The organism is Burkholderia sp. MSMB1078WGS (genome assembly GCF_001528895.1).
GTDB lineage: Bacteria > Pseudomonadota > Gammaproteobacteria > Burkholderiales > Burkholderiaceae > Burkholderia.
On sequence record NZ_LPDI01000003.1, the window covers coordinates 1 to 115,343 of the forward strand.

Consider the following 115,343-nt stretch of genomic DNA (forward strand, 5'->3'; position numbering starts at 1 on the left):
ACCGCCCGGTGCGGACCCGCATGCCGGGTGGTGTGGGAGGGGATCGGTCAGACTCTCTGACCGCCCCTATCCCGATCCGCCGTTTTCGTCCGTTTTTTGCGGGCCGGATCGTATCGTCCGGTCGTGCTATTTCACCCGTACGCCGCGATTCGATGTCAGAGTATCGTCAGCGGAGCGCGGCATCATCCGCGGTGAGGCCGGCCGTCGCGATTGTTGCGGCGGCGGGCGCGGTGCGCGCGCGGGCCGATCGGACAAAAACGGACGGAGACATCGATGGCAGCAGACCTTGGCAAGGGGGCGCTGATCGCGCCCGAAAACGGACTGTCCTACGTGCGCGGCGCAACCGACGTGCCGCTATCCGAAGCGACGATCAGCCGGTTCCTGCTCGACACGGCGGGGCGCTTTCCCGACCGTCCGGCCGTCGTGTTCCGCGAGCAGCAGGTGCGCTGGACCTGGCGCGAGTTCGCGGACGAAGTCGACGTGCTGGCCGCCGGGCTCGCGGCGCTCGGGATCGTGAAGGGCGACTGCGTCGGCATCTGGTCGCCGAACCGCAGCGAATGGCTGCTCACGCAGTTCGCGACCGCGCGGATCGGCGCCGTGCTCGTCAACATCAATCCGGCCTACCGGCTGTCGGAACTCGAATACGCGCTGAACAAGGTCGGCTGCAAGGCCGTGATCTCGGCCGAGCGCTTCAAGACGTCCGCGTACGTCGAGATGCTGCAGACGATCGCGCCGGAGCTCGCGACCGCGACACCGGGCGACCTGCACGCGGCGCGCGTGCCGAGCCTGCGCACGATCGTGTCGATGGGCGAGGTGGCGCCCGCCGGCATGTTCCGCTTCGCGGACGTGATGGCGCGCGGCCGCCAGGCCGTCGATCCGGCGCTGCTCGATGCGATCGGCGCGACGCTCGCGGCCAACGATCCGATCAATATCCAGTTCACGAGCGGCACGACCGGCAGCCCGAAGGGCGCGACGCTCACGCACCGCAACGTCGTCAACAACGCGCGCTCGATCGCGATGGCGATGCGTTTCACCGAACAGGATTCGCTCTGCATCCCGGTGCCGCTCTATCACTGCTTCGGGATGGTGCTGGCCGTGCTCGCGTGCGTGTCGAAGGGCGCCGCGATGGTGTTCCCCGGCGAAGCGTTCGACCCGGTCGCGACGCTCGCGGCGGTGGCCGAGGAACGGTGCACCGCACTGCACGGCGTGCCGACGATGTTCATCGCGGAGCTCGATCATCCGGAGTTCGCGAAATTCGACCTGTCGACGCTGCGTACCGGGATCATGGCCGGCTCGCCGTGCCCGATCGAGACGATGAAGCGGGTCGTGTCGCAGATGCATCTTTCCGAAATCACGATCGCGTACGGGATGACGGAGACGAGCCCCGTGTCGTTCCAGAGCTCGACCGACGATCCGCTGGAAAAGCGCACGACGACGGTCGGCCGCATCCAGCCGCATCTCGAAGTGAAGATCGTCGATCCGGCTGGCGACATCGTGCCGGTCGGCGCGACGGGCGAGCTGTGCACGAAAGGTTATTCGGTGATGCTCGGTTACTGGGACGACGATGCGAAGACGCGCGAGGTGCTGGTCGACGGCTGGATGCATACGGGCGACCTCGCGACGCTCGACGAGGACGGCTACTGCAACATCGTCGGCCGCCTGAAGGACATGGTGATTCGCGGCGGCGAGAACGTCTATCCGCGCGAGATCGAGGAATTCCTGTTCCGGCATCCGAAGATCCAGAGCGCGCAGGTGTTCGGCGTGCCCGATCCGAAGTACGGCGAGGAGCTGTGCGCGTGGATCGTGCTGCGCGCGGGCGAGCAGATGACCGAGGACGACGTGCGCGCGTTCTGCAACGGGCAGATCGCGCACTACAAGATTCCGCGCTATATCCGCTTCGTCGACGAACTGCCGATGACGGTGACGGGCAAGGTGCAGAAGTTCGTGATGCGCGAGCGGATGATCGAGGAGCTGAAGCTCGACGTGCAGAAGACCGCGTGAAGCAAGACGATACGGGAAAATGCGGAGAAAACATGGCGGCCTGCGGGCCGCCCGGTGCAGGTCGCTACGTTTTCGATGGACGAAAAAAAGCGGGCTTATTAGCCCGCTAAAAACCACACGCTACGGGGTTAGCGCGAGGAGACCAAAGATGAAACCGGATCCGGCGGGGGGCCGGAAACGACTCCAACAGGGATGCCCCTCGGAAGGGCTTCGGTACGTGACCGACTGGCTCGCAGCGCTTCGCGTCCGCTCACACTTGGCACACGAGACCGCATCCGTGTTGAAACCGTTGAGGCCATTGTGGGCGAATTAATGACCCGTCGCGGTAACAAAGTGTTTCAGGTTGTAACGCCCGCCAGATAAGGCTTTCCGGGATTTTTTGCTGTTTTCGGGGTCCTGAAAAAGGTCATTTTTACCCATATTTTCCATCGCGTTTTCAAGGTATGCGCGCGATGCGTTTTTCACGCGTATCGGGCGCGACGAATTGCCGATTTTCACGCGAGAAAGTGCATGGCGCGATCGATACCGCGCATGACGATTCATTCGTCAGAAAGATTTTGAAACGTGATCGGAATGCGCGAAAGTCGGCCGTTCGGCCAATCCCGCGAATGCTGCGCCGACGGCGAGCGCCGCGGCGCGAAGGGAAGATGTAACGGCGGCACGCCGGCGCCGCTCCTGGCGAGAGGTCGGCGCCCGGCGGCCGCGGGGTCGATGCCCGTGACCGGCCGCCGTGGCGCGGGCGCGCCTACTTCAGCCACTTGTCCGAAATCGCCTGATATTCACCGGTGGACAGCGCAAGATGCAGCCACTGGTCGACGTACTGCTGGAACACGACGTCGCCGCGCGGCACCATGTACGCCTTCTCGCCGAACTGGAACGGCTTGTCCGGATGCACCGAGCAAAGGCCCGGATTCAGTTTTTGCTGCAACAGCGTCTCGGATGCATCCGTCACCATCACGTCGGCCTTGCCCGCGAGGATCTGCTTGAAGATCGTCACGTTGTCCGGATACACGGCGAGGTTCGCATGCGTGAAGAACTGCTTCGCGAAGCGCTCGTTGGTGCCGCCCGGATTCACGATCACGCGCGTCTCGGGCCGGTCGATCTGCGCGACGGTCTGGTACTTGTCGGCATCCGCGCAGCGCACGATCGGCGTCTTGCCGTCGACCACGTACGGCTGCGTGAAGAACACGCGCTTCTGGCGCTCGAGCGTCGTCGACACGCCGCCCACCGCGATGTCGCACTTCGCGACGAAGTCGTTGGTGAGGTTCGACCAGCTCGTCTTCACGTAGTCGGTCTTCACGCCGAGCGATTTCGCGAGCGATTCCGCCATGTCGATGTCGATGCCCTCGAAGCGGCCGTCCGCGCGGTAGTACGAATACGGCTTGTAGTCGCCCGTCGTGCACACGCGCAGCGCGCCGCGCGCGAGCACGTCGTCGAGCCGCGTGCCGGCGGCCGGCCCAGTCGTGGCGGTGCCGGCCGCGGTCTGCGCGTGCGCGGCGGTGCAGCACAGCAATGCGGTCGCTGCGAGCGTGGCGAATGTCTTCATCGGTCTCCTCCTTGGTTCGGTTCGATATCAGCGTCCGATCATAGCGGAGCCATCGCGCGCGTCATATGGCCGCCATCGCGTCGGCATGCGCAGTCCGATCGCGGCTGTCCGGTAAAATGCCGCTTTGCCTTCGCATCGTCGCTCCTACCGTGGCCCATAACCTGCTCAACGACACCTTCCTGCGTGCGCTTCTGCGCGAGCCGACCGACTACACGCCGATCTGGCTGATGCGCCAGGCCGGCCGCTACCTGCCCGAATACAACGCGACGCGCGCGCGCGCCGGCAGCTTCCTCGGCCTCGCGAAGCATCCCGACTACGCGACCGAAGTGACGCTGCAGCCGCTCGAGCGCTTCCCGCTCGACGCCGCGATCCTGTTCTCGGACATCCTGACGATTCCTGACGCGATGGGGCTCGGCCTCGACTTCCAGGTCGGCGAAGGGCCGAAGTTCGCGCATCCGGTGCGCACCGAGGCCGACGTCGCGAAGCTCGCGGTGCCGGACATCGAGGAGACGCTCGGCTACGTGACGGGCGCCGTGCGCGAGATCCGTCGCGCGCTCACCGACGGCCAGGGCCGTCAGCGCGTGCCGCTGATCGGCTTCTCGGGCAGCCCGTGGACGCTCGCGTGCTACATGGTCGAAGGCGGCGGCTCGGACGATTTCCGCACGGTGAAGTCGATGGCGTATTCGCGCCCCGACCTGATGCACCGGATCCTCGACGTGAACGCGCAGGCGGTGGCCGCGTACCTGAACGCGCAGATCGATGCGGGCGCGCAGGCCGTGATGATCTTCGATACGTGGGGCGGCGCGCTGGCCGACGGCGCGTACCAGCGCTTCTCGCTCGATTACATCCGCCGCGTGGTGTCGCAGCTCAAGCGCGAACACGACGGCGAGCGCGTGCCGGTGATCACGTTCACGAAGGGCGGCGGGCTGTGGCTCGAGGAGATCGCGGCGACCGGCGTCGACGCGGTCGGGCTCGACTGGACGGTCAACCTCGGTGCCGCGCGCGAGCGCGTCGCGGGGCGAGTGGCGCTGCAGGGCAACCTCGACCCGACGATCCTGTTTGCACCGCCGGCCGCGGTGCGCGAACAGGCGCGCGCGGTGCTCGACAGCTACGGCAACCATCCGGGCCACGTGTTCAACCTCGGGCACGGTATTTCGCAATTCACGTCGCCCGATCACGTCGCCGAACTCGTCGACGAAGTGCATACCCACAGCCGCGCGATCCGTAGCGGAGCGGCGGACTGAATGCAAGCGCCGTCATGCTGCGCCGCGCAATGACGGCGTTTCGTCGTTGAAACTAAACAGGACGCAACCCCGCTCCCGTCGCCGATTCGGTGCTTGTCAAGACTTGACTTATACACATTTTCCACGTTGCACCGCGGTAGAGCCCCGTATCGGTCAATTTGTCTCGCTATTGTTCGGTGATTTGAATAGCAGCCTTATGGAATAAGGCTTCGCGGGGGCCAGCGACAAACGGTGAAAAACAGCGGAAAGCACGGCCCCGCGCGCGTTGCGGCCGTTGAGCGGCGAGTTCTCAACAAAGTTATCCACAGGCTGGGCAGGGTATACGGCGATTCCTAATGCGAATCCAAAACTTAGCGCCGAATCTGAAGTTTTACTTTAAGTTCGCCACCGCGACGTGGGCGCGGGTGCAAGCCGTCCGTCCGCTACGTGTCGCCGCTGCCGGAGCGTGTCGATGAGCGGCGTCTACCTGCGCGTGGCGCTCGACCATCCGCTCGCGACCCTGTTCGACTACCGCTGCGACGCGCAGCCGGCGCCCGCGCCCGGCACGCTCGTGCAGGTGCCGTTCGGCAAGCGGCAGGCCGTCGGGCTCGTCTGCGAAGTCGCCACTCACACCGATGTGCCGCCGTCGCGGCTGCGCGCGGTCGAGGCGGTCTGCGCCGATCTGCCGCCGCTGTCGGCGGACTGGCTCGCGCTCGTGTCGTTCGCGGCCGACTACTATCAGCGCGGGCGCGGCGAAGTCGCGTTGCCGGCGCTGCCGCAGGCGCTGCGCGACGCAGGGCGCTGGGGCCGGCTGCTCGCGCCGGAAGTGCGCTACCGGCCGACCGAAGCCGGCCGCGCGGCGCTGCCCGATGCGTTGCCCGCGCGCGGCGCCGCGCTGCGCCGGCTCGCGCAGGCGTTGGTCGATACCGGCTCGCTGGCACTGCCCGACGCGCGCACGCTGCATCCGAAGGCGGCCGCGACGCTCGACGACTGGGCGGCGCGCGGCTGGGTGGACGTCGAGGAGATCGGCTGGGCCGATGCGCCTGTGGCCAAACCTGTGGATAACCTGTCGACAAGCGGTGGACGGGCTGTGCCGCCGGCGTTGACGGACCAGCAGGCCGAGGCGCTCGACGCGCTCCGCGCCGCGCAGGGCTTCGCGCCGTTCCTGCTGCACGGTGTGACGGGCAGCGGCAAGACCGAGGTCTATCTGCATGCGCTCGCGTCGCTGCTCGACGCGCGGCCGGACGCACAGGCGCTCGTGCTCGTGCCGGAAATCAACCTGACGCCGCAGTTCGAGGCCGCGTTTCGCGCACGCTTCGCGGGCGCGCTCGCCGACGACGCGATCGTCACGCTGCACAGCGGGCTCGCCGAAGGCGAGCGGGCGCGCAACTGGCTCGCCGCCCACACGGGCCGCGCGCGGATCGTGCTCGGCACGCGCCTCGCGGTGCTCGCGTCGATGCCGACGCTCGCGCTGATCGTCGTCGACGAGGAGCACGAGCCCGCGTACAAGCAGCAGGAAGGGCTGCGCTATTCGGCGCGCGATCTGGCCGTGTGGCGCGCGAAACAGCTCGGCATCACGGTCGTGCTCGGCTCGGCCACGCCGTCGCTCGAAAGCTGGTGGCAGGCCGAGCAGGGGCGCTACACGCGGCTCACGTTGTCGCGCCGCGCGGTGGCCGACGCGGCGCTGCCGACCGTGCGGCTGATCGATCTCGAAGAAGAGCGGCGGCGCGGGCGCGCGTCGATGGGCGGCCTGTCGGGGCCGCTCGTCGCGGCGCTGAAGGCGCGGCTCGAACGCGGCGAACAGAGCCTCGTGTTCCTGAACCGGCGCGGGTACGCGCCGCAGCTCGCGTGCGACGCATGCGGATGGGTGGCCGGCTGCCCGCGCTGCAGCGCGTACGTCGTGCTGCACAAGCCCGAGCACGCGCTGCGCTGTCATCACTGCGGCTGGGAAGCGCGGATTCCGCGGTCGTGCCCGGAGTGCGGGAACGTCGACATCGCGCCCCTCGGGCGCGGCACGCAGCGCATCGAGGAGACGCTCGCCGAGGCCGTGCCGGGCGCGCGGATTCTGCGGATCGACGCGGACAGCACGCGCCGCAAGGGCAGCGCGCAGGCGCTTTTTTCCGACGTGCACGCGGGCGAGGTCGATATCCTGGTCGGCACGCAGATGATCGCGAAGGGGCACGATTTCCAGCGCGTATCGCTCGTCGGCGTGCTCAATGCCGATACCGCGCTGTTCTCGCACGACTTCCGCGCGAGCGAGCGGCTGTTCGCGCAGCTGATGCAGGTGAGCGGCCGCGCGGGGCGCGCCGGGCTGCCGGGCGAGGTGTTGGTGCAGACGCGCTATCCGCGTCACGCGCTGTACCACGCGCTCGGGCGGCAGGACTACGTGGGCTTCGCGAATTCGACGCTCGGCGAGCGTCGGGACGCGCACTTGCCGCCGTTCGTCTACCAGGCACTGCTGCGCGCCGAAGGGCGCACGCTCGACGCGGCGCTCGCGTTCCTGCTGCAGGCCGCGGCCGCGTTGCCGGGGCTGCCGGGCGCCGATCGCGTGACCGTGTACGACGCGGTGCCGATGACGATCGTGAAGGTTGCGAACGTCCACCGCGCGCAGTTGCTGCTCGAAAGCGCGTCGCGGGCGGCGCTGCAGCATGCGCTGCGCGCGTGGCAGCCGGCGCTGCGCGCGCTGAAGGGCGTGCTGCGGTGGAGCGTCGAGGTCGATCCGCTCGATATCTGAACGGCATCCACGCGGCCGTCGCGCGGGCCGCGGCCGAATGCCGGTAACCCGGGCCGCCGGGCGGCCCCGAATCGTCGTCTCCCGTCGCTTGGCTCGACGCCGGGCCGGCACCGCACCCTGTCACCCCAGTGCAACCCGTTTTCGGCCGCTCTCGCGCAGGCCGACGGTTGCACACGCCCGTCGAATTTGCCCGATCAGGGAAAACACCGATCCCGAGACCACGGGCAACCCCTAGGTTGCAACTGCATAAGTGTCTGATTATATTGACTAACTCATGGGTGCAACCTATCTCTCAATTTGGTTGCACCTTTTTATTGCGTGCCGTAGGATTTCGCGCATCCTCTTACACCACACAGCCGGGCTCGCACCGGCGCACGAACCCACCATGGCAAGCACGACTCTCGGCGTCAAAGTCGACGATCTTCTCCGCTCGCGCCTCAAGGACGCCGCCGCGCGTCTCGAGCGCACTCCCCACTGGCTGATCAAGCAGGCGATCTTCGCGTATCTCGAGCGGATCGAGCACGGCCAGTTGCCGCCCGAGCTGTCGGGCCACAGCGGGGTGACGGAGCTCGCCGACGGGCAGGCCGCGGACGGCGACGACGACAACTCGCCGCATCCGTTCCTCGAGTTCGCGCAAAACGTGCAGCCGCAATCGGTGCTGCGCGCGGCGATCACGGCCGCGTACCGCCGTCCGGAACCGGAATGCGTGCCGTTCCTGCTCGGCCAGGCGCGTCTGCCCGCGAACCTGCAGGCGGACGTGCAGGCGCTCGCGACGAAGCTGGTCGAGGCGCTGCGCGAGAAGAGCTCGGGCGGCGGCGTCGAAGGGCTGATCCACGAGTTCTCGCTGTCGAGCCAGGAAGGCGTCGCGCTGATGTGCCTCGCCGAAGCGCTGCTGCGCATTCCCGATCGCGCGACGCGCGACGCGCTGATCCGCGACAAGATCAGCAAGGGGGACTGGCGTTCGCACGTCGGCCACGCGCCGTCGCTGTTCGTGAACGCGGCGACCTGGGGGCTGATGATCACCGGCAAGCTCGTGACGACCAACAGCGAAGCGGGCCTGTCGTCGGCGCTCACGCGCCTGATCGGTCGCGGCGGCGAGCCGCTGATCCGCAAGGGCGTCGACATGGCGATGCGTCTGATGGGCGAACAGTTCGTCACCGGCGAAACGATTTCCGAGGCGCTCGCGAACAGCCGCAAGTACGAAGCGCGCGGCTTCCGCTATTCGTACGACATGCTCGGCGAAGCGGCGACGACCGAAGAGGATGCGCAGCGCTACTACGCGTCGTACGAACAGGCGATCCATGCGATCGGCAAGGCGGCCGGCGGCCGCGGCATCTACGAAGGCCCGGGCATCTCGATCAAGCTGTCGGCGCTGCACGCGCGCTACTCGCGCTCGCAGCAGGACCGCACGATGAGCGAGCTGCTGCCGCGCGTGCGCGCGCTCGCGCTGCTCGCGCGCCGCTACGACATCGGCCTGAACATCGACGCGGAAGAGGCCGACCGCCTCGAACTGTCGCTCGACCTGCTCGAGGCGCTCTGCTTCGATCCGGAGCTCGCTGGCTGGAACGGCATCGGCTTCGTCGTGCAGGGCTACCAGAAGCGCTGCCCGTTCGTGATCGACTACCTGATCGACCTCGCGCGCCGCAGCCGTCACCGCCTGATGATCCGCCTCGTGAAGGGCGCGTACTGGGATACCGAAATCAAGCGGGCGCAGGTGGACGGCCTCGAAGGCTATCCGGTCTACACGCGCAAGATCTACACCGACGTGTCGTACCTCGCGTGCGCGAAGAAGCTGCTCGCAGCGCCGGACGCCGTATATCCGCAGTTCGCGACGCACAACGCGTACACGCTGGCCGCGATCTATCACCTGGCCGGCCAGAACTACTACCCGGGCCAGTACGAATTCCAGTGCCTGCACGGGATGGGCGAGCCGCTGTACGAGGAAGTCACGGGCCGCGACAAGCTGAACCGTCCGTGCCGGGTGTACGCACCGGTCGGCACGCACGAGACGCTGCTCGCGTATCTGGTACGCCGTCTGCTGGAAAACGGCGCGAACACGTCGTTCGTGAACCGCATCGCCGACAAGACGGTATCGGTGAAGGAGCTGGTCGCCGATCCGGTCGACGAGGCATCGAAGGTCGTGCCGCTCGGCGCGCCGCACGCGAAGATCCCGCTGCCGCGCAATCTGTATGGCGACGAGCGTCCCAACTCGATGGGCCTCGACCTGTCGAACGAACACCGTCTCGCGTCGCTGTCGTCCGCGCTGCTCGCGAGCGCGCACCATCCGTGGCGCGCGGCGCCGATGCTCGCCGACGACGCGCTCGCCGACGCACCGGCGCGCGACGTGCGCAACCCGGCCGACCTGCGCGACGTGGTCGGCACGGTCAGCGAAGCGACGGCCGAACACGTGAGCGCGGCGCTCGCGCACGCGGTGGCCGCCGCGCCGATCTGGCAGGCGACGCCGGTCGACGCGCGCGCCGATTGCCTGGTGCGCGCGGCCGATCTGCTCGAAGCGCAGATGCACACGCTGATGGGCCTGATCGTGCGCGAAGCCGGCAAATCGCTGCCGAACGCGATCGCCGAGATCCGCGAGGCGGTCGACTTCCTGCGCTACTACGCGGCGCAGATCCGCGGCGAATTCTCGAACGACACGCACCGTCCGCTCGGCCCCGTGGTTTGCATCAGCCCGTGGAACTTCCCGCTCGCGATCTTCATGGGCCAGGTAGCCGCGGCGCTCGCCGCCGGCAACACGGTGCTCGCGAAGCCGGCCGAACAGACGCCGCTGATCGCCGCGCAAGCCGTGCGACTGCTGCGCGAGGCCGGGGTGCCGGCCGGTGCGGTGCAGTTGCTGCCGGGCACGGGCGAAACCGTCGGCGCGGCGCTGGTCGCCGATCCGCGTACGCGTGCGGTGATGTTCACGGGATCGACCGAAGTCGCGCGCCTGATCAACAAGACGCTCGCCGCGCGCCTCGACCCGGACGGCAAGCCGATCCCGCTGATCGCCGAAACGGGCGGCCAGAACGCGATGATCGTCGACTCGTCGGCGCTCGCGGAGCAGGTCGTCGCGGACGTGATGCAGTCGTCGTTCGACTCGGCCGGTCAACGGTGTTCGGCGCTGCGCGTTCTGTGTCTGCAGGACGACGTCGCGGACCGCACGCTGACGATGCTCAAGGGCGCGATGCACGAGCTGGCGCTCGGCAACCCCGACCGGCTGTCGACCGACGTCGGCCCGGTGATCGACGCCGAAGCGAAGCAGACGATCGACGCGCACGTCGCGGCGATGAAGGACAAGGGCCACGCGGTCACGCAACTGCCGATGCCCGATGCCTGCGCGCACGGCACGTTCGTGCCGCCGACGCTGATCGAGATCGGCAGCATCGACGAGTTGAAGCGCGAAGTGTTCGGCCCCGTGCTGCACGTGGTGCGCTACCGCCGCAACCAGCTCGACAAGCTGCTCGAGCAGATCCGCGCGACCGGCTACGGGCTCACGCTCGGTATCCACACGCGGATCGACGAGACGATCGCGCACGTGATCTCGAATGCGCACGTGGGCAACATCTACGTGAACCGCAACGTGATCGGCGCGGTGGTCGGCGTGCAGCCGTTCGGCGGCGAGGGGCTGTCGGGCACGGGCCCGAAGGCCGGCGGCGCGCTGTACCTGCAGCGCCTGCTCGCGACGCGTCCGTCGGGCCTGCCGCGTTCGCTCGCGCAGTCGCTGATGGCGGACGGCGCGACCGAAAGCGATGCGCGCGGCAACCCGGCGGCGGCGCTCACGACGCTGCGCGACTGGCTGATCGAGCAGCGCGAGCCGGCGCTGGCCGCGCGTTGCGACGGCTATCTCGCGCAGGTGCCGGCCGGCGCGACCGCCGTGCTGACCGGCCCGACGGGCGAGCGAAACACGTATACACTCGGCCCGCGCGGCACGGTGCTGTGTGTCGCGGCCACGCCGGGCGGCGCGCGTGCGCAGTTCGCGGCGGTGCTGGCGACGGGCAACCGCGCACTGTTCGCCGGCGCGGCGGGCGAGGCGCTGGTTGCCGCGCTGCCGGCGTCGCTGAAGGCGCACGCGGCCGTGCGCAAGCAGGCCGACGCGCCGTTCGACGCGGTGCTGTTCGAAGGCGACAGCGACGAGCTGCAGACGCTCGTGAAGGACGTCGCGCAGCGGCCGGGCCCGATCGTGTCGGTGCAGGGCGTGTCGGTGGGCGCGTTCGAGAACGGCGACGCGGAGGACTACGCGCTCGAACGGCTCCTGACGGAGCGCTCGGTGAGCGTGAACACGGCCGCGGCGGGCGGCAATGCGAATTTGATGACGATCGGCTGATCATCCTTGCCGTTCGGATCAAACAAAGGAAGCGGCAAGGCGATCCCGAAGCCGCTCCATTTACCCTGGTACCAAGGAGATGCTATGCAACACACGATGAAAAAGGTGGCAGGCGCGACGTTCGTCGCGGTCATGTCGCTGGCGGGGACGGCCCATGCGGATGACGTGAAGATCGGTTACGCAGGGCCGATGACGGGCGCGCAGGCGCACTACGGCAAGGATATGCAGAACGGGATCGTGCTCGCGCTGGAAGACTTCAACGCGACGAACCCGAAGATCGGCGGCAAGGCCGTGAAGTTCGTGCTCGACACGCAGGACGACCAGGCTGACCCGCGTACGGGCACGACGGTCGCCCAGAAGCTGGTCGACGACGGCATCAAGGGCATGCTCGGCCACTTCAACTCGGGCACGACGATTCCCGCATCGCGCATCTACGCGAACGCGGGCATTCCGGAAATCGCGATGGCGACGGCGCCGGAATACACGCAGCAGGGCTACAAGACGACCTTCCGCATGATGACGTCCGACACGCAGCAGGGCTCGGTGGCCGGCACGTTCGCGTCGAAGGATCTCGGCATGAAGAAGATCGCGATCGTCGACGACCGCACGGCCTACGGCCAAGGTCTCGCCGACCAGTTCGAGAAGGCCGCGAAGGCCGGCGGCGCGACGATCGTCGACCGTGAATTCACGAACGACAAGGCAGTCGACTTCAAGGCGATTCTGACGAAGCTGAAGGCGGCGAAGCCGGACCTCGTCTACTACGGCGGCGCGGATTCGCAGGCAGCGCCGATGGTCAAGCAGATGAAGGCGCTCGGCATCACCGCACCGCTGATGAGCGGCGAAATGGTGAAGACGCCGACGTTCCTGAAGATCGCGGGTGCCGCGGCCGAAGGCACGATCGCGTCGCTGGCCGGCCTGCCGCTGGAAGAAATGCCGGGCGGCAAGGCTTACGCCGACAAGTACAAGAAGCGCTTCGGCGAAGACGTGCAGACGTACTCGCCTTACGCGTACGACGGCGCGATGGCGATGCTGAACGCGATGAAGAAGGCCGATTCGACCGATCCGGCGAAGTACCTGCCGGTGCTCGCGAAGACCGACATGGCCGGCGTCACGTCGACGCACGTCGCGTATGACGCGAAGGGCGACCTGAAGAACGGCGGCATCACGATGTACAAGGTCGAGAAGGGCGACTGGAAGCCGCTGAAGAGCATCGGCGGGAAGTAAGCAGGCTGCTGATGTTCTGATTCGCGGGTGGCGGCGAAGGCCGCTGCCCGACCGTTCAGGCACGTGAAAAAGCCACCGGGCCGTAATAACGACCCGGTGGCTTTTTTTATCGGCGCGAGCGGGGCTACTCGCCGCGCACGCGCAGCAAAAACTTCTGCAGCTTGCCGGTCGGCGTGCGCGGCAGCGCCTGCACGAACGTGAATTCGCGCGGGACCTTGTACGCGGCGAGCCGCTCGCCGCAGAACGTGCGCAGCGCATCCGCATCGGGCGCCGCGTTCGCCCGCAACACGACGTGCGCGACGACCGTCTCGCCCCAGTCCGGATGCGGGACGCCGACGACGGCCGCCTCGGCGATGTCCGGGTGCGCGCCGAGCACGTCCTCCACTTCCTTCGAATAGACGTTCTCGCCGCCGGTGACGATCATGTCCTTCAGCCGGTCGACGATGAACAGATAGCCATCCTGATCGATCCGTGCGAGGTCGCCGGTGCGATACCAGCCGTGCGGCGCGAACGCGGCGCGCGTCGCGGCCGCGTCGTCGAGATAGCCGAGCATCATGCTGTCGGCCTTGAGCCAGATCTCGCCGGTTTCGCCCGGCCGCGCATCGACGCCGTCCATCCGCACGACCCGCAGGTCGACGCCCGGGCCGCCCTGGCGGCCGATCGAGCCGGCCTTCGCGATCTGCTCGTCCGGATACAGCGTCGTGCCGGCCGGCCCGGTTTCCGTCATCCCGTACACGTGGAAGAACGCGTGGCTGCGGTACGCGTGGGCGAGCCGTTCGGCCTGCGCGGCGCCGATCGGGCCGCCGCCGTACAGCCACGCGCGCACGCTCGACAGGTCGAATGCCGCGAAGCCGTCGATCGTGTCGAGCGGCAGCGTATACGACACCGGCGCGCCGAAATACAGCGTCACGCGCTCGCGCTCGACGGTCTGCAGGAAGCGCAGCGGATGGTATTCGCGCAGCAGCACGACGGTGCCGCCCGCGTACAGCGTGCCGCCGAACCAGTTGTTCAGCGGCGACGAATGCCAGATCGGCATCGCCATCAGCGTGCGCTCGTGGCGGCCGATCCCGGTCGCGAGCGCCGCCTGCATCGCCGCGAGCGTCACCGTGCGATGACTGTGCACGCAACCCTTCGGACGGCCGGTCGTGCCGGACGTGTAGAGGATCTGCGCGATGTCGTCGTCGGCCGGCTCGATGCCCGCGAGGCCGTCCATCGTCGCGCACATCGTGTCGAAGTTCGGCACGCCGTCGAGTTCGCCCTCGGTCACGAGACGCCGCGCCGGATGCACGATGCGCTCGACCACCGGCGCGAGCGCCACGTCGAACAGCAGGGCCTTGCTGCCGCTGTGTTCGAGCACGTAGTCGACTTCCGGCGCCTGCAGCTTGTGGTTGATCGGCACGAATGCCGCGCCGAGGCGCCATGCGCCGAACATCAGGTCGACGAAGGCCGGCGTGTTGAAGCACATCGCGGCGACGCGATCGCCGGCCGCGACGCCGAGCGCGCTCAGCACGGCCGCCGCGCGGTGCGAACGCTCGCGTGCGACCGCATACGTGATCGTCGCGGATTCGTTGACGAGGAAGGGCTTGTCGGGCGTTGCGCGGGCGGCGCGGTCGAGGGCGGCGACGAGGTTCATCGAGGCTCCGGGGCGGGCGGACGACTGCGGATTCGGGTGAGCGGGCTGGGGTCAGGCCGGGTACGCGCGTTGCAGCAGCGCGGCGACGTCGATCGCATGCGGATCGAAGCCGCCCGCAACGCGGCCCCAGTCGGGCCCGGCGAGCCGCGTCGCGACGAACGCGTCGGCGACGGCCGCCGGCGCATCGCGGCGCAGCAGGCACGCCTGCGCGACGATCGCGAGCCGTTGCGCGAACACGCGGCCCGATGCTTCGAGCGTGTCGGCCGGGGCGGCGAGCATCGCGCGCAACGCGTCGAGCGCCGCGCGAATGCGCGGTTCGCCCGCACCGAGGCCGGCCAGTTCGTCGAACAGCGCGGCGGCCGCGTCGGGCTCGCGCGATACCGCGCGCAGCACGTCGAGGCACATCACGTTACCCGAGCCTTCCCAGATCGAATTGACGGGCGCCTCGCGGAAGAGGCGTGCGATCGGGCCGTCGTCGACGTAGCCGTTGCCGCCGAACACTTCCATCACCTCGCCGGTCAGCTCGACCGCGCGCTTGCAGACCCAGAATTTCGCGGCGGGCGTGACGATCCGCTTCCATGCGCGTTCGCGCGGCGAGTCGTCGCGCTCGAACGCGTCGGCGAGCCGCATCGCGAGCGACAGCGCCGCTTCGCTCTCCAGCGCGAGATCGGCGAGTACGGTACGCATCAGCGGCTGCTCGGCGAGCGCGCGGCCGAATGCGTGGCGCCGGCGCGTGTACGCGATCGCCTGCACGACGCCCTGGCGCAGCATCGCCGCGCTGCCGAGCACGCAGTTCAGTCGCGTATAGGTGGCCATCTCGATGATGGTCGGAATGCCGCGGCCTTCGTCGCCGAGCATGATCCCCCATGCATCGTTCAGCTCGATCTCGCTGCTCGAGTTGCTGCGGTTGCCGACCTTGTTCTTCAGCCGCTGGATCTCGACCGCGTTCTTCGTGCCGTCCGGCCGCCAGCGCGGCACGTAGAAGCACGAGGGGCCGCCGGCTTCGGTGCGCGCGACGACGAGGTGTGCGTCGCACATCGGCGCGGAGAAGAACCACTTGTGGCCGCGCAGCCGGTATTCGCCGCCGCGCCCGCCCGCGCCGGCCGGCGTGGCGAGCGTCGTGTTCGCGCGCACGTCGGAGCCGCCCTGTTTCTCGGTCATGCCCATGCCGAACCAGATCGCGCGCTTGTCGGCGACCGGCACGTCGCGCGGATCGTAGTCGTCGCTGTAGAGCTTGTCGCGCAGCAGGCCCCACAGCGCCGGCTCCTTCTGCAGCACGGGGATCGCGGCCTGCGTCATCGTCGCGGGGCACAGCGTGCCGGCCTCGATCTGGCCGTGCAGGTAGAAGCCGGCGGCGGTCGCGGCCCAGCGGCCGCGGCGCGCGTCGCGGAACGCGAGCGACACGAAGCCTTCGTGACGATACAGGCCGAGTAGTGCGTGCCATGCGGGATGGAAATCGACGCGGTCGATGCGTCGGCCGCGCCGGTCGAACGCGTTCAGTTCCGGCGTGTGGCGGTTCGCTTCGTCGGCGAGCCGCGCGGTATCGGCGCTGCCGAGCCACGCACCGTACGCGTCGAGCTGCGGCACGGCCCAGTCGGCGCCCGCCCGGGCGAGCGCGTCGCGCAACGCGAGATCCGTCGCGAAGAGGTTATAGTCGACGAGTTCGTCGAACTGGTTCGTGACGGCGTGAGTCGAGTCGGTCATCGCGATGGTCTCCGGTCTCATGCTTCGCGGTCGGCCGGCGTCGTGCCGCACGGAGGGCGCGTCGGCGCGGGTTCCGGCTTCCGGTGAAACGTATTCCCTGCTGAATTCAGAGTAGCAAATATGCCGCCGCGACATGTTCAGGTTCCGGCGCCGCCCGGCTCGCCGGCGGCGCAACCCGCGCCCGCGTTGCGCCGCCGGCCGCGCCAGTCGCGCGCGCAGGCGAGCTCCGACGCGCTGCAACAGGCGTTCGTTCAGCTTTTGCTCGAACGCGGCTACGCGAAGGCGACGATCCGCGAGATCGCGGCCGTCGCAGGCGTCAGCATCGGCACCTTCTACGAGTATTTCGGCGACAAGCAGAGCCTCGCGGCGCTCTGCATCCACCGCCGCGTGCTGGCGCTGGCCGACCGGCTGCGCGACACGGTGCAGCGGTTGCGCGGCGCGCCGCGGGCCGAGCTCGCCGCTGCGCTGGTCGACCTCCAGGTCGATGCGATCGCCGCCGACGCGGCGCTGTGGAGCGCGCTGTTCGTGCTGGAGCGGCAGGTGTCGCCGCTGGCCGCCTATCGCCGGCATTACGACGCCTATGTCGCGCTGTGGCGCGACGCGCTCGCCCACGCGGCCGACCCGCCGCCAGCCGTGCGGCTCGACGGGCTCGCGCGGATGGCCCATACGATCTGCTACGGCGGGCTGTCGCAGGCGTTGCTGACGCTCGGGCCGGCGCTCGATTTCGCCGCGCAACGCCGCGAACTGCGGGCCGTGCTGCTCGCGTACCTCGCGGCGGCGCACGCGTAGCGTTTCTTGGGGAAATGCCCGATCCGCATATCGGGCGCCCGGGCGGGCCTTGCCGTCGAGGGCTTATCGCCGCAGGCCATGAGAAAAATGCATGGCCGCCATGACGAACTTTCGATTGTCCATCGATATTGGCTGGGGCTAAATCATGCGGCAGATGCAGGCCCGCACATGGCGCGGCCCGCCCGAAGGACATCAGGAGGAGTCATGCGAAGCGCCACCGCGCCCCGTTCGAAACTGCCCGACGTCGGGACGACGATCTTCACGGTGATCGGCCAACTGGCTGCTCAACACGACGCGTTGAACCTGTCGCAGGGCGCCCCCAATTTCGCGCCCGATCCGGCGCTCGTCGAAGGCGTCGCGCGCGCGATGCGCGACGGCCACAACCAGTACGCGCCGATGGCCGGTGTGATCGCGCTGCGCGAGCGGCTCGCCGAGAAGACCGAGGCGCTGTACGGCGCGCGCTACGACCCGGCCACCGAGATCACGGTGATCGCGAGCGCGAGCGAAGGGCTTTATGCGGCGATCAGCGCGCTCGTGCATCCCGGCGACGAAGTCATCTATTTCGAGCCGTCGTTCGACAGCTATGCGCCGATCGTGCGGTTGCAGGGCGCGACGCCGGTCGCGATCAAGCTGTCGCCCGCGCACTTTCGCGTGAACTGGGACGAGGTGGCCGCGGCCGTCACGCCGCGCACGCGGATGATCATCGTCAACACGCCGCACAACCCGACCGCGACGGTGTTCTCCGCCGACGATCTCGAGCGGCTCGCGCAGATCACGCGCGACACGGGCATCGTGGTGCTGTCCGACGAAGTCTACGAGCACGTCGTGTTCGACGGCGCGCGGCACCAGAGCGTCGCGCGCCACCGCGAGCTGGCCGAGCGCAGCGTGATCGTGTCGTCGTTCGGCAAGTCGTTCCACGTGACCGGCTGGCGCGTCGGCCATTGCCTCGCGCCGGCCGAGCTGATGGACGAGATCCGCAAGGTGCACCAGTTCATGGTGTTCTCGGCCGACACGCCGATGCAGGTCGCGTTCGCGGAGATTCTCGCGCGGCCGGACAGCTATCTCGGCCTGTCGGCGTTCTACCAGGCCAAGCGCGACCTGCTCGCGCGCGAGCTGGCCGATTCGCGTTTCGAGCTGCTGCCGAGCGAAGGCTCGTTCTTCATGCTCGCGCGCTTTCGCCACTTCTCGGATGAAAGCGACAGCGATTTCGTGCTGCGCCTGATCCGCGACGCGCGTGTCGCGACGATTCCGCTGTCGGCGTTCTATACCGACGGCACCGACGCCGGCGTGATCCGGCTCAGTTTTTCTAAGGACGACGCGACGCTGGTCGAAGGCGCGCGGCGGCTGCGTTCGCTGTAAAAAATGGGGACGGGCATCCGGCGACGGGCATCCCGCATCGACCAGACACAGGAGATCACGATGAAGCACACGGCCACCCTGAAACTCGCGTTCGCACTCGCGTGCGCAATCGGCTCCGGCGCGGCGTTCGCCGATGCGCCGACGTTGCGTTTCGGCCTCGAAGCGCAATACCCGCCGTTCGAATCGAAGGCGCCGAACGGCGACCTGCAGGGCTTCGACATCGACGTCGGCAATGCCGTCTGCCAGACGGCGAAGCTGTCGTGCAAATGGGTCGAGACCTCGTTCGACGGGCTGATTCCGGCGCTGAAGGGCCGCAAGTTCGACGCGATCAACTCGGCGATGAACGCCACCGAGCAACGGCGCCAGGCGATCGATTTCACGACGATCATCTATCGCGTGCCGACCCAACTGATCGCGCGCACCGGCAGCGGCCTGCTGCCGACGCCGGAGTCGCTCAAGGGCAAGCGCGTGGGCGTGCTGCAGGCGTCGATCCAGGAAACCTTCGCGAAGGCGCACTGGGAGCCGGCCGGCGTCGCGGTCGTCGCATACCAGGACCAGAACCAGGCGTATGCGGATCTGGTCGCGGGCCGCCTCGACGCGACGCTCGTGCTCGCGCCGTCCGGCCAGCGCGGCTTCCTGTCGCGCCCGGACGGCAAGGGCTTCTCGTTCGTCGGGCAGCCGGTGCACGACGACAAGATTCTCGGCAGCGGCATCGCGTTCGGCCTGCGCAAGGGTGACGATGCGCTGAAGGCGAAGCTCGACGCGGCGATCGACAAACTGAAGGCGGACGGCACGGTGAAGTCGCTCGGCCTGAAGTATTTCGGCGATATCGACATTTCGACGAAGTAAGCGGGGCCGCGCACGATGCCCACCCCGAACCCGAGCGCGGCGGGCCGCGAACCGGACGGCATGCCGCAGCCGGGCGATGCCGTCGATGCCGTGCTCGCCGCCGAACTGGGCGACGCGCTCGTCACGCGCGCAGCCGATATCGATCCGCATTACTTCACCGCGTACAACGAGCCGGCCGGCGTGCGGCCGCGTGCGCTGGTGCGCCCGCGCAGCGTCGACGACGTGTCCCGCACGCTCGCGGTGTGCACGGGGCTCGGCCAGCCGGTCGTGCCGCAAGGCGGGCTGACGGGGCTCGCGCGCGGCGCGGTCGCGCTGGGCGGCGAGGTCGTGCTGTCGATGGAGCGCTTCGCCGGCATCGAAGCGCTCGACGCGGCGGCCGGCACGATTACCGTGCGCGCGGGCACGCCGCTGCAGACGGTGCAGGACGCCGCGCAAGCGGCGGGCTTCACGTTCGGCGTCGATCTCGGTGCGCGCGGCTCGTGCCAGATCGGCGGCATGCTCGCGACCAATGCGGGCGGGACGCGCGCGATCCGCTACGGGATGATGCGCGAGCAGGTGCTCGGGCTCGAGGTCGTGCTCGCGGACGGCACGGTCGTGTCGTCGATGAACCGGATGCTGAAGAACAACGCGGGCTACGACCTGAAGCAACTGTTCGTCGGCAGCGAAGGGACGCTCGGCGTCGTCACGCGCGCGGTGCTGCGGCTGCATCCGTTGCTCGCGGCGCCGGCCACGGCGCTCTGCCGCGTGCGCGACTACGATGCGGTGGTCGGGCTGTGGAACCGCGTGCGCGCGCTGCCGGAGGTCGTCAGTTTCGAGGCGATGTGGCCGTCGTTCTACGACCACGTCGCGCGTCATACGCCGGGCGTGTCGGCGCCGTTCGTCGGCGACGGCGGTTTCGCGGTGCTGATCGAATGCGCGACGAGCGCGCCGGGCGGCGATGCGCGCCATGCGCTCGAAACGGCGCTGGCCGAGGGGTTCGATGCGGCGCTCGTCGACGATGCGGTACTCGCGAGCTCCGAGCGGCAGGCGCGCGATTTGTGGACGCTGCGCGAAGGCCTTGCGATCGATGCGCTGCCCCATCTCGTCAACTTCGACGTGAGTCTGCCGACGGGCGAACTCGGCGCGTTCGCCGAACGCTGCGAGGCGGCGTTGCGGGCGCGCTGGCCGGCGCTCACGTGCCTGTTCTTCGGTCATGTCGGCGACGGCAACGTGCATATCGGCGTGTCGCTGGCCGGGATGACCGACGCGCACGCCGCTGCGATCGACGACTGCGTGTATGCGGTGGTGCGCGACATGGGCGGCTCGGTGTCGGCCGAGCACGGGATCGGCGTGCTCAAGCGGCCTTATCTCGCGCACACGCGCAGCGACGCGGAAATCGGGCTGATGCGGCGCCTGAAGGCCGCGCTGGACCCGCGCGGGATCCTGAATCCTGGCAAGGTGCTTTGACGGGGCGATTCCCGTTGCCGACGGGAAGCGGCCGGCGCGACGCGTCAGCCGTCCACCCAGCGCAGCGCGCCGATCTTCAGGTGTTCGACCACGCTGCGCGCCCAGTCGAGCTCCGCATTGAGCAGCACGAGCGCATGCTCGTTGTGCAGCAGGAACAGGCGCGGCACCTGGTCGGCCTGCGCGGTGGCGCGCAGCGCTTCCAGCCGCTCGCGCTCGGCATCGAGCCGTGCGATTCGCAGTTCGAGCTGATGGCGCGCATCTTCCGCGTCGAGCAACGGCAGGAACGCGAGGCCGGCGCCGAACGCCGGGAATTCACGCGCGGGCTCCGCGAGCAGCGTATGCAACCACGCTTGCCCGGCCGTGTGCCCGGCTTCGGTCAGCGCATACAGCGTGCGCTCCGGAAACGCGCCGTCGCGCTCGGTGTCGTGCACGGCGATCAGCCCGTCGCGCAGCAACCGGTCGATCGTCTGGTACAGGCTCGTACGCTGCCGCACGTTGACGACTTCGTCGTATCCGCGGGCCTTCAGTTGCTGCAGCATCCCGTACGGATGCATCGGCGTTTCGGTGAGCGTCGCAAGGACGGCCAGCGCGAGCGGGGACGGGCGGCTCGTAGACATGAATAGTTAAAATATATCTAGTAAAAATATAACTATTCTTAATCAGAGTATCTTGTTTGACAAGGATTTCAGCCGAGGTGCGAGCGCTTCGCGGCGGGCGCGACGGTTTCCATCGTCGCGAGGCCGTGCACGATTCCGCAATCCTCGACCGAATGCTCGCCGACGCAACGGCGGCGCAATTCGGTGAGCTGGTCGCGCAGATGCGTCAATTCCGCGAGGCGCGCATCGACGTGCCCGATGTGATCGTCGAGCAGCGAATTGATCGAATCGCAGCGATCGGCCGGCGTGTCGGTGAGTTGCAGCAGCGCACGGATTTCGTCGTGCGCCATGTCGAGCGCGCGGCAGTTGCGGATGAAGCGCAGCCGTTCGACGTGCACGTCGGTGTAGTTGCGGTAGTTCGAATCGGTGCGCTCCGCGTCCGGCATCAGCCCCTCTTTCTCGTAGAAACGGATCGTCTCGGGGGTGCAGCGGGCCGCTTTGGCCAGTTCGCCAATCTTCATGCCTTTCTCCCGTGCAAGGGTTGACCTTGTAGTGGCTTCAGGGTGTTAACTCTACACCGTCAAGCCACAAAGGAGGTTGTCATGACCGACGCCCAGCGTCCCCACGACCCGCGACACCGTCAGGCCGACGGCGCCGATGCCTGCTGCGCCGATTCGTGCGACACGCAGACGGCGACCGTTGCCGACGCGGCGCCGGCGGCCGGCGAGCGCGCGCACGGCCATGACCACGATCGCGGCCACGCGCACGCTCACGCAGCACACGGCGAGGCGGGTGACGACCACGATCACGACCATGCCGGCGACGACGAGCACGTGCACGGCGCCACGTGCTCGCACGACCCCGCCGCGCATGACCATGCCGACGACGACCACGACCACGCGGCCGGCGCATGCTGCGCGCCGGCCTCGCTGACGCTTGCGCCGCTGCCGGTCGCGCAGGCGACCGCGTCGGGCCACGTGCGCTCCGCGTTCCGGATCATGCAGATGGACTGCCCGACCGAGGAAACGCTGATCCGCAAGAAGCTCGGCGGGATGCGCGAAGTATCGGCGCTCGAATTCAACCTGATGCAGCGGATGCTGACCGTCGAGCACGTGCCCGGTGCGCAGCCGGCGATCGAAGGCGCGATCCGCACGCTCGGCATGACGCCGGAGGCCGCCACGGCCGGCGCCCCGGCGGCGCGCGCCGCCGCTGCGCCCGCGAAGCCGTGGTGGCCGCTGGCGCTCGCCGGCGTCGCCGCGCTCGCGTCCGAAGGTGCGACCTGGGCCGGGCTGCCGGTGTGGCTGTCGGCGGCGCTCGCGCTCGCCGCGGTGCTCGCGTGCGGGCTCACCACGTACAAGAAGGGCTGGATCGCGATCCGCAACGGCAACCTGAACATCAACGCGCTGATGAGCATCGCGGTGACGGGCGCGATGGCGATCGGCCAGTGGCCGGAAGCCGCGATGGTGATGGTGCTGTTCACGATCGCCGAGCTGATCGAGGCGAAGTCGCTCGACCGTGCGCGCAATGCGATCCAGGGCTTGATGCGGCTCGCGCCGGATACCGCGACCGTGCGGGAGGCCGACGGCGCGTGGCGCACGATCGAGGCCGCGCAGGTCGCGCTCGGCGCGGTCGTGCGCGTGAAGCCGGGCGAGCGGATCGGACTGGACGGCGAAGTCGTCGCGGGCCGCTCGACGGTCAACCAGGCGCCGATCACCGGCGAGAGCCTGCCCGTCGAAAAGACGACCGGCGACGCGGTGTACGCGGGCACGATCAACGAATCGGGCTCGTTCGAATACCGCGTGACGGCCGTTGCGGCCAACTCGACGCTCGCGCGGATCATCCACGCGGTCGAGGAAGCGCAGGGCGCGAAGGCGCCGACGCAGCGCTTCGTCGACCAGTTCGCGCGCGTCTACACGCCGATCGTGTTCGCGGTCGCGCTGCTGGTCGCGGTGGTGCCGCCGCTCGTGATGGGCGGCGCGTGGCACGACTGGGTCTACCGCGCGCTCGTGCTGCTCGTGATCGCGTGCCCGTGCGCGCTGGTGATCTCGACGCCGGTGACGATCGTGTCGGGCCTCGCGGCGGCCGCGCGGCGCGGGATTCTCGTGAAGGGCGGCGTCTATCTGGAAGAAGGGCGCAAGCTCGCGTGGCTCGCGCTCGACAAGACCGGCACGATCACGCACGGCAAGCCGGTGCAGACCGACTTCGACGTGCATGCGGACGGCGCCGATGCGGCGCGCGTGCGGCACCTCGGCGCGAGCCTCGCCGCGCGCTCCGATCACCCGGTGTCGCAGGCGCTCGCCGCCGCGGCCCGCGACGCCGGCACGACGGCATTCGCCGACGTGCAGGACTTCGAAGCGATCGTCGGGCGCGGCGTGCGCGGCACGATCGACGGCTCGCGCTACTGGCTCGGCAATCACCGGCTCGTCGAGGAACTCGGGCGCTGCTCGGCGGCGCTGGAGGCGAAGCTCGACGCGCTGGAGCGGCAGGGCAAGAGCGTCGTCGTGCTGGTCGACGACACGCGCGTGCTCGGCCTCTTCGCGGTGGCCGACACGATCAAGGACACGAGCCGCGACGCGATTGCCGATCTGCATGCGCTCGGCATCCGCACCGCGATGCTGACGGGCGACAACCCGCATACCGCTCAGGCGATCGCCCGGCAGGCCGGCATCGACGACGCGCGCGGCAACCAGTTGCCGGAAGACAAGCTCGCGGCGGTCGAGGAACTGTCGGCGGGCGGCGCGGGCGCGGTCGGGATGGTCGGCGACGGGATCAACGATGCGCCGGCGCTCGCGCGCGCCGACATCGGCTTCGCGATGGGCGCGATGGGTACCGACACGGCGATCGAGACGGCCGACGTCGCGTTGATGGACGACGACCTGCGCAAGATTCCCGCGTTCGTGCGGCTGTCGCGCGCGACGCACCGCGTGCTGGTGCAGAACATCGGCTTCGCGCTCGGCGTGAAGGTCGTGTTCCTCGGCCTGACGGTCGCGGGGCTCGGCACGATGTGGATGGCGGTCTTCGCCGACGCGGGCGCGAGCCTGCTCGTCGTGGCCAATGGCTTGCGGCTGCTGTCGTCCTCAGGGGCGTTCGGCAGCGCCCGGGCCGCGCGTTGAGGAGCGGGCGATGGGCTTTCTGAAACGGATTTTCGGCGGCCACGGCCACGGCCACGGCGGAAACCAGGGTGAGGGCAGCCCCGGCGGCCCCGGTAGCGGGCATCACGGCGGATATCACGGCGGGTCGCGCCCGGGCGGCCATGGCGGCCACGATGCGCGCGGCCGCGATCGCCACGGCTGGGGCTGGCAGGCGCCGGCCGATACCCGTGGCGGGCGAGGCGGCCAGGGTGGCAACATGCCGCTGAGCCAGCTCGCGTGCGCGGGCTGCGGTGCGCTCAACGAGGCAGACGCGCGCTTCTGCGCGCAGTGCGGCGCGGCGCAACGCGGCAAGGCTTGCAGCCGCTGCCATGCGGCGCTGGCGGCCGACGCGCGGTTCTGTCCCGGTTGCGGGACGCAGGCGGCTTAAGCCCCTCCGCAAGTTCGCGCCGGCCGCGCATACGCACGGGCCGGCGCGTTTCATTCGACGGCCGGCGAACGAAACGCACCGGCCCGTCGCTCAGCGCAGCGGCAGGTGAATTTCGGTGAGCAGGTCGGCCGGCGCCGTGTCCATCGGCGTATTGAGGTACAGCTCGAACGGCGGTGCATCGGCGGCTTCGCGGCCCGAGTGACGCAGCCAGTCGCCGTAGAGCCACTGGTAGGCCGTCTTCAGGTCCGCATACGGCCCCGTATGCAGCAGCACCGCGTATTCGCCGCCGGCGATCGTCACCCGCTCGACCGGCGGCGCGGGCGCCACGTCCGGCGCGCCGTCGGCCGGCATCCAGCACGCTTTCGCGCGCAACTGCGCTTCGGGCGTCGTGTCCGGATCGTCGTAGAAAATCCCGACCATTTTCGCGCCCGGGCCGATCAGCCCGTGCTGCCCGGCCCACGCGCCGATGCGTCCGAACGCGTCGCCCACTTTCATATACGCGCCGGTGTGCGTCACCGCGTAGCCGCGCAGTGCCGGCAGGCGCCGGATTTCGACCTCGTGCTTGAACATGTCTTCTTCTCCTCGCTGCAGGGGATAAATCGGCCGGTGGCTGCCGGTGCGCCGGTGCTGCGCGGGTAGCACGCCGTACACGTCGCGAAACGCCCGCGCGAACGCGTGCGTCGAACCGTAGCCCGCGCGCCGCGCGATCTCGTCGAGCGGCCGCGCGGTGCAGACCAGATCCTCGGACGCCCGCACGATCCGCATCCGCCGCACCGTCGACACGATCGACTCGCCGTACAGCGCGCGATAGACGCGCTGCCAGTGATACGGCGACAGGCACGCGATTTCCGCAAGCCGGTTCAGGTCGAGCGGGCCGTCGAGATGCGCGCCGATATACGCGTGAACGCGCGCCACGCTTGCTGCGTAGCGGACCCACGCGGGCGGCTCGGTCTTCGTTTCGGCTGGGGGCATCGGCGTGTCCGGGGCAAGAACCGACGCCACGGTAGCACGGCCCGAACGGACAAATCTTGCGGAAATGCGTAGCGGTCCGAAATCCGCTCCCTTTCTATTTCATCGAAATAGGGTCTTGCCCTGCTGCAATCTAGAACTAAAGTTAAAGACGGTGAAATCGGGTGATTGCGTCATTTTTCTCGGGTAAGTTGCTCGGACGGGGCAGCACGCTTTTTCGAAGTACGCAGGTCGTTCGTCGATGTTCAATCGCACCACCACGTTTTCGGGAGAAGAAGAAATGGATGCTTCCAGCTTCATCACGTCGCTGCAGACCACGCTGGGCGGATACCTGCCCAAGATCGCCGGCGCGATCGGCATCCTGGTGATCGGCTGGCTGATCGCCGTGGCGGTGCGGGCCGGCGCGCTGCGCCTGCTCAACGCACTGAAGGTCGATCAGCGGATCAACGAAAGTACCGGCCAGGGCGCGTGCGTCGAACGCATCATCGCCGGCGGCCTGTTCTGGCTCGTGCTGCTCGTCACCGCGGTGGGCATCTTCAACGTGCTCAACCTGTACGCGGTCTCCAATCCGTTCTCGCTGCTCGTCACGCACATCGTCAACTACCTGCCGAACCTGATCGGCGGCGCGGCGCTGACGCTGATCGCGTGGCTGATCGCGTCGCTGCTGCGCAGCCTCGCGAACCGCGCGCTGAAGGCGAGCAAGATCGACGACAAGCTGGCCGAAGGCGCCGGCATGCAGCCGATGAGCGGCTATCTCGGCGACGTGCTGTTCTGGCTCGTGATCCTGATGTTCCTGCCGGCGATCCTCGCGTCGTTCGCGCTGTCGGGCCTGCTCTCGCCGGTGCAGGGGATGGTCGACAAGCTGCTCGCGATCGTGCCGAACCTCTTCGCGGCCGCGGTGATCGGCTTCGTCGGCTGGATCGTCGCGCGCGTGCTGCGCGGCCTCGTGACGAACCTGCTGGTGGCCGCCGGCGCCGACCGCCTCACGCAAGGGATCGACAGCCCGACGCCCGTGCGCGTGTCGAGCCTGATCGGCACGATCGTCTACGTGTTCGTGTTCGTGCCGACACTGATCTCCGCGCTCGACGCGCTGAAGATCGACGCGATCTCGATTCCCGCGACCAACATGCTGAACCAGTTCCTCGGCGCGGTGCCGGACATCGTCGCGGCGATCGTGATCGTGCTCGCCACGTTCTACTTCGCGCGCTTCGTCGCGTCGCTCGCGCAGAAGCTGCTGGAAGCCGCCGGCGCGGACGGGCTGCCGGCCGTGCTCGGCGTCGAGCGCGTGTTCTCGGGCATCCTGCAGCCGTCGGTGCTGGTCGCGCGGCTGATCGTGTTCTTCGCGATGCTGTTCGCGTCGGTCGAGGCCGCGAACCGGCTCGGCTTCTCGCAGGTGCGCGACGTCGTCACGCTGTTCATCGAATTCGGCGGCCACGTGCTGATGGGCGGCGTGATCCTCGTGATCGGCGTGTGGCTCGCGGGCCTCGCGCGCCGCGTGATCGAGCAGGCCGACCGCGAGCACAGCGTGCTGTTCGCGCGCATCGCGCAATTCGCGATCCTCGGCCTCGTGTTCGCGATGGGGCTGCGCGCGATGGGCATCGCGAACGAAATCGTCCAGCTCGCGTTCGGCCTCGTGCTCGGCGCGATCGCGGTGGCGGTCGCGCTGTCGTTCGGCCTCGGCGGCCGCGAGGCGGCCGGCAAGCTGCTCGACCGCTGGTTCAACCAGCGCGGCGGCGGCCAGTAAGCACGGCCGATCCGGCCCGCGTCGCGCGGCCGGATCGGCGCGGCTACGCGCGCGGCCGGCGTTTTTCGCAAGCGAAACGTCAGCCGCGATCTTTGCCGAATTTCGATAACACGTCGTTTAATGACTCTCTAGCATCGATTCTCAGTCGCGTGGGCGTGCAGGCCCGGCGCCTTTGAGGAGAGAGTCCGATGAAAGCAGAGTCGAATGGCCGGCCCGCCGCCGGCGCCAGGTCGCCCGGCCAGCCCGCGCTGCAGCAGACGCTCGGGACCTGGCAACTGTGGGGCATCGCGGTCGGCCTCGTGATTTCCGGCGAATACTTCGGCTGGAGCTACGGCTGGGCGAGCGCCGGCACGCTGGGTTTCGTGATCACCGCGCTGTTCGTCGCGGCGATGTACACCACCTTCATCTTCAGTTTCACCGAGCTGACGACGTCGATCCCGCACGCGGGCGGCCCGTTCGCGTATGCGCGCCGCGCGTTCGGCCCGACCGGCGGCTATCTGGCCGGCGCGGCGACGCTGGTCGAGTTCGTGTTCGCGCCGCCCGCGATCGCGCTCGCGATCGGCGCGTACCTGCACGTGCAGTTTCCGGGGCTCGAACCGAAACACGCGGCGATGGGCGCGTATCTCGTGTTCATGGCGCTGAACATCGTCGGCGTGCAGATCGCCGCGACCTTCGAGCTCGTCGTCACGCTGCTCGCGATCTTCGAGCTGCTGGTGTTCATGGGCGTCGTGTCGCCGGGCTTCGCGTGGAGCAATTTCACGAAGGGCGGCTGGTCGGGCGCCGATCACTTCAGCCTGGGCGCGTTCCACGGGATGTTCGCGGCGATCCCGTTCGCGATCTGGTTCTTCCTCGCGATCGAAGGCGTCGCGATGGCCGCCGAGGAAGCGAAGAACCCGAAGCGCTCGATTCCGATCGCATACGTGGCCGGGATCCTGACCCTCGTGGCGCTCGCGATCGGCGTGATGGTGTTCGCCGGCGGCGCGGGCGACTGGACCAAGCTCGCGAACATCAACGACCCGCTGCCGCAGGCGATGAAGTACATCGTCGGCGCGAACAGCGGCTGGATGCACATGCTCGTGTGGCTCGGGCTGTTCGGGCTCGTCGCGTCGTTCCACGGGATCATCCTCGGCTATTCGCGCCAGATCTTCGCGCTGGCGCGCGAAGGCTACCTGCCGGAGTGGCTCGGGAAGGTGCATCCGCGCTTCAAGACCCCGCATCGCGCGATCCTCGCGGGCGGCGTGGTCGGCATCGCGGCGATCTACAGCGACGAGCTGATCCAGTTCGGCGGGCAGACGCTCACCGCGAACATCGTGACGATGTCGGTATTCGGTGCGATCGTGATGTATATCGTCAGCATGGCGTCGCTGTTCAAGCTGCGCCGCTCGCAGCCGAACATGGCGCGGCCGTTCCGCGCGCCGCTGTACCCGATCTTCCCGGCATTCGCGATCCTGGCGGCGCTGGTCTGCCTCGGCACGATGGTGTACTTCAACGGGCTGGTGGCGATGGTGTTCGTCGCGTTCGTCGCGCTCGGCTACGCGTACTTCCTCGCGACCCGCGCGCAGCGCGCGAGCGCGCCCGGCGACGCGCTGCTGGAGGAGTGAACGCGGTGACGACGGTGCAGGCGAACATGCAAGGCCGTTCCTGACGGCATCCGGCGCGCCCCGTCGAACGGGCGCACCGTCGGCTTTTGGCAAGGAGATTCGAACGATGTCCTATACGGAGACGATCGGTCCGCGCACGTACCGCTTCGCGGACCTGAAGACGCTGCTCGCGAAGGCGAGCCCGCTGCGTTCCGGCGATCAGCTCGCGGGCGTCGCGGCGGCGAGCGAGGAGGAGCGCGTCGCCGCGAAGATCGCGCTCGCGGGCGTGCCGCTCAAGGCGTTCCTGAACGAAGCCGTGATCCCGTATGAAGACGACGAGGTCACGCGCCTCATCATCGACGATCACGACGCGCAGGCGTTCGCGGACATCTCGCATCTCACCGTCGGCGATTTCCGCAACTGGCTGCTGTCGCCCGCCGCCGACGGCGCCGCGCTCGAACGGATCGCGCCGGGCCTCACGCCCGAGATGGTCGCGGCCGTGTCGAAGCTGATGCGCAACCAGGACCTGATCGCGGCCGCGCGCAAGCGCCGCGTGGTCACGCGCTTTCGCAACACGGTCGGGCTGGCCGGCCGGATGTCGGTGCGGCTGCAGCCGAACCACCCGACCGACGACGTGAAGGGCATCGCCGCATCGATGCTCGACGGGCTGATGTACGGCTGCGGCGACGCGATGATCGGCATCAACCCCGCGACCGACAGCCTCGCGGCGATCGTGAAGCTGCTCGAGATGATCGACGGTTTTCGCGAACGCTACGGCGTGCCGACCCAATCGTGCGTGCTCACGCACGTGACCAACACGATCGCGGCGATCGGGAAGGGCGCGCCGGTCGACCTCGTGTTCCAGTCGATCGCGGGCACCGAGAAGGCGAACGCGAGCTTCGGGATCTCGCTCGCGCTGCTCGGCGAGGCGCGCGAGGCCGCGCTGTCGCTCAGGCGCGGCACCGTCGGCGACAACCTGATGTACTTCGAGACGGGCCAGGGCAGCGCGCTGTCGGCGAACGCGCACCACGGCGTCGACCAGCAGACCTGCGAGGTGCGGGCGTATGCGGTCGCGCGCAAGTTCGAGCCGTTCCTCGTGAACACGGTGGTCGGCTTCATCGGGCCCGAATACCTGTACGACGGCAAGCAGATCATCCGCGCGGGGCTCGAGGATCACTTCTGCGGCAAGCTGCTCGGCGTGCCGATGGGCTGCGACATCTGCTACACGAACCACGCGGAAGCCGACCAGGACGACATGGATACGCTGCTGACGCTGCTGGGGGCGGCCGGCATCAACTTCATCATGGGGATTCCGGGCGCGGACGACGTGATGCTGAACTACCAGAGCACGTCGTTCCACGACCAGCTCTACGTGCGCGAGGTGCTCGGCCTGCGCCGTGCGCCCGAGTTCGAGGAATGGCTGGAGACGATGGAGATCGCCGACGCGCACGGCACGCTGCGCGCGGCGACGGCACGCGTGCCGCTGCTCGCGGGCGCGAACGACTGGATGGGGGTGTCCGCATGAGCGACGCCGTCGAGAAGAACCCGTGGGCGCAGCTGAAGTCGTTCACGAACGCGCGGATCGCGCTCGGCCGCGCGGGCAACAGCTTGCCGACCGCGCCGCTGCTGGCTTTCAACCTGTCGCATGCGCAGGCGCGCGACGCGGTGCACCAGCCGCTCGACGTGGACGCGCTGCGGCGCGAGATCGAGGCGGCCGGCCTGCTGCCGACGCTCGGCGTGCAGAGCGCCGCGCCGGACCGCGATCATTACCTGCGCCGGCCCGATCTCGGCCGCAAGCTGTCCGACGACAGCCGCGGGCTGCTGGCCGGCTACGGGGCGGCGCTCGACGATGCGCCCGATGTCGTGTTCGTGGTCGGCGACGGGCTGTCGGCGTTCGCGGCCGCGAAGCAGGCGCTGCCGCTGTTGCAGGCCGTGCGGCCGCGGCTCGACGCGGACGGCTGGCGGATCGGCCCGGTGGTGGTCGCGACGCAGGCGCGCGTCGCGCTCGGCGACGAGATCGGCGAGCTGCTGCGCGCGAAGGTGGTCGCGATGCTGATCGGCGAACGGCCCGGGCTCAGCTCGCCGGACAGCCTCGGCGTGTACCTGACGTGGGCGCCGAAGGTCGGCTGTCACGACGCGCTGCGCAACTGCATTTCGAACGTGCGGCCCGAAGGGCTGCCGCACGCGGCCGCCGCGCACAAGCTGCATTACCTGATGACGCATGCACGCCGCCTCGGGTTGACGGGCGTCGGGCTGAAGGACGACAGCGACGCGCTGCCGCCGCCGGCTGAAGCGGAGCGGATCGGCGCGACTACCTGAACAGCCGTTCGCACAGGAAATCGACGAACACGCGCAGCTTCGGCGACAACTGCCGGCTCGACGGCCACACGATCGAGAACTGCCCCGGCGCGATCCGGTAGTCGTCGAGCACGGTGACGAGCGCGCCGTGTTCGAGCGCGTCGCGCGCGAGGAAATCGGGCATGTAGCCGATGCCGAGCCCCGCGAGCACGGCGCCGCGCAGCGCCTCCATGTTGTTGCAGGTCATCGCGGTGCGCAGCGTGAGCGGCGTGCCGTCGTCGGCCGCGAGCGCCCAGTCCTGCAGCTTGCCGGTGGTCGGGAAGCAGTAGCGCACGCAATCGTGCGCGTCGAGGTCGCGCGGCGTGCGCGGCGTGCCGGCCTGCGCGAGATACGCGGGCGTCGCGCACAGCACGAACGCGAACGGGCCGAGCCGCCGCGACATCAGGCTCGAATCGGACAGCGGGCCGCTGCGGATCGCCGCGTCGAAACCGCCTTCGACGACGTCGACCATCCGGTCGTTGAAATCGAGATCGAGTTCGACGTCCGGATAGCGCTGCCGGAATTCGGGCAGCACCGGCAGCAGGAAGCGGTAGCCGATCACCGGCAGGCTCACGCGCAGCTTGCCGCGCGGGCGCTGCGCGGACGCCGTCACGGTCGCCTCCGCGTCGCGGAAATCCTCGAGGATGCGCTGGCAGCGCTCGTAGAAATGTCGCCCCTCGTCGGTGAGCGTCACGCGCCGCGTCGTGCGGTTGAACAGCCGTACGCCGAGCGACTGCTCCATTTTCGCGATGGTCTTGCCGACCGCCGACGCCGAGATGCCGAGCGCGCGGCCGGCCGCGACGAAACTCAGCGCTTCGGCGGTGCGGACGAATGCGACGATGCCGGTGAGGTTTTCCATTGAATCGAACGGCGTGCGGCGACGCACGCGGCCACGTGAATTGCGGAATTTTAGTTCGTTATATGCGGAACTTCGCGTGGTTTTTCGCGGATTGAATCGGATTTATCTTCTGTCGCTCCGATGGCGCATCCGCGCCGGCTTTTGAAGGAGCGATGATGGATCACCCTGTTTCGGCCAATTCGGCGCTGGCGGCGCGCCGGCGCGCGTGGGTGCTGGCCGCCGTCTGCATGGCCGCCGTCGCGCTGCCGCTGTCGTTTTCGGGGGGCGCGGTCGCGACGCCTGCGATCGGCCGCGACCTGCACGGCAGCCCGGTTGCGATGAACTGGATCACCAACGCGTTCATGCTCGCGTTCGGCAGCTTCCTGATGGCGTCGGGCGCGCTCGCCGACCAGTTCGGCCGCAAGCGGCTGTTCGCGATCGGCGTCGGCGGCTTCACGCTGATGTCGGTCGCGCTCGCGTTCGCGCCTTCGATGCTCGCGGTCGATCTGCTGCGCGCCGCGCAAGGGCTCGCGGCGGCCGCGGCGCTGGCCGGCGGCACGGCCGCGCTCGCGCAGGAGTTCGACGGCGCGGCGCGCACGCGTGCATTCAGCCTGCTCGGCACGACGTTCGGGATCGGCCTCGCGTTCGGGCCCGTGCTCGCCGGCGGCCTGATCGGGCATTACGGCTGGCGCGCGATCTTCGTGACGAGCGCGGTGGCCGGCGTGCTGTCGCTCGCGTTCGGGCTGCCGCGCATGCACGAGTCGCGCGATCCGCACGCGACGGGGCTCGACTGGCCCGGCACGGCCGCGTTCACGGCCGCGCTGACGCTGTTCACGTTCGGCGTGATCGAGGCGCCCGCGCGCGGCTGGTCGAGCCCGCTCGTGATCGCGCTGCTGGCCGGCGCGGCGCTCGGCGCGTGTGCATTCGTGACGATCGAGACGCGCGTCGCGCGGCCGATGCTCGACCTGTCGCTGTTCCGCATCGCGCGCTTCGTCGGCGTGCAGGTGCTGCCGGTGTCGACCTGCTGCTGCTACATCGTGCTGCTCGTCGTGCTGCCGCTGCGCTTCATCGGCATCGACGGCTTCAGCGAGATCGACGCGGGCTGGCTGATGCTCGCGATCTCCGCGCCGATGCTGGTCGTGCCGCTCGGCGCGGCGACGCTCACGCGCTGGCTGTCGGCCGGCGTGATTTCGGGGCTCGGGTTGCTGATCGCGGCGGCCGGGCTCGTATGGCTCGGCATCGCGCTGCGCGGCGGCGCGGGCCCGGCGGCGATCGCGCCGATGCTCGCGATCGGCGTCGGCGCCGGCATGCCGTGGGGGCTGATGGACGGGCTGTCGGTGAGCGTCGTGCCGAAAGAGCGCGCGGGGATGGCGACGGGCATTTTCAGCACGACGCGCGTGGCCGGCGAGGGGATCGCGCTGGCGATCGTCGGCGCGGTGCTGGCCGCGCTCGCGCACGGGGGGCTGGCGCACGCGGCAGGAACTGCCGGCACGCCGGACGCGACGCTGCGGGCCGCCGCGCGGCTTGCGACCGGCGATCTCGCGGGCGCGGCTGCCGCGTTGCCGGCCGTCGGCCGTGCGGCGTTGATCGCGAGCTACGCGCACGCGTTTGACCGGCTGCTGACCGGGCTGGCCGTCGTCACGGTGCTGTGCGCGGCGGTGGTGTTCGGGTTTCTCGGCGGACGGCCGGCCGCCGACGAAACGGGCGACGAGGCGGACGGCCGCGCGCACGCCGATACGTCGGCACGCAGCCGGGTCGAACCGGCCGGTGCGCAGACGCACGGGCGGTGACGTTGCATCGTGGCGCTTCGGCACATCGGCACATCGGCACATCGGCACTTCGGTGCTTCGGCGGTTCGGCGGTTCGGCGCTTCGGCACTTCGGCACTTCGGTGCTTCAGTGCTTCAGTGCTTCAGTGCTTCAGTGCTTCGGGCCATCGGCACGTCGGCGCATCGGCACGTCGGCGCTTCGACGCTTCGGGTCATCGGCGCTTCGGCACCTCGACATTCCAGTAGGCGTAGCCGCCGTGCCCGCATGGTCCGTCGGTCAGCGCATCACCCGCCGCGCGTCACGCCAGCACGAGCGGCGGCAGGGTTGCATCCGCGCGCGCCTGCGCGCACTCCACGTCGATCACCAGATAGCGCAACGCATCCGGCCACAGGCGCGCGTGCCGTTGCGCATCCTCGTCGAGCGTCGCGCGGCCCTGCACGAGCCAGGTCGTCTGACGCACGAAATCGACGAACAGCAGCGCGATGGCCGGATTCACAAGCAGGTTGCCGATCGTGTTGAGCAGGTTGTTGCCTGCGAAGTCGGGCAGCACCAGCGTGCGGCGGTCCGGGATATCGACGAGCGGCGCGAACGAGCCGTCGGCGCGCGGCTGGCGGCCACGGTAAGAACAGTCGGCGTTGCCGGCCGTGTCGGCGGTCGCGACGATCAGGAAAGCCTGCTCGCGGATGAATGCGATGGCGTCGTCGGTCAGGGGGCCGCGATCGGTCATGGTGTCGGTCGGCGTGTGCGCCGTGCGTGAGGATCCGCGATCCGCACGCAAGCGACATGCCATGCGGTGCGGCGCGCATTCGCGGCAACGCACCGCCGCCCACTGTGGAAATTCCGAACACCGGCCACCTCGCTGCGCAACCGCGGTGTTCAGAATCGGTACACCTGCCGTGTTGCGTGCGTGAACACCGCACGGAGCGAGCGCGCGCCGGCCGCGATCGACGTGCACCCGTTCCGTTTGGCACGCATGTTGCGTAAACGGGACCAGCGCATTCCAACCGGCGCTGTACTCACACAAGCACGATGAACAGGAGACATGTATGAACCCGTTTGACCTGAAGCAACTGGGCCTCGACGTCGAATACCCGTACCGTCAGCAATACGACAACTACATCGGCGGCAAGTGGGTGGCGCCCGTGAAGGGCGAGTATTTCGAGAACGTGTCGCCGATCAACGGCCAGCCGTTCTGCCGCGTGCCGCGCTCCGGCGCCGACGACATCGAGCTGGCGCTCGACGCCGCGCATGCGGCGCGCCGCAAGTGGGGCAAGACGTCGGTCGCCGAGCGCGCGAACCTGCTGCTCGCCGCCGCCGACCGGATGGAAAAGAACCTGAAGCTGCTGGCCGTGGCCGAGACGATCGACAACGGCAAGCCGCTGCGCGAAACGATGGCGGCCGACCTGCCGCTCGCGATCGACCACTTCCGCTATTTCGCGGGCTGCATCCGCGCGCAGGAAGGCGGCATCTCCGAAATCGACGACAACACCGTCGCGTACCACTTCCACGAGCCGCTCGGCGTGGTCGGCCAGATCATCCCGTGGAACTTCCCGCTGCTGATGGCCGCGTGGAAGCTCGCGCCGGCGCTCGCGGCCGGCTGCTGCGTCGTGATGAAGCCGGCCGAGCAGACGCCCGCGTCGGTGCTCGTGCTGATGGAACTGATCGGCGACCTGTTCCCGGCCGGCGCGATCAACATCGTGAACGGCTTCGGCAAGGAAGCGGGCGAAGCGCTCGCGACCAGCAAGCGGATCGCGAAGATCGCGTTCACGGGCTCGACGCCGGTCGGCAAGCACATCCTGCGCGCGGCGGCCGACAGCCTGATCCCGTCGACGGTCGAACTGGGCGGCAAGAGCCCGAACATCTTCTTCGCCGACGTGCTCGACCAGGACGACGCGTTCCTCGACAAGGCGCTCGAAGGGCTCGCGATGTTCGCGCTGAACCAGGGCGAAGTGTGCACGTGCCCGTCGCGGATCCTGATCCAGGAATCGATCTACGAACGTTTCATCGAGAAGGCCGTCGCGCGCGTCGAGCGCATCAAGGCCGGCCACCCGCTCGACCTGCAGACGATGATCGGCGCGCAGGCGTCGCAGCAGCAGCTCGACAAGATCCTGTCGTACATCGACATCGGCCGCGGCGAGGGCGCGCAATGCCTGACCGGCGGCGAGCGCACGGCGCCGGCCGCCGAACTCGGCACCGGCTACTACGTGAAGCCGACGATGCTGCTCGGCAACAACAAGATGCGCGTGTTCCAGGAAGAGATCTTCGGGCCGGTCGCGTCGGTGATGACGTTCAAGGACGAGCAGGAAGCGATCGAACTCGCGAACGACACGTTCTACGGGCTCGGCGCCGGCGTGTGGACGCGCAACGGCACGCGTGCGTACCGGATGGGCCGCGAGGTCGAGGCCGGCCGCGTGTGGACCAACTGCTACCACCTGTACCCCGCGCATGCGGCGTTCGGCGGCTACAAGCAGTCGGGGATCGGCCGCGAGACGCACAAGATGGCGCTGTCGAACTATCAGCAGACGAAGTGCCTGCTGGTCAGCTACCAGGCCGAGGCGCTCGGGTTCTTCTGATCGCCGCTGCCGCGGCGGCGTGCCGGGGGCCGGTTGGGCCCGGCGCGTCGCCCGGTTCGATTTCCCTGTTCGACAGTCGGCGTCGGTTGCGTTTTCGGCGGCCGGCGCCGGCCACGCTGCCGGCCGTCGCGCATGCGCGACGGCACGGTGCACCGACGCATGTGACGACTCCCGGCATGGCAGAACCACCCCGATCCTTTCCGCGTCACCCGGTATTCCATCCGGGCGAACTCGACGCGCAACACCGCTTCGGCGTCGCCGACGAAGCCGAGCGAATGAGCGACGCCGTGACCACGCGGCTGAGCATCGGCGTACGGCAGTTCGTCGAATCGCAACCGTTCATGTTCGTCGGCACGGCGTCCGGCGCGGGTGCGTCGATGATCTGCGACATCGTGCAGAGCCGGCGCGACGCGAGCGGCGATCTGCTGCCGGTGGTGCGCGTGATCGATACGAAGACGTTGCGGTTCGCGTTGCCCGCCGCGCATGATGGCGGCGGCGGCTGGATCGACGCGGCCGCCTGCGACGGCAGCGGGGTTGGGTTGCTGTTCGTCGATTTCGTGCGCGGCCTGCGCTACCGGATCAACGGTCGCGCCACGCTGCGCGCCGATTTGCCGGAAGCGGACGCGGCGCCGTGGGCGGCGGGCAGCGCGATCGTCGAACTGGCGATCGCACAGGCATACGGCAATTGCGGCACGCGGGTCGTGCGGCTGAAGCCGGCCCGGTAGCCGGCATCCGGCGTCGGCATCCGGCGTCGGCATCCGGGCGCGGGCGGCGGCGCGCATGCGCGGTCGCCGCGCGGATCGCACCGGCGGCGTGCGCGACATGCCGCCTTCGGGTGCGCCCGCATGGCGCGCATCGGCCGGACAGCGTGGAATGGCGGGGGCGCGCCGGGCCGTGCGGTTCGGCACGGGACTTGCGTGATACGCAGGGTTCCGCGCAGGTGAGGGAGGACACGATGGATCAACACGTGGCGGGTACGGAAGAACCGACCGCCGAAGACACGCGGCGCAGTGCGCAGGGCGACGACGCGTTCGCCGGGCAGGCCGTCGTCAGCGTCGCGCACGATGCGGACGAGCAGGCGCGCAACCTGATCGGCTGGCGGCAGACCTACGATCAGCTCGCGGCCGGCCGCTTCGTCGGCACGCTGACCGAGCTGCCGCTCGACACGATGAAGCTGTTTCGCGAATCGACCAGCCACCTGCTGCGCCAGGCGTGCGAAGTGCGCGGCGACGCGTACTGGTTCGGCATCCCGCTCGTGTGCGACGGCTCGGCGCGCGTCGATGCGTGCCGCATCGGCCCCGGCGCACTCGCGTTCCGGCCCGGCAACGTCGAATTCGAACTCGTGACGCCCGCGCAGTTCTCGATCTACGGCGTCGTCGTGCGCGGTGACGTGCTGCGCCGCTATGCGGAGGAAGTCGAGCGTCGCGCGCTCGACGAGCGGCTGTTCACGCAGCGGGTGATGCAGGTCGGCGACGCGCGGCTCGCGCGCCTGTGCGCGCTGCTCGGCCGCCGGCTCGACGGTGCGGTGGCGATGGCCGGCCCGCTGCCCGATGCGCAGCGCGACGACCTGCAGGCCGAAGTGCTGGCCGCGCTGTTCGACGCGTGCGCGCAGCCGGCCGACGACGGCAGCGGCAGTGCGCCGTCGACGCGCCGCTGGCTCGTCGACCAGGCGCGCGACTACGTGCTCGCGCACCGCACGCGCCCGGTCGGCGTGCCCGAGTTGTGCGAGCAATTGCACGTGAGCCGGCGCACGCTGCAGTACTGCTTCCAGGACGTACTCGGGATGGCGCCTGCGACCTACCTGCGCACGCTGCGGCTGAACGGCGCGCGGCGCGACCTGTGCGGGCGCGCGGCCGGCTCGGTGCAGGACGTCGCGGAGGCATGGGGCTTCTGGCATCTCAGCCAGTTCGCGACCGATTACAGGCGCCTGTTCGGCAAGCGACCGTCGGAGACGCTGCGCGATCGCGCGTGAGATGCTCGGCCCGGTGAGCCGGGCGGCCGGTGCGGCGCGCGCGGCGGGGGCTGGCGCCGGGCGCGTGCTGCCGATTCGGTCGTTCCGCTCGCCGCCGCGCCGGCTTCGCTCAGATGGCCGTCGTCGCCGCGTCGCGCGGCGCGGGCCACGCCAGCGCGTCCCAGTCGATTGCGCGGTAAGCGGCTTCGACCGCCGCCAGATCGTCCGGCCGCTCGCTGCGATGCAGCCCGTGCAATTCGGCCGGCACGTCGAGCGTGACCGGCACGCAGTGCGGATAGTCGCGCACGCGCCATGCCGGCCCGATCGTCGTGAAGCACGCGAGCGTCGGCACGTCGAAACCGTCGGCGAGATGCACGGCCGCCGTGTCCGGCGCGAACAGCAGGCTCGCGCCCTTGATCCAGGCGATGAAGCGTGCGGTGTCGGTCGCGTCGCGGCTCACGTCCACGTAAGCGGGATGCGCGAGCGGGCCGAAGCCGACCACCGGCAGCCCGTAACGCTGCGCGAGCCGTTCCACGAACGCGACGCACAGCGCGGGCGGCATGCTGCGCACCGCGGTGCTCGCATTCGGGCAGAACAGCACGTACGGCCGCTGCCACGCGGCCGGCAGCGCGGGCAGCGGCAGCCGCGCGAGCCAGCGGTTGCGCTTCGCGGCGGCCGGCACGGCGGCCGGATCGACGCCGAGCGCGTCGAGGAAGAAATCGATCATGGGCAGCCGCGCGAATGCGGGCCAGTACAGGTGATTGCCGACGTCGATGCAGTGCGCGCCGGCGGGCAGCGCGTCGGCGGCGCACGGCAGCGTGCGTGACGGCCCGACGACGTCGGCCGCGAGCGCGTACAGCGCTTCGACATAGCGCGGCGCGCGCGCCGGCCGGTACAGCGTGAAGCGCAGGTCCGCATGGGCCGCACGCAGCGCGGCGAGGGCCGTCAGCCCGATCACCGAATCGCCGAGCGTGACGCCCATCCCGTTGATCACGTGCACGTGCCGTGCCTCGCCGTAATCGAGGCGGAACGGCCGGTGGGCGGCGTGCAGCAGGCCGAGCGCCGGCGCGGCCGGCACGTAGCCTTCGGCGCGCGCGTCGCCATGCTCGAGGTCGTACGGCGCGACGAGCATGCCGTCGGGTGCGAGCAGCGTGCCGGGGCAGGCCAGCGCGTCGTCGGGCGACAGCGCGGCGACGGGCGGCGTGGTGCGCATGTCCATCGTCATGCGCCGCGCGCGCGGCGGCCCTGCTCGCGAATCTGCTCGAGCGTCGCGGCCGGCGTGCTGGCGTCCTGCGGGATGCGAATCTCGATCACCGCAGGCAGCCCGCAGGTCAGCGCGCGCTCGAGCGCGGGCGCGAAATCGGCGGTGCGCTCGACCGTCTCGCCATGCGCGCCGAACGCACGTGCATACGCGGCGAAATCCGGGTTCGTGAGTCCCGTGCCGTGCACGCGCCCCGGGTAGTTGCGCTCCTGATGCATGCGGATCGTGCCGAAATGACCGTTATTGACGACGATCGCCACGATGTTCAGCCCGTATTGCATCGCGGTCGCGAGCTCGTTGCCGGCCATCATGAAGCAGCCGTCGCCGGCGAGCGCGACGACGGCGCGCTGCGGATACAGCGACTTCGCGGCGAGCGCGGCCGGCAGCCCGTAGCCCATCGCGCCGCTCGTCGGCGCGAGCTGCGAACGGAAGTGCCGGTACGCGAAGTGGCGATGCAGCCAGATCGCATAGTTGCCCGCGCCGTTGGTCAGGATCGCGTCGTGCGGCAGGCGCTCGCGCAACTGCACCATCACGTCGCCGAGTTGCACGTCGCCGGGCATCGGCAGCGGCGCATGCCATTCGCGGTACGCGCGGTGCGCGTCGGCGGCCGCGCCGGCCCACGCGGGCCGCGCGGGCGGTTCGAGCGCGGCCAGCGGCGCGGCGATCTCGGGCATGCCGGACACGATCGGCAGGTCGGCGGCGTACACGCGCCCGAGTTCGTCCGCGCCCTGATGCACGTGGATCAGCGTCTGGCGCGTCTTCGGGATGTCGAGCAGCGTGTAGCCGCCGGTCGTCGCTTCGCCGAGGCGCGGCCCGATCACGAGCAGCAGGTCTGCGTCGCGGATGCGTTTCGCGAGCGCGGGGTTGATCCCGAGCCCGACGTCGCCCGCGTAGTTCGGGTGTGCGTTGTCGATCGTGTCCTGGAAGCGGAACGCGCACGCGACCGGCAATTGCCAGCGTTCGACGAAGGTGCGTAGGTTCGCGCAGGCGTCCGGCGTCCAGCCGCTGCCGCCGACGATCGCGAACGGCCGTTCCGCGCGCGCAAGCCGTTCGCGCAGCTCGTCGATCTGCGCGGCGGACGGCGCCGCCGCGATGCGTTTCGCGGCCGGCACGACGGGCTGCGGGGCGCACGCGTCGGACAGCACGTCCTCCGGCAACGCGAGCACGACCGGGCCGGGCCGGCCGGACGTCGCGACGTGAAACGCATGGCTCAGGTATTCGGGGATGCGGCGCGGGTCGTCGATCTGCGCGACCCATTTCGCCATCTGGCCGAACATCCGGCGGTAGTCGATTTCCTGGAAGGCTTCGCGGTCGAGGTGCTCGCGTGCGCACTGACCGACGAACAGGATCATCGGCGTCGAATCCTGGAACGCGGTGTGCACGCCGATCGACGCATGCGTCGCGCCCGGCCCGCGCGTGACGAACGCGATGCCGGGGCGGCCGGTCAGCTTGCCGACCGCTTCGGCCATGTTCGCGGCCGCCGCCTCGTGGCGGCAGACGATCGTCTGGATGCGGGCGGTGTCGTCCGCCAGCGCATCGAGCACGGCGAGGAAGCTCTCGCCCGGCACGCAGAACACGCGTTCGACGTGATTGGCGAGCAACGCATCGACGAGCAGTCGCGCACCGGTGGTGGCGCGCGGCTCGAGATCCTTGGAATGCGACATGGGCAGCCGTCTCCCTTGGGTAGCGGGACGTACAGCTTACGCCGGTTGGCCGGGCGCCGGTACGCCGGCCGCTGAAAAGTGTCGGAACGCTGGGAGGGTGGGGAATGCGCGCCGGCTTCGGCTGGCCGAACGGCCGGCTTGTGCCCGCTTGCGCGACGGTGAAAAGTAAGTGCTACGGACGGCGACCCAGGCGCTTGCCTCGACGCGGAAAGCAGGCGATCGATCAAAAGACGCTGACGGAGCCGGTCGAAGCCGGCGCGGGGCGCGTCGCCCGCGTGGCCGGCTCGGCAGTCAACGGAAGACCTGTTATGTACACACATGGATTTACATCTAAGACCGCATCGTATAATGTACATACAACGTACATCCATGCGGAGATCGACATGCATACCACGAGGGTATTCCGGAACGGCAACTCGCAGGCCGTGCGGATTCCGGCGGACCTCGCCTACGAGCGCAGCGATATCGAACTGGAAATCGAGCGCGTCGGTGATGAAATCCGGATTCGGCCGATGCGGCGGCCGCTGACGCAGGTACTGGAGAAATTCGCGAAATTCGGGCCGGACTTCATGGCCGAAGGGCGTGGCGATCAGGAGCAGGCCGAACGCGAGGGTTTGTGATGCCGCGCTTCATGCTCGACACCAACATGTGCATCTATCTGATGAAGAATCAGCCGGAGCAGGTCGCGAAACGATTCGCGCAGTGCTACACGGGCGACGTCGTCATGTCGGCGATCACCTATGCGGAGCTCGAGTACGGCGTGAGCGCATGTGCGAGCCCGGCCCGGGAGCGCCGCAATCTCGCCGCATTGATCGAGGATATTCCCGTCGCGCCTTTCGACGCCGCGGCCGCGCAAGCGTATGGCCCGGTCCGCGAGGCCACCCGCGAGCGGAAGAAGGATCACCTCGACAAACTGATCGCCGCCCATGCGGTGTCGCTCGATGTCGTCCTCGTCACCAACAACGAGCGGGATTTCGTCAGCTATCCGGGATTGCGGCTGGAGAACTGGCTGAACGACTAGCGCCGGGCGCCATGCCGGCGGCAATGCGGGACATCGGTCCATCCCGCGTCGCCGCCGGGTTCGGCATCAGCATTCGACGATATTCACCGCCAGGCCGCCGCGCGACGTTTCCTTGTACTTCGTCTTCATGTCGGCGCCCGTCTCGCGCATCGTCTTGATCACCGAGTCGAGCGACACGTAGTGCGAGCCGTCGCCGCGCAGCGCCATGCGCGCCGCGTTGACGGCCTTCACCGACGCCATCGCGTTGCGCTCGATGCACGGGATCTGCACCATCCCGCCCACCGGGTCGCAGGTCAGGCCCAGGTTGTGTTCCATCCCGATCTCGGCCGCGTTCTCGACCTGCTGCGGCGTGCCGCCGAGCACGGCCGCGAGCGCGCCGGCCGCCATCGAGCACGCGACGCCGACTTCGCCCTGGCAACCGACTTCCGCGCCCGAGATCGACGCGTTGAGCTTGTACAGGATGCCGATCGCGGCGGCCGTCAGCAGGAAGTCGATCACGCCCTGTTCGTTCGCGCCGGGCGTGAAACGCGTGTAGTAATGCAGCACGGCCGGGATGATGCCGGCCGCGCCGTTGGTCGGCGCGGTGACGACGCGGCCGCCGGCCGCGTTTTCCTCGTTGACCGCGATCGCGTACAGGTTGATCCAGTCGATCATCGACAGCGGGTCCTGTAGCGCGCGCTCCGGGCTGCCCGTCAGCGTGCGGTACAGCTGCGGCGCGCGGCGCTTGACCTGGAACGGGCCGGGCAGGTTGCCGTCGGCATCGGGATTGCCGATCCCGCAGCCGCGCGACACGCACGACTGCATCACGGCCCAGATCTTCAGCAGCCCGTCGCGCGTTTCTTCCTCGGTGTGCCATGCGCGCTCGTTTTCCCACATCAGCTGCGCGATCGACTTGCCGGTCGATGCGGTCAGCGCGAGCAGCTCCGCGCCGGTGCGAAACGGGTGCGTCATCTGCTCGGCCGCGCTCAGTACCTTGGTGTTCGGCGCGCCGGCCGTCACGACGAAGCCGCCGCCGACCGACAGGTAAGTGCGCTCGACCAGCACCGCGCCGTTCGCGTCGCTCGCGCGCAGCTTCATCCCGTTCGGATGTTCGGGCAGCGCCTGGCGGTAGAACGCGATGTTCTCCTTCAGCACGAACGGCACCGGATGCGTGCCGAGCAGCGCGAGCTGCTTCGTTTTGCGGATGTCTTCCAGCCGCGCGTCGATCGTGTCGGGATCCACCGTGTCGGGCGCGTCGCCGAGCAGGCCGAGCATCACGCCGCGGTCGGTGCCGTGACCCTTGCCGGTGGCGCCGAGCGAGCCGTACAGCTCGACCTTCACGTGGGCCGTCGCGTCGAGCAGCCCGTCGCGCTCGAGGCCCTGGACGAACATCAGCGCCGCGCGCATCGGTCCGACCGTGTGCGAACTGGACGGACCGATGCCGATCTTGAAGAGGTCAAACACGCTGACTGCCATTTCGATACCTGCCTTGCGATAAGAATGAAGCTAGCGCGCCTGCAATGGCAGGCACGCGGCGAGCCATGCGGGCGGCGTTGGGGAAAGCTGCTGCGCGACGCGGGCATAGCGCCCGTCGAGCCGCGCGGCCAGATGAAAGAGTTCGGTGGCATTTTTCGGGTCCCACTGCCCCGTGTAACCCGGCAGGCCGGCCTCGCGGCGCTTCGCGTCGAACGGCACCGGCGAATTCACGAATTCCTCGTGCGTTTTCTCGCCGAGCGCATACGGCACGAGCCAGTCGAGCGCGGCCGCGAGCGTCGCGCCGTTCGCGCCGCGCTCGCGCAGCCAGTTGCGGTTGAAGCGGCGCGCGGCGAGCGCGGCCGTCACCAGCGGCTGCAAATCGTAGACCGCGTAATGCAGCGCATCGCGTTCCTCGAAATCCCAGGTCTTGCCGTCCGGGCCGATGTTGTCGGCGAGATGCTCGACGAACAGCCGCTGCGCGGCGTTCATCATCTTGCGGTCGCCGAGCGTGAACGCGGACAGCGCGATCAGCTTGATCCGGTGGCTCTGCCAGTTGTTGCGCCAGGTGCCGGTGAGCGGGCGCTTCTGCGCGTCGACCTGCGCAACATAGCCGGCGCCGAGCTTCGCGATGAAGGTGGCCGCCGCGTTGCGCGTCTTCACCGGCAGCGCGCTCGCGGTCATGTCGTACGCGACGATCAGGCTGTCGAAGCGCGTCTCGTCGATCGGGTTGAAGCTCGGCTGATAGGTCGAGACCCATGCGGACAGGAAGCGGTCGACGAGTTGCAGGTAGCGCGGCGCGTTCGTCACGCGCCACGCGAGCGCCGCATCGCGCATCATGTCCATGTCCTTGAGCGCGGCGGCACTCTGGTCGTAGATGCCTTCGTGCGGCAGCGTGCCTTCGGTGTGCACACGCGCCATCGCCTTCGGCTGCTCGCCGATGCGCGCATCGACGCTGCGGATCAGCGCCTGCACGCCGGGCTCGGCCTGCGTCGTCTCGCTCGCCTGCAGCGCCGGCGCCGCGCAGAAATTCATCGCCGCGTGCGCACGGCCGGACATGCCGAGGCCGGCGGCGGCCAGCGACAGCGACAGCGACGCGACGAGCATCGGCACGGAACGGCCTGCGCGCGTTCGCGGCCGCCGCTCTGTTGCACCATGGCCCGGAAACATCGGACGCACCATGCGGAACTCCTTCATTGGCTGGATCGCGTGTGATGTTAGCCGGATTGGCGGATGAACGTGAACCGGTCGGCCCGACGAACGCAAAAACCGCACGCAACCGGGGTTGCGTGCGGTGCGGTCACCGTCGGCTGGCTCCGGGCGTGACGCGCGTTATGCGTAGTCCGACACCGGCACGCACGAGCAGAACAGGTTGCGGTCGCCGTACGCGTTGTCCGCGCGGCCGACCGGCGGCCAGTACTTGTTCGTGCCGAGCGATGCGACCGGGTACGCAGCCTGCTCGCGCGAGTACGCGTGCGGCCATTCGTTCGCGGTGACGACGGCGGCCGTGTGCGGCGCGTGACGCAGCGGGTTGTCCTCGCGATCGGCGCGGCCTTCCTCGACCGCGCGGATTTCCTCGCGGATCGCGATCATCGCGGCGATGAAGCGGTCGAGCTCTTCCTGCGATTCCGATTCGGTCGGCTCGACCATCAGCGTGCCCGGCACCGGGAAGCTCATCGTCGGCGCGTGGAAGCCGTAGTCCATCAGGCGCTTCGCGACGTCGTCGACGCTGATGCCGCTCGATTCCTTGATCGGCCGCAGGTCGAGAATGCACTCGTGCGCGACCAGCCCGCCCGGGCCCGAATACAGCACCGGGTAGTGCGGCGCGAGGCGCTTCGCGATGTAGTTCGCGTTGAGGATCGCGGTTTCGGTCGCGGCGGTCAGGTTCTTCGCGCCCATCATCGCGATGTACATCCACGAGATCGGCAGGATCGACGCCGAGCCGTACGGCGCGGCCGACACCGCGCCGATGCCGTCTTCGCTGCGTGCGTAGCCGGTCGAGCGCTGGTTCGGCAGGAACTTCGCGAGGTGCGCGCCGACCGCGACCGGGCCGACGCCCGGGCCGCCGCCGCCGTGCGGGATGCAGAAGGTCTTGTGCAGGTTCAGGTGCGACACGTCGCCGCCGAACTGGCCCGGCGCGGTCAGGCCGACCATCGCGTTCATGTTCGCGCCGTCGACGTACACCTGGCCGCCGTGCGCGTGCACGATCTCGCAGATCTCGCGGACGTTCTGCTCGAACACGCCGTGCGTCGACGGATACGTGATCATGATCGCCGCCAGATTCTTCGAGTGCTGCTCGGCCTTCGCCTTCAGGTCGGCGATGTCGACGTTGCCCTGCGCGTCGCACGCGACGACCACGACCTTCATGCCGGCCATGTGCGCGGACGCCGGGTTCGTGCCGTGCGCGGATGCCGGGATCAGGCACACGTCGCGATGGCCTTCGCCGCGCGATGCGTGGTACGCGTGGATGATCAGCAGGCCCGCGTACTCGCCCTGCGAGCCCGCGTTCGGTTGCAGCGACACGGCCGCGTAGCCGGTGGCCGCGACGAGCATCTGTTCGAGCTGGTCGATCATCTCGCGGTAGCCGACGGTCTGCTCGGCCGGCGCGAACGGATGGATCCGGCCGAACTCGGGCCACGTGACGGGCAGCATTTCCGACGTCGCGTTCAGCTTCATCGTGCACGAGCCGAGCGGGATCATCGAGCGGTCGAGCGCGAGATCCTTGTCCGACAGGCTGCGCAGGTAGCGCAGCATTTCGGTTTCGGAATGGTGGCGGTTGAACACGTGGTGCGTCAGGTACGCGCTCGTGCGCTCGAGGCCGGCCGGCAATGCGGCGACGCCGGCGAGACCTGCATCCAGCGCATCGACGGCCGGTGCGGTGCCGCCCGCAGCCTGCGCGAATACGTCGAGCAGATCGGCGAGGTCGTCGCGCGTCGTCGTTTCGTCGACCGACACGCCGACTTGCGTGTCGCTCACGCGGCGCAGGTTGATGCGCTTGCCCTTCGCGAATTCGTGGACCTGCGCGGTGCGTGCGCCGGTGTCGATCGTCAGCGTGTCGAAGAACGTATCGTTGACGGTCGCGAAGCCGAGCTGCTTCACGCCGGCGGCCAACAGCGCCGCGATGCGGTTCACGCGCAGTGCGATCGTCTTCAGGCCGTGCGGGCCGTGGTAGACCGCGTACATGCTCGCCATGACCGCGAGCAGCGCTTGCGCGGTACACACATTCGACGTGGCCTTCTCGCGGCGGATGTGCTGTTCGCGCGTCTGCAGCGCGAGGCGCAGCGCGGGCTTGCCCTGTGCGTCGACGGTCACGCCGACGAGGCGGCCCGGCATCTGACGCTTGAATTCGTCGCGCACCGCGAGATACGCGGCGTGCGGGCCGCCGAAGCCCATCGGCACGCCGAAGCGCTGCGTGTTGCCGATCGCGACGTCCGCGCCCCATTCGCCGGGCGGCGTCAGCACGGTGAGCGCGAGCAGGTCGGCCGCGACGACCACGTGGCCGCCGGCCGCGTGGATCGCTTCGGTGAGCGCGCGGTAGTCGCGCACGTCGCCGTTCACGCCCGGGTACTGCAGCAGCACGCCGAACGCGTTTGCCTGCGCCGCGTCGGCGGCCGGGCCCGTCTTGACCTCGATGCCGACCGGCAGCGCGCGCGTGCGGATCACTTCGAGCGTCTGCGGCAGCACGTCGTCGGCCACGTAGAACACGTTCGACGTCGGCTTGCCGGTGCGCTGCAGCAGCGTCATCGCTTCGGCCGCGGCGGTGGCTTCATCCAGCAGCGATGCATTCGAGATCGCGAGACCCGTGAGGTCGGCCACCATCTGCTGGAAGTTCAGGAGCGCTTCGAGGCGGCCCTGGGAAATTTCGGGCTGGTACGGCGTGTAGGCCGTGTACCACGCCGGGTTTTCGAGCACGTTGCGCAGGATCACGGCCGGCGTGTGCGTGTCGTGATAGCCCTGGCCGATATACGAGCGGAACACCTGGTTCTTGTCCGCGAGCGCACGCAGCGCGGCGAGGGCTTCGGCCTCGCTCTTCGGCTGCGCGAAAGGCCCGAGCGGCAGCGTTTCGGCGCGGCGGATCGACGCCGGGATCACGGCATCGATCAGGGCGGCGCGCGACGCGAAGCCGAGCGTGTCGAGCATGGCCTGCTGGCTGGCGGCGTCGGGGCCGATGTGGCGTTCGGCGAACGCGTCGTGCGTTTCGAGCGCGGCGAGCGAGAGGGGCGTGCGGTTCATCAGGCGGTCCGGGTGTTCGAGCTTCATGGCGTGACTCTGGTCCCGCGCGGGCCGACCGGCCGCGCGCGGTTCGGGTAAGGGAAATTAGTCGATCAGCTTGCCGTACGCTTCGGCATCGATCAGCTTGTCGGTCGATGCGCCGTCCGCGAGCTTGATCTTGAAGAGCCAGCTTGCGTACGCGTCGCTGTTGACCTGATCCGGCGCGTCGACGATCGCGCCATTGACTTCGACGATTTCGCCGGACACCGGCGAGTAGATGTCGGATGCCGCCTTCACCGATTCGACGACGCCGACGGCGTCGCCCGCCGTCACCGACTTGCCGACTTCGGGCAGCTCGAGGAAGACGATGTCGCCGAGCGTGCTCTGCGCGTGATCGGTGATGCCGACCGTCAGCGTGCCGTCGGCTTCGGTGCGGATCCACTCGTGTTCGTCGGTGTACTTCAGATCGGCCGGGACGTTGCTCATCGGATGCTCCTGGATAAAAAGGTGTGTTCGTTCTGCTGGCGCGCCGCCATGGTGCGCCGGATGGGGTTGCGCCGGGCGCCATCTCCCGGCTTGCCGGGAGGCGGCCCCGGCCGCTTCTCGGTCGTTACGCAGCGAGGACCTTGCCGTTGCGCACGAACGGCAGTTTTACCACGCGCGCGGGAAGATTCTTGTCTCGAATTTGCACCTGGACGGTGTCGCCGATCTGCACGGCCGCCGGCACGCGCGCGAACGCGATCGATTCCTGCATCGACGGCGAGAACGTGCCGCTCGTGATCTCGCCTTCGCCGTGCGGCGTGACGACCTTCTGGTGCGCGCGCAGCACGCCGCCCGCCTTGCCGTTTTCCTTCTGCAGGATCAGGCCGACGAACGCGGCGCGCGTGCCGTTGGCTTCCAGTGCGGCGCGGCCGACGAAGTCGCGCGGCGCGCTGAGGTCGACCGTCCAGGCGAGGCCCGCGTCGAGCGGGGAGACGGTGTCGTCCATGTCCTGGCCGTACAGGTTCATGCCGGCCTCGAGGCGCAGCGTGTCGCGCGCGCCGAGCCCGCACGGGCGCACGCCGTTTTGCTGCAGCGCATTCCACAGCGCTACGACGTGCACGGCCGGGACGATCACTTCGAAGCCGTCTTCGCCGGTGTAGCCGGTGCGCGCGACGGTGAGATCGCCGAACGGCGTGCCGGCGACCTGCGCGGCGTTGAACGGCTTGAGCTCGCTGGTGGCCGCGCGTGCGGACGGCACCGTCGCCCAGACCTTCTCGCGGGCGTTCGGACCCTGGACGGCGACGATCGCGAAATCGCGGCGCGGCGCGATCGTCAGGCCGTAGCCGCCTTGCTCGTTCAGCTGGTTGAACCACGCGATGTCTTTCTCGGCGGTGCCGGCGTTGACGACCACGCGGAAGAATTCTTCGGTGAAGTAATAGACGATCAGATCGTCGATGACGCCGCCCTGCGGGTTGAGCAGGCACGAGTAGAGCGCCTTGCCGGGCGTCTTGAGCTTGCCGACGTGGTTCGCGATCGCATGCTCGAAGAACGCGCGCACACGGCTGCCGGTGAAATCGACGACGCACATGTGCGACACGTCGAACATGCCGGCGTCGGTGCGCACGGCCGCGTGTTCTTCGATCTGCGAGCCGTAGTTGACGGGCATGTCCCAGCCGCCGAAGTCGACCATGCGGGCATTGAGCGCGCGGTGCGCGGCGTTGAGCGGGGTGTGATTCAGTGCAGTCATCGAGGCCTCAGGCAAGGCGCTTGCGCGCGGATCAGAACGGCCATGTGCCGACCGCCGCGGCCGATGGCCTCGAGCAATCCGGTACATGCCCCTCTGTCCTCGATACCTGAGAGATTGCGCTGCGGGCCAAGCCCGGCGAGCGCGCGCCCCTTCGGTGGGCAGCTTGCCCGCGCAGCCAATGTGCTGCGGGCTACTGCCGCTCTCCAGAGTGCGGGGAACGTATTGCGCGCGCAGTGCGCGGACGCGGTTCCCCGACGCGGTCGGTCCTTTTGCCTGAGAGTTTGCGGGTGTGCCCCTTCGGCGGCGCAACCGGTGTCGGAACACCCGGTCGCACGCTCTCCCGACGCGTGCGGGCGACTGTACGCGAGCGGGTGGGCATTGTCAATTTGGGCAAAAGAATGTCGCTTCGCGACAAGCGGCCTTGGGCGCCGCCGCGTCATCCGCTCCGGCAGGTGCCGGCGTGTTACTCGCCGATCGCGCGTGCGGCCGTGTCGAGTTCCTGGTTCAGCACCCGCTGCTCGTCGCCGGACAGGCCGCCGTTGTGCTGGGCCGCCATGTCGCTCGCTTCCTGGCGGATCACGTCGAGGCGGTGGTGCAACTGCGCGCCATACGGCGGCGGGTAGTAGCCGCCGTTCACGCGCGCGTCGATCCGCCGGTGCAGGTTGTCGATCCGGCCCTGGACCTCCTGCATGCGGTCGTTCGCGACGACCTGCGGATTCGGTCGGGGCGGAGGCGCCTGCCGGGCCGGCCGCTGCGGCTGCACGATGCAGGCCGCGAGCGAGGAAACCAGGACGCAGCATGCCGCTGCGCGAATCAACCGTTGCATCAAATTCTCCTGACGGATGGGTGTCGGATCGATTTTCGAGAAACGCGTCAGACCGGACGACCGCTGACTTTCGTTCCCGCACCATTTGTAACGGAATGTTGAGACGCCATGCCGCCATGCCACCGAGCCACCGAGCCACCGAGCCACCGAGCCACCGAGCCACCGAGCCACCGAGCCGACGGGGCCGTGGGCGGCAGACGCTACGGTGCGTGGCGCGTGGCGCGGGATGCTGGCCGCGGCGGCGCCGACCCGGCCGGCAACGATCAGACGATACGGCGCACGAACGGCAGCCGGCGGCCGTCGTGCTCGCTCTGCGCGGCGAGCTCGATGATCGTCATCACGTCGACCGCGTCCTGCGCGGTGACGGGGAACGGCGCGCCGTCGCGAATCGATGCGGCGAGCGCGCGGTAGAACTCCGCGTACTGGCCGTCGAGCGTCGGCACCGGACGTTCGACCTCGACGTCGCCGTCGAGCACGCGCAGCAGGCCGGGCGGATTGCCGCCGCCGAATTCGACGTCGTCGGCGGTGAGGCCCGCCTTGAGCTGGTCTTCCTGCGTGTCGAGCCCGAACTTCTGGTAGCTGCCGCGTGTGCCGTGCAGCGTGAAGCGCGCGGGCTCGATCGCCGACAGCGCGCTCGCATGCAGCGCGACGTCCTTGTCCGGATAGCCGAGCAGCAGGTGCACGAAATCGGGCGCCGTGCCGTTGTCGCGGCGCGTCTTGACGGTGGCGCTCACGGTGTCCGGCGTGCCGAACAGCGCGAGCGCCTGATCGATCAGGTGTGGGCCGAGGTCGAGCAGCAGGCCGCCGCCGCGGGCTGGCTCCTCGCGCCAGCGCGTGCGCGGCGTCGGCCGGAAGCGGTCGAAGTGCGACGCGAAGCAGGTGATGCGGCCGAGCTCGCCCGAATCGACGATCCGGCGCACGGTGAGGAAATCGCCATCCCAGCGGCGGTTGTGGAACGGCGCGAACAGCCGGCTGCGTGCGTTCGCGAGCCGCGCGAGCGCGAGCGCCTCGTCGGCGGTGAGCGTGACCGGCTTGTCGACGACCACGTGGCGGCCGGCTTCGAGCACCTTGCGCGCGAGCGTGAAGTGCGTGTCGTTCGGCGTGGCGATCACTACGCATTCGATGTCGTCGAGGCCGAGCAGCGTGTCGAGGTCGGGGACGATGCGCGCCCCCGGGTAGGCGGCGTGCGCGCGATCGGACTGACTCGTCGCGATCGCGGCGACTTCAGTGCGGCCGCTCGTGGCGATCACGGGCGCGTGGAACGTCGCGCCGGCGAAACCGAAACCCATCAAACCAATCCTGAGCAATGACGACATGGCAATTCCTGGCTGCGAAGGAAATTAAAGGATGGCGCGCCGAAACGGCACGAAGACGACCGGCTATTTTGGCATGGCGCCGCCGCTTGCACAGACGCGCCGGGCGAAACGCGCGAAGCGATGCGGCGTTTGCACAAGAAGTGCCGGCATTTTGCGCGGATTGGGCGCCGTACGGCGTGACCGCCCGGCGCGCGGTGCGCGGCGAGCCGGGGCGGCCAGCCTGCCCCGGAGTGGGCCGTCGCCGGCTACGCCGTCGCGCGGGCTAGCCGCCTCGGGCTGCCGCGGCGCGACGCGGCGCCGGCGCATGTAACGCCCTCGCACGGACAGCAGCGGGCCGACGCTGGCGGCGGCGAGCAGGTATTCCATGAGATCGATCCGGTGACGCTCAGGTGAATTGAAGCGGGCCGGCGGGTGGCGCCGGGGAGTGCGTATTGTGTCCGATCGCAGCGCGGACGGGGCCGGATTGGCCGAACGGACAGGCGCGACCACGGCGAACGGACAGTGGGTGCCCGCCCGGCAAGCCTGCCGGCCCCTGCCCTGCGGCGCACCCGAATACACGCCGCCGACGTGTTAACATGCGCGTCCTGCCCGCGTGTCCGCTAGCTTCGCCAGCCTGCCGCGCACGGCATCCTCCCCGGCGTTCCGCCGTCAACCAGCAACACCATCCGCCATCATGTCCGCAGGCCTCAATCCCGCTCAGAATGAAGCGGTGCGCTACCTCGACGGTCCCTGCCTCGTGCTCGCCGGCGCGGGCAGCGGCAAGACCCGCGTGATCACGCAGAAGATCGCGCACCTGATCGAAGCGAAAGGCTTCGAGCCGCGCCATATCGCCGCCGTCACGTTCACGAACAAGGCCGCCGCCGAAATGCGCGAGCGCGTGTCCAAGCTGCTGGAAGGCAAGACGCTCACCACGCCCGGCAAGGAAGGCCGCAAGGTGCCCGTCAACCAGCTCACCGTCTGCACGTTCCACTCGCTCGGCGTGCAGATCCTGCGCCAGGAGGCCGAGCACGTCGGCCTGAAGCCGCAATTCTCGATCATGGATTCGGACGACTGCTTCGGGATGATCCAGGAGCAGCTCGGCACGACCGACAAGGGGCTGATCCGCAAGATCCAGAGCATCATCTCGCTGTGGAAGAACGGCCTGATCATGCCCGACGAGGCGATGGCGATTGCGGCCAACGAGGACGAGCACCAGGCCGCGCTGGTCTACCGCAACTACGTGGCGACGCTGCATGCGTACCAGGCGGTCGATTTCGACGACCTGATCCGCCTGCCGGCCGAGCTGTTCGCGAAGAACGAGCAGGTGCGCGACCGCTGGCAGAACAAGCTGCGCTACCTGCTGATCGACGAGTACCAGGACACCAATGCATGCCAGTACGAGCTGCTGAAGCAGCTCGCGGGCCCGCGAGCCGCGTTCACGGCGGTCGGCGACGACGACCAGGCGATCTACGGCTGGCGCGGCGCGACGCTGGAGAACCTCGCGCAGCTCGGCAAGGATTTCCCGAAGCTGCACGTGATCAAGCTGGAGCAGAACTACCGGTCGACGGTGCGGATCCTGACCGCCGCGAACAACGTGATCGCGAACAACCCGAAGCTGTTCGAGAAGAAGCTGTGGTCCGAGCACGGGATGGGCGATTCGATCACCGTCACGGCGTGCAATGACGAGGAACACGAGGCCGAATCGGTCGTGTTCCGGCTGTCCGCGCACAAGTTCGAGCGGCGCGCGCAGTTCCGCGACTACGCGATCCTCTACCGCGGCAACTTCCAGGCGCGGATTTTCGAGCAGGTGCTGCGGCGCGAGCGGATCCCGTACGTGCTGTCGGGCGGCCAGTCGTTCTTCGACAAAGCCGAGATCAAGGATCTGTGCGCGTACCTGCGGCTGATCGCGAACGCCGACGACGATCCCGCGTTCATCCGCGCGGTCACGACGCCGCGCCGCGGCATCGGCAACACGACGCTCGAGGCGCTCGGGTCGTTCGCGGGGCAGGCGAAGGTGTCGCTGTTCGAGGCCGTGTACATGGGCGGGATCGAGGCGCGGCTGTCGGCGCGCCAGATCGAGCCGCTGCGCATGTTCTGCGACTTCATCCAGCGCCTGACCGAGCGCGCGGACAAGGAGCCCGCGACCGTCGTGCTCGACGACATGATGGAGGCGATCCACTACGAGGCGTACCTGTACGACGCGTTCGACGAGCGGCAGGCGCAGTCGAAGTGGCAGAACGTGCTCGAATTCCTCGAATGGCTGAAGCGCAAGGGCACGAAGCCCGAGACGGAAGCCGTCGACGGCGAGGCCGACGGCTTCCACAACGCGGACGGGCTCGCCGATACCGGCAAGAACCTGCTCGGCCTGATCCAGACCGTCGCGCTGATGTCGATGCTCGAAGGCAAGGACGAGGATCCGGACGCCGTGCGGCTGTCGACCGTCCACGCGTCGAAGGGGCTCGAGTATCCGCACGTGTTCCTGGTCGGCGTCGAGGAAGGCATCATGCCGCACCGCGGCGGGAGCGAGGACGACGGCCCGATCGACAACGAACGGATCGAGGAGGAGCGCCGGCTGATGTACGTCGCGATCACCCGCGCGCAGCGCAGCCTGCACCTGAACTGGTGCAAGAAGCGCAAGCGGGCGCGCGAGACGGTCGTGTGCGAACCGTCGCGGTTCATTCCCGAGATGGGGCTCGACGAAGCGCCGCCGCCGACGCCGGAAGAGGCGCCGATGTCGCCGAAGGACCGGCTCGCGAGCCTGAAAGCGTTGCTGCAGAAGTGACGCGGCGCCGCTGTGCGCCCGACGGCGCGACGAACCGGCCGCACGAAAACGAAACCCCCGCGAAGCGCGTGCGTCGCGGGGGTTTTTTACGGATGGCCGAGCGGGAGCGTTACTTCACCGCGTTGACCATGTAATCGACGGCCGCCTTCACGTCGGCATCCGACGCGTTCGATCCGCCCTTCGGCGGCATCGCACCCTTGCCGTGCAGCGCGTAGTTGTAGACCGTATCCATCGAATCCTTCAGGCGCGGCGCCCAGTCTTCCTTGCTGCCGAACTTCGGTGCGCCGAGCACGCCGGCCGCGTGGCAGGCCTGGCAGGTCGACGCGTACAGCGCCTTGCCGGCCGTTGCCGCATCGGCGCCGGCCGGGGCGGCCGCGGGCTTTTCGCCGGCCTTCGGGATCGCGGCGATCGCCGCCATGGCGGCGGCCTGCGCGTTCGACGCGTCGGCGCCCGACGCGGGTGCGCCGCTGGCGGGCTGCGCCGCATTGGCGGCCGGTGCGGCCGGTTCGGGGAAGTTCGCGCCGTCGTTGTTCGCCATGTAGACGATCGCGCGCGCGATTTCATAGTCGCTGACGTCGTCGGGGCTCGTGCCGCCGCGCGCCGGCATCGCGCCCTTGCCCGCGAGGGCCGTCTTCAGCAGCGTGTCGAAGCCTTGCGAGATGCGCGGCGCCCAGTCGTCCTTGTTGCCGAACTTCGGCGCGCCGGCGGCGCCGGTGCCGTGGCAGGTTACGCAGACGGCCTTGTAGACTTCCTCGCCCGTCTTGTACGTGCGGGGCGCGTTGGCGTCCTTCACGTCGACCTTCGCGATCGGGGCGATACGTGCGGCGACCTGCTCGTCGGACAGCGCGTCCGTGCCGGCGCCGGAACGGAACGCATGGTTCGCGTAATTGGCGAACAGGACGATCAGGACGATCGGAATCGCGAACGACGCGATGATGACGGCAATCAGCTGCCCAGGGGTTTTGACGGGAGATTCGTGGGGTGCTTCGCTCATGCTTGCCTCGTCTCCGTGAATAGGAATTGTGAGCGCGGTGCAACGGCAAAATGGCAGTCCAATGAAGCACGGACGATTATAGACGGAACGTTTACATCACGGCGAGCGATGCGATGGCGCGTGTTTACCCGCACGCAGGCTCGCCCGACGGCGATTCGGCGGGCGAGGTGGACGCGTCATGGGAAACCGGGTATCCTTGCCGTCTTGCCAATCGTGGGCGGCCTGTATATGGGGTCGCTTCACTGTCTCACGCGCCCGTAGCTCAATGGATAGAGTACTGCCCTCCGAAGGCAGGGGTTGCTGGTTCGATCCCAGCCGGGCGCGCCAAGCCTAGTCAGGCTTTCAGCGGTTTCTTCCCTTCGTCGGACAGACTCATTGCAGCTAAATTGCAGCTAGCATCGGCGCCGGCTCGGCCGTCAGCGGCCTGACCCAATGCGCCAAGTGATCGGCTGACAGGTGCGCGTACCGCTGCACCATTTCCAGCGTTTCCCAGCCGCCCAGTTCCTTCAACACCTGTAGCGGCGTGCCGCGTTGGGCGACACTGTTTATGCAGACTCGGCCGCTTGAGGCGGCGATGTCGTTCTGGACCGGCATGTTGCAGTTCCCCGCGTTTGAATCGTCACGCCACAGGCTTGCCACTGCTTCCTGTCGACGAATAATGGGCGTTTTAAATGCTAGTTTTCCATTATTTGGGAAAGAAAATTGGCCTCCTAGACTCTTCATACGTCCTCCTCGTGCCTGAGTACGGACGGTTCCTTGCCCCGGTCACGGTCCCCCTGTGGCCGGGGGTTTTTGAATCGAGGCTTGGCTTGTTGCGACGAGGTGCAGACGCCGAGATGTGGACTATGCATGTGGCCTGCGGGACGCAGCCGAGCCCTTGGCGACGTCGGCGCGGAACCCATATGCGCAATTGTGACCCGCCTCGTCTGCCCGCAAAAACGAGCGATTTTTATGCACTCATGCGCCCGGCGCTCGGGGGCCGTCTGGCGCGGGCTGCGCGGAGAATGGCGGGCCGATTCCTTGACGTACTTTTATGCGCCTTGGTTATGCAGTCTCGATAGCGTTGCTCGCGCCACAACCCAATGCTGGTTTTCCGGCTGGTCACTTTGCGGGTTTTGCCGTGTCTCGTCGTTCGATAGCCTCTCGTTTGATCTCCGGCAGTCGTTCATAGAGCGCGTCGACTTCACGCGGATCCGTGATCATCGTCGTCCCGAACGTCAAGTTAACGGGGTGCACACTTTCGTTTCCGATTACGCGGACAATGTCCGGGGCGCGCTGGATCTTGGGCCTCAGTCCCTTTTGTACGAGAGACGCGATGTCTGAATCGATGTGCTTCCCTGATTCGCCGAGCGGGACATACAACTTCGGTACGGCGAGACGACGCATCGGAGGCCGGGCACGCGCCGGGCGGCCGGTCCATCGCCCGAACAGCCGCGCGGAATGGGCTCACATCACCGCATCGCATGCATGCGCGCTTCGGTAACCTGTCGATCGACGCTTTCCGTGCCGAAACGGTTTCCGGTCGGGACGCGCGTCGCGCGTGCCGGGCCGCCGCCTCGACGGCCGGACGCGATGAATGTCCGCCGCTTTGCCCAGCCTTTCATGACGACGCTTGCTTCCGACGAATCCGCGTGCGTTCAACACGCCGCGACCTTGTGCCAGAACGGACGGTTCGCCGATGCGCTGTCGCGCGTCGCGCCGCTGCTCGATGCGCCCGCGCCGGCCATTGCGGCGCTGCACGTCGCGGCCGTGTGCGCGCTGGGCCTGAACCGGTTGGCCGACGCTGAGGCGTGGTGGCGGCGCGCGATCGATGCCATGCCGGTGTTCGATCCGCCGTACGAAGGCCTTGGCGCGCTACTTGTGTCGCAGGGGCGGCTGCTCGAGGCGGAGGCGGTCGGCCGCCGGCAATTGGCGTCCGTCACGCCGCTACGCGCGTCGCACCATCACCGGCTCGGCAAGGTGCTCGAAGCGCTCGGCCGGCTCGACGAGGCCGAACAGGCATTCGGGCAGGCACTGTCGATCGAGCCGCAGTCACCCGACGTGCTGACCGATCTCGGCAACCTGCTCCGCGTCCTGGCCCGGCCGGCGGAGGCGGAGCTCGCGTATCGGCTCGCGATCGCCGTTCGCGCCGATCACGTACTCGCGCACGCGAATCTCGGCGCGATTCTCGTCGACATGCAGCGGCTGCCGGAAGCGGAGGCGGCCAGCCGGCAGACCATTGCGCTGTGTCCGGATCATCCGGAAGCGCATTACAACCTCGGCATCGCGCTGCAGAACCTCGACCGCCTGCCCGAAGCGGAAGCGGCCTATCGCGACGCCATCCGCTGCCGGCCCGACCTGCCGCAGGCGCACAACAATCTCGGCTGCGTCCTGCGTGCGCAGGGCCGCCACGACGAAGCGGCCATCGCGTTCGCCGACGCGCTGGCGCTCGCGCCGCAGATGGCCGAAGCGCACTACAACCTCGGCACGACGTTCGCGCATGCGGGCCGCCTCGACGAAGCCGAGCGCGAATACCGCCGCGCGCTCGAGTTGCGCGCCGACTACGACGACGCGCGCTTCGGGCTGGCGACGCTGCTGCTCAGCCGCGGACGGTTCGAGGAAGGCTGGCGCCGCTACGAATCCCGCTACGAGCAGTCGACGTTCGTGCATCGCCGGACCCGCGAGGTGCTGCGGTGCGCGCAATGGCAAGGCGAGCCGCTGGCCGGCAAGACGTTGCTGGTCTGGCAGGAGGACGGCCTCGGCGACATGCTGCAGTTCAGCCGCTATTTCGCGGAATTTCGCGCGCGGCGGGCGGCGCGCGTGGTGTTCGCGTGCCAGCCGGCGCTGCATCGGCTGATGGAGACGGTCGACGGCGTCGACGCGGTGCTCGATCACGAGACGGCCACCGCGCAGGCCGCGCAATTCGATTACTGGACGAGCCTGTTGAGCGCGCCGATGCATGCCGGCACGACACTCGACACGATTCCGCCGCCGGTGCGGTTCGTCCCCGATCCGGCGCGCGTCGCCCGCTGGGGTGCGCGACTCGATGTGCTGCCGGCCGGCCCGCGTATCGGCCTCGTGTGGAAAGGCAATCCGAAGCATCACAACGATGCGCACCGCTCGCTGCCGTCGCTGGCGTTGCTGACGCCGCTGTGGAGCGTGCCGGGCGTGAATTTCGTGAGCCTGCAGAAAGGGCAGGGCGAGGACGAGGCGCGGCATCCGCCGGGCGGCTTGCCGTTGCTGCACCTGGGCTCGGAGATCGACGATTTCGCCGATACGGCCGCGATCGTCGCGCAACTCGATCTCGTGGTGTGCGTCGACACGTCGACCGCGCATCTGGCCGCATCGCTCGGCAAGCGTTGCTGGGTGCTGCTGCCGAATCAGGACGTGGACTGGCGGTGGATGCACGACCGTGAGGATTCGCCGTGGTATCCGGGCACGGTGCGGCTGTTCCGGCGCGGGCGCGAAGAAAGCTGGATTCGGCTGGCCGAGCGGCTGAGGGGGGCGTTTGCTGCGCATTTTGCAGTCGCACGCGTGACGGCGGACGAAACGGCGCGTAGCGTCTGACGTGACGGCACGCGCGGCACGGGCGCGACGACACGGCATACTGCGCGAAACGCGACCGTGCTGCCGCTGCTTATCAGATCAATCGAGGCCCTCGTGGAAAACATCATCATCGTCGGCTCCTCCGGTCACGCCAAGGTCGTGATCGACATCGTCGAACAGGCCGGCCGGTACCGGATCGCCGGGCTGGTCGATTCGTTCCGGACGCCCGGCGAGCAGACGCTCGGCTACGCGGTGCTGGGCGTCGAGCGCGATTTGCCGCAACTGGTCGACCGACACGGGATCGTCGGGCTGCTGGTCGCCATTGGCGACAATCATGCACGCGAGGCCGTGACGGCCGGGCTCGCGGCGCTCGTGCCGGGCCTGCCGCGCGTGTCGGCGGTGCATCCGGCCGCGTGCGTCGGCAAGGCGTCGACGATCGGCGCGGGCACGGTCGTGATGGCCGGCGCGGTGATCAACCCGGGCTGTTCGATCGGCGAAGGCTGCATCGTCAACACGAACGCGTCGCTCGACCACGACGGCGTGATGGCGGATTTCTCGAGCCTCGCACCGGGCGTCGTCACGGGCGGCAACTGCCGGATCGGCCGCGGCTCGGCGATCGGCCTCGGCGCGATGCTGCGGCACCGGATTGCGGTCGGCGAGCACAGCGTCGTCGGCGCGGGCGCGGTCGTCCTGCACGACGTCGAGCCGTACACGGTGGCGTACGGCAACCCGGCGCGCCGGATCCGCGCGCGCGCGGCCGACGAGCGTTACCTGTAGATGCGGCGGGTCAGAAGGCGATCAGCTCGACGATGCGGCGGACCATGTCGTCGCTGAGCGCCGGGTAGATCGGCAGGCACAACACCTTGCGCGCGGCCTCCGTTGCGACTGGCAGGTTGTCGCGGCTGGCGGACGGCAGCCCGCGGTACATCGGAAATTCCGAAATCAGCGGATGGAAGTAGCGGCGCGCGTACACGTCGTAGTCGCGCAGCTTCTGGTACAGCGCATCGCGGTCGAGCGGATAGTCTTCGTCGACGAGGATCGCGAAATACGCGTGGTTCGCGACGGTCTGGCCGCCGCGCGGCACGCAGCGGATGCCGCGCACGTCGGCCAGCAGCGTGCGGTACAACGCATCGATCTCGCGGCGGCGTGCGAGTGCGCCGTCGATATGCTGCAACTGCAGCATCCCGAACGCGGCGTTGATTTCGCTCATCTTGCCGTTGATGCCAGGTGCGACGACGGTGACCTCGTCGACGAAACCGAAGTTCTTCAGGTGGTCGATCCGCTGCTTGGTCTTCGCGTCGGGGCAGATGATCGCGCCGCCTTCGAACGTGTTGAACACCTTCGTCGCGTGAAAGCTCAGCACCGACAGGTCGCCGTGCGCGAGCACGCTGCCGTCGGCGTTCTGCACGCCGAACGCGTGCGCCGCGTCGTAGATCACGCGCAGGTTGTAGTTGTCGGCGATCTTCTGGATCGCGTCGACATCGCACGGGTTGCCGTAGCAATGCACGGGCATGATCGCGGTGGTTTGCGGCGTGATCGCCGCCTCGATGCGCGCGGGGTCGAGATTGAGCGTGCCGGGCGCGACGTCGACGAATACCGGTTTGATGCCGTTCCACAGCAGCGAATGGGCGGTCGCGACGAACGAGTACGGCGTCGTGATCACCTCGCCGGTAATGCGCAGCGCCTGCAGCGCGGTGACGAGCGCGAGGGTGCCGTTCGCGAACAGCGACAGGTACGGCACGCCGAGATAGTCGCACAGCGCGCGCTCGAACTGCTGGTGGAACGGGCCGCCATTCGTCAGCGTGCGGCTTTCCCAGATCTTCTCGAGATACGGCAGGAATTCCGCGAGCGGCGGCAGGTGCGGTTGCGTGACGTAGATGCGTTCGTGCGGCAGTTGCGCGACGGACGATGCGGGCAGGCTGGCGGTCATGGTGGTCTCTCTCGATAACGCGCGGCGCTCAGGCGTCGGCCGCGGCCTGTGCGATTGTCACGTCGTCGAACAGCGGCGTGTCGAATGCGGTGACGGGCTCTCCCGCGCACCAGCGGGCCCACATCGTGCGCAGCGCCGACGACAGCCCGGCCGCGACGACGGCCGGGCGGAACGCGGCGGACGCTCCGCAGCGCGCGCGCAGGCCGGCGCGAAGCGCCTGTAGCGCGGCGGTGTCGCGGCTGAGCGCCAGCGCCCTCGCGACGAAATCGTCCTCGTCCGTCGCGATGTACGCATCGAGCCCGACATGCTGCAGCCAGCCCGCGCTACCGCGCCCGGCCATCGTCGCGCCGGGGATCGTCACGGTCGGCACGCCCATCCATAGCGCATTCAGCGTCGTCGTCGAACCGGTGTACGGGAACGCGTCGAGGCAGAGGTCGACGCCGTGATGCTGCTGCATGTAGACGGGGATGTTCGAGCGCCGGTGAAACGTCAGGCGGTTGGCGTCGATGCCCGCCGCGGCGAACCATTCGGTCAGGACGCGCTGGTCGCCGGCATTGCCGATTGCGCCGAGCGCCATGCGGGCGGCCGGATCCGCGTGCAGCACGCGCGCCCAAACCTCGATCACGTGCGGGCTCAGCTTGTTCAGGCGGTTGAAGCTGGCGTAAGTCGTATAGCCGTTGTGCAGCGCCGGCAGCACGTTCACGGGCGGACAGTTCGGCGGCGGCATGAACGGCGCGATCGCCGGCAGCCGCACGAGCTGCTCGACGAACTGGTCGTCGAATGCGCCGTGCGGCGCGACGAAGCGGTCCGTCAGGTAGTAGTCCATTGCGGCGAGCCCGGTCGTGGCCGGATAGCCGATCCACGATGCCTGAACCGGCGCCGCGCGCTGCGCGAGCGCAACGAGCCGGTTGCGGCCGGTATGGCCCGACAGGTCGATCACGATGTCGATGCCGTCGTTGCGCACGCGTTCGAGGAAGGCCGTGTCGCTCATGCCGGCGACATTGCGCCAGGTCGTCGCGTGGGCCTTGAAACGCTCGGACGTGTCATCTTCCTCGAAGTGATTGTGGTAGAAGTGCATCGCAACGCCGGGATCGGCCGCGAGATGCTCGATCACGGGCACCGCGTAGGAGGCGACCGCGTGGCTGAACAGGTCGCCCGACACGAAGCCGACCTGCAGCTTGCGCGCCGGGTCGCGCGGGTTTGAGAACACCGCCGCGCGCTTGCGCTTGTGATTGCCGTAGCGCTCGCCGAACTTGCGGTGTGCCGCAACGAGCGTCTGCGGATCGAAGTCGCTGCTGTGCGCGATACAGAACAGCATGCTGCTGTGGGTGATGCTGTCGGTCGGGTTGATTTCGATCGAGCGCTTCAGCCAGCCTATCGCTTCCTGCGTTGCGCCCTGTTCGAGCAGCACGAAGCCGAGCGTGCCGCACGGTGCAGCGGCGCCGGGCGCAAGCTCGACCGCCCGTCGGCAGGCCGCGATCGCTTCATCCGTGCGGCGCAGCGCGAATAGCACGAGACCGCGAATCCGGAAGGCCTCCGGGTGATCGGGCTGAAGCTCGAGCAGGCGCGTGCACTGCTCGTCGGCCTCCGCGAGACGGTTCATCATCCGCAGCGTATCGGCGAGCAGCATGCGCACGAGTAATTCATCCGGCAGCAATTCGATCGTACGAAAGCCGGCCTCGATCATCTCTGCGAAGCGGCCTTCCCGATGAAGCGATGCGGACAGCGCGCGCCAGCATGCGCCGTCTTTCGGGTAGTCGGCGACCAGTTGCCGCGCAAGCGCGGTGGCTTCCGCGTGCTTGTTCCTGTCGAACAGCGCCGCGTGCTTTTGCAGCAGCGTCTGATTGGGGCGACGGATCGGCTTGCCGGCGTCGCGCTGTTCGGCCGTCGCGCCGGCCGCGATTTCCAGGACGATCGCCGTGTCGATGTCGCTCGGGGCCGTGACCGCTGCCGTCGCGAGCACGACGGCGGGCGACGCCAATTGCGCGATCAGCCCGTCGAGCGCCGGGCCGTGCACGCCGCGCTGCTGCGCGATTTCGACCGCGATCCACGCGGCGGCCGTTTGCCCGGTGCGATGCAGCGCATGAATGTAGCTGACCCAGTAGTAGCCGTTGTCCGGGTTCGCGCCGATGGCGGCTTCGAAATGCGGCACCGCGTCGGCCGCCCGGCCCGTATCGACCATCAGCACCGCGAGGTTGTAATGTGCATCGCCATGCGCGGGCACCGCGTCGAGGATGGCCTCGTACAGCGCCCGGGCGTCGTCGAACGCGCCGCTGCGCTGGCGCTCGAGCGCGTTCTCCATGACGAGCGCAATGTCCTGCGCAAGCTGCTGTTCAGGCGTGAGCGCGGCGGAGGCGGGCGGTTCGGTCGAGAACATGATGAAATCTGCGGAAAGTCGGTCGATACCATTATCGGTAGCGGGTCGTCGCGCCGATGCCGCGAGGTGACGGGAAAAGCCCGGTCAGTTTGGCCGATTGACCGGTCGGCTCAAGCCGGGCGGTGCTGCCGGCAGTGCCTAAAAAAACGCCCGCACGAGGCGGGCGGGGAGGCGAACGAGCACGCCCTCACATCAGCGCGTAGTTCTTGTTGTCGGGTGGGCGGCGCGCATGTCGAGCACGCCGCGCGGCGCGTCTTAACGGCTCGCGATGCTCTGGTACTGGCCGACGGCCTGCACGCGGCTCATCGCCGCCTGGTATTCGTCGGTCAGCTCCTGCTGCGCGCGTTGCGCGTCGGCGAAGATGCGGTCGTTGCTGACCTGCATGCGGCGGATCGCGGCGATGCCGACGGGCGGCTGGTCGGTCGAGAGCAGCGCGACGAGCTGCCAGCGCGCATCGGCGAGGCGCACGGCCTCGGCCCAGTCGGCCATCGTGGCCGCGTGTTCGATCGAGTCGGTCAGCGCGTCGATCCGGGCGATCAGTTCGGTCTGTTCCATCGGGGCTCTCCTGTCCGGCTAGCGGTCAGCTCTTGTTGTTCGCCAGCGCGCCGCCGCTGTTCGCGCCGCCGAACAGCTGGGTCAGGTATTGCGAGTTGGTGTTCATCGTCGCCATCAGCGTGTTGAGCGCGGTGAACTGCGCCTGGTACTGGGTGGTCAGCTGTGCTGCGTAGTTCGTCAGCGTAGTCTGCTGCTGGGCGACGTTCTTCAGATCGTTGCTGAGCGCGGTCGTGCGCGCGGCGATCAGGCCGTTCGTCTTCGTGTAGTTCGTGATGTTGGTCGTCAACTGCTCGCCGATCCCGTTCGTCGAGTTGAACAGGGACGCGACGCCCGTCGGATTGTTCTGCAGCGCGCCGTTGAGCGCGGTACTGTCGACCTTCAGCGTGCCGTCGGCCTGCAGCGTGACGCCGATCGACGCGAGGTTGACCGTCGAGCCGTTGGTGTTCACGCCGCTCGCGACGATAGACGCGAGCGCGTTCTTGATCGTGTTGAGCGTCGAGTCGCCGAGCAGCGGGCCTTGCGACGACGCGCCGGACGTGAAGCTCGACAGCGAGCCCATCGTCGTGACGAGCGTGTTGTAGAGCGTCGCGAAGTTGTTGATCGCGGCGGCCTGGGATTTCGTGTCGGTCGCGACCGTCAACGTTTGCGGCTGCGTGGCGCTGACGGCGGCGCTGGTCAGGTTCAGCGTGACGCCGGTGATCGCGCTCGTCACGGTGTTGCTCGCGCTCGTGCCGGCGATCCCGTTGATCGTGAACGCGGCGTCCTGCGCGGCCGTGCTCTGCTTCCACGCGGCGCTGCCGTTCGCGGACGTGATCGTCGACTGGCCGCCCGTCGTGCTGGCCGTCGACGTGACGCCGAGGCTGGACAAGCCGTTGTCGCCCGCGACGTTGCTGAGCGCGACGCCGATCGTGCTCGCCGCGCCGGTCGGCGTCGAGCTGAGCACGAGGTGCGCGCCGTCGCTGCCGTTGACGACCGACGCGACGATGCCCGGGTTGCCGGTCGCGGTGTTGATCGCGGCGGCGATGCCGGACAGCGTGTTGTTGGTGTTGTTCACGTCGACCGTGAACGACTGGCTGCCGAGCGACAGCGTCATCGTGCCGGTGCCGAGCGCGGTCGACGCGCCGAACGCGGCCGACGACAGCGATTGCGACGTCGCGATCTGCGTGACGCCGACCGAATAGCTGCCGGCCACCGCGCCGGCGCCCGCGGTCGCGGTGAGGCCGGTGCCGCTCGCGGTCGCGGTGAAGGTGTTCTGCAGCGAGCCGTTCGACAGCGTCGTGAGGCTGGCCTGCAGTGCGCTCAGCGCGGCCGACAGCGCGCCGTACGCGGAAATCTGGGTGTTGTCGCTGCTTTGCTGCGCGTTGAGCGCGGCGGCCTGACCGGCGGTTTTCGCATTGACGAGTGCCGTCACGAGCGAGTTGACGTCCATCGACGAGTTGCCGGTCGAACCGCTGATGATCGATTGGGCAGCCTGTTGCAGCTGGCTGTTGGCCGAATTGTTGGCGGCAGTGACGGCGGAATTGATCGTCGACATCGTAGTGCTCCGTGCGGCGGATGATCCGTGGAATTCTGGGTGGAGACTTGGCGGTGGGGCGACACCCCGCGCGCCAAGTGCCTGCGGCCGGGCCGCGCGTTACGCGGGGCCCGGCCGTGGGTTGCTACGCGATTACTGCAGGAGCTTCAGGACCTGCTGCGGCAGCGAGTTCGCCTGTGCGAGCACCGAGATGCCTGCTTGCTGCAGCACCTGGTTCTTCGACATGTTCGCGGTTTCCTGCGCGAAGTTCGCGTCGGTGATCTGCGACTGTGCCGACGACAGGTCGGTCGATTCTGCCTGCTGCGACGTGGCGATTGCCGTGAAACGGTTTTGTGCCGCGCCGAGTGCCGCCTGCACGTTGTTCACCGTCTGCAGCGCGTTGTCGATCGACACCATCGCGACGTTCGCCCCGCTGACCGTGCTGATGTCGAGGTTCGACACGGTAGCCGGTTTGTTGACGGCGTTGATCTGGCTGATCGCGTTGGTGATTGCCGTCTGTTGTGCCGCGGAGGTGCCCGCGCCGGTTGCGCCGGTCTGCAGCGTCAGATTGCCAACTGCCGTTCCGGTGCCGGTGGTTGCGTTTGCGCCGAACACCGACTGTGCAACGGTTTGCGAGATGGAGCCGCCGTTCTGATCGGTGAACGTGTAGCCACCCTTACCGTCGGACAGCACGTTGATCGCGGTGATCGTTGCGCCCGAACCGGTGTACGCACCGTTGTTGTCGAGCGACAGACCCGTTACCGTACCAACCGTCTGGCCCTTCTGCACCAAGCCGCCGCCGATCTTCGCAGCCGACATGCTCTGGCTCAGGTCCAGCGAAATCGTCTGGCCGACGTTCGCGCCGACCTGGAACGACACGATGCCTGCCGAGCCGTCGAGAATGTTCGTGCCGTTGTACGTCGTTTGCGACGCGATACGGTTCACTTCCTGGATCTGCTGCGAAACTTCCTGCTGCAGTGCTGCCTGGTCGGTCGTGGACATCGTGCCCGTCGACGCCTGGACGGCCAGCTGGCGGATACGCTGCAGGCTGTTCGTCAGCGACGACAGTGCGCTCGAAGCCGTTTGAATCATCGACACGCCGTCGTTGGCGTTCGACACGCCCTGGTTCAGACCGTTGATCTGGGTCTGCATCCGGGTCGAGATCGCGAGGCCTGCTGCGTCGTCCGCTGCGCTGTTGATGCGCTTGCCCGACGACAGGCGCGTGATGGCCTGGGACAGGGCGTTTTGCGAGCCGTTGAGGTTCTGCTGTGCAACCAGCGAGTTGATGTTGCTGTTAATTCCGAGCATGGAAAAATCTCCTGTGTAAGCCGAAAGCCCTGGAAAGCCGTTTTGGCGTCGGCGGAAGCACTCGTTCATTGCTGGCCGCCTCAGAGCAGGATTTCGGCGTACCAAAACAAAACTTGAGGGGCGCTTGCAGATTCGGCCCGATTTTTTATCCTTCTTTGTCATTTCGGAACGGCGCAGCGTGGCGCCGGGTTAAACGGGGCAGAAACCGGTGCAGAGACGCAGTCGCGATGCTGTGCGCACACGACCGACAAAAGGGTGGTTTTGTCTGTGATTCCCTGCTATCATGGCGGGCTGAATTGAGATTTTCTGTCACGCCTTTGCCGGTTTCGGCATGTCTGCTGGCAGTCAAACGCGGCGCTGCACGCGGTTGTGAAGCGTACTCGCGGTGCTTTCCGCCTCTCTTTTCCGGCCTCCGAGGCCGTATTTCCGCTCGTTTCGCCTGTTGTGGGGACGCTCGGATGGCCGGTGCGTGGCGCTTGGCCGCTACGTTTTTGACCGTTTAAGCAATTTAGGAACGACATGACGACGATTCTTCTGAAAGAAAACGAGCCGTTCGAAGTGGCGATTCGCCGCTTTCGTCGCGCTATCGAAAAAAATGGCCTGATCGCTGAACTGCGTGAGCGCCAGTCTTACGAAAAGCCGACCGCAGTCCGCAAGCGCAAGAAGGCAGCAGCCGTCAAGCGCCTGCACAAGCGTCTGCGCAGCCAGATGCTGCCGAAGAAGCTCCACTAAGAGCGTCTGCCGGTTCGCCGCAAAACGGCGGAGTGTGCCTCGAAAGAGGCCGCTCCGCCGTTTTGCTTTGGCGGGCCGGGAAAATCCCGAGGCCATTGCGGCGTGGGTGTTCCCGCCGGCTGGCGAGACCCTGCGGCCAGCGGGTTGCGGCCGCCGGCCGCGGCGTTCAGAAATCGATCTTCGCGCTCAGGCTCACCGTGCGCGGGTCGCCCGGCTTCACGTAGTCCGCGTACTGGTATTCCCAGTAACGGCGGTTCAACACGTTGTCGATCGATGCGCGCAGCGTCACGTCGTGCCGTCCGACCCGCGTCAGGTAACGCGCGCCCGCGTTGACGACGAGAAAGCCCGGTGCGTCGAGGCCGCCGGCCGCGCGCAGCGGCGTCGCGCCGGTGAATTTCGCGTCGACGCCGAGCGTCAGCCCCGGCACGCCCGGCACCGCATAGCCGAGGTCGCCGGCGAGCACGAAGCGCGGCGCGCCGGCCACGCGGTTGCCATTGTTGCCGATCCCGTTCGCGTACCACGCGTCGAGCAGCATCGCGTCGACGCCCGCGTTCCAGTGCGCGCCGAATTTCGCGCGCGCGCCGACCTCGATCCCCTGAATGATCGATTCGCCGTCCTGCACGTAGACGTTCGCGGCGTTCGCGTATTCGGCGCTGCGCTCGATGCGGAACAGCGCGGCCGTCGCGCTCCAGCGCGCGTGCTCGCTCTTGATCCCCAGCTCGTACTGCTTGCTGCGCAACGGCTTGAGCACCTGGCCCGTGTTCGCGTAGACGTCGTTCACGCGGCTGCCGGGCTCGAGCGACTCGGCGTAGCTCGCGTACGCGGTGGTCGTCGGCGCGAGCTTGAACATCACCGCGAAGGTCGGCGTCACTACGCCGTTCTGGCGATAGCCGGGGGCCTCGGCGCCGCTCGCCTGGAACGCGCGCTGCGCGTAGTTCATGTAGCGCACGCCGGCCAGCACCGACCAGCGCTCGGTCAACTGCACGGTGTCGCTCGCGAACAGCGATTTCTGCACGATCTCGCTCGTGCGGTACTGGATGAAACCGTGCGGACTCTCGTAGCGGTACGGATTCGGCGCATAGAGGTTGCCGGCGCCGAGCGGCACGAACACGCTGTTCGCCGAATAGTCGTTCGCCTGCTTCTGCCACGACGCGCCGAGCACGATCTGGTGGCTGAACGGGCCCGTGCGTACCTTGCCCTCGACCATCGCGCGCCACTGGCTGAAGCGGTGATCCTCCATGCCGACGTAGCGGCTGTCGGTGTAGTTGCCGGCCGCGTCCTGCAGGTAGAGCGTGCTTTCGTTACGCCGGCGCGTCGCCTTGCTGTAGCTGTACGTGACGTCGAGCTGCCAGTCGGGCGCGAGCTGGTATTGCAGCCCGGTCGTATAGAGCTGCAGGTTCGTGTTCAGGTACTGGTCCTTGCCGCCCAGGTTCGTCGATCCGCCGCTGATCGTCGCGGGCAGCGCGCCGCCCGGATAGCTGCCGGTGAAGATCGACGGCGTCTGGCCCGTCGTGCGGCGGTCCTGGTACAGCGCGCCGAACGACACGGACAGGTCGCGCGTCAGGTTCGCCTGCAGCGCGAGCGACACGCTGTCGCGGCGGATGTTGCCGTCGTTGTAGGTCTTGCCTTCCTCGTGGGTCGCATTCAGCCGCGCGCCGAACATGTGGTCGGGCCCGAAGCGCTGGCCGAGATCGACATGCTCGGTCCACACGTTGGTGCTCCGGTAACCGATGTCGACGCTGCGCACCGGTTCGGCGCCCGGCTGCTTCGTCACGTAGTTGACGACGCCGCCCGGCGTCACGAAGCCATACAGGAAGCCGCCGAGCCCCTTCAGCAGTTCGACGCGATCGAGCTGCTCGTACGGCATCGTGATGCCGTACGTGACGAACGGCAGTCCGTCGATCTTGTAGCCGTTCTGCCAGTCGAGCTGCATGCCGCGCACCGTCATGTAGCTGGCCCAGGCGCTGTAGGCGCCGCTGTTGTCCGACACCGACGCGTCGTTCGCGAACACGTCGCCGAGCTTGTACGGCTGGCGGGCCTCGAGCTCTTCCGACGTGACGATGGTCGTCGAGAACGGCGTGTCGAGCTGGCGGCGGGTGCCGAGCGCACCCGTCGAGATCGTGTCGGTCAAGTGTTGCGGCGAATCATGCGCGGCCGTGATGTTGAGGGCGGGCAGTACCGCGGCGTCGCCGGGCGAATCGTCTGCGTGCGCGAGCGACGCGGCAAGGCAGGCGAGGGCGGCGGCCACGCGGCGTGGACGGACAGGCGGGCGGGCGAGGCAGACGGTCATGGCGAGCGAGTAAAAATGCGAGTAAGAATCATTCGCATTGCGTTAAAATGTCGCGCATCGTATCAAAACCCGCCAACCGCGCAACAATTCCATGCCGCGTACAAGGGCATCCGGCCTCGCCGGGCCCGACCGGATGACCGTTGCGCGGCGCTCGCCATGAAATGAACTGCATCCCGTCGAATCGGGGCCGCCGCTCGTGCCGGCCCGCTTTTCTTGCGCCGCGCACGCGATGAACGCGTTCCTGCGACCGTTTCTCGTGCGCCTGCACCGCTGGTTCGGGCTCGCCATCGCGCTGTTCCTGTTCGTCGCGGGGCTCACCGGCGCGCTGATCGCGTGGGACCATGAACTCGATGCGGCGCTGAACCCGGCTTTCTATACCGCGCGCAGCGGCGCGGCGCCGCTTGCGCCGCTCGAGCTCGCGGCGCGTATCGAAGCCGCCGATCCGCGCGTGCAGGTGACCTATCTGCCGCTCGCGATCGAACCGGGGCACACGCTGCAGGCGGGCGTGATGCCGCGTACCGATCCGGCGACCGGCCAGCCGTACGCACTCGGTTTCAGCCAGATCGCCGTCGATCCCGCGACCGGCAGGGTGCAGGGCCGCCGCGAATGGGGCGCGCCGTCGCTCGCGCGGCTCGACCTGATGCCGTTCATCTACCGGCTGCACTACTCGCTGTTCCTGCCCGTGTACGGCGGGATCAATTTCGGGTTCTGGGTGATGGGCGTCGTCGGCATCGTGTGGGCGATCGACAGCCTGATCGCGCTCGTGCTCGCGTTTCCGAACCTGAAAAGCTGGCGCAAGTCGTTCGCGTTCCGCGTGCGGCGCGGCGGCTATCCGCTCGTGTTCGACCTGCACCGCTCGGGTGGCGTGTGGGTGTGGGGGCTGCTGCTCGTCGTCGCGGTCACGTCGATTTCGATGAACCTCGCCGTGCCCGTCGTGCGCCCGCTGGTCTCGCTGGTGTCGCCGCTCGCCGAAACGCCGTACACGAATCCCGAACATTTCCCGCCGGCCCCGCCGGGCAGCCCGGTGCTGCCGCGCGAGCGGATCGTCGAGATCGCGCGCTCGGCCGGCCGCGACGCGGGGATCGCCGCGCCGCCGGGCGCGCTGCTGTTCGCCCCTGCGATGAACGCTTACGCGGTCGGGTTCTTCACGCCCGGCAACGACCATGGCGACGTCGGGCTCGGCAACGCGTGGCTGTACTGGAATGCGGTGACCGGCAAGCCCGTCGCGGCGCAGGTGCCGGGCCGCGGTTCGGCCGGCGACCTGTTCATGCAGGCGCAGTTTCCGCTGCACTCGGGGCGGATCGCCGGTGTCGCCGGACGTGTCGCCGTGAGCATGCTCGGCATCGTGATCGCGATGCTGAGCGTGACGGGCGTCTGCATCTGGGTGAAGAAGCGCAGCGCACGCGTGCGAGCTACGCGAAGCGCGCGGGCGGCCGTATCGGCGTCGTCGCGCGCGGCGCGGTAAAGGCCGAACGGCAAGTAACGAGCGGCAGGCGGACGGTGCCACCGCCGCAGGGTGGCGGCGCGGCGTCCGACCGAGTTTGCACCGGCGCCGTCAGCCCGCCTGGCGCAGGCGTGCCGGCTGCTTGCCGCCGAGCGCCGCGCATCGTGCGTGGCAAGGGCAGCCGGCTTCGTGATCGTTGACCATGCCGGTCGCCTGCATCAGCGCATAGCAGATCGTCGAGCCGACGAACTTGCAGCCGTACGCCTTCAGCGCCTTGCTGAGCGCGTCGGACTGTTCGGTGGACGCGGGCGCGTCGCGGTACGACTGCCACGCATTCTGAACCGGCGTGTCGCCGACGAACGACCACAGGAACGCGGCGAGCGACCCGTGCTCTTCCCGGATGCGCTGCACCGCGCGCGCGTTGGTCACCGCCGATTCGACCTTCGCGCGGTTGCGAACGATGCCCGGGTTCTCCAGCAATTTCTCGATGCGCTTGGGCGTGAAGCGCGCGACGGCGTCGACGTCGAAATCGGCGAATGCTTCGCGATAGCCCGCGCGCTTGTTCAGGATCGTCGACCACGACAGCCCGGCCTGCGCGCCTTCCAGGATCAGCATTTCGAACAAGTGGCGATCGTCGTGCGACGGCACGCCCCACTCGGTATCGTGATAGTGAGCGTCCGCTTCCGTCTTCACCCAGTTGCACCGCTGCGACATCGTCTGCCTCGTCTTCAGTGTCGATTCGATCGCGCCAGCATAGCGGAAGCCCTTTGGGCGGGATAGCCGGCCGAACGGCAGATGGGCGCGCGGCGCCGATCCGGTTAAGCTTGGCGCCTGTTCGAATCAGCGGGATGAAGGCATGGCGGCATTACTTTTTGCGATCGGCATCGACGGTGGCGGCACGGGCACGCGCGCGGTGCTGGCAGACCGGCACGGGCGCGAGCTGGCGCAGGGGCGTGGCGGCCCGTCGGGGCTCGGCCTCGGTATCGAGCGCGCATGGGCGTCGATCGGCGCGGCCTGCGCGGACGCGTTCACGCAGGCCGGTCTCGCGTTCGAGTGGTCGCAGTGCGCGCTCGGCTGCGGGCTCGCCGGCGTCAACAACGCGGCGTGGCTCGCCGCGTTCCGCGCACGGGCACCGCTCGAAGCGCTCGCGATCGAAAGCGATGCGTACACGACTGTCGTCGGCGCGCACGGCGGCGCGCCGGGGCTCATCGTCGCGCTCGGCACCGGCAGCATCGCCGCGGCGCTCGATGCGGCCGGCGCGTGCCGGATCGCGGGCGGTTTCGGTTTTCCGTCCGGGGACGAGGCGAGCGGCGCGTGGCTCGGCCTGCGCGCGCTCGCCTATGCGCAACAGGCACTCGACGGTCGCGTGCCGCGCGACGCGTTCGCCACCGCACTCCTTGCGGAAACGGGCGCGCAGAATCGCGACGCGCTCGTCCAGTGGTCGTGCGACGCGAACCAGACGGTCTACGCGCGTCTCGCGCCGATCGTGTTCGCGCACCGCGCGCACCCGGTCGCGAGCGCGCTGATCGCGCAAGCCGGCGACGAGATCGGCAAGATGATCGACGCGCTCGATCCGCAGCAGGCGCTGCCGGTCGCACTGTGCGGCGGGCTGGCGGACGCGCTCGCGCCGGCCGTGCCGGTGCGGCACGCCGCGCGGCTGCGCGCGCCGCTAGACGATTCTGCGCATGGTGCGCTGCGGCTCGCGCTGCAGGCGTTGCGGGCCGCGGAGGGCTGCTAGGTGAGCTAGGTGAGCTAGGTGAGCTAGGTGAGCTAGGTGAGCTAGGTGAGCTAGGTCGGCTAGGTCGGCTAGGTCGGCTGGGTCGGCTGGGTCGGCTAGGGCCGCGGAGGGCGGCCAAGGTGAGCGGCGCGTGCGGAAGATGCCGCGCCGCAGCAGCGCCTCGGGCGGCGCGGGGCCGGCAACCGTCCGGCGCGCTGTCGGGCACGACGTTAAAATGACGCTTCCTCCGTGCCGCGAGCGCCACTCCCCCGTCCCATGTACAAAGTCATCGCCACCGATCTCGACGGTACGCTGCTGAACAGCGACCACCAGCTCGACCCGTACACGATCGACACCGTCCGCCGGCTCGACCGCGACGGCGTGCAGTTCGTGATCGCCACGGGGCGCCATTACGCGGACGTCGCCGGCATTCGCGATGTCCTCGGCATCCGGCCGTACCTGATCACGTCGAACGGCGCGCGCGTGCATGCGCCGGACGACACGACGATCCACGCGCAGGACATCGACGCAGCGGTCGTGCGCAGCCTCGTGCAGCCGGAAGTCGTCGGCGCGCACGGCCGCGTGATCGTCAACCTGTTCACCAACGACGGCTGGCTGATCGACCGCGAAGCGCCGCACCTGCTCGAATTCCACCAGGATTCTGGCTTCCGGTACGAAGTGATCGACATGGCCGCGCACGACGGCGCGGCTATCGCGAAGGTGCTGTATATCGGCGAACCGGCCGATCTGGCGGTCGTCGCCGAGCAGATGCGCGTGCAGTTCGGCGATACGCTGTACGTCACGTACTCGCTGCCCGACTGCCTCGAAGTGATGACCGCGAACGTGTCGAAGGGGCGCGCGCTGCGCACGGTGCTCGCGCGGCTCGGCATCGACGCCGGCCACTGCATCGCGTTCGGCGACAACATGAACGACATCGACCTGCTCGAAACCGCCGGTCACGCATTCATGATGAACAACGCGAACCCCGACCTGGTGGCGCGACTGCCGCACATCCCGCGGATCGGCAACAACTTCGACGCGGGCGTCGCGCGCCACCTGCGCACGCTGTTCTCGCTCGAAGGCGACGTCGTCGCGTCCTGAGCGCCCGCGCCGGGCGCGTTTTCCGCGCGGAAATGAAAAACGGGCGCCAGGGGCGCCCGTCGAAATTGCCTGCCTCGATGTTCTTCGACAGCGTGAGGCTCGCTGCTCTGCTCGCTTGACCCCGTAGTGTTTTATTCGCTTGTGCGAGCTGATGCGGGCAGCAGGTCGACGGCGTCGTCACGCCCGGCGACCAGCGGGTAGATGATCCCCGCGAGTACCGCGCCGATCAGCGGCGCGACCCAGAACAGCCAGAGCTGGCCGATCGCGTCGCCGCCCACGAACAGCGCCGGGCCGGTCGAGCGCGCCGGGTTCACCGACGTGTTGGTGACCGGGATCGAGATCAGGTGAATCAGCGTCAGGCACAGCCCGATCGCGATCGGCGCGAAGCCGGCCGGCGCGCGCTTGTCGGTCGCGCCGAGGATCACGAACAGGAAGAAGCCCGTCATCACGACTTCGCAGATGAACGATGCGGCGAGCGAGTAGTGGCCGGGCGAGCGATCGCCGAAGCCGTTCGTCGCAAAGCCGCTGCCGACGACATCGAAACCCGGCTTGCCGGTTGCGATCAGGTACAGCACGAACGCGCCGAGCGTGGCGCCGACGACCTGCGCGACGATGTACGGCGCGAGATCGCGTGCCGGGAAGCGGCCGGCGACCGTCAGGCCGACGCTCACCGCCGGATTCAGGTGGCAACCCGAGATGTGGCCGATTGCGAATGCCATCGTCAGTACGGTCAGGCCGAAGGCGAGTGCGACGCCGGCAAAACCGATGCCGAGGCCCGGAAAGGCGGCGGCCAGCACGGCGCTTCCGCACCCGCCGAGCACCAGCCAGAACGTGCCGAATACCTCTGCAGCGAGACGCTGAGAAAGATTCATCTAAGGACCTCGTTCAAGTGGGTTGAAGACCCCGGACGACGCAACGAATTTATTTCGTCGTCTGGAATTGGTCTGGATTATAGGAAATGAATCGGGTCCAAGAGGGTAAACGATTGTTAAATTTGAATGGCTGACGAATGCCTTTTATTAGAATAAGTCCGCATTCTCGATATAGGCGATTCGGTTAAAGATGGCAGCATTTATTTCGAAGGGCAGGGCGGCAGTGCGGATGACGTAACGGATGTTGGTGTCCCGGCCGGATTCGCCGGGGCCGCATCATCGAAAAGGGGAGTCGAAAAATGTCTCAATACGCGAAACTCAAGGCGCAGATCGCCGATCTGCAAGCCCAGGCGGACGACGTGCGCCGCCAGGAAGTGGCAGCGGTGATTGCCGATGTCCAGCGAATGATTGCCGAGTATGGCCTGACGGCCCAGGACCTGGGCTTCGCGGAGCGGGCGCGGCGCGGGCGACCGCCGAAGAAGGCGCCGCTGCCGCCGAAATACCGCGATCCGAAGTCGGGTGCAACCTGGAGCGGGCGCGGCAAGCCGCCGAATTGGATCGCCGGCAAAAACCGCGATCGTTTCCTGATCGAGTGAGCGCCCGCCAAATAGAAAGAGCCGCATCGACGATGCGGCTCTTTTGTTTTGCGCGCCGATTTCGGCGCGGATTTTCCGGAATATTTTCCGCGCGGATTTCCGTGTCAGGCGCCCGCGACCCGGCGCAATGCCGGTTGCTTGGTTGCCGCGCAAAGCGATTCGTAAGTTTCGACGTAACGCTGCGCCATTGCCTTCGAGCTGAAACGCGTGTCGAAACGCGCGCGGATCGCGCTGCGCGACAGGCTGTCGATCCGGTGCAGCGCGCCGACCGCGCCCTGCACGTCTTCGACGATGAAGCCGGTCACGCCGTCCTCGATCACTTCCGGCACCGAGCCGCGGTTGAACGCGACGACCGGCGTGCCGCAGGCCATCGCCTCGATCATCACCAGGCCGAACGGTTCCGGCCAGTCGATCGGGAACAGCAGCGCCTTCGCGCCGGACAGGAACGCCGGCTTTTGCGCTTCGTTGATCTCGCCGATGAATTCGACATGCGCCTGGTCGAGCAGCGGCTCGATCACTTCCTTGAAGTAGTCCGCGTCGGCCTTGTCGACCTTCGCGGCAATCTTCAGCGGCAGCCCGCTTTGCGCGGCGATCCGGATCGCGGTGTCGACACGCTTTTCGGGGCAGATCCGGCCGAGGAACGCGAGATATTCGGGCTTCACGTCCGGCTGCGGCGTGAGCAGCGTGTCGGGCAGCCCGTGGTACACGGTGCCGGCCCACGCGGCCTGCGGCAGCGGCTTGCGCTGGTTGTTCGAGATCGACACGACCGGCGAATCCGGGAACGCGTCGAACACCGGCTGCAGCTCCGGCAGGTCGAGGCGGCCGTGCAGCGTCGTCACGTACGGCGTGTCGAGGCGCGACATCAGCGGGAACGGCAGGTAGTCGAGGTGGAAGTGCAGCACGTCGAATTCGTGCGCGACCCGGGCGACCTGCTCGAGGAGCCGCATATGGGGCGCCATCGAATCGCGGACCGACGGGTCGAGCCGCAGCGCGCGCGGCCACGCCGCCTCGAGGCGGGCCGACGTGACGGAGTCGCCGCTGGCGAACAGCGTCACGTCGTGGCCGAGCTCGACGAGCGCCTCGGTGAGGTAGGACACGACACGCTCGGTGCCGCCGTAGAGTTTCGGCGGGACGGCTTCGTAAAGCGGCGCGATCTGGGCAATTCGCATGGGTGTTCTCCTGTGTCGATCCGACGGCGCGACGGCGCCGGTGCGGATCCGTACAAGGTTGCGGAACTTGCCGACGCACGCGGTTGGCGGTACGTGGCCGGGCCTTGGGCGGAGTGCGCGGGGCGCCGGTCGGCAAGCTGCGGGGCGGGCCGGCACGGCTCGCGCCGCCGCCCATTCGAGTCCATTATCGATATCGCCCTGAGGGGTTCGAGTGTTTTTTCAAACACTTAAGGCTTGTTACACGATGAAATACGCGAAAACCCCGAGAAAAAGGGCGCGGAATCGTGAATTGCCACAGCCATAACTATTGTTGCGCTATCGTGAAAAACCACTATAATTTTTACCGATCCGATTGTCGGCAGCCCTGCCGGCAAGCCTTGCGCCACGCGCGCGGCGGCCACTAGACCCCTCGCAACCGAATCCGCGTTGCAACCCGTTTTCCGACTGTCCCTTTCAATTCGCCTTGTCGGAAAAATTCCTACACGGTTTACAGACAAATCCTGCATGGCATACGCCACTTCGCTGATACCGACATAAATCCCGTTTGGCCAAAATTCGCCCTGTAAGACTATAAACGAGCCGACTGAGCGCCCGGTGCGCACTGATCGAGCAAACGTTTTCATAACATGAACGGCCAAAGCAAAGTTTTTTAACGGGGGAATCATGAGCGCCACCAGCGAAATGCTCAGTGAGATCAAAGAGGTCAACCTGTCGTACCTCCTCCTCGCGCAGCGCCTGCTGCGGGAAGACAAGGCGATGGGCATGTTCCGCATGGGCATTTCCCAGGAACTCGCCGACGTGCTCGCCAACCTCACGCTCGCCCAGACCGTGAAGCTGGCTGCGTCGAACCAGATGCTGTGCCGCTTCCGCTTCGATGATCACGCGCTGCTGTCGTCGCTCGCCGACAAGGGCCGCAGCGACGTCGTCACGCACGCCCACTCGGCCATCCTGATGGCCGGGCAGCAGGTCGAAGGCGTCCGCTGATCCATCCCGCCTTGCGTCTGTCCCGGCGTGCCGCGCCGGCCGGCAGCGTATCGGCTATTGATTCGAACAACGTCAAGCGGACGGTTATCACCATGGCAAGCAAAAGCGTCGTGATCGAGGTGAAGGAAATCACCCTCGCCATCGAACTGATCGAACTGGGCGCCCGGCTGCAGCTGCTGGAGGCGGAGACGAGCCTGTCGCGGGACCGTCTGATCAAGCTGTACAAGGAACTGAAGGGCGTGTCGCCGCCGAAGGGGATGCTGCCGTTCTCGACCGACTGGTTCATGACGTGGCAGCCGAACATCCACTCGTCGCTGTTCTACAACATCTACCGGTTCATGCAGGACCACGGCCGCTGCGAGCCGATCCAGTCGATCGTGAAGGCGTACCGGCTCTATCTGGAGCACGTGAACCTCTCCGGCGACGAGGCCGCGCTGAGCCTCACGCGGGCATGGACGCTGGTGCGCTTCTTCGATTCGGGGATGCTGCAGATGACGCCGTGCACGCGCTGCGGCGGCCACTTCGTCGCGCACGCGCATGATCCGCATCAAGGTTTCGTGTGCGGGCTGTGCCAGCCGCCGTCGCGCGCCGGCAAGACCCGCAAGGCCGCCGCCGCGCGCGCCGAACTGGCCGCCGCCGCGGCCTGAGCGCCAGGCCGGGCAAGGCAGGACGGGGCGCGCGCGGCGCACGGGCGACGCCCGCGGGCCGCGCGAATCGTCTGCGCATTGCTCTGGTAAACACCGTCGGGCCGCCGCCGGGCGGCCGCGAAAGTTTTCCTGCCGACTGCCGTAAACCTGTTTAACGGCGGTCTCCCCGCCGGTCTTTCGTGAGGGACAGGCAGTGCTGATTATCGTGGGAACACTCGTGACGCTGTTGTCCGTCTTCGGCGGTTATGCGCTGGCAGGCGGGCATCTGGGCGCCTTGATCCAGCCGGTCGAGATCCTGATGATCGTGGGCGCCGGCGTCGGCGCGTTCATTCTCGGCAACGGCGGCAAGACCATCAAGGCCACGCTGCGCGTGCTGCCGACGCTTTTCAAGGGCTCGAAATACACGAAGGACGTCTATATGGAGCTGATGGCGCTTCTTTACGTGCTGCTCGCGAAGGCACGCAAGGAAGGCACGCTGACGCTCGAGGCCGACATCGACGATCCGCAAAAGAGCCCGATCTTCACGCAATACCCGAAGATCCTCGCCGATCGCCACATCGTCGAATTCCTGACCGACTACCTGCGCCTGATGGTGGGCGGCAACATGAACGCGTTCGAGATCGAAAGCCTGATGGACGAGGAGATCGAGACGCACCACGCGGAAGGCGAAGGCCCGGCGCACGCGCTGATGCGCGTCGGCGACGCGATGCCGGCGTTCGGCATCGTCGCGGCTGTGATGGGCGTCGTGCACACGATGGCGTCGGCCGACAAGCCGCCCGCGGTGCTGGGCGCGATGATCGCGCAGGCGCTGGTCGGCACGTTCCTCGGGATCCTGCTGTCGTACGGGCTGATCGGGCCGCTCGCGAGCCTCGCGGAGCAGCGCGTTGCCGAGTCGACCAAGATGTTCCAGTGCATCAAGGTGACGATCCTCGCGACGCTGAACGGCTATGCGCCGGCGATCGCGGTCGAGTTCGGCCGCAAGGTGCTGTTCTCCACCGAGCGCCCGTCGTTCTCCGAGCTCGAAGAACATGTGCGCCGCGTGAAGGCGAAGTGACGCGGAGCGACCGATGAGCAAGAGCAAGGATCGCGCGATCGTCGTCAAGCGGGTGGCCCCGGCGAAGAAGGGCCACCACGGCGGCGCATGGAAGCTCGCGTACGCGGACTTCATGACCGCGATGATGGCGTTCTTCCTGCTGATGTGGCTGCTGAGTTCGGTCACGCCGGTGCAGCTGAAGGGGATCGCCGAATACTTCAACATGCCGCTGAAGGCCGCGATTCTCGGCAGCGGCGATCGCAGCTCGCAGGACGCGAGCATCATCAACGGCGGCGGCCGCGACCTGTCGAGCGTCGACGCCGGCACGCTGCGCCGCACCGACGGCACGACGTCGCTCGCCGAGCGCGTCGCGAAGCCGGTCGACGAGCATGCGCAAGCGCAGGCGCAGGGCGCGCTCGAACGGCTCGAGCAGGCGCGCCTGCACGACCTGCAGATCAAGCTGATGGCCGCGATCGAGGCCAATCCGACGCTGCGCCAGTTCAAGCAGCAGATCCGCATCGATTCGACGCTGATGGGGCTGCGCATCGAGATCGTCGATACGCAGAAGCGGCCGATGTTCGCGATGTCGAGCGACCACGTCGAGCCGTACATGCGCGACATCCTGCGCGAGATCGGCAAGACGCTGAACGACGTGCCGAACCGGATCATCGTCCAGGGCCATACCGACGCCGTGCCGTACGCGGGCGGCGAGGGCGGCTACAGCAACTGGGAGCTGTCGGCCGATCGCGCGAACGCGTCGCGCCGCGAGCTGATCTCCGGCGGCATGGACGAGGCGAAAGTGCTGCGCGTGCTGGGCCTCGCGTCGACGCAGAACCTGAACAAGGCCGATCCGCTCGATCCGGAAAACCGCCGGATCAGCGTGATCGTGCTGAATCGCAAATCCGAAGAAGCGCTGATGCGCGACGACGCGACGACGACGACGCTGTCCGCCGACGCGGCCGGTTCGAAGCTGCTCGCGCAGCAGCTCGGCGGCCCGGCGCCGGCGGTGCGTCCGGTCGTGGCGAGCGCCGTTGCCGTGGCGCCGAAACCCTGACGTTTCCGAGACAGACATGATCCGAACCATTCTCGCCATCGACGACTCCGCGACCATGCGTGCGCTGCTGCAGGCCACGCTTGCGCAGGCCGGCTACGACGTGACGGTGGCGCCGGACGGCGAAGCCGGCTTCGACATGGCGGCGACGGCGCCGTACGACCTGGTTCTGACCGACCAGAACATGCCGCGCAAGAGCGGGCTCGAGGTGATCGCCGCGCTGCGCAAGCTGAGCGCGTACGCGGACACGCCGATCCTCGTGCTGACGACCGAGGGCAGCGACGCGTTCAAGGACGCCGCACGCGACGCGGGTGCGACCGGCTGGATCGAAAAGCCGATCGACCCGGGCGTGCTGGTCGACCTGGTCGCCACGCTGTCCGAGCCGGCTGCCTCCTGACATGAACGCGACGAATTCAACCGGTGACCGGGCATGACTCTCGACATCACTCAGTTCTACCAGACCTTTTTCGACGAAGCGGACGAGCTGCTCGCGCAGATGGAGCAGCTGCTGCTGAATCTCGACGTCGATTCGCCCGATCCCGAGGATCTGGCGGCGATCTTTCGCGCTGCGCATTCGATCAAGGGCGGCGCGGCGACGTTCGGCTTTTCCGCGCTGACCGATACGACGCACATCCTCGAATCGCTGCTCGACCGCGCACGCAACCATGAGCTGACGCTGACCAAGGACATGGTCGACGCGTTCCTCGAGACCAAGGACGTGCTGTCCGACCAGCTCGTCGACTACCGCGCGAGCGCCGAACCGGACGCGGCCGCCGCCGCGGCGATCTGCGCAAAGCTCGAGCGGCTGAAGGCCGAAAGCGGGGCGGGTGCATCCGCTGCCGCAGCCGAGCCCGCGCCGGCCGCCCCGGTTGCCCCGGTTGCCGCAGCCGTGGCGCCGCCCGCCGCGCCCGCCGCCGGCGGCGACCGTGCGCCCGACCATGTGGTCGAGCAGGCCGTCGCGGCCGCGCATCCGGCGGCCGACGCCGGCGGCCCGCACCTGAAGATCACGCTGGTCGGCGTCGACGCGAAGGACCAGGCGCTGCTCACCGAGGAACTCGGCAACCTCGGCCGGATCGTCGGCCGCGAGGAAGCGGGCGCCGACCTGTCGCTGTGGGTCGAATCGGACGTGCCGTCCGACGATATCGTCGCGGTGTGCTGCTTCGTGATCGACGAAAGCCAGATCCGCGTTGCGCACGGCACGGCGCCGGCCGCGCAGGCGGCACCGGCCGTCGCGCAGGACACCGCCGTGGCTGCCGAAGCGGCCGCCGCCGCGCAGCCCGCGCGCGTCGAGGTGTTCGCGCCGCAGGCTGCCGCACCGCAGCCGGCCGCTCCGGCGCCGGCACCGGCCGAGCCGCCCGCGGCCGCAGCGCAGCCGCAGCCGCAACAGCACGCTCAACCGCAACCGGCCGAACACGCGGCGCCGGCCGCCGCGCATCACGACGACAAGCGCGCCCGCCCGGCCGCCGCGGCCGCGGGCGGCGCCGAAGGCAGCTCAATCCGCGTCGGCGTCGAGAAGGTCGATCAACTGATCAACCTCGTCGGTGAACTGGTGATCACGCAGGCGATGCTGGCCGAGACGGCGAGTGCGTTCGATCCGGCGCTGCACGACCGCCTGTTCAACGGGATGGCGCAGCTCGAGCGCAACGCGCGCGACCTGCAGGAAGCGGTGATGTCGATCCGCATGATGCCGATGGACTACGTGTTCAGCCGCTTCCCGCGGCTCGTGCGCGACCTCGCCGGCAAGCTCGGCAAGCAGGTCGAGCTGGTCACGTTCGGCCAGGCGACCGAGCTCGACAAGAGCCTGATCGAACGGATCATCGATCCGCTCACGCACCTGGTGCGCAACAGCCTCGACCACGGCATCGAAACCGTCGACAGGCGCGTCGCCGCCGGCAAGGATGCGGTCGGCCAGCTCGTGCTGTCGGCCGCGCATCACGGCGGCAACATCGTGATCGAGGTGAGCGACGACGGCGCGGGCCTGAACCGCGAGCGGATCCTCGCGAAGGCCGCGAAGCAAGGCATGCAGATCTCCGAGAACATCAGCGACGACGAAGTGTGGCAACTGATCTTCGCGCCGGGCTTCTCGACCGCCGAGACTGTGACCGACGTGTCGGGCCGTGGCGTCGGGATGGACGTGGTGAAGCGCAACATCCAGTCGATGGGCGGCCACGTCGAGATCTCGTCTCAGGCCGGCCGCGGCACGACCACGCGGATCGTGCTGCCGCTCACGCTGGCGATCCTCGACGGGATGTCGGTGAAGGTCGGCAGCGAGATCTTCATCCTGCCGTTGAACTTCGTGATGGAGTCGCTGCAGCCGTCGAACGACGACATCTACACGGTCGGCAACGGCGAGCGCGTGGTGCGCGTGCGCGGCGAATACCTGCCGCTGGTCGCGCTGCACGAGGTGTTCTCGGTCGACGACGCGCGCACCGACCCGACGCAGGGGATCGTCACGATCATGGAAACCGAGGGGCGCCGCTTCGCGATGCTGATCGACGAGCTGGTCGGCCAGCAGCAGGTGGTCGTGAAGAACCTCGAAACCAACTACCGCAAGGTGCACGGCATCTCGGCGGCGACCATTCTCGGCGACGGCAGCGTCGCACTGATCGTCGACGTCGCGGCGCTGAACCGCGAAACCCGTGCGACGCACGGCGCCCGTGCCGGCGCCGAGCTCGCGATGTTCTGACTCTCGCCATCAACCGATTGGGGGCAAACGTGTCTGCTGAAGTCCAAATGATCAATCCGGCCGCGGCGAACGCGGTAACGAGCCGCCGCGACGCGGAACACGGCGACGCGACGGGCCAGGAATTCCTCGTGTTCACGCTCGGTGACGAGGAATACGGGATCGACATCCTGAAAGTGCAGGAAATCCGCGGCTACGACAGCGTCACGCGCATCGCGAACGCGCCCGAGTTCATCAAGGGCGTGATCAACCTGCGCGGGATCATCGTGCCGATCGTCGACATGCGGATCAAGTTCCATCTCGGCCGCGTCGAGTACGACCACCAGACCGTCGTGATCATCCTGAACGTGTCGAACCGCGTGGTCGGGATGGTGGTCGACGGCGTGTCGGACGTGCTGACGCTGCAGACCGACCAGATCATGCCGGCGCCGGAATTCGGCGCGACGCTGACGACCGAGTACCTGACGGGCCTCGGCACGGTCGACGGCCGGATGCTGATCCTGATGGACATCGAGAAGCTGATGTCGAGCCGTGAAATGGCGCTGATCGAGACGCTCGGCGGGTAAGCGCGCCGCGCGCGCAGCAATTTCGGGAGAATCTGCAATGTTGCATAACTGGTCGATCCGCACGACGCTCACGGCGGTCGGACTCATCCTCGTGTGCCTGACCGCCGCGGTCGGCGGGCTCGGCCTCTACGCGCTGAATCACGCGAGCCGCTCGCTCGACGAGATCGCGCACGTCGACCTGCCGGCGATCCACACGCTCGACGACACGGCCGCGCACCTGCTGCGCTCGCGCGTGGCGCTCGACCGCTTCCGTACGCTGACCGAAGCCGGCAATGCGGCCGAGGCCGCGAAGGTGCTCGAGCGCGCGCAGGCGCTGTATGCAAAGTCGAACCAGAACTGGCAGGCGTTCCAGTCGACGCCGAAACCCGGTATCGAGCAGGCGCTCGTCGACGAGCTCACCGCACGGTATACGACGATCGTGAAGGAAGGCGTCGAGCCCGAATTCGCCGCGGCGCGCGCGGGCGACATGGCGGCGTACCACGCGATCGCCGACACGAAGATCAGCCCGATGTTCGTCGCGTTCGACCAGACGGCGGCGGCCGTGATCGCGGCGCTGCAGAAGCGCGCGGAAGAACGTCAGACCGAGACGCAGTCGCAGATCTCGATGATGATCGCGCTGATCGCGGCCGGCATCGCGATCGCGTTCGTCGTCGTGATCGCGATTCGCTTCGCGCTGCGCGGGCTGATCGTCAAGCCGCTGGAAGACGCGATCGCGCACTTCGAGCGCATCGCCGGCGGCGATCTCACGCAGCCGGTGAGCGTGTTCAGCAACAACGAGATCGGCCGCCTGTTCGGCGGCATCAAGCGGATGCAGGACGCCGTCACGACGATGGTGCAGGCGGTGCATCGCGGCACCGAGTCGATCGACGTCGGCGCGCGCGAGATCGCGACCGGCAACACCGACCTGTCGCAGCGCACCGAGGAGCAGGCCGCATCGCTGCAGGAAACCGCGTCGAGCATGGAGCAACTGACGGGCACCGTGCGGCAGAACGCGGAAAACGCGCGGCAGGCGAGCCAGCTCGCGGTGAATGCATCGGACATCGCGACGCAGGGCGGCGAAGTGGTCGGCCAGGTCGTGTCGACGATGCAGGACATCGCGGCGAGCTCGGGCAAGGTCGTCGACATCATCGGCACGATCGAAGGCATCGCGTTCCAGACCAACATCCTCGCGCTGAACGCGGCCGTCGAAGCGGCGCGGGCCGGCGAGCAGGGCCGCGGCTTCGCGGTGGTCGCGGGCGAGGTGCGCTCGCTCGCGCAGCGCAGCGCGAGCGCCGCGAAGGAAATCAAGCAGTTGATCGGCGATTCGGCCGAGAAGGTCGACAGCGGCTCGGCGCTCGTCGCGCGCGCCGGCTCGACGATGGACGAGATCGTGCAGGCCGTGCGCCGCGTGACCGACATCATGGGCGAGATCAGCGCCGCGTCCGACGAGCAGTCGACCGGCATCGAGCAGGTCAATCGCGCGGTCGGCCAGATGGATGCGGTCACGCAGCAGAATGCGGCGCTCGTCGAGCAGGCGGCCGCCGCGGCTGCATCGCTCGAGGAGCAGACGCGCCAGATGAAGGCGATCGTGTCGGGCTGGCGTGTCGCGGGCGGCATCGCGCTCGCGCCGGCGCGCGGCGTCGCGCGGCCGATCGCGCACGAACCGGCCGCGCTGCCGTCGGAATCGCGCGACCGTGCGCCGGTCGCCGCGCTGCCGGCGCCGCAGGCGGCGGCCCAACCGGCGGCACGCCGCGCCGCGCCGGCGTCGCGCGCGGCAGCCGCGGGCGCCGCCCCCGAACCGAAGCGCGAGGCCGATGCCGCCGCGCGTACGCAGAAGGACGCAGCGGCTTCACGTGGCGGCGCCGCGGCGGGCGGTTACGGCCCGCGTCTCGCGAAGACGGTCGCGCCGGCGGACAAGCCGGCCGCGAAACCCGCGCTCGTGCGCCCGGCGCTGAACGGCGAGAAGCCGTCGCTGGCGGCCGCCGGCGCGTCCGACGACGACTGGGAGACCTTCTAAACCATGTCGCACGCGCGCGCGCCGTTTCGACCCGATGCACCGGATGCCTCGCCTCGCGCGGGCGAGCCGGGGCGCGACTTCGCGTTCACCGGCGCGGATTTCGCCCGCATCCGCGCGCTGATCCACCAACGCGCGGGCATCTCGCTGTCCGAGCACAAGCGCGACATGGCCTACAGCCGTCTCGCGCGACGGCTGCGGGCGCGCGGCCTCGACACGTTTCGCGACTACCTCGACCTGCTCGAGCAGGAAGACGATCCGCTCGAGTGGGAAGCGTTCACCAACGCGCTGACGACCAACCTGACCGCGTTTTTCCGCGAGTCGCACCATTTCCCGATCCTGTCCGAGTTCGTGAAATCGCGGCCGGCGCCGGTATCGGTCTGGTGCTCGGCGGCGTCGACCGGCGAGGAGCCGTACTCGATCGCGATCACGCTGATCGAGGCGCTCGGCGAAACGGCTGCGCGCAGCGCGTCGATCCTCGCGACCGATCTCGACACGCAGGTGCTCGCGAAGGCCGAAGCCGGCATCTACACGTACGACCAGGTCAAGCACCTGTCGCCGGAGCGGCTGAAGCGCTTCTTCCTGAAGGGCACGGGCGCGCAGGCCGGCCGCGTGAAGGTGCGCCCCGAGCTGCGCGCGATGATCCGCTTCGAACAGTTGAACCTGACCGATGCGGATTACGGGATCGCGAAGCCGTTCGACGCGATCTTCTGCCGCAACGTGATGATCTATTTCGACAAGCCGACGCAGGGGCAGGTGCTGTCGCGCTTCGAGCCGCTCGTGAAGCCGGGCGGGCTGCTGTTCGCCGGCCATTCGGAGAACTTCACGTATGTGACGCAGGCGTTCCGGCTGCGCGGGCAGACGGTGTACGAACTGACGCGCGACGCCGCGCAGAGCGCACGGCCGCGCGGCGCGCAGGCGAGCGCGATGCCGTCGCGCGCGCGGGCCGCGGGCGGTGCGCTCGCCTATGGAGAGCGCGGATGAGCGCACTGCCGATCGCGACCAATCGCTACTTCGACAACCACTTCGAGCGCCCCGGCGTGAAGCTGTTGCCGAACGAGTTCTACACGACGGCCGAGGACATGGTGCTGATGACCGTGCTCGGCTCGTGCGTCGCCGCGTGCCTGCACGACCCGTACGCGGGCATCGGCGGGATGAACCACTTCATGCTGCCGGACGACGGCGCCGATCCGGGCGCGGCCGCGTCGGAATCGATGCGCTACGGCGCGTATGCGATGGAAGTGCTGATCAACGAGCTGATCAAGGCCGGCGGGCGCCGCGAGCGCATCGAGGCGAAGGTGTTCGGCGGCGCGGCCGTGCTGGCCGGGATGACGACGATCAACATCGGCGATCGCAACGCGGATTTCGTGCGCCGCTATCTCGCGCTCGAGCGCATCCGCATTACCGCGGAAGACCTGCAGGGCGTGCATCCGCGCAAGGTCGCGTTCATGCCGCACAGCGGGCGCGCGATGGTGAAGAAGCTGCGGCTGCAGGTGCCGGGCGTGACCGAGCGCGAAGCCGCGCTCGCGCGCGAGGCCGATCGCGCCCGCGCCGCGCGCCCGCGCGCGCACGTCGAGCTGTTCGCCGCGAAGCGGCCGGCGGCGCCGCAACCGGCGCGCCCGCGCATCGAGCTGTTCGGCGCGCGCGGCGCCGCACCGGCCGGCAGTGGCGGCGGCGCGCGGACGGCGAACCCGCATGCCGGGAGCCCGGGCGCCCCGTACGCGGCGACCCTATCAAGAAAGCAGGAGGCATGACCGCAGTGCAGAAGATCAAAGTGTTGTGCGTCGACGATTCGGCGCTGATCCGCAGCCTGATGACCGAGATCATCAACAGCCAGCCCGACATGACGGTGTGCGCGACCGCGCCCGACCCGCTCGTCGCGCGCGAGCTCATCAAGCAGCACAACCCCGACGTGCTCACGCTCGACGTCGAAATGCCGCGCATGGACGGGCTCGACTTCCTCGAGAAACTGATGCGCCTGCGGCCGATGCCGGTCGTGATGGTGTCGTCGCTGACCGAGCGCGGCTCGGAAATCACGCTGCGTGCGCTCGAACTCGGCGCGGTGGATTTCGTCACGAAGCCGCGCGTCGGGATTCGCGACGGGATGCTCGACTACGCGGAAAAGCTCGCCGACAAAATCCGCGCGGCGTCGCGCGCGCGCGTGCGCCAGGCGCCGCAGCCGCAGGCCGCCGCCCGCACGGCGGACAGTGCCGCGGCTGCGCCGATGATCAACAACCCGCTCGTCAGTACCGAGAAGCTGATCATCATCGGCGCGTCGACGGGCGGCACCGAGGCGATCCGCGAAGTGCTGACGCCGCTGCCGCCCGATGCGCCGGCCGTGCTGATCGCGCAGCACATGCCGCCGGGCTTCACGAAGTCGTTCGCGCAGCGGCTGAACGGCCTGTGCCGGATCGCGGTGAAGGAAGCCGAGCACGGCGAGCGCGTGCTGCCGGGCCATGCGTACATCGCGCCGGGCCACGCGCACCTGTTGCTCGCGAGAAGCGGCGCGAACTATATTGCGCAACTGTCGGACGAGCCGCCGGTGAACCGGCACCGCCCGTCGGTCGACGTGCTGTTCCGCTCGGCGGCGACGCACGCGGGCAAGAACGCGATCGGCGTGATCCTCACCGGGATGGGCCGCGACGGCGCGGCCGGTCTGCTGGAAATGAAACGCGCGGGCGCTCACACGTTCGCGCAGGACGAAGCGAGCTGCATCGTGTTCGGGATGCCGCGCGAGGCGATCGCGCTCGGCGGCGCGGACGAGATCGCGCCGCTCGCCGACATGAGCCGCCGCGTGATGGCGCGCCTGGCGACGATGGGCGACCGCGTGCAGCGCGTGTGAAGGGAATGTCACGGGGCGCGTGCCACGATACGCGTCCCGACGGAAACGAATCTGGAAAGGAACGACGATGGACAAGAGCATGAAAATCCTGGTGGTGGACGATTTCCCGACGATGCGCCGGATCGTCCGCAACCTGCTCAAGGAACTGGGCTACACGAACGTCGACGAAGCCGAGGACGGCGCGGCCGGCCTCGCGCGGCTGCGCGGCGGCGGGTTCGACTTCGTGATCTCCGACTGGAACATGCCGAACCTCGACGGCCTCGCGATGCTGAAGGAAATCCGCGCCGACGCGACGCTCACGCACCTGCCGGTGCTGATGGTCACGGCCGAGTCGAAGAAGGAGAACATCATCGCGGCCGCGCAGGCCGGCGCGAGCGGCTACGTCGTGAAACCGTTCACGGCCGCGACGCTCGACGAGAAGCTGAACAAGATCATCGACAAGATGGCGAAAGCCGGGAGCTGACGTGAACGAGCCGATCCATGCGGCGCTCGCCGGCGCGGGGTTCAGCGCCGACAGCCATCCAGAAGGCGCCGACTTCCCGAGCGACCGCATTCTCGCGCGCATCGGCCACGTCACGCGCACGCTGCGCGATTCGATGCGCGAGCTCGGGCTCGACAAGCACGTCGAGCGTGCGGCGGAGGCCGTGCCCGATGCGCGCGATCGGCTGCGCTACGTCGCGACGATGACCGAGCAGGCCGCGGTGCGCGTGCTGAATGCGATCGAGGTCGCGAAGCCGATGCAGGAGCGCATCCAGAACGAGGCCGAGGCGCTTGACGCACGCTGGGCGCAGTGGTACGCCGCACCGATCGAGCACGCGGAAGTGCGCGAGCTGATGGACGATACGCGCGCGTTCCTGCGCACGTTGCCCGAGTCGACGTCGGCGACCCGCGCGCAACTCCTCGAGATCATGCTCGCGCAGGATTTCCAGGATCTGACCGGGCAGGTGATCAAGAAGATCATGGACATGGTCTACCTGATCGAGCAGCAGCTCCTCACCGTGCTCGTCGAGAACATCGCGCCGGAGCGGCGCGAGCAGTTCGCCGCCACCGCGGCCGCACTCGCGGCCGAGCAAATGAGCGCGACCGGCAGCCCCGAATCGCTGCTGAACGGCCCGCAGATCGCGCCGGAAGGCAAATCCGACGTCGTCCAGGATCAGGGGCAGGTCGACGACTTGCTCGCGAGCCTCGGCTTCTGATCCTGCCGCGGCGCATCCGCGCACCCCGTTCCGCGGGCCGTCCGATGCGCGCATTCCCCGTCCCCGCCTCGTTTTCCCGTGCGCGCCGCCCCTGCGCGGCGCGGCGCGATCCTGCGTCGAATTGACACTTCGCTACACTCCGCAGGCATACTACGCGTCAGCAGCAACGTAGCGTCATCCGTAAGATTGATAAGTTGGCAGGCGGCGTGGGCCGATGGCGGCGCCGTCGGCAACGAAGCCAGTCCCGTGGGGGGGAACGTGAAGCTGAAACGCTTGGGCTGGACCGTCGCGCATGCGACGGCTGCAATGGGTGTGCTGTGGGCCGTCCACGCACACGCGGAACTGGGCGGCGCGCCGATGTCGCCGCCGGCGGACGATCAGGCCGCCACCGTGCGTGCGCTGCAGCGCGCGATGCGCTCGGCGGACGGCGTGCAGACGAGCACGGCCGCCTATACCGTCCGCGAGATCACGCTCGGATCGGGCACCGTCATCCACGAATACACGTCGGCCGCCGGCAGCGTGTTCGGCCTCGCGTGGCGTGGGCCGACGATGCCGGATCTCGCGTCGCTGCTCGGCAGCTATTTCCCGCAGTACACCGCCGGCGTCCAGGCGGCGCACCGGGCGCGCGGCTGGCGCGCACCGGTGGCCGTCGAGACGAGCGGCCTCGTGATCCGGACGGGCGGCCACATGGGCGCCTTCTCCGGCCAGGCATGGCTGCCGTCGGCGCTGCCGGCCGGCGTGGCCGGCACCGATATCCAGTGACAGCGGGAGAGCGATCTTGAGCATTCCTCGTACATTCAAGCGCTGGCTCGGCGTGCTGGGCCTCCTGGCCGCAACGGCCGTGCTCGTGACGGCATGCGGCGGCGGCGACGGCGGCGGTGGCGGTTCGGCCAACAACGGCAACACGGGCGGCAACGGCTCGGGCGGATCCGACGGCAACAGCGGCAACACGGCCGTCATCACGGTCGGCGCGGGCGCCGCGAACGTGATCAACATCCCGACCATCAGCGTGAAGGTCTGCGTGCCGGGCACGTCGAACTGCCAGATCGTCAACAACGTGCTCGTCGATACCGCGTCCTACGGGCTGCGGCTCGTCGGCAGCGCGGTGGCGGGCGTGCACGACAGCCTGCCGCAGGTGACGAGCGGCGGCGCGCCGGTCGCCGAATGCGGCAAGTTCGTGTCGAGCTACACGTGGGGGTCGGTGCGCACCGTCGACCTGTCGATCGGCGCCGAGCAGGCGAGCTCGCTGCCCGTGCAGATCATCGGCGACCTCGGCACGACGAACGTGCCGAGCTCGTGCACGAACGGCGGCGCGTCGGCCAACTCGACCGGCGCGCTCGGCGCGAACGGGATCCTCGGCATCGGGCCGGCGCCGTACGACTGCGGCACGACCTGCGCGACGTCGACGTCGACGAGCAACAACTACTACGCGTGCCCGAACGGCGACAACGCGAGCTGCACGGTCGCGCTCGTGCCGCTCGCGCAGCAGGTGGCCAACCCGGTGCATCGGTTCGCGAACAACGACGGCGTGAGCGTGCAGATGCCCGACATCTCGTCCAGCGGGCAGGCGAGCGCAACCGGCACGCTGACGTTCGGCCTGCCGAGCCTGAGCGGCAAGACGGTGATGACGTCGACCACGACCGGCGACGTCAGCGCGACGTTCCAGGGGCGCAACGTGACCGCGTTCTTCGATACGGGCTCGAACGCGTATTTCTTCAACGATTCGCAGACGGTCTGTTCGAGGAATACGCAGTTCTACTGCCCGTCGGCCACGACGCCCTACTCGGCCACGCTGAGCGGCCAGAACGGCGCGTCGGGCACCGTGTCGATGACGGTCGCGAACGCGGATGCGCTGTTCGCGAACCCGTCGACGTTCGCGTTCAACGACATCGCGGGCCCGTTCGGCTCGTCCAGCTGGCTCGACATCGGCATGCCGCACTTCTACGGCAAGACGATCTACTTCGGGATGGACAAGACCGCGAGCGGCGGCGCGCAGCCGTTCGTCGCGTTCTGACGCGGCACGGCCGGACGCAGCAACGAGGGGGCGAGCGATCGCCCCCTTTTTATTCCGATGCGCCGGGCGTGCGCTACGGACCGGATCGCTGCCAGACGCCGGCATAGCGCCTACGATGTAAGACCGGCACCGGTGCCGGCACGACATCGAGGAGACAACGCCATGAACCCGCGTATCCAGCGCATCACGCCGTTCCTGTGGTTCGACCGCGACGCCGAGGCGGCGGCCGATTTCTACGTATCGGTGTTCGACAACGCGCGTATCGTGCACGTCGCGCGCTACGGCAAGGCCGGCGCGCACGCGTCCGGCAACGCCGAGGGCGCGGTGATGACCGTTGCGTTCGAGCTCGACGGGCAGGCGTTCGTCGCGTTGAACGGCGGCCCCGCGTTCCAGATGACGCCGGCCGTGTCGTTCGTCGTCAACTGCCGCGACCAGGACGAGATCGACCATTACTGGGCGCGCCTGTCCGAAGGCGGCGACGAGCGCGCGCAGCAATGCGGCTGGCTGCGCGACCGCTTCGGCGTGTCGTGGCAGGTCGTGCCCGTGCAGATGGCCGAACTGATGACGGGCGACCCGGCCCGCGCCGAGCGCGTGATGGCGCAGGTGATGACGATGAAGAAGCTCGATCTCGGCGCGCTGCAGCGGGTGGCGGCAGGCGAATCCGCTTAGGCCGCTCAGGTCGTTCGGGCCGGCGGCCGCCGGCCTGTCCCGAAGCCCGAAGCCCGAAGCTCGACGCCCGACTCCCGACTCCCGACTCCCTTGCGTCTGGCCCCGTTTCCCCCGATCTTTCCCCCGTCGTTTCACCGTTCCCCCTCGCATTACGCCGCGGCCGTCCCGGTTGCGACCGCCGCTTCGCCCATGCACCGACCGGACCGTTTTCCGCCCCGCGTCGCATCGTTCCGCCCCGATCCGACAGCGTTTGCGGCGGCTCGCCCGATTGCCCGAAATACCCCCCTTTCCCGGCTTTGCTCGACCGATCGGCGTTTGACGCCTCCATGAATAATCGGTGTCACTGGAAAGCGGCATTCCGCCGTACCCGACCGGAGGCCCCGTGGCAGACGAGAGCGATCTCGACAAGACCGAAGCCGCCACTCCCAGGCGCCGCGAGAAGGCGCGCGAGGAGGGGCAGGTCGCGCGTTCGCGCGAACTGGCTTCGTTCGCGCTGCTCGCGGCGGGATTCTACGGCGCATGGCTGCTCGCGGGTCCGTCGGGCGGGCACCTGCAGGCGATGCTGCGCGGCGCGTTCACGTTCGATCGCGCGACCGCGTTCGACACCAACCGGATGCTGTCGGCGGCCGGCAGCGCGAGCCTCGAAGGCTTCGCCGCGCTGCTGCCGCTGCTCGCGCTCACCGGCGTCGCCGCGCTGCTCGCGCCGATGGTGCTCGGCGGCTGGCTGATTTCGCCAAAGACGTTCGAGCTGAAGTTCGACCGCCTGAACCCGATCTCGGGCCTCGGCCGGATCTTCTCGATCCAGGGGCCGATCCAGCTCGGGATGTCGGTCGCGAAGACGCTCGTCGTCGGCGGGATCGGCGGCATCGCGATCTGGCGCAGCAAGGACGAACTGCTCGGTCTCGCGACGCAGCCGCTCGGCGCCGCGCTGCCCGATGCGCTGCATCTGGTCGCCGTGTGCTGCGGCACGACGGTCGCCGGGATGCTGGTGGTTGCCGGGCTCGACGTGCCTTACCAACTCTGGCAGTACAACAAGAAGTTGCGCATGACGAAGGAAGAAGTGAAGCGCGAGCATCGCGAGAACGAAGGCGATCCGCACGTGAAGGGGCGAATCCGCCAGCAGCAGCGCGCAATCGCGCGCCGCCGGATGATGGCGGCCGTGCCGAAGGCCGACGTGGTGGTCACGAACCCGACGCACTTCGCGGTCGCGCTGCAATACACGGACGGCGAGATGCGCGCGCCGAAGGTCGTCGCGAAGGGCGTGAACCTCGTCGCCGCGCGCATCCGCGAGCTCGCGGCCGAACACAACGTGCCGCTGCTCGAAGCGCCGCCGCTCGCGCGTGCGCTGTATCACAACGTCGAACTCGAGCGCGAGATCCCCGGTTCGCTGTACTCGGCGGTCGCCGAAGTGCTCGCGTGGGTGTACCAGCTCAAGCGCTTCCGTTCGGAAGGCGGCGCGTTCCCGGCGGTGCCGGTCGATCTCGACGTGCCGGCCGAACTCGACAAGGGCGCGTCGGTGTCCGCCGACGACGAGCGCGAAGAAGCCGAAGACACGCTCGGCAAGCAAGGGAGCGCAGCATGAGCACCCCGACCACCGGCCTGTTCGCGAAGCGCGCGAACCCGTTCGCGGGCACGAACCTGCGCGCGCTCGCGGGCCCGATCCTCATCTGCATGATCCTGGGGATGATGATCCTGCCGCTGCCGCCGCTGCTGCTGGATCTGCTGTTCACGTTCAACATCGCGCTGTCCGTGATGGTGCTGCTCGTCAGCATGTACACGATGAAGCCGCTCGACTTCGCGGCGTTCCCGAGCGTGCTGCTGTTCTCGACGCTCCTGCGCCTGTCGCTGAACGTCGCGTCGACGCGCGTCGTGCTGCTCGAAGGGCACACCGGGCCGGACGCGGCCGGCCAGGTGATCGAGGCGTTCGGCCACTTCCTCGTCGGCGGCAACTTCGCGGTCGGCATCGTCGTGTTCGTGATCCTGATGATCATCAACTTCATGGTGATCACGAAGGGCGCGGGGCGGATCGCCGAAGTGTCCGCGCGTTTCACGCTCGACGCGATGCCCGGCAAGCAGATGGCGATCGACGCCGACCTGAACGCGGGCCTCATCAACGAGGAACAGGCGCGCAAGCGGCGCCTCGCGGTATCGCAGGAAGCCGAGTTCTACGGGTCGATGGACGGCGCGTCGAAGTTCGTGCGCGGCGACGCGATCGCCGGCCTGATCATCATGGCGATCAACGTGATCGGCGGGCTGATCGTCGGGATGGTCCAGCACGACATGTCGTTCGCCGCGGCCGGCACCAACTACACGCTGCTGACGATCGGCGACGGCCTCGTCGCGCAGATCCCGTCGCTCGTGATCTCGACCGCGGCCGGCGTGATCGTGTCGCGCGTCGCGACCGACGAGGACATCGGCACGCAGATCACCGGCCAGTTGTTCACGAACCCGCGCGTGCTGAACATCACCGGCGCGATCATCGCGCTGATGGGGCTCATCCCCGGAATGCCGCACTTCGCGTTCCTCGCGCTCGGCGGCGGCGCGATCTGGCTGGCGCGCACGCAGACGAGGCGCGCGGCGGCCCGCAAGGCGGCCGGCGACGTGACCGACATCGCGCCGCCCGCCGTGCTGCCGGCCGACAGCCACGAAGCGACGTGGGACGACGTGCAGCTGATCGACCCGCTCGGTCTCGAAGTCGGCTACCGGCTGATTCCGCTCGTCGACAAGAACAGCGACGGCGAGCTGCTCAAGCGCATCAAGAGCATCCGCAAGAAATTCGCGCAGGAAATCGGCTTCCTGCCGCCGGTGATCCATATCCGCGACAACCTCGAACTGCGGCCGAACGCGTACCGGATCGCGCTGAAGGGCGTCGAGATCGGCGTCGGCGAAGTGTTCCCGGGCCAGTGGCTCGCGATCAACCCGGGCCAGGTGACGGCCGCGTTGCCGGGCGCCGTCACGCAGGATCCCGCGTTCGGGCTGCCGGCCGTATGGATCGACGTCGCGCTGCGCGAGCAGGCTCAGGTGTACGGCTACACGGTGGTCGACGCGAGCACGGTCGTCGCGACGCACCTGAACCATCTCGTCGTCCAGCATGCGGCCGAGCTGCTCGGCCGCCAGGAAGTGCAGGCGCTCGTCGAGCGCACCGGCAAGGACGCGCCGTCGCTCGTCGAGGACCTCGTGCCGAAGACGATCTCGCTCACCACGCTGCAGAAGGTGCTGCAGAACCTGCTCGAGGAAGGCGTACCGATCCGCGACATGCGCACGATCCTCGAGGCCGTGTCCGAGCATGCGGGCCGCGGCGACGCGTACGAGATCACGGCCGCGGTGCGGCTCTCGCTCGGCCGCGCGATCACGCAGCAGTGGTATCCGGGCAACGGCGAAATGCAGGTGATGGGCCTCGACGCGAATCTGGAGCGCGTGCTGTCGCAGGCGCTCGCCACCGGCGCGAACCCGGGCCTCGAACCCGGCCTCGCGCACAACCTACTGACCGGCACGCAGCAGGCGATGCTGCGTCAACAGAATCTCGGGCTGCCGCCCGTGCTGCTCGTGCAGCACGCACTGCGCGCGATGCTCGCGCGTTTCCTGCGCCGCAGCCTGCCGCAATTGAAAGTGCTGTCGTATGCCGAAGTGCCGGACACGCGCACGATCAAAGTCGTTAACGTCATCGGGGGTTCCGCTTGAACATTCGCAAATTCACCGGCGCAACGAGCCGCGACGCACTTCGTCTCGTGCGCGAGGCGCTCGGCGCCGACGCGGTCGTACTGTCGAACCGCACGCTCGATGACGGCAGCGTCGAAATCGTTGCACTCGCCGATTCGGATCTCGCCGCGGTGGCGCCGCCGGCCGCGCGTCCGCGTCTCGCGACGTCGCGCCAGCCGGAATCCGTGCCGGCCGCCGCCGTGCCGGGCATCGTATCGCGCCCGGGCATGGCGCCGCGCCCGGCCGTCAATCCGTATGCGGCAGGCGCAGGCGGGCTGCCGGACGTGTTCTCGTCCGTGTTCGGCGCGAGCGCCGACGCGCAAGAGGCCGACGTGCACGCTTCGTCGATCGATGCCGACGAGCCGGCGGCAGCGTCTTCGATCGCGGCGGCGACGGCCGGTGCGCCCGCTGCCGGTACGCCCGCTGCCGGTACGCCCGTCGCCGGTACGCCGGCCGCCGGCGCGCCGGCCGCCACTTCCGAACCCGCGCCGTGGCTGGTCGAGCACGCGAAGCGCCTGACGCAGCAGCGCGACGCGCTGATGGCCCGCGCGCAGGCGCCGGCCGAGCCGCGGGCGGGCGCGCCCGCGCCGCAAGCCGCGGCCGGCGCGACGCCGCACGACTGGGCGCGCGACATCGTGCGCGACGCGGAACGCCGGATGCCGGCCGCCGGAGCGCCGGCCGCCGGATCGCCGGCCGCCGGATCGCCGGCCGCCACGAAGCGCGCCTCCGACATGGGCGCATACGCCGCCAAGGCGACGGAACGCACGCGCCTGTCCGCGGACACGGCCGCCGCGGTAGCCGATGCGGTGAAGTCGCGCATCGAGCGGATCGTCAACGACACCGTGATGCAGGAGCTCGGCGAGCTGCGCGGGATGATGACGGAGCAGTTCGACAGCCTGATGTGGCACGACCGCCAGCGTCGCAGCGCCGTCCACGGCGCGCTGACGAAGCACCTGTTCGCGGCCGGCTTCTCCGCGCAGCTCGTGCGGATGCTGGTCGACAACCTGCCGTCCGGCGACGGCGCGCAGACTTTCGAGCAGGCCGCCGAATGGGCGCAGTCGGTGCTCGCGTCGAACCTGCCGGTGCTCGACAGCGAGGACGCGCTGATGGAGCGCGGCGGCGTGTTCGCGCTGATGGGGCCGACGGGCGTCGGCAAGACGACCACCACCGCGAAGCTGGCCGCGCGCTGCGTGATGCGCTTCGGCGCGAGCAAGGTCGCGCTGCTGACCACCGACAGCTACCGGATCGGCGGCCACGAGCAACTGCGCATCTTCGGCAAGATTCTCGGCGTGCCGGTTCACGCGGTGAAGGATGCGGGCGACCTCGCGCTCGCGCTGTCCGAGTTGCGCAACAAGCACATCGTGCTGATCGACACGATCGGCATGAGCCAGCGCGACCGCGCGGTGTCCGATCAGATCGCGATGCTGCACGGCGCGAACGCGCCGGTGCAGCGCCTGCTGCTGCTGAACGCGACGAGCCACGGCGACACGCTGAACGAAGTCGTGCAGGCGTACCGCAGCGCGGGCGAGCACCCCGACCTGGCCGGGCCTGACCTGGCCGGCTGCATTCTCACGAAGCTCGACGAGGCGACCCACCTCGGCGGCGTGCTCGACACGGTGATCCGCTACAAGCTGCCGGTCCACTACGTGTCGACCGGCCAGAAGGTGCCGGAGAACCTGTACGTCGCGTCGACACGATTCCTGCTGAAGAGCGCGTTCTGTGTGCCGCGCGACGGCTCGCCCTTCGTGCCGCAAGACGAGGACATGCCGACGCTGCTTTCCGCACTGACCGCACGTTCCACCGCCGAGCTGCACGAGGTGCGATTTGGATAAACGGATCATCGACCAGGCAGAAGGGCTGCGGCGCCTGCTGGCCGGGCGCGCGTCGCGCATCGTCGCGGTGACGGGCGGCCCGGCGGGCGTCGGCTGCACGTCCACCGTGGTGAACCTCGCGGCGGCGCTCGCGTCGCTCGGCAAGGACGTGCTCGTCGTCGACGAGCGCGCCGACGTGCATTCGGCCAGCGCGACGCTCGCCGGCGCGTGGCTGCGCGACGGCGAACGCACGCGGGTGGCGGCCGGCTTCGGCCTGTGCGGCGCCGCGCGGCTCGCGCGCGCCGGCTACAGCGACGCGCAACTGAGCGACTTCATCGACGGCCCGGCCGACATCGTCCTCGTCGACGCGCAGCTCGGCGCCGACGGGTCGTTCTCGGCGCTCGCGCGCGAAGCACACGACGTGCTGGTCGTCACGCGGGTCGCCGCGCAGGCGATCACCGAGGCGTACGCGTGCATGAAGCGGCTGCATTTCGCGCACGCGTTCGCGCAGTTCCGCGTGCTGACGAATCAGGTCGGCAGCCACGCGGACGCGAAGACGGCCTTCGACAACCTCGCGGGCGTCGCGAGCCGCTACCTGACCGTATCGATCGCCGACGCCGGCTGCGTGAGCGCCGATCCGCTCGTCGAGCACGCCCGCGAACTGATGCATGCGGTGGTCGACGCGTTCCCGTCGTCGGCTGCCGCGCGCGACTACCGGCAGATTGCCGCCGACCTGTTGTACTGGCCGATGCGCCCGCGTTCGGGCGCGGGCCGCGCGGTCCACGCCGGCGGCAAGCCGTCGTACGAGGCGGGCGCGGCACACGCCGCGTGAGCGCCACCCGAAGGAGGGAGCCATGATGTACAACGCTCAAGGAAAGATGTCCCAGGCCGACGTGCTCGCGCAATACGCGCCGCTCGTGCGCCGCCTCGGGCTGCAGCTCGTCGCGAAGATGCCGGCGAGCGTCGATCTCGACGACCTGATCCAGGCCGGCATGATCGGCCTGATGGATGCGGCCGGCCGCTACAAGGAAGACCAGGGCGCGCAATTCGAAACCTACGCGACGCAGCGCATCCGCGGCGCGATGCTCGACGAGCTGCGCAGCAACGACTGGCTGCCGCGCAGCCTGCGCAAGACGTCGCGCGAGGTCGAGCACGCGGTGCACCAGGTCGAGCAGCACCTCGGCCGCTCGGCGAGCGAGACCGAGATCGCGCAGCACCTGAACATGCCGCTCGACGAATACCAGGGGATGCTGCAGGACCTGCACGGCAGCCAGCTCATCTACTACGAGGATTTCGACCGCGCGGCCGACGACGAGCCGTTTCTCGACCGCTATCGCGTCGATCACGCCGATCCGCTGTCGGCGCTGCTCGACGAGCACCTGCGCGAGGCGCTGGTCGACGCGATCGAGCGGCTGCCGGAGCGCGAGAAGCTGCTGATGTCGCTGTACTACGAACGGGGTCTGAATCTGCGCGAGATCGGCGCGGTGCTCGAGGTGAGCGAATCGCGCGTGTGCCAGTTGCACAGCCAGGCCGTCGCGCGCCTGCGTGCGCGGCTGCGCGAACAGGCGTGGGTCGGCGCCGAATCCTGACCCTTTGGGGCGGCCGCGCGCGCCGACGCCGCGCGCCCGTGCCGCGGTTGCCCGGCGCTTGCGCATTTCGCGCGCCGATTTGCTACAATCCCCTCCGTTTTCCGAGGAGCGTTGCGACGGACCATCCAGCGTCCGCCAGGCTCGGAAGGCTTCACCAAGCACCGTGCAGCGATTTTTCCGCGCCGGCCCCGCTTCCTGAACGGCGCTCACGTCACCAATCTAGAAACTTTTTAGAAAGGAGGGCGTGATGAACGCCATTATCGATTCCAAGGCTTCCCACGATTACGTCGTCGCCGACATGGCGCTGGCCGGCTGGGGCCGCAAGGAACTGAACATCGCCGAGACCGAAATGCCGGGCCTCGTGCAGATCCGCGACGAATACAAGGCGCAGCAGCCGCTGAAGGGCTCGCGCATTGCCGGCTCGCTGCACATGACGATCCAGACGGGCGTGCTGATCGAGACGCTGAAGGCGCTCGGCGCGGACGTGCGCTGGGCATCGTGCAACATCTTCTCGACGCAGGACCACGCTGCTGCCGCGATCGTCGAAGCCGGCACGCCGGTGTTCGCGTTCAAGGGCGAATCGCTCGACGAATACTGGGAGTTCTCGCACCGCATCTTCGAATGGCCGAACGGCGAATTCGCGAACATGATCCTGGACGACGGCGGCGATGCCACGCTGCTGCTGATCCTCGGCTCGAAGGCCGAGAAGGACCGTTCGGTGATCGCGAAGCCGACCAACGAGGAAGAAGTCGCGCTGTACAAGTCGATCGCGGCGCACCTCGACGTCGACGCGAACTGGTACTCGAAGCGCCTCGCGCACATCAAGGGCGTGACCGAAGAGACCACGACCGGCGTGCATCGCCTGTACCAGATGGAAAAGGACGGCCGCCTGCCGTTCCCGGCGTTCAACGTGAACGATTCGGTCACGAAGTCGAAGTTCGACAACCTGTACGGCTGCCGCGAGTCGCTCGTCGACGGCATCAAGCGCGCGACCGACGTGATGATCGCGGGCAAGGTCGCGGTCGTCGCGGGCTACGGCGACGTGGGCAAGGGTTGCGCGCAATCGCTGCGCGGCCTGGGCGCGACCGTGTGGGTCACCGAAATCGATCCGATCTGCGCGCTGCAGGCGGCGATGGAAGGCTACCGCGTCGTGACGATGGAATACGCGGCCGACAAGGCCGACATCTTCGTGACGGCGACCGGCAACTACCACGTGATCAACCACGATCACATGAAGGCGATGCGTCACAACGCGATCGTCTGCAACATCGGCCACTTCGACTCGGAAATCGACGTCGCGTCGACGCGCCAGTACCAGTGGGAAAACATCAAGCCGCAGGTCGACCACATCATCTTCCCGGACGGCAAGCGGATCATCCTGCTGGCCGAAGGCCGCCTCGTGAACCTCGGCTGCGCGACCGGCCACCCGTCGTTCGTGATGTCGAACTCGTTCGCGAACCAGACGCTCGCGCAGATCGAGCTGTTCACGCGCGGCGATCAATACGAGAACAAGGTGTACGTGCTGCCGAAGCATCTCGATGAAAAGGTCGCGCGCCTGCACCTCGCGCGCATCGGCGCGAACCTGTCGGTGCTGTCGGACGAGCAGGCTGCGTACATCGGCGTGCAGAAGGACGGCCCGTTCAAGCCGAACCACTACCGCTACTGATGCGCGTCCGCCGCCGTGCCGTGCGTACCCGCCGCGGGGCGCACGGCGCGGCGGCGCTCACCGATCGTACCGATCGACAACCGAACCGGAGCACTCCATGAGCGTCATCCTCACCTGGGTCATCAACGCGCTCGCGTTGCTGATCATCACGTACCTCGTGCCGTCGATCCACATCAAGAGCTTCGGCACCGCGCTGATCATCGCGGTCGTGCTCGGGCTGATCAACACGGTGATCCGGCCGGTGCTGATCCTGCTGACGCTGCCCGTCACGATCGTCACGCTCGGGGTGTTCATCCTCGTCGTGAACGCGCTGTGCTTCTGGTTCGCGTCGTCGCTGCTGAAGGGCTTCGAGGTGTCGGGGTTCTGGTCCGCGTTCTTCGGTTCGATCCTGTACAGCATCGTGTCGTGGCTGCTGTCCGCCCTGATCTTCGGCCAGCGCGACATCGGCTGAGGGCGGGCGGGCATGGGCCCAACCCCATCGAATCATGAAACCGATCGAACTCTCGTTTGAATTCTTCCCGCCGAAGACGGCGGACGGCGTCGAGAAGCTGCGCGCCACGCGCGCGCAGTTGCTGCCGCTGAAGCCGAAATTCGTCTCCGTGACGTTCGGCGCCGGCGGATCGACGCAGCAGGGCACGCTCGATACCGTGCTCGACATGCAGAAGGACGGCCTCGAGGCCGCGCCGCACCTGTCGTGCATCGGCTCGTCGCGCGACAGCCTGCGCGCGATTCTCGACCAGTACCGCTCGCACGGCATCCGGCACATCGTCGCGCTGCGCGGCGACCTGCCGTCGGGGATGGGCGCGGTCGGCGAGCTGCGCTATGCGTCCGAACTCGTCAGCTTCATCCGCGCCGAGCATGGCGACTGGTTCCACATCGAGGTCGCGGGCTACCCGGAGTACCACCCGCAATCGCGGTCGCCGAAGGCCGATCTCGAGAACTTCGCGCGCAAGGTGAAAGCCGGCGCGAATTCCGCGATCACGCAGTATTTCTTCAACGCGGATGCGTATTTCCGCTTCGTCGACGATGCGCGCAAGCTGGGCGTGGACGTGCCGATCGTGCCGGGCATCATGCCGATCACGAACTTCTCGCAGCTGATGCGCTTCTCCGAGATGTGCGGCGCCGAAGTGCCGCGCTGGGTCGCGCGCCGGCTCGAGAGCTTCGGCGACGATCGCGAGTCGATCCGTGCGTTCGGCGCGGACGTCGTCACGAGCCTGTGCCAGCGCCTGATCGACGCGGGCGTGCCGGGGCTGCACTTCTACACGCTGAACGCAGCGGCCGCGACGCGGACGATCTGCGAACGGCTCGCGGTGTAAGCGCCGTCACGCGGTTGCATGCGCAACGGCCCCGCCGGTTCGTGCCGGCGGGGCTTTTTTTATCGTGACGGGCGACGCGGGACGCGTGGCGCAAACGTGCGCGCGTCAGCGTTGTGCCTGCATCAGCGGCGGGCGGCGGTCGAACCACGGCCGCGCCTGTTCGAGCTGCCGCGCGAGCCGGAGCAGCAACGCGTCGTCGGCGTGGCGCGCGGCGAACTGCACGCCGATCGGCAGTCCGCGCGCATTCCAGTACAGCGGCACCGACATCGCCGGCTGGCCGGTCAGGTTGAACAGCTCGGTGCAGCCGGCCCACGCGAACGCCTTCTCCGACGACTTCGCGAGCATTTCCTTCAGCAGCGGTTTCACCGGCAGCGCGGCGAGAAGCTTCATCTGCGCGGATTCGAACGGCGTCGGCTGCAATTCGCCGATCTTCACCGGCGGCCCGGCGAGCGACGCGCACAGGATCGCGTCGTAGCGCGACACGAGGCCGGCGACCTGCACGGTGAGCTGGCGCTGCCATTCGAGCACGTCGGGCAGCCGCGTGCGCGCGAGGCGGCGGCCGACCACGGCCATCGCCCAGGTCGCGGCCTCGAATTCGCCGCGCCGCGGCGTGCGGCCGGTCAGTTCGCGCGCGCCGAGCACCATTTCCTCGGCGATCGTCGCCCACAGCGTCAGGAAGGTTTCGGCCGCGCGCGCGTAGTCGAGTTGCAGCGTCGCCGGCTCGACGTGATGACCGAGCGATTCGAGCAGCGCGGCCGCATCGTCGAGCGCCGCGCGCGTGTCGTCTGCGAGCGCCGGCGCGAGCATCGGATCGACGACGAGGCCGATCCGCAGCGGGCCGGGCGGCGTATCGAGCGCGCCGAGGAAGGTGCCGGGCGCGCCGGGCGGCAGTGTCTGGCCGGTCGTCACGTCGAGCAGCAGCGCACTGTCGCGCACGCTGCGCGACACCGCGTGCTGGACGACGAGTTCGCCGTTCGACGGCAGGTCGACGAGCACCGGGTTGCGGCTCGGCTTCAGGCCGAACAGCCCGCAGCACGACGCCGGAATGCGGATCGAGCCGCCGCCGTCGGACGCATGCGCGAGCGGCACGATGCCGGCCGCAACGGCCGCCGCCGCGCCGCCGCTCGAACCGCCGGGTGTGTGATCGAGGTTCCACGGGTTGCGGCACGCACCGAACAGTTCCGGTTCCGTGTACGGCATCTGGCCGATCTCGGACGTGTTGGTTTTGCCGAATACGTTGAGGCCCGCCGCGCGGCTGCGCGCGATCACCGGCGAATCGTCGGCCGGCACGAAGTAACGGTAGTGCCGGCTGCCCATCGACAGCGGCAGCCCGGCGACCGCCGCGCCGAGATCCTTGACGAGATACGGTACGCCCGCGAACGGCGCGTCGGCGCCCGGCGCGGGCGCTGCCGCCGCACGCTGGCGCGCGGCTTCGTAGTCCTGCAGCACGATCGCGTTGATCGCGCCGTTGACCGCTTCGGCCTGGCCGATCGCGGCGTCGAGCAGTTCGCGCGGGCTTGCGCGGCGCTCGCGCACGAGCGCGGCGAGGCCGATTGCATCATGCGCGAGATAGTCCGAGTGCATCGCGTCACCCCCGTTGTCACGCGTGGCGATGGTGCGAGCATAACGCGGGCCCGGCGTGGCGGGCCCGCGGTCGTGCCTTTTTTAAAGGTGCTCGGCGAGGAAGGTCAACGTGCGGCCGTGCGCGAGCGCCGCCGCGCGCTGGTCGTACGATGCGCGGTCCGAGCAGTTGAAGCCGTGCTCGGCGCCCGGGTACACGTGGAACGACGCATCGCCGTGGCCGGCGAACGCGGCCTTCACCTGGTCGACGGCGGTGAGCGGAATGCCGTGGTCGTTTTCCGCGTAGTGGAACAGGATCGGCTGCTTGACCTGGCCGGCGAGATCGAGCGCGTTGTGGATGCCGCCGCCGTAATAGGACACCGCCGCGTCGAGCTTGCCGGTCGCCGCCGCGCGGTACGCGAGCTGGCCGCCGAAGCAGTAGCCGATCGCGGCGAGCTTGCCGCCTACTTCGGGGCGCGCGCGCAACGCGTCGGCCGCCGCGCCGATGTCCGCGACCGCGAGACCCACGTCGGTCTTCTTCATCAGCTCGATGCCCTTGTCGCGATCCGCGCCGTCGTAGGTCAGCTCGACGCGCGGCTGCGTGCGCCAGAACACGTCCGGCGCGAGCGCGACGAAGCCGTCGGCCGCGTACTGGTCGGCGACCGAACGGATGTGCGCGTTCACGCCGAAGATTTCCTGGATGATGATGACGGCAGGGCCCTTGCCGCGCTTGGGCAGTGCAAGATAGCCGCCGAAGCTGTCGTTACCGGTCGGGATGTCGATCCATTGGGCAGTCACGTTTTGAACTCCTGGCGTACGGGGGTGCGCGAGGCGCCCCGGGGAACAAGTAGAGGGCGGCCTAGTGTGCCACCGATCGTCCGGTGCTGCAGCGCGCGGCCGCTTCTCGCGCAGCGATCGTTTCGATCTCGATTATTCATTTTTCGGCGCCGCGCCGCTTCGATAGAGTCGATGTTGTCGGCCTTTACAAAGCGCTTTCGCGCATCGTCATCCAAGGATTCGCCATGTCTGCCCGCTCGTTTTCCACGCCCTTTTCCGAACGCTTCGGCCTGCGCCTGCCGCTCGTGCAGGCGCCGATGGTCGGCGCGACCACGACCGCGATGGTCGCGGCCGCGTCGAATGCCGGTGCGCTCGGCAGCCTCGGCGCCGGCGCGCTCGCGCCCGAACGTATCGAAGCCGAAGTCGCCGCGATCCGCGCGGCGACCGATCGCCCGTTCGCGATCAACCTGTTCGTGCTGCCCGATGAAGCCGCGCCCGACGCGGCGACCGTCGCGCGCGCGCTGGCCGCAATCGATCCGCTGAACGCAACGCTCGGCTTGCCGCCGGGCACGGCGCCTGCGCGCTACGCGCCGGATTTCCGCGCGCAGCTCGATGCGCTCGTTGCGCTGCGCGTGCCGGTCGCGAGCTTCGCGTTCGGCGTGCTCGACGCGGCCGACGTCGCACGCCTGAAAGCCGCCGGCACGTATGTGATCGGCACCGCGACGCACGTGGCCGAAGGGCTCGCGTGGCAGGCGGCCGGCGCCGACGCGATCTCCGCGCAAGGCGCCGAGGCGGGCGGCCATCGCGGCACCTTCATCGGTTCCGCCGACGATGCGCTGATCGGCACGCTCGCGCTCGTGCCGCAGCTCGTCGACGCGACGGGCCTGCCCGTGCTCGCCGCGGGCGGGATCATGGACGGCCGCGGCATCGCGGCCGTGCTCGCGCTCGGCGCGCAGGGCGCGCAACTCGGCACCGCGTTCCTCACCTGCGCGGAAAGCGCGATCGCGGCGGACTGGAAGGCGCGGCTGCTCGCGAGCGCCGATACGTCGACGCAGGTCACGCGCGCGATCACCGGCCGTCATGCACGCGGGCTGCGCAACGCGTTGATGGCGCGGCTCGGCGAGCACGTCGCGGACGCCGCACCGTATCCGATCCAGAACGCGCTGACCCAGCCGCTGCGCCAGGCCGCCGCGCGCGCGAACGACGGCGACTACCTGTCGCTGTGGGCCGGGCAGGGCGCGCCGCTCGCGCGGCGGCGCGGCGATGCGCTGACGACGTCGCAACTGGTCGCCGCGCTCGACGCGGAATGGCGTGCGGCGGCCGCCTGAACGCTGCTTCATCCGCCAGAACGATCGATACCGGACGACGAAACGCGCGTGGTGTCACGCGCGTTTCATTCAACGATCGCGAGCACAAAATACCGAATCGAAATGCCCTCGCGAATGGGTCGAAACGACCTTTCGAAAGTATGTCGCGAATTAGCGGAAACCCTTATCCGTCGGGGCTTGCAGCGCTATTCGAGTCCTCCTTCCAAAGCGCACATATCGGTAGTGTTACCACTACCCCAAAAAAGTCCCACAAATTAATTTGATCACCTACACTTGCGCGCAAGTACGGGCGGGCGGCCGCTAAAAGCGGCGGTTTTCACGTGCTTGAGGCCAAGTGCATGAACGATGCAACCGGCGAATCGTCCAGTGATTGCAAACACGGGGATGGCAGCGGGGCACCGGGCGATGGCGTTTTTTGGGACCGAACTGGAGACTTACATGAATATCAAGATGCAAAAGCTGTTGCCGATCACCGCAGCGGCGATGCTGTGTGCTGCAGCTGCAAGCAACGCGTGCGCCGATCAAGTCGTCAAGATCGGCCACGTCGCGCCGTTGACGGGCGGCATTGCACACCTGGGCAAGGACAACGAAAACGGCGCACGTCTCGCAGTCGAGGAGATCAACGCGAAGGGTCTCACGATCGGCGGCCAGAAGATCACGCTGCAACTCGACCCGCAGGATGACGCCGCCGACCCGCGGCAGGCGACGCAGGTTGCGCAGAAGCTCGTCGACGACAAGGTCGTCGCGGTGGTCGGCCACCTGAACTCGGGCACGTCGATCCCGGCCTCGAAGATCTACAGCGATGCGGGCATCGTGCAGATTTCGCCGTCGGCGACCAACCCGGTGTACACGCAGCAAGGTTTCAAGACCACGTACCGCGTGGTGGCGACCGATGCGCAGCAGGGCCCGGCACTGGCGAACTACGCGCACTCGAAGGGCATCAAGAGCGTGGCGGTGGTCGACGATTCGACCGCGTACGGCCAGGGTCTCGCGAACGAGTTCGAGAAGAAGGCGAAGGCGCTCGGCCTGAAGGTGATGTCGCATGACGCGACGAACGACAAGGCGGTCGACTTCCGCGCGATTCTGACCAAGATCAAGGGCGAGAACCCGGACGCGATCATGTACGGCGGCATGGACGCTACCGGCGGCCCGTTCGCGAAGCAGGCGAAGCAGCTCGGCCTGCGCGCGAAGATCTTCGCGGGCGACGGCGTGTGCACGGAGAAGCTGGCCGACCTGGCCGGCGACGCGACCGACAACGTCGTGTGCTCGGAAGCCGGTGCTTCGCTCGAGAAGATGCCCGGCGGCAGCGCGTTCAAGGCGAAGTACGAGAAGCGCTTCGGCCAGCCGATCCAGATCTACGCGCCGTTCACGTATGACGCCGTGTACATCATCGCCGACGCGATGAAGCGCGCGAACTCGGTTGACCCGGCTAAGATCCTCGCGGCGATGCCGGCGACGAAATACACGGGCGTGATCGGCACGACGACCTTCGATTCGAAGGGCGACCTGCAGCACGGCGTGATCTCGCTGTACAACTACAAGAGCGGCAAGAAGTCGCTGCTCGACGAAGTGAAGATGTAACGCGACCAGCGGTCAACAGCAGGGGTGAAAGCGCGCATGCGGTCACGCATGCGCGCTTTCTTTTTGGGCCGGCGTGTGCCGCCGCGCCGTCAGATTTTCAGGTGCGCGAGCACCCTTGGTGCGACGAGCGCGACGAGCGCCGCGCATAGTGCGACGACCGACAGGCCGATCGTCAGGTTCGCGGCCTGCGCGACCGCGCCGATCACGACCGGACCGAACAGCAGACCGAAATACGCGAGCCCGGCCACGTGCGCGAGCCCTTCGGCCGCATGGATGCCTTTCACGCGCGCGGCGGCCGCGAACAGCACGGGCATCATGTTGGCCAGCCCGAGGCCCATCAGCGTGAAACCCGTCAGCACCGCGACCGGGTTCGGCAGCAGCAGCGCGCCGATCATCCCCGCGCACGCGAGCGACGCACTCGCGAACACGAGCTGCGGCGCGCCGAAGCGGGCGCGCACGGCGTCGCCCGCGAAGCGCGCGATGGCCATCCCGCCCGAGAACGCCGCGTACGCGGCGCTCGCGAGCGCGGGGCTCGCCGCGACGACGTCGCGCATGTAGACCGTCGCCCAGTCGTACATCGCCCCTTCGGCGACCAGCGCGATCAACGCGATGCCGCCGAGCATCCACAACGCGGGCGAGCGCCAGCGGTTGCCGCCGCCGTGTGCCTGTTCGTGATGCGGCACGTGCGGCAGCACGGCCGGGCTCGCGGCCACGAGCACCGCGGCGCACGCCGCCGCCGCGAGCGCGAGATGCGCGACCGGCGCCATGCCGGCCGACAGCAGCGCGCCGCCGGCCGCCGCGCCGGCCATCCCGCCGATGCTGAACATCCCGTGCAGCGACGACATGATCGGCTTGCCGAGTGCGATTTCGACCGCGCTGGCCTCGGCGTTCATCGCGACGTCGAGCGTCGCCATCGAGAAGCCGAACAGCGCGAGCACCGGGAGCAGCATCCAGTAGTCGGGCACGACGAGGATCAGCGCCGCACACGCGGACATCACGAGCCCGCCGGCGAGGCACGCGGTGCGCGAGCCGACGCGCGCGATCCAGCGCGCGATGGTCAGCATCGCGGCGATCGACCCGCCGGCGACCGCGAACAGCGCGATCGACAGCAGCCCGGGGCTCAGCGCGAACTTGTCGCGCACGGTCGGCACGTGCACGCCCCACGACGCGTACATCATGCCGGCGACGAAGAACAGCGCCATCGACGCCGTGCGCGCACGCTGGCGGGCCGGCAGCGGCAGCACGCGATGCGCGTCGGGCGGCGCGGCGAACGGGGACGACGATTCGGGGGAGGAGGATTCGGACACGGGGAGGCTCGCCAGGAAAATGCGCGGGCGCACACGGCGCCCGTCGGATTTGTCCGATTCTATCGAACCGCTTACGTTCTTGCCGGGCGACGGCCGTTCGGTCGATGCTCGGGCGATCGGGCCATCCCGAGGCGGCGGCTCGGCGTCGCATCGGCCGTTCGGCCGATGCGCAACGTGCGGCGAGCGCGGGTAACATCGAAGCGATGCCCGCCGCGCCGCCTTTCGACCGCAGGAGTTCCGCTTGAACATCGATCCCGCCTTCGCCTTGCATCTGCTGCACCGCTGCGCGCTCGGCACGCTCGCCACCCATGCGCGCGAACCGCAGGGCTTCCCGTATCCGACGGTCGTGCCGTTTGCGCCCGATGCAAGCCATCGGCCCGTGATCCTGGTGAGCGGCCTGGCCGAGCATACGCGCAATCTCGCCGCCGATCCGCGTGCGGGTTTCCTCGTCGTCGATGCGAGCGGCGGCGAGGTCCTGAATGCCGAGCGCGCGACGCTGCTGGGCCGGTTCGTGCCGCTCGGCGACGATCCGCACGTCACCGCGCGTTACCTGCGCTACGAACCGGACGCCGCGCGCTATCTCGCGCTCGGCGATTTCGCGTTCTGGGCGCTCGAGATCGAGCGGCTGCGCTATATCGGCGGGTTCGGGCGGATGGGTTGGGTCGACGGCACGCATCTCGATGCGCTGCCGCCGCTCGCATTCGACGACGAACAGGCGCTGTGGCGTGCCTACGAGACGAGCGACGCACACCGCGACGGGCTCGACCTGCTCGGCGTCGATCGCCACGGCGCGGACTGGCGATGCGACGGGCGCCGCGTGCGCACGCCGTTCGAGTCGCCTTCGGCCGATGCCGGTGCGCTGCACGAGCGATTGATCGCCTGCGCAAAGGATGTGACGTGACGTCACGGGTCAGGGATTTGTCCGTTTAGCAAACTGCGTCATGTGGTTTTTGCAAAACTGTCGTCCGATGAAAGCTTTGATTTTCTTGAATGCAGGGTAATTGCGTATGTTGATAGACCGAATAGTCGATCGCTAATGTCCTAATCTCTATGCAGGAGCGTAAAAATTTGAGAAAAGGCCGCGGCCGGTCAAAATGACATGTGCGAATACCAATTGGCCTCGGGATTTTCATGAATCTCGCTTCTATCAAATCTTTTTTGTGCTAATCTCTGCCTTCGAAAATCCGAGGCACATATATTTCATGAATGGTGAGCCGGCTGCAGACCGGCGCCATTGGTCAGATAGATAGAAAGGGAAACTATGTCTTCTTACAAGGACCTGCTGGCCCAGCGGGAGAAGCTGGAGAAGCAAATCGAAGAAGCGAAGTCGCGTGAATACGCTGAAGTGCTGAATGACGTGAAGCAGAAAATTGCCGACTACGGCTTTTCGCTCGCCGAACTCGGTCTCAGCCGCGCAAAGGCCGGCAAGGTCGGTCGTCCGCGCGCAGGCGTGGCGGCGAAATACCGTGACCCGGAAACGGGCGCGACGTGGTCGGGTCGTGGCAAGCCGCCGCGCTGGATCGCCGGCAAGAACCGCGATCAGTTTGCGATTTAAACGTTCGTTTAAGTTGCCTGCTCTTCAAGAGAGCCGCGTGTCCGTCGAGGAGCGCGGCTTTTTTGTTTTCCGGGCACCGGCAGGGTCCTCTGCGCCGTCATGAAAATGTAAGCGTGTGTCGCGTGAATGAAAATGCGACACGTTCGTATAAGCGATTGATTTAAATGAGAAATTTGTGGGTATTGGAAGGGCTCGCGGGGCGCCTTTGATAGAATTACGACTCGCACACCGAGATCTCATATTTCATGTCCACGTTTTCCGGCGACGCGCAGAGCGCGGATAAGCACGCAGTTGCGCGCAAGAGCACGCTCGTCAGTATTGTGCTGAATGTCGTGCTTGCGACATTTCAGATCGTCGTTGGCGTGATTGCGCATTCGCAGGCATTGATTGCCGACGGTGTGCATTCGATTTCCGATTTGATCTCGGATTTTGTCGTGCTGGTTGCGAATCGGCATAGCGGCGCATCGCCGGATGCCGACCACAATTACGGCCATAGCCGCTACGAGACGGTCGCGTCGCTGTTTCTCGGCGCGATCCTGATTGCCGTCGGTATCGGCATGCTCTGGCGCGCCGGCGACCGTCTCGTTAATCTCGAAAACATTCCGGCCGTGCATTTTTCCGCGCTGATCGTTGCGCTGACGGTGCTCGTGTCGAAGGAAGCGTTGTTCCGCTACATGCTGCGCGAAGCGCGGCGCGTGCGCTCGGCGATGCTCGTCGCCAACGCGTGGCATGCGCGTTCGGATGCCGCGTCGTCGCTCGTCGTCGCGATCGGCATCGTCGGCAGCCTGGCCGGTGTACGGCTGCTCGACCCGATCGCGGCGGCGATCGTCGGCTTCATGGTCGCGCGCATGGGCTGGACGTTCGGCTATGACGCGTTGCAGGACCTCTCCGACCGCGCGCTCGATACGGCCGACACGGCCGAGATCCGCGCGCTGCTCGCCGCGACGCCCGGCGTGCGCGACGTGCACGACCTGCGCACGCGCAAGATGGGCGATGCCGCGCTCGTCGATGCGCACATCCTCGTCGATCCGAAGATCTCCGTCTCCGAAGGGCATTACATCGCCGAGACCGCGCGGGCGCGCGTGCTGTCCGACCCGCGCGTGCTCGATGCGCTGATCCATGTCGACCCCGAGAACGACGCGGCGCGCCGTCCGGCGCTCGCGCTGCCGCCGCGCGGCGAGCTCGCGGCCCGGCTCGAGGCCGCGCTCGCGCAGCGCGGGTTGCACGCGGCGGCGATCAATCTGCATTACCTGAGTACGGGGCTCGAGGTCGACGTGACGCTCGACAGCGACCCGCGAGACGCCGATGCGACGCTGGCCGGTCGGCTCGACGTCGAGACGCTGAAGCGCGAGTTCGGTGCGCGCCGGATCGGCTTCACGCGCACGCTGCCCGTGCAGACGTGACCGGCAGCCGGCAGCCGCGAACGCGGCCGGCCGCAGGGGTGGGGCTGCGCGTTACAGCGGCAGTTGCGTGTCGAACTTGATTTCGCGCAGCACGACGCTCGTGCGCACCTGCGACACGGCCGGAATCTTGAAGATGCGTTCGTGCAGGAACACGTCGTAGGCTTTGATGTCCGGCGCGACGATCTTGAGGATGTAATCGGCTTCGCCGGTCGTGCTGTAGCACTCGGTGACTTCCGGGCAGGTCGCGATCTCGCGCTCGAACTGCTCGACGCCGCCTTCGTTGTGGCGCGTCAGGTGCACGTGCGCGAGCGCGCAGACGTGCAGGCCGAGCTTCTCGCGATCGAGCAGCGCCGTGTAGCGCTGGATCACGCCCGACTGTTCCATGTCCTTGATGCGGCGCCAGCACGGTGTGCTCGACAGCCCGACCTGGTCGGAGATTTCCTGAACGGAACGGCGCGCGTCGAGTTGCAACAGGCGAAGGATTTTTTGCGAAAAGGAATCGAGCGTCACCTGCGCCTCCATGCGGCAGCTACAACACGCTGAATGTTAGAGGGCCGGGAAAGGAAAGGCAATCTGGCGACGCGCTGTTGAGCGAGATTCGCTAATTTGCTCGCGGATCCGTGGGATTTTGTCCCGCCCCCGCGCTATCCGACCGATCGGTATCCGACACGGCCAGGCCCGCGAGCGCGGCCTGCTGACGGCGCAGGTCGGCGAGCATGTTGCAGAACAGCGCGCCTTGCTCGATCGCGTCGTCGAGCGCGACATGCGTGTGCGGATGATCGTCGAACCAGTGCTTCGGAAAGCGCGGCTTGATCGCCTTGCGGTACGGCAGGCCCGTCATCGCGAACGCGAGCGTCTTGATGTCGAGCGCCGACCACGAGAACGGGCAGCGCCCCGCGAAACGCATCATGTACCAGAACATGAACGTGAAGTCGAAGCCGGCCGGCATCGCGACGAACACCGGCTTGCCGGGCAGCGCCTCGACCCATTCGACGTAGGCGACCAGCGCCGTCTCGGGCGTCTGCAGGTCGCGCCGGCATGCGGCCCACGCTTCGGGTTCGGTTTTCCACCAAGCTTCCTGCACAGGATGCGCGTGCGCGCCGGGCAGGGTCTCGAGGTTTGCCGAGAACGTCGCGATCAGTTGCTTGTCCTCGGTATAGGCGGCCGACGCGAAGCTCAGCATCGAGTGCGGGCCGGGAATCGGGCCGTCGGCTTCGACGTCGGTGCTGACGTAAATTTCCGGGATGGCGGTCTGATTCATCCGAATACCTTGTCGGACACGAACGGGTTCGTGCGGCGCTCGTCACCGAACGTCGACACCGGGCCATGACCGGGCACGAACGTGACGTCGTCGCCGAGCGGCCACAGCTTTTCCTTGATCGAACGGACGAGATCCTCGTGATTGCCGCGCGGGAAATCGGTCCGGCCGATCGAGCCCGCGAACAGCACGTCGCCGACGATCGCGACGCGATGCGCGCGGCTGAAGAACACGACGTGGCCGGGCGTGTGACCCGGGCAGTGATAGACCTCGAGCGTCTCGTCGCCGAACTGCACGGTGTCGCCGTCGTTCAGCCACCGGTCGGGCTCGAAGCTGTCGGCGGCCGGAAAGCCGAAGCGTTCGCTCTGCATCGGCAGCTTCTCGATCCAGAAGCGTTCGTCTTCCTGGGGCCCCTCGATCGGCACGCCGTAGCGCGTCGCGAGCGTCTTCGCGCCCGCACAGTGATCGATGTGCCCGTGCGTGAGCAGCACCTTCTCGACCTGCACGTTCTGCCGCGCGACTTCCTGTTCGATCCGGTCGAGATCGCCGCCCGGATCGACGACGGCGGCGCGGCCCGTCTTCTCGCAGACGAGCAGCGAGCAGTTCTGCTGGAATGGCGTGACCGGAATGAGCGTGACTTTCATGGAGGCACCGGCGGCTAAAAGGAGCGATTGTACCGGTCGCGCGCGCCGCCTGCCGTGCGTGCGATGCATGCCGCGGCGTGGATGAGGGCATTCCCGGAGCATGTCGATTGTTACAGCCATAGCGAGAATCAATGGTCCGCCGGGGGCGCTTTTCGAGACAAGGTTTTGATTTATGTATAATGCGCCCCATTGCGCGTGAATTTCACGCAATTCGCTGGTGTTTCGGCCCTGTTAAATAAGGCATCCGATTCACCGTCAAGCATCGGCCGCCGGGGGAATCCGGCGGTGTATCCAGCACCGAGCATTCGGTGCTCACGTCTTGTCCGGCCGGGTGCTGCGCGCCCGCTTGCGGCCCAGCTGCCGCGCCGCCGGATGAGGCCTGTGCCGCCGTTCCTGTGCGTTGGTCGTATCGACGCGCGCGAACGTGAAGCCATGTTCGATGGCGGCATGTGGGGTCTGGTCAGGCTGTTGGGGACAGGTTGCGCCAGACGTGAAAGCTAATCAGGACGGTTGCGGCCTAGACGAACGCCGCGCCCATGCTAGCCGCCTGCTCGCACTCGAGCGGGGCGTGCACGCATTTGCCGTCCGGGCCGCATCTCTGCGTTGTGAAGCAGCGTTGTATCGATGCGGCCCGAACCAGAAGGCGACACGTCGATGAATTTACGTTTTCCGAGCCGATTCGGAACCATTGCATTATTTTTTGCGCTGACGGGCTGTGCGGTGCCATCCAGCCAGACCACCGGCAGCGTGAGCCAGAAGAAGGCGGTCGACAGGACGGCCGCTGCCGCGAAGGCGGACGACGACAAGCAGCCGCTCAATTTCGATTCCGCGCTGGCGTCGATGCCGGCTGCCGACAGCAAGGACGCGAAGAAGTCGTCGCTGGCGGACGCCGAGCCGATCGACGGCAAGGACGTGTCCGATTTCCGCCAGACCGGCCGCGCATCGTGGTACGGGCGGGATTTCCACGGCCGCCGCACCGCGAACGGCGAGCGCTTCAACATGAACGCGTTCACCGCCGCGCACCGCACGCTGCCGCTGTCGTCGTACATCAAGGTGACGAACGCATCGACCGGCAAGTGGGTCGTCGTGAAGGTCAACGATCGC

Annotated in this window: 92 protein-coding genes, 1 tRNA gene, 2 pseudogenes and 3 riboswitches (1 of these 98 running past the window's edge); of the genes and pseudogenes, 60 read left to right on the forward strand and 35 right to left on the reverse strand. The window is 68.2% G+C overall.

Going from position 1 to position 115,343, the window contains the following annotated elements; genetic code table 11:
- The first annotated feature begins 273 nt into the window (after window positions 1-273).
- On the forward strand, window positions 274-2,001 hold the full coding sequence (locus WT24_RS00465) for an AMP-binding protein (RefSeq protein ID WP_059791219.1): 1,728 nt from the start codon (window positions 274-276) through the stop codon (window positions 1,999-2,001).
- Window positions 2,002-2,746: 745 nt separating this feature from the next.
- On the opposite strand, the gene WT24_RS00470 is transcribed toward WT24_RS00465, so the two are convergent.
- Window positions 2,747-3,547: a transporter substrate-binding domain-containing protein gene (locus WT24_RS00470; RefSeq protein WP_060030405.1), complete on the reverse strand. Its 801-nt coding sequence runs from the start codon at window positions 3,545-3,547 to the stop codon at window positions 2,747-2,749.
- A gap of 149 nt (window positions 3,548-3,696) precedes the next feature.
- On the opposite strand from WT24_RS00470, the gene hemE reads away from it, so the two are divergent.
- From hemE to WT24_RS00490, 4 genes are all read left to right on the forward strand, one after another.
- On the forward strand, window positions 3,697-4,791 hold the full coding sequence (hemE, locus tag WT24_RS00475; RefSeq protein WP_306453327.1) for a uroporphyrinogen decarboxylase: 1,095 nt from the start codon (window positions 3,697-3,699) through the stop codon (window positions 4,789-4,791).
- A gap of 451 nt (window positions 4,792-5,242) precedes the next feature.
- Window positions 5,243-7,504 (forward strand): primosomal protein N', encoded by a 2,262-nt coding sequence (locus WT24_RS00480; protein WP_060030408.1) that lies wholly within the window; start codon window positions 5,243-5,245, stop codon window positions 7,502-7,504.
- Between the two features lie 385 nt (window positions 7,505-7,889).
- The gene (gene putA, locus WT24_RS00485; protein ID WP_059503176.1) at window positions 7,890-11,822 is read left to right on the forward strand and encodes a trifunctional transcriptional regulator/proline dehydrogenase/L-glutamate gamma-semialdehyde dehydrogenase; all 3,933 of its coding nucleotides are present in this window, start codon (window positions 7,890-7,892) and stop codon (window positions 11,820-11,822) included.
- 84 nt (window positions 11,823-11,906) lie between these two features.
- A complete protein-coding gene (locus WT24_RS00490; protein ID WP_034209639.1) occupies window positions 11,907-13,046 on the forward strand; it encodes a branched-chain amino acid ABC transporter substrate-binding protein in 1,140 nt (379 codons plus the stop codon).
- Window positions 13,047-13,170: 124 nt separating this feature from the next.
- Here the strand turns inward: WT24_RS00490 and WT24_RS00495 are convergent, their stop codons facing one another.
- Both WT24_RS00495 and WT24_RS00500 read right to left on the reverse strand, forming a co-directional pair.
- Window positions 13,171-14,679: a class I adenylate-forming enzyme family protein gene (locus WT24_RS00495; protein WP_060030410.1), complete on the reverse strand. Its 1,509-nt coding sequence runs from the start codon at window positions 14,677-14,679 to the stop codon at window positions 13,171-13,173.
- Between the two features lie 51 nt (window positions 14,680-14,730).
- Complete coding sequence (locus WT24_RS00500) at window positions 14,731-16,383, reverse strand: acyl-CoA dehydrogenase family protein (protein ID WP_060030412.1); 1,653 nt, start codon at window positions 16,381-16,383, stop codon at window positions 14,731-14,733.
- Between the two features lie 120 nt (window positions 16,384-16,503).
- On the opposite strand from WT24_RS00500, the gene WT24_RS00505 reads away from it, so the two are divergent.
- From WT24_RS00505 to WT24_RS00520, 4 genes are all read left to right on the forward strand, one after another.
- Complete coding sequence (locus WT24_RS00505; RefSeq protein WP_060030414.1) at window positions 16,504-17,172, forward strand: TetR/AcrR family transcriptional regulator; 669 nt, start codon at window positions 16,504-16,506, stop codon at window positions 17,170-17,172.
- Between the two features lie 204 nt (window positions 17,173-17,376).
- Window positions 17,377-18,531: a pyridoxal phosphate-dependent aminotransferase gene (locus WT24_RS00510; protein WP_059503186.1), complete on the forward strand. Its 1,155-nt coding sequence runs from the start codon at window positions 17,377-17,379 to the stop codon at window positions 18,529-18,531.
- A 60-nt stretch (window positions 18,532-18,591) separates the two neighbouring features.
- Entirely contained in the window at window positions 18,592-19,380 is a 789-nt protein-coding gene (locus tag WT24_RS00515) for an ABC transporter substrate-binding protein (protein WP_059503188.1), read from the forward strand.
- 15 nt (window positions 19,381-19,395) lie between these two features.
- Window positions 19,396-20,826: an FAD-binding oxidoreductase gene (locus WT24_RS00520; protein WP_060030416.1), complete on the forward strand. Its 1,431-nt coding sequence runs from the start codon at window positions 19,396-19,398 to the stop codon at window positions 20,824-20,826.
- A 44-nt stretch (window positions 20,827-20,870) separates the two neighbouring features.
- On the opposite strand, the gene WT24_RS00525 is transcribed toward WT24_RS00520, so the two are convergent.
- Window positions 20,871-21,443, reverse strand: a complete 573-nt coding sequence (locus WT24_RS00525) for a PadR family transcriptional regulator (RefSeq protein ID WP_059503192.1) — start codon at window positions 21,441-21,443, stop codon at window positions 20,871-20,873.
- A gap of 68 nt (window positions 21,444-21,511) precedes the next feature.
- Window positions 21,512-21,943: a Cd(II)/Pb(II)-responsive transcriptional regulator gene (cadR, locus tag WT24_RS00530; RefSeq protein WP_027783182.1), complete on the reverse strand. Its 432-nt coding sequence runs from the start codon at window positions 21,941-21,943 to the stop codon at window positions 21,512-21,514.
- An 81-nt stretch (window positions 21,944-22,024) separates the two neighbouring features.
- Between cadR and WT24_RS00535 the strand changes: the two genes are divergently transcribed.
- On the forward strand, window positions 22,025-24,535 hold the full coding sequence (locus tag WT24_RS00535; RefSeq protein ID WP_060030418.1) for a heavy metal translocating P-type ATPase: 2,511 nt from the start codon (window positions 22,025-22,027) through the stop codon (window positions 24,533-24,535).
- Between the two features lie 10 nt (window positions 24,536-24,545).
- Window positions 24,546-24,941, forward strand: a complete 396-nt coding sequence (locus WT24_RS00540) for a zinc ribbon domain-containing protein (RefSeq protein WP_060030420.1) — start codon at window positions 24,546-24,548, stop codon at window positions 24,939-24,941.
- A gap of 90 nt (window positions 24,942-25,031) precedes the next feature.
- Here WT24_RS00540 and WT24_RS00545 read toward each other — a convergent pair whose 3' ends face one another.
- Window positions 25,032-25,913 carry a GyrI-like domain-containing protein gene (locus WT24_RS00545; RefSeq protein ID WP_060030560.1) on the reverse strand — a complete coding sequence of 294 codons (882 nt, stop codon included), beginning with the start codon at window positions 25,911-25,913 and terminating at the stop codon, window positions 25,032-25,034.
- A gap of 277 nt (window positions 25,914-26,190) precedes the next feature.
- On the opposite strand from WT24_RS00545, the gene WT24_RS00550 reads away from it, so the two are divergent.
- From WT24_RS00550 to eutC, 4 genes are all read left to right on the forward strand, one after another.
- On the forward strand, window positions 26,191-27,654 hold the full coding sequence (locus tag WT24_RS00550; RefSeq protein ID WP_059791237.1) for a mechanosensitive ion channel: 1,464 nt from the start codon (window positions 26,191-26,193) through the stop codon (window positions 27,652-27,654).
- Between the two features lie 188 nt (window positions 27,655-27,842).
- Window positions 27,843-29,255 (forward strand): ethanolamine permease, encoded by a 1,413-nt coding sequence (eat, locus tag WT24_RS00555; RefSeq protein ID WP_059503198.1) that lies wholly within the window; start codon window positions 27,843-27,845, stop codon window positions 29,253-29,255.
- A gap of 106 nt (window positions 29,256-29,361) precedes the next feature.
- On the forward strand, window positions 29,362-30,759 hold the full coding sequence (locus tag WT24_RS00560) for an ethanolamine ammonia-lyase subunit EutB (protein ID WP_060030423.1): 1,398 nt from the start codon (window positions 29,362-29,364) through the stop codon (window positions 30,757-30,759).
- Entirely contained in the window at window positions 30,756-31,553 is a 798-nt protein-coding gene (gene eutC / locus WT24_RS00565) for an ethanolamine ammonia-lyase subunit EutC (protein WP_059503203.1), read from the forward strand. The genes WT24_RS00560 and eutC overlap by 4 nt, the downstream gene beginning before the upstream one ends.
- Here eutC and WT24_RS00570 read toward each other — a convergent pair.
- On the reverse strand, window positions 31,546-32,430 hold the full coding sequence (locus WT24_RS00570; RefSeq protein ID WP_059503204.1) for a LysR family transcriptional regulator: 885 nt from the start codon (window positions 32,428-32,430) through the stop codon (window positions 31,546-31,548). The genes eutC and WT24_RS00570 overlap by 8 nt on opposite strands.
- Window positions 32,431-32,585: 155 nt before the next feature.
- Here WT24_RS00570 and WT24_RS00575 point away from each other — a divergent pair, with 155 nt between their 5' ends.
- The gene (locus tag WT24_RS00575) at window positions 32,586-34,199 is read left to right on the forward strand and encodes an MFS transporter (protein WP_060030563.1); all 1,614 of its coding nucleotides are present in this window, start codon (window positions 32,586-32,588) and stop codon (window positions 34,197-34,199) included.
- A gap of 277 nt (window positions 34,200-34,476) precedes the next feature.
- Here the strand turns inward: WT24_RS00575 and WT24_RS00580 are convergent.
- Window positions 34,477-35,061: pseudogene (locus tag WT24_RS00580) on the reverse strand (pyridoxamine 5'-phosphate oxidase family protein).
- A gap of 163 nt (window positions 35,062-35,224) precedes the next feature.
- On the opposite strand from WT24_RS00580, the gene WT24_RS00585 reads away from it, so the two are divergent.
- The 3 genes from WT24_RS00585 to WT24_RS00595 all read left to right on the forward strand — a co-directional run bounded on the left by WT24_RS00585 (window position 35,225) and on the right by WT24_RS00595 (window position 38,723).
- The gene (locus WT24_RS00585; RefSeq protein ID WP_059503208.1) at window positions 35,225-36,751 is read left to right on the forward strand and encodes an aldehyde dehydrogenase family protein; all 1,527 of its coding nucleotides are present in this window, start codon (window positions 35,225-35,227) and stop codon (window positions 36,749-36,751) included.
- A gap of 176 nt (window positions 36,752-36,927) precedes the next feature.
- A complete protein-coding gene (locus WT24_RS00590) occupies window positions 36,928-37,476 on the forward strand; it encodes a hypothetical protein (RefSeq protein WP_060030565.1) in 549 nt (182 codons plus the stop codon).
- Between the two features lie 230 nt (window positions 37,477-37,706).
- Entirely contained in the window at window positions 37,707-38,723 is a 1,017-nt protein-coding gene (locus tag WT24_RS00595) for a helix-turn-helix domain-containing protein (protein WP_059791246.1), read from the forward strand.
- Between the two features lie 109 nt (window positions 38,724-38,832).
- On the opposite strand, the gene WT24_RS00600 is transcribed toward WT24_RS00595, so the two are convergent.
- Together WT24_RS00600 and WT24_RS00605 are read right to left on the reverse strand one after the other, a co-directional pair.
- Complete coding sequence (locus tag WT24_RS00600; RefSeq protein WP_373557219.1) at window positions 38,833-39,915, reverse strand: glycosyltransferase family 9 protein; 1,083 nt, start codon at window positions 39,913-39,915, stop codon at window positions 38,833-38,835.
- Window positions 39,916-39,923: 8 nt separating this feature from the next.
- Entirely contained in the window at window positions 39,924-41,627 is a 1,704-nt protein-coding gene (locus tag WT24_RS00605) for a thiamine pyrophosphate-binding protein (RefSeq protein WP_060030429.1), read from the reverse strand.
- Between the two features lie 383 nt (window positions 41,628-42,010).
- On the opposite strand from WT24_RS00605, the gene vapB reads away from it, so the two are divergent.
- Both vapB and WT24_RS00615 read left to right on the forward strand, forming a co-directional pair.
- Window positions 42,011-42,247 carry a type II toxin-antitoxin system VapB family antitoxin gene (gene vapB, locus WT24_RS00610; protein WP_059503218.1) on the forward strand — a complete coding sequence of 79 codons (237 nt, stop codon included), beginning with the start codon at window positions 42,011-42,013 and terminating at the stop codon, window positions 42,245-42,247.
- A complete protein-coding gene (locus WT24_RS00615; protein WP_059503220.1) occupies window positions 42,247-42,648 on the forward strand; it encodes a type II toxin-antitoxin system VapC family toxin in 402 nt (133 codons plus the stop codon). The genes vapB and WT24_RS00615 overlap by 1 nt, the downstream gene beginning before the upstream one ends.
- 66 nt (window positions 42,649-42,714) lie before the next feature.
- Here the strand turns inward: WT24_RS00615 and WT24_RS00620 are convergent, their stop codons facing one another.
- The 7 genes from WT24_RS00620 to WT24_RS00650 all read right to left on the reverse strand — a co-directional run bounded on the left by WT24_RS00620 (window position 42,715) and on the right by WT24_RS00650 (window position 52,183).
- Window positions 42,715-44,103, reverse strand: a complete 1,389-nt coding sequence (locus WT24_RS00620; protein WP_059503223.1) for an L-serine ammonia-lyase — start codon at window positions 44,101-44,103, stop codon at window positions 42,715-42,717.
- A gap of 30 nt (window positions 44,104-44,133) precedes the next feature.
- Window positions 44,134-45,282: an alginate lyase family protein gene (locus WT24_RS00625; RefSeq protein ID WP_060030568.1), complete on the reverse strand. Its 1,149-nt coding sequence runs from the start codon at window positions 45,280-45,282 to the stop codon at window positions 44,134-44,136.
- A 150-nt stretch (window positions 45,283-45,432) separates the two neighbouring features.
- Window positions 45,433-48,360 (reverse strand): aminomethyl-transferring glycine dehydrogenase, encoded by a 2,928-nt coding sequence (gene gcvP / locus WT24_RS00630; protein WP_060030432.1) that lies wholly within the window; start codon window positions 48,358-48,360, stop codon window positions 45,433-45,435.
- Between the two features lie 57 nt (window positions 48,361-48,417).
- A complete protein-coding gene (gcvH, locus tag WT24_RS00635) occupies window positions 48,418-48,798 on the reverse strand; it encodes a glycine cleavage system protein GcvH (RefSeq protein ID WP_059503227.1) in 381 nt (126 codons plus the stop codon).
- Between the two features lie 124 nt (window positions 48,799-48,922).
- The gene (gcvT, locus tag WT24_RS00640) at window positions 48,923-50,041 is read right to left on the reverse strand and encodes a glycine cleavage system aminomethyltransferase GcvT (protein WP_059791251.1); all 1,119 of its coding nucleotides are present in this window, start codon (window positions 50,039-50,041) and stop codon (window positions 48,923-48,925) included.
- An 83-nt stretch (window positions 50,042-50,124) separates the two neighbouring features.
- A riboswitch (glycine riboswitch) is annotated at window positions 50,125-50,258 on the reverse strand.
- Between the two features lie 33 nt (window positions 50,259-50,291).
- Window positions 50,292-50,394: riboswitch (glycine riboswitch) on the reverse strand.
- Between the two features lie 110 nt (window positions 50,395-50,504).
- Entirely contained in the window at window positions 50,505-50,867 is a 363-nt protein-coding gene (locus WT24_RS00645) for a hypothetical protein (RefSeq protein ID WP_034209609.1), read from the reverse strand.
- 263 nt (window positions 50,868-51,130) lie between these two features.
- Entirely contained in the window at window positions 51,131-52,183 is a 1,053-nt protein-coding gene (locus WT24_RS00650; protein WP_060030435.1) for an oxidoreductase, read from the reverse strand.
- Window positions 52,184-52,856: 673 nt separating this feature from the next.
- On the opposite strand from WT24_RS00650, the gene WT24_RS00655 reads away from it, so the two are divergent.
- The gene (locus tag WT24_RS00655) at window positions 52,857-54,944 is read left to right on the forward strand and encodes a UvrD-helicase domain-containing protein (protein ID WP_059503235.1); all 2,088 of its coding nucleotides are present in this window, start codon (window positions 52,857-52,859) and stop codon (window positions 54,942-54,944) included.
- Between the two features lie 109 nt (window positions 54,945-55,053).
- On the opposite strand, the gene WT24_RS00660 is transcribed toward WT24_RS00655, so the two are convergent.
- On the reverse strand, window positions 55,054-55,938 hold the full coding sequence (locus tag WT24_RS00660) for a cytochrome c5 family protein (RefSeq protein WP_060030438.1): 885 nt from the start codon (window positions 55,936-55,938) through the stop codon (window positions 55,054-55,056).
- 251 nt (window positions 55,939-56,189) lie between these two features.
- On the opposite strand from WT24_RS00660, the gene WT24_RS00665 reads away from it, so the two are divergent.
- Window positions 56,190-56,265 (forward strand) — tRNA-Arg (locus WT24_RS00665).
- A gap of 54 nt (window positions 56,266-56,319) precedes the next feature.
- Here the strand turns inward: WT24_RS00665 and WT24_RS00670 are convergent.
- Window positions 56,320-56,472 (reverse strand): annotated as a pseudogene (locus tag WT24_RS00670) (site-specific integrase); the annotation flags it as partial.
- Window positions 56,473-57,039: 567 nt separating this feature from the next.
- Entirely contained in the window at window positions 57,040-57,324 is a 285-nt protein-coding gene (locus WT24_RS35690; protein WP_082742042.1) for a DUF4145 domain-containing protein, read from the reverse strand.
- Between the two features lie 186 nt (window positions 57,325-57,510).
- Between WT24_RS35690 and WT24_RS00675 the strand changes: the two genes are divergently transcribed.
- Together WT24_RS00675 and WT24_RS00680 are read left to right on the forward strand one after the other, a co-directional pair.
- Window positions 57,511-59,484 (forward strand): tetratricopeptide repeat protein, encoded by a 1,974-nt coding sequence (locus WT24_RS00675; RefSeq protein WP_373557218.1) that lies wholly within the window; start codon window positions 57,511-57,513, stop codon window positions 59,482-59,484.
- Between the two features lie 93 nt (window positions 59,485-59,577).
- Window positions 59,578-60,240, forward strand: coding sequence for an acetyltransferase (locus WT24_RS00680; protein ID WP_060030447.1), 663 nt, complete (start codon window positions 59,578-59,580; stop codon window positions 60,238-60,240).
- A 10-nt stretch (window positions 60,241-60,250) separates the two neighbouring features.
- Here the strand turns inward: WT24_RS00680 and vioA are convergent, their stop codons facing one another.
- The 5 genes from vioA to WT24_RS00705 all read right to left on the reverse strand — a co-directional run bounded on the left by vioA (window position 60,251) and on the right by WT24_RS00705 (window position 67,146).
- Complete coding sequence (gene vioA, locus WT24_RS00685) at window positions 60,251-61,393, reverse strand: dTDP-4-amino-4,6-dideoxy-D-glucose aminotransferase VioA (protein ID WP_060030450.1); 1,143 nt, start codon at window positions 61,391-61,393, stop codon at window positions 60,251-60,253.
- Between the two features lie 28 nt (window positions 61,394-61,421).
- Window positions 61,422-63,770, reverse strand: a complete 2,349-nt coding sequence (locus WT24_RS00690) for a tetratricopeptide repeat protein (protein ID WP_060030452.1) — start codon at window positions 63,768-63,770, stop codon at window positions 61,422-61,424.
- 255 nt (window positions 63,771-64,025) lie between these two features.
- On the reverse strand, window positions 64,026-64,325 hold the full coding sequence (locus tag WT24_RS00695; RefSeq protein WP_034209594.1) for a flagellar protein FliT: 300 nt from the start codon (window positions 64,323-64,325) through the stop codon (window positions 64,026-64,028).
- 25 nt (window positions 64,326-64,350) lie between these two features.
- Window positions 64,351-65,859 (reverse strand): flagellar filament capping protein FliD, encoded by a 1,509-nt coding sequence (fliD, locus tag WT24_RS00700; RefSeq protein WP_059503251.1) that lies wholly within the window; start codon window positions 65,857-65,859, stop codon window positions 64,351-64,353.
- A 132-nt stretch (window positions 65,860-65,991) separates the two neighbouring features.
- Entirely contained in the window at window positions 65,992-67,146 is a 1,155-nt protein-coding gene (locus tag WT24_RS00705; protein ID WP_060030455.1) for a flagellin, read from the reverse strand.
- Between the two features lie 519 nt (window positions 67,147-67,665).
- Here WT24_RS00705 and rpsU point away from each other — a divergent pair.
- Window positions 67,666-67,878 carry a 30S ribosomal protein S21 gene (gene rpsU, locus WT24_RS00710; RefSeq protein WP_006401410.1) on the forward strand — a complete coding sequence of 71 codons (213 nt, stop codon included), beginning with the start codon at window positions 67,666-67,668 and terminating at the stop codon, window positions 67,876-67,878.
- A 166-nt stretch (window positions 67,879-68,044) separates the two neighbouring features.
- Here the strand turns inward: rpsU and WT24_RS00715 are convergent, their stop codons facing one another.
- Complete coding sequence (locus WT24_RS00715; RefSeq protein ID WP_060030457.1) at window positions 68,045-70,168, reverse strand: TonB-dependent siderophore receptor; 2,124 nt, start codon at window positions 70,166-70,168, stop codon at window positions 68,045-68,047.
- A 229-nt stretch (window positions 70,169-70,397) separates the two neighbouring features.
- Between WT24_RS00715 and WT24_RS00720 the strand changes: the two genes are divergently transcribed.
- On the forward strand, window positions 70,398-71,633 hold the full coding sequence (locus WT24_RS00720; RefSeq protein ID WP_060030460.1) for a PepSY domain-containing protein: 1,236 nt from the start codon (window positions 70,398-70,400) through the stop codon (window positions 71,631-71,633).
- A 90-nt stretch (window positions 71,634-71,723) separates the two neighbouring features.
- Here WT24_RS00720 and WT24_RS00725 read toward each other — a convergent pair whose 3' ends face one another.
- On the reverse strand, window positions 71,724-72,326 hold the full coding sequence (locus WT24_RS00725) for a DNA-3-methyladenine glycosylase I (protein ID WP_060030463.1): 603 nt from the start codon (window positions 72,324-72,326) through the stop codon (window positions 71,724-71,726).
- Window positions 72,327-72,468: 142 nt separating this feature from the next.
- On the opposite strand from WT24_RS00725, the gene WT24_RS00730 reads away from it, so the two are divergent.
- Window positions 72,469-73,350, forward strand: coding sequence for a BadF/BadG/BcrA/BcrD ATPase family protein (locus tag WT24_RS00730; RefSeq protein ID WP_060030466.1), 882 nt, complete (start codon window positions 72,469-72,471; stop codon window positions 73,348-73,350).
- 255 nt (window positions 73,351-73,605) lie between these two features.
- Window positions 73,606-74,430, forward strand: coding sequence for a Cof-type HAD-IIB family hydrolase (locus WT24_RS00735; protein WP_059790339.1), 825 nt, complete (start codon window positions 73,606-73,608; stop codon window positions 74,428-74,430).
- A 131-nt stretch (window positions 74,431-74,561) separates the two neighbouring features.
- On the opposite strand, the gene aqpZ is transcribed toward WT24_RS00735, so the two are convergent.
- Window positions 74,562-75,302, reverse strand: a complete 741-nt coding sequence (aqpZ, locus tag WT24_RS00740) for an aquaporin Z (RefSeq protein WP_059503265.1) — start codon at window positions 75,300-75,302, stop codon at window positions 74,562-74,564.
- A 299-nt stretch (window positions 75,303-75,601) separates the two neighbouring features.
- Here aqpZ and WT24_RS00745 point away from each other — a divergent pair, with 299 nt between their 5' ends.
- Window positions 75,602-75,898: an H-NS histone family protein gene (locus WT24_RS00745; protein WP_034183894.1), complete on the forward strand. Its 297-nt coding sequence runs from the start codon at window positions 75,602-75,604 to the stop codon at window positions 75,896-75,898.
- Between the two features lie 104 nt (window positions 75,899-76,002).
- On the opposite strand, the gene WT24_RS00750 is transcribed toward WT24_RS00745, so the two are convergent.
- Complete coding sequence (locus WT24_RS00750) at window positions 76,003-77,067, reverse strand: glycosyltransferase family 4 protein (RefSeq protein ID WP_059503267.1); 1,065 nt, start codon at window positions 77,065-77,067, stop codon at window positions 76,003-76,005.
- Window positions 77,068-77,730: 663 nt separating this feature from the next.
- Between WT24_RS00750 and flhD the strand changes: the two genes are divergently transcribed.
- The 24 genes from flhD (at window position 77,731) to metF (ending at window position 102,826) form a co-directional block, all read left to right on the forward strand.
- The gene (gene flhD, locus WT24_RS00755; RefSeq protein WP_034209585.1) at window positions 77,731-78,051 is read left to right on the forward strand and encodes a flagellar transcriptional regulator FlhD; all 321 of its coding nucleotides are present in this window, start codon (window positions 77,731-77,733) and stop codon (window positions 78,049-78,051) included.
- A gap of 92 nt (window positions 78,052-78,143) precedes the next feature.
- Complete coding sequence (gene flhC, locus WT24_RS00760; protein ID WP_034209584.1) at window positions 78,144-78,698, forward strand: flagellar transcriptional regulator FlhC; 555 nt, start codon at window positions 78,144-78,146, stop codon at window positions 78,696-78,698.
- 193 nt (window positions 78,699-78,891) lie between these two features.
- Window positions 78,892-79,752: a flagellar motor stator protein MotA gene (motA, locus tag WT24_RS00765; RefSeq protein ID WP_059503269.1), complete on the forward strand. Its 861-nt coding sequence runs from the start codon at window positions 78,892-78,894 to the stop codon at window positions 79,750-79,752.
- Window positions 79,753-79,765: 13 nt separating this feature from the next.
- Window positions 79,766-80,785: a flagellar motor protein MotB gene (gene motB, locus WT24_RS00770; protein ID WP_059503271.1), complete on the forward strand. Its 1,020-nt coding sequence runs from the start codon at window positions 79,766-79,768 to the stop codon at window positions 80,783-80,785.
- A gap of 16 nt (window positions 80,786-80,801) precedes the next feature.
- Window positions 80,802-81,179 (forward strand): response regulator, encoded by a 378-nt coding sequence (locus WT24_RS00775; RefSeq protein WP_034209581.1) that lies wholly within the window; start codon window positions 80,802-80,804, stop codon window positions 81,177-81,179.
- Between the two features lie 33 nt (window positions 81,180-81,212).
- Window positions 81,213-83,468, forward strand: coding sequence for a chemotaxis protein CheA (gene cheA, locus WT24_RS00780; RefSeq protein WP_060030469.1), 2,256 nt, complete (start codon window positions 81,213-81,215; stop codon window positions 83,466-83,468).
- Window positions 83,469-83,515: 47 nt separating this feature from the next.
- Window positions 83,516-84,031 carry a chemotaxis protein CheW gene (gene cheW / locus WT24_RS00785; RefSeq protein WP_059503277.1) on the forward strand — a complete coding sequence of 172 codons (516 nt, stop codon included), beginning with the start codon at window positions 83,516-83,518 and terminating at the stop codon, window positions 84,029-84,031.
- 37 nt (window positions 84,032-84,068) lie between these two features.
- Window positions 84,069-86,027 carry a methyl-accepting chemotaxis protein gene (locus WT24_RS00790; protein ID WP_060030471.1) on the forward strand — a complete coding sequence of 653 codons (1,959 nt, stop codon included), beginning with the start codon at window positions 84,069-84,071 and terminating at the stop codon, window positions 86,025-86,027.
- A 3-nt stretch (window positions 86,028-86,030) separates the two neighbouring features.
- Entirely contained in the window at window positions 86,031-87,008 is a 978-nt protein-coding gene (locus WT24_RS00795) for a CheR family methyltransferase (RefSeq protein ID WP_060030474.1), read from the forward strand.
- Window positions 87,005-87,778: a chemoreceptor glutamine deamidase CheD gene (cheD, locus tag WT24_RS00800; RefSeq protein WP_060030477.1), complete on the forward strand. Its 774-nt coding sequence runs from the start codon at window positions 87,005-87,007 to the stop codon at window positions 87,776-87,778. Before WT24_RS00795 ends, cheD begins: the two co-directional genes overlap by 4 nt.
- A complete protein-coding gene (locus tag WT24_RS00805) occupies window positions 87,775-88,866 on the forward strand; it encodes a chemotaxis response regulator protein-glutamate methylesterase (RefSeq protein ID WP_059503284.1) in 1,092 nt (363 codons plus the stop codon). Before cheD ends, WT24_RS00805 begins: the two co-directional genes overlap by 4 nt.
- 67 nt (window positions 88,867-88,933) lie before the next feature.
- Window positions 88,934-89,329, forward strand: a complete 396-nt coding sequence (gene cheY / locus WT24_RS00810; RefSeq protein ID WP_006754880.1) for a chemotaxis response regulator CheY — start codon at window positions 88,934-88,936, stop codon at window positions 89,327-89,329.
- A gap of 1 nt (window position 89,330) precedes the next feature.
- On the forward strand, window positions 89,331-90,062 hold the full coding sequence (gene cheZ, locus WT24_RS00815) for a protein phosphatase CheZ (protein WP_059503287.1): 732 nt from the start codon (window positions 89,331-89,333) through the stop codon (window positions 90,060-90,062).
- Window positions 90,063-90,320: 258 nt separating this feature from the next.
- The gene (locus WT24_RS00820; RefSeq protein ID WP_059503289.1) at window positions 90,321-90,824 is read left to right on the forward strand and encodes a DUF2844 domain-containing protein; all 504 of its coding nucleotides are present in this window, start codon (window positions 90,321-90,323) and stop codon (window positions 90,822-90,824) included.
- A gap of 16 nt (window positions 90,825-90,840) precedes the next feature.
- Window positions 90,841-92,076, forward strand: coding sequence for a DUF3443 family protein (locus WT24_RS00825; RefSeq protein ID WP_059503291.1), 1,236 nt, complete (start codon window positions 90,841-90,843; stop codon window positions 92,074-92,076).
- A gap of 162 nt (window positions 92,077-92,238) precedes the next feature.
- The gene (locus WT24_RS00830; RefSeq protein ID WP_060030480.1) at window positions 92,239-92,745 is read left to right on the forward strand and encodes a VOC family protein; all 507 of its coding nucleotides are present in this window, start codon (window positions 92,239-92,241) and stop codon (window positions 92,743-92,745) included.
- A gap of 382 nt (window positions 92,746-93,127) precedes the next feature.
- Complete coding sequence (gene flhB / locus WT24_RS00835; RefSeq protein ID WP_060030483.1) at window positions 93,128-94,327, forward strand: flagellar biosynthesis protein FlhB; 1,200 nt, start codon at window positions 93,128-93,130, stop codon at window positions 94,325-94,327.
- Complete coding sequence (gene flhA / locus WT24_RS00840) at window positions 94,324-96,426, forward strand: flagellar biosynthesis protein FlhA (RefSeq protein ID WP_059503297.1); 2,103 nt, start codon at window positions 94,324-94,326, stop codon at window positions 96,424-96,426. The genes flhB and flhA overlap by 4 nt, the downstream gene beginning before the upstream one ends.
- Window positions 96,423-98,276, forward strand: coding sequence for a flagellar biosynthesis protein FlhF (gene flhF, locus WT24_RS00845; protein WP_060030487.1), 1,854 nt, complete (start codon window positions 96,423-96,425; stop codon window positions 98,274-98,276). The genes flhA and flhF overlap by 4 nt, the downstream gene beginning before the upstream one ends.
- Window positions 98,269-99,087: a flagellar biosynthesis protein FlhG gene (locus WT24_RS00850; RefSeq protein ID WP_027806797.1), complete on the forward strand. Its 819-nt coding sequence runs from the start codon at window positions 98,269-98,271 to the stop codon at window positions 99,085-99,087. The genes flhF and WT24_RS00850 overlap by 8 nt, the downstream gene beginning before the upstream one ends.
- Window positions 99,088-99,109: 22 nt before the next feature.
- Window positions 99,110-99,844 (forward strand): RNA polymerase sigma factor FliA, encoded by a 735-nt coding sequence (locus WT24_RS00855; protein ID WP_059503301.1) that lies wholly within the window; start codon window positions 99,110-99,112, stop codon window positions 99,842-99,844.
- Window positions 99,845-99,941: 97 nt separating this feature from the next.
- A riboswitch (S-adenosyl-L-homocysteine riboswitch) is annotated at window positions 99,942-100,059 on the forward strand.
- Between the two features lie 32 nt (window positions 100,060-100,091).
- Window positions 100,092-101,510, forward strand: a complete 1,419-nt coding sequence (gene ahcY / locus WT24_RS00860) for an adenosylhomocysteinase (RefSeq protein WP_060030490.1) — start codon at window positions 100,092-100,094, stop codon at window positions 101,508-101,510.
- 97 nt (window positions 101,511-101,607) lie between these two features.
- Window positions 101,608-101,961 (forward strand): phage holin family protein, encoded by a 354-nt coding sequence (locus WT24_RS00865; protein ID WP_006477367.1) that lies wholly within the window; start codon window positions 101,608-101,610, stop codon window positions 101,959-101,961.
- A 34-nt stretch (window positions 101,962-101,995) separates the two neighbouring features.
- Complete coding sequence (metF, locus tag WT24_RS00870; protein WP_059790362.1) at window positions 101,996-102,826, forward strand: methylenetetrahydrofolate reductase [NAD(P)H]; 831 nt, start codon at window positions 101,996-101,998, stop codon at window positions 102,824-102,826.
- Between the two features lie 105 nt (window positions 102,827-102,931).
- Here metF and WT24_RS00875 read toward each other — a convergent pair whose 3' ends face one another.
- Together WT24_RS00875 and WT24_RS00880 are read right to left on the reverse strand one after the other, a co-directional pair.
- Window positions 102,932-104,410, reverse strand: coding sequence for an amidase (locus WT24_RS00875; protein ID WP_059790365.1), 1,479 nt, complete (start codon window positions 104,408-104,410; stop codon window positions 102,932-102,934).
- 81 nt (window positions 104,411-104,491) lie between these two features.
- Entirely contained in the window at window positions 104,492-105,184 is a 693-nt protein-coding gene (locus WT24_RS00880; protein ID WP_060030493.1) for a dienelactone hydrolase family protein, read from the reverse strand.
- Window positions 105,185-105,408: 224 nt separating this feature from the next.
- Here WT24_RS00880 and WT24_RS00885 point away from each other — a divergent pair, with 224 nt between their 5' ends.
- Complete coding sequence (locus WT24_RS00885) at window positions 105,409-106,491, forward strand: nitronate monooxygenase family protein (RefSeq protein ID WP_060030496.1); 1,083 nt, start codon at window positions 105,409-105,411, stop codon at window positions 106,489-106,491.
- Between the two features lie 438 nt (window positions 106,492-106,929).
- The gene (locus WT24_RS00890) at window positions 106,930-108,072 is read left to right on the forward strand and encodes a branched-chain amino acid ABC transporter substrate-binding protein (RefSeq protein ID WP_059503402.1); all 1,143 of its coding nucleotides are present in this window, start codon (window positions 106,930-106,932) and stop codon (window positions 108,070-108,072) included.
- A gap of 89 nt (window positions 108,073-108,161) precedes the next feature.
- Here WT24_RS00890 and WT24_RS00895 read toward each other — a convergent pair whose 3' ends face one another.
- Window positions 108,162-109,379, reverse strand: a complete 1,218-nt coding sequence (locus tag WT24_RS00895) for an MFS transporter (protein WP_059503404.1) — start codon at window positions 109,377-109,379, stop codon at window positions 108,162-108,164.
- 241 nt (window positions 109,380-109,620) lie between these two features.
- Between WT24_RS00895 and WT24_RS00900 the strand changes: the two genes are divergently transcribed.
- The 3 genes from WT24_RS00900 to WT24_RS00910 all read left to right on the forward strand — a co-directional run bounded on the left by WT24_RS00900 (window position 109,621) and on the right by WT24_RS00910 (window position 112,337).
- Complete coding sequence (locus tag WT24_RS00900; protein WP_059790372.1) at window positions 109,621-110,280, forward strand: HugZ family protein; 660 nt, start codon at window positions 109,621-109,623, stop codon at window positions 110,278-110,280.
- A 360-nt stretch (window positions 110,281-110,640) separates the two neighbouring features.
- Complete coding sequence (locus WT24_RS00905; RefSeq protein ID WP_034209561.1) at window positions 110,641-110,934, forward strand: H-NS family nucleoid-associated regulatory protein; 294 nt, start codon at window positions 110,641-110,643, stop codon at window positions 110,932-110,934.
- Window positions 110,935-111,179: 245 nt separating this feature from the next.
- Window positions 111,180-112,337 (forward strand): cation diffusion facilitator family transporter, encoded by a 1,158-nt coding sequence (locus tag WT24_RS00910; protein WP_059503316.1) that lies wholly within the window; start codon window positions 111,180-111,182, stop codon window positions 112,335-112,337.
- 51 nt (window positions 112,338-112,388) lie between these two features.
- Here the strand turns inward: WT24_RS00910 and WT24_RS00915 are convergent, their stop codons facing one another.
- The 3 genes from WT24_RS00915 to WT24_RS00925 all read right to left on the reverse strand — a co-directional run bounded on the left by WT24_RS00915 (window position 112,389) and on the right by WT24_RS00925 (window position 114,239).
- Window positions 112,389-112,859, reverse strand: coding sequence for an Lrp/AsnC family transcriptional regulator (locus tag WT24_RS00915; RefSeq protein ID WP_006477376.1), 471 nt, complete (start codon window positions 112,857-112,859; stop codon window positions 112,389-112,391).
- 79 nt (window positions 112,860-112,938) lie between these two features.
- Window positions 112,939-113,598, reverse strand: a complete 660-nt coding sequence (locus WT24_RS00920; protein WP_059503317.1) for a hypothetical protein — start codon at window positions 113,596-113,598, stop codon at window positions 112,939-112,941.
- On the reverse strand, window positions 113,595-114,239 hold the full coding sequence (locus WT24_RS00925) for an MBL fold metallo-hydrolase (protein WP_059503319.1): 645 nt from the start codon (window positions 114,237-114,239) through the stop codon (window positions 113,595-113,597). The genes WT24_RS00920 and WT24_RS00925 overlap by 4 nt, the downstream gene beginning before the upstream one ends.
- Window positions 114,240-114,893: 654 nt before the next feature.
- On the opposite strand from WT24_RS00925, the gene WT24_RS00930 reads away from it, so the two are divergent.
- Window positions 114,894-115,343, forward strand: the 5' portion of a protein-coding gene (locus WT24_RS00930; RefSeq protein WP_059503320.1) for a septal ring lytic transglycosylase RlpA family protein. 162 nt of this gene lie beyond the right edge of the window; the window shows 450 of its 612 coding nt (coding positions 1-450); its start codon is at window positions 114,894-114,896; the stop codon falls past the right edge of the window.

What these genes read in the sequence shown, in the direction of transcription:
- WT24_RS00465 (WP_059791219.1), top strand. Translation starts at nt 274, where the DNA reads ATGGCAGCAGACCTTGGCAAGGGGGCGCTGATCGCGCCCGAAAACGGA.
- WT24_RS00470 (WP_060030405.1), bottom strand. Translation starts at nt 3,547, where the DNA reads ATGAAGACATTCGCCACGCTCGCAGCGACCGCATTGCTGTGCTGCACC.
- WT24_RS00480 (WP_060030408.1), top strand. Translation starts at nt 5,243, where the DNA reads ATGAGCGGCGTCTACCTGCGCGTGGCGCTCGACCATCCGCTCGCGACC.
- putA (WP_059503176.1), top strand. Translation starts at nt 7,890, where the DNA reads ATGGCAAGCACGACTCTCGGCGTCAAAGTCGACGATCTTCTCCGCTCG.
- WT24_RS00490 (WP_034209639.1), top strand. Translation starts at nt 11,907, where the DNA reads ATGCAACACACGATGAAAAAGGTGGCAGGCGCGACGTTCGTCGCGGTC.
- WT24_RS00495 (WP_060030410.1), bottom strand. Translation starts at nt 14,679, where the DNA reads ATGAACCTCGTCGCCGCCCTCGACCGCGCCGCCCGCGCAACGCCCGAC.
- WT24_RS00500 (WP_060030412.1), bottom strand. Translation starts at nt 16,383, where the DNA reads ATGACCGACTCGACTCACGCCGTCACGAACCAGTTCGACGAACTCGTC.
- WT24_RS00505 (WP_060030414.1), top strand. Translation starts at nt 16,504, where the DNA reads ATGCCGCCGCGACATGTTCAGGTTCCGGCGCCGCCCGGCTCGCCGGCG.
- WT24_RS00510 (WP_059503186.1), top strand. Translation starts at nt 17,377, where the DNA reads ATGCGAAGCGCCACCGCGCCCCGTTCGAAACTGCCCGACGTCGGGACG.
- WT24_RS00515 (WP_059503188.1), top strand. Translation starts at nt 18,592, where the DNA reads ATGAAGCACACGGCCACCCTGAAACTCGCGTTCGCACTCGCGTGCGCA.
- WT24_RS00520 (WP_060030416.1), top strand. Translation starts at nt 19,396, where the DNA reads ATGCCCACCCCGAACCCGAGCGCGGCGGGCCGCGAACCGGACGGCATG.
- WT24_RS00525 (WP_059503192.1), bottom strand. Translation starts at nt 21,443, where the DNA reads ATGTCTACGAGCCGCCCGTCCCCGCTCGCGCTGGCCGTCCTTGCGACG.
- cadR (WP_027783182.1), bottom strand. Translation starts at nt 21,943, where the DNA reads ATGAAGATTGGCGAACTGGCCAAAGCGGCCCGCTGCACCCCCGAGACG.
- WT24_RS00535 (WP_060030418.1), top strand. Translation starts at nt 22,025, where the DNA reads ATGACCGACGCCCAGCGTCCCCACGACCCGCGACACCGTCAGGCCGAC.
- WT24_RS00540 (WP_060030420.1), top strand. Translation starts at nt 24,546, where the DNA reads ATGGGCTTTCTGAAACGGATTTTCGGCGGCCACGGCCACGGCCACGGC.
- WT24_RS00545 (WP_060030560.1), bottom strand. Translation starts at nt 25,913, where the DNA reads ATGCCCCCAGCCGAAACGAAGACCGAGCCGCCCGCGTGGGTCCGCTAC.
- WT24_RS00550 (WP_059791237.1), top strand. Translation starts at nt 26,191, where the DNA reads ATGGATGCTTCCAGCTTCATCACGTCGCTGCAGACCACGCTGGGCGGA.
- eat (WP_059503198.1), top strand. Translation starts at nt 27,843, where the DNA reads ATGAAAGCAGAGTCGAATGGCCGGCCCGCCGCCGGCGCCAGGTCGCCC.
- WT24_RS00560 (WP_060030423.1), top strand. Translation starts at nt 29,362, where the DNA reads ATGTCCTATACGGAGACGATCGGTCCGCGCACGTACCGCTTCGCGGAC.
- eutC (WP_059503203.1), top strand. Translation starts at nt 30,756, where the DNA reads ATGAGCGACGCCGTCGAGAAGAACCCGTGGGCGCAGCTGAAGTCGTTC.
- WT24_RS00570 (WP_059503204.1), bottom strand. Translation starts at nt 32,430, where the DNA reads ATGGAAAACCTCACCGGCATCGTCGCATTCGTCCGCACCGCCGAAGCG.
- WT24_RS00575 (WP_060030563.1), top strand. Translation starts at nt 32,586, where the DNA reads ATGGATCACCCTGTTTCGGCCAATTCGGCGCTGGCGGCGCGCCGGCGC.
- WT24_RS00585 (WP_059503208.1), top strand. Translation starts at nt 35,225, where the DNA reads ATGAACCCGTTTGACCTGAAGCAACTGGGCCTCGACGTCGAATACCCG.
- WT24_RS00590 (WP_060030565.1), top strand. Translation starts at nt 36,928, where the DNA reads ATGGCAGAACCACCCCGATCCTTTCCGCGTCACCCGGTATTCCATCCG.
- WT24_RS00595 (WP_059791246.1), top strand. Translation starts at nt 37,707, where the DNA reads ATGGATCAACACGTGGCGGGTACGGAAGAACCGACCGCCGAAGACACG.
- WT24_RS00600 (WP_373557219.1), bottom strand. Translation starts at nt 39,915, where the DNA reads ATGCGCACCACGCCGCCCGTCGCCGCGCTGTCGCCCGACGACGCGCTG.
- WT24_RS00605 (WP_060030429.1), bottom strand. Translation starts at nt 41,627, where the DNA reads ATGTCGCATTCCAAGGATCTCGAGCCGCGCGCCACCACCGGTGCGCGA.
- vapB (WP_059503218.1), top strand. Translation starts at nt 42,011, where the DNA reads ATGCATACCACGAGGGTATTCCGGAACGGCAACTCGCAGGCCGTGCGG.
- WT24_RS00615 (WP_059503220.1), top strand. Translation starts at nt 42,247, where the DNA reads ATGCCGCGCTTCATGCTCGACACCAACATGTGCATCTATCTGATGAAG.
- WT24_RS00620 (WP_059503223.1), bottom strand. Translation starts at nt 44,103, where the DNA reads ATGGCAGTCAGCGTGTTTGACCTCTTCAAGATCGGCATCGGTCCGTCC.
- WT24_RS00625 (WP_060030568.1), bottom strand. Translation starts at nt 45,282, where the DNA reads ATGGTGCGTCCGATGTTTCCGGGCCATGGTGCAACAGAGCGGCGGCCG.
- gcvP (WP_060030432.1), bottom strand. Translation starts at nt 48,360, where the DNA reads ATGAAGCTCGAACACCCGGACCGCCTGATGAACCGCACGCCCCTCTCG.
- gcvH (WP_059503227.1), bottom strand. Translation starts at nt 48,798, where the DNA reads ATGAGCAACGTCCCGGCCGATCTGAAGTACACCGACGAACACGAGTGG.
- gcvT (WP_059791251.1), bottom strand. Translation starts at nt 50,041, where the DNA reads ATGACTGCACTGAATCACACCCCGCTCAACGCCGCGCACCGCGCGCTC.
- WT24_RS00645 (WP_034209609.1), bottom strand. Translation starts at nt 50,867, where the DNA reads ATGCAACGGTTGATTCGCGCAGCGGCATGCTGCGTCCTGGTTTCCTCG.
- WT24_RS00650 (WP_060030435.1), bottom strand. Translation starts at nt 52,183, where the DNA reads ATGTCGTCATTGCTCAGGATTGGTTTGATGGGTTTCGGTTTCGCCGGC.
- WT24_RS00655 (WP_059503235.1), top strand. Translation starts at nt 52,857, where the DNA reads ATGTCCGCAGGCCTCAATCCCGCTCAGAATGAAGCGGTGCGCTACCTC.
- WT24_RS00660 (WP_060030438.1), bottom strand. Translation starts at nt 55,938, where the DNA reads ATGAGCGAAGCACCCCACGAATCTCCCGTCAAAACCCCTGGGCAGCTG.
- WT24_RS35690 (WP_082742042.1), bottom strand. Translation starts at nt 57,324, where the DNA reads ATGCGTCGTCTCGCCGTACCGAAGTTGTATGTCCCGCTCGGCGAATCA.
- WT24_RS00675 (WP_373557218.1), top strand. Translation starts at nt 57,511, where the DNA reads ATGAATGTCCGCCGCTTTGCCCAGCCTTTCATGACGACGCTTGCTTCC.
- vioA (WP_060030450.1), bottom strand. Translation starts at nt 61,393, where the DNA reads ATGACCGCCAGCCTGCCCGCATCGTCCGTCGCGCAACTGCCGCACGAA.
- WT24_RS00690 (WP_060030452.1), bottom strand. Translation starts at nt 63,770, where the DNA reads ATGTTCTCGACCGAACCGCCCGCCTCCGCCGCGCTCACGCCTGAACAG.
- WT24_RS00695 (WP_034209594.1), bottom strand. Translation starts at nt 64,325, where the DNA reads ATGGAACAGACCGAACTGATCGCCCGGATCGACGCGCTGACCGACTCG.
- fliD (WP_059503251.1), bottom strand. Translation starts at nt 65,859, where the DNA reads ATGTCGACGATCAATTCCGCCGTCACTGCCGCCAACAATTCGGCCAAC.
- WT24_RS00705 (WP_060030455.1), bottom strand. Translation starts at nt 67,146, where the DNA reads ATGCTCGGAATTAACAGCAACATCAACTCGCTGGTTGCACAGCAGAAC.
- rpsU (WP_006401410.1), top strand. Translation starts at nt 67,666, where the DNA reads ATGACGACGATTCTTCTGAAAGAAAACGAGCCGTTCGAAGTGGCGATT.
- WT24_RS00715 (WP_060030457.1), bottom strand. Translation starts at nt 70,168, where the DNA reads ATGACCGTCTGCCTCGCCCGCCCGCCTGTCCGTCCACGCCGCGTGGCC.
- WT24_RS00720 (WP_060030460.1), top strand. Translation starts at nt 70,398, where the DNA reads ATGAACGCGTTCCTGCGACCGTTTCTCGTGCGCCTGCACCGCTGGTTC.
- WT24_RS00725 (WP_060030463.1), bottom strand. Translation starts at nt 72,326, where the DNA reads ATGTCGCAGCGGTGCAACTGGGTGAAGACGGAAGCGGACGCTCACTAT.
- WT24_RS00730 (WP_060030466.1), top strand. Translation starts at nt 72,469, where the DNA reads ATGGCGGCATTACTTTTTGCGATCGGCATCGACGGTGGCGGCACGGGC.
- WT24_RS00735 (WP_059790339.1), top strand. Translation starts at nt 73,606, where the DNA reads ATGTACAAAGTCATCGCCACCGATCTCGACGGTACGCTGCTGAACAGC.
- aqpZ (WP_059503265.1), bottom strand. Translation starts at nt 75,302, where the DNA reads ATGAATCTTTCTCAGCGTCTCGCTGCAGAGGTATTCGGCACGTTCTGG.
- WT24_RS00745 (WP_034183894.1), top strand. Translation starts at nt 75,602, where the DNA reads ATGTCTCAATACGCGAAACTCAAGGCGCAGATCGCCGATCTGCAAGCC.
- WT24_RS00750 (WP_059503267.1), bottom strand. Translation starts at nt 77,067, where the DNA reads ATGCGAATTGCCCAGATCGCGCCGCTTTACGAAGCCGTCCCGCCGAAA.
- flhD (WP_034209585.1), top strand. Translation starts at nt 77,731, where the DNA reads ATGAGCGCCACCAGCGAAATGCTCAGTGAGATCAAAGAGGTCAACCTG.
- flhC (WP_034209584.1), top strand. Translation starts at nt 78,144, where the DNA reads ATGGCAAGCAAAAGCGTCGTGATCGAGGTGAAGGAAATCACCCTCGCC.
- motB (WP_059503271.1), top strand. Translation starts at nt 79,766, where the DNA reads ATGAGCAAGAGCAAGGATCGCGCGATCGTCGTCAAGCGGGTGGCCCCG.
- WT24_RS00775 (WP_034209581.1), top strand. Translation starts at nt 80,802, where the DNA reads ATGATCCGAACCATTCTCGCCATCGACGACTCCGCGACCATGCGTGCG.
- cheA (WP_060030469.1), top strand. Translation starts at nt 81,213, where the DNA reads ATGACTCTCGACATCACTCAGTTCTACCAGACCTTTTTCGACGAAGCG.
- cheW (WP_059503277.1), top strand. Translation starts at nt 83,516, where the DNA reads ATGATCAATCCGGCCGCGGCGAACGCGGTAACGAGCCGCCGCGACGCG.
- WT24_RS00790 (WP_060030471.1), top strand. Translation starts at nt 84,069, where the DNA reads ATGTTGCATAACTGGTCGATCCGCACGACGCTCACGGCGGTCGGACTC.
- WT24_RS00795 (WP_060030474.1), top strand. Translation starts at nt 86,031, where the DNA reads ATGTCGCACGCGCGCGCGCCGTTTCGACCCGATGCACCGGATGCCTCG.
- cheD (WP_060030477.1), top strand. Translation starts at nt 87,005, where the DNA reads ATGAGCGCACTGCCGATCGCGACCAATCGCTACTTCGACAACCACTTC.
- WT24_RS00805 (WP_059503284.1), top strand. Translation starts at nt 87,775, where the DNA reads ATGACCGCAGTGCAGAAGATCAAAGTGTTGTGCGTCGACGATTCGGCG.
- cheY (WP_006754880.1), top strand. Translation starts at nt 88,934, where the DNA reads ATGGACAAGAGCATGAAAATCCTGGTGGTGGACGATTTCCCGACGATG.
- WT24_RS00830 (WP_060030480.1), top strand. Translation starts at nt 92,239, where the DNA reads ATGAACCCGCGTATCCAGCGCATCACGCCGTTCCTGTGGTTCGACCGC.
- flhA (WP_059503297.1), top strand. Translation starts at nt 94,324, where the DNA reads ATGAGCACCCCGACCACCGGCCTGTTCGCGAAGCGCGCGAACCCGTTC.
- WT24_RS00855 (WP_059503301.1), top strand. Translation starts at nt 99,110, where the DNA reads ATGATGTACAACGCTCAAGGAAAGATGTCCCAGGCCGACGTGCTCGCG.
- ahcY (WP_060030490.1), top strand. Translation starts at nt 100,092, where the DNA reads ATGAACGCCATTATCGATTCCAAGGCTTCCCACGATTACGTCGTCGCC.
- WT24_RS00865 (WP_006477367.1), top strand. Translation starts at nt 101,608, where the DNA reads ATGAGCGTCATCCTCACCTGGGTCATCAACGCGCTCGCGTTGCTGATC.
- metF (WP_059790362.1), top strand. Translation starts at nt 101,996, where the DNA reads ATGAAACCGATCGAACTCTCGTTTGAATTCTTCCCGCCGAAGACGGCG.
- WT24_RS00875 (WP_059790365.1), bottom strand. Translation starts at nt 104,410, where the DNA reads ATGCACTCGGACTATCTCGCGCATGATGCAATCGGCCTCGCCGCGCTC.
- WT24_RS00885 (WP_060030496.1), top strand. Translation starts at nt 105,409, where the DNA reads ATGTCTGCCCGCTCGTTTTCCACGCCCTTTTCCGAACGCTTCGGCCTG.
- WT24_RS00890 (WP_059503402.1), top strand. Translation starts at nt 106,930, where the DNA reads ATGAATATCAAGATGCAAAAGCTGTTGCCGATCACCGCAGCGGCGATG.
- WT24_RS00905 (WP_034209561.1), top strand. Translation starts at nt 110,641, where the DNA reads ATGTCTTCTTACAAGGACCTGCTGGCCCAGCGGGAGAAGCTGGAGAAG.
- WT24_RS00910 (WP_059503316.1), top strand. Translation starts at nt 111,180, where the DNA reads ATGTCCACGTTTTCCGGCGACGCGCAGAGCGCGGATAAGCACGCAGTT.
- WT24_RS00915 (WP_006477376.1), bottom strand. Translation starts at nt 112,859, where the DNA reads ATGGAGGCGCAGGTGACGCTCGATTCCTTTTCGCAAAAAATCCTTCGC.
- WT24_RS00920 (WP_059503317.1), bottom strand. Translation starts at nt 113,598, where the DNA reads ATGAATCAGACCGCCATCCCGGAAATTTACGTCAGCACCGACGTCGAA.
- WT24_RS00925 (WP_059503319.1), bottom strand. Translation starts at nt 114,239, where the DNA reads ATGAAAGTCACGCTCATTCCGGTCACGCCATTCCAGCAGAACTGCTCG.